Raw genomic sequence first — 115343 nt, forward strand, 5'->3', positions numbered from 1 at the left:
CTGATGCAGTTAAAGTTACTTTAGGTCCAAAAGGTAGAAATGTAGTTTTAGATAAATCCTTTGGAGCTCCTAGTATTACGAAAGATGGTGTTTCAGTAGCTCGCGAAATCGAATTAGAAGATAAATTCGAAAATATGGGAGCTCAGATGGTAAAAGAAGTTGCATCCAAAGCGAATGATGCAGCTGGAGATGGAACTACAACAGCAACGTTGCTAGCGCAATCAATAGTTAATGAAGGTCTAAAAGCTGTTGCCGCTGGAATGAATCCTATGGATTTAAAACGAGGTATTGATAAAGCTGTAATTAGTGCTGTTGAAGAGCTTAAAAACTTATCGGTACCTTGCTCTGATTCTAAAGCAATTACACAAGTAGGTACTATTTCTGCTAATGCTGATGAAAAAGTTGGTGCTTTAATTGCTGAGGCTATGGAAAAAGTAGGTAATGATGGAGTTATTACAGTAGAAGAAGGAACAGGTTTACAAAACGAACTTGAAGTTGTTAAAGGTATGCAATTTGATCGAGGTTATTTATCGCCTTATTTTATTAATAAGCCAGAAACTGGAATTGTTGAATTAGAAAATCCATATATTTTAATGGCTGATAAAAAAATTTCTAATGTTCGAGAAATGCTTCCAATATTAGAATCTGTTGCAAAATCTGGAAAACCATTGTTAATTATTTCAGAAGATTTAGAAGGAGAAGCTTTAGCTACGTTAGTCGTCAATTCTATGCGTGGAATTGTGAAAGTTGCCGCTGTTAAAGCTCCTGGATTTGGTGATAGAAGAAAAGCAATGTTACAAGATATTTCGATTCTAACTGGAGGTTCTGTAATTTCAGAAGAACTAGCAATGGAATTAGAAAAATCTACTTTAGAAGATTTAGGACAAGCAAAACGTGTTGTAATTAATAAAGATACGACAACTATAATTGGTGGTGTTGGAGAAAAACATGCCATCCAAAGTCGTATTAGTCAAATTCGTCAAGAAATTCAAGAAGCTACTTCTGATTATGATAAAGAAAAGTTAAATGAGCGTTTAGCTAAGCTATCTGGTGGTGTTGCAGTACTGAAAGTTGGAGCTGCGACAGAAGTAGAAATGAAAGAGAAAAAAGCTCGTGTCGAAGATGCTTTACATGCAACTCGAGCTGCTGTAGAAGAAGGTGTTGTTGCTGGTGGTGGTGTTGCATTGGTACGTGTAGCTGGAAAAATATCTAGTTTACGCGGACAAAATGAAGATCAAAATGTTGGAATTAGAGTAGCTTTACGTGCAATGGAAGCTCCTTTACGTCAAATTGTTTCAAATTCAGGTGAAGAACCTTCTGTAGTAACTAATAATGTAAAAGACGGAAAAGGTAATTACGGTTATAATGCTGCGACTGATGAATATGGAGATATGATTGATTTTGGAATATTAGATCCTACTAAAGTTACAAGATCTGCTTTACAATATGCTGCATCTGTTGCTGGTTTAATGATTACAACAGAATGTATGGTAACAGATTTACCGAAAGATGAAAAATCTTCTGACACAAGCGCTTCTCCTGCCGGTGGAATGGGTGGAATGGGCGGAATGATGTAAAAATTTTTTAGTTAATCATTGTTCAAATTAATTTAAAGATTTCTTTCCTCAGATATATTTTCTGAGGAAAGAATTGATTTTAAATAAAAATAAAAGTTTCATAGCTAAAATTGTAAGAGTTATATTTTAAGATATAAATAACTTTTTAAAATAATTTAATTTTTTTATTTTATTAATTATAAAAACTTATTTTAAATTTTTTTAGTTAATGCATAATAAATATATATTGAAATTTTGTTTTTATAAGAAAGATTAATATCTTTCGTTATAGAGGTTTCATGAGAGTATATCAAAGCAATAATTTTCGTGTTGGTTGCAAAATTATTTTTGAAAATCAACCTTGTTTAATAGAATCCAGTGAATTTGTTAAACCTGGAAAAGGCCAAGCTTTTGTTCGTGTTAAATTAAGAAAATTGTTAACAAATCAACTGATAGAAAAAACATTTAAATCAACAGATTCATTAGAAGTAGCTGATGTTTCAGAATATAAATTATCTTATTTATATAATGATGGTAATTTTTGGTATTTTATTAATAATGACACTTTCGAAGATTTATCAGTGGAAAAACAAATTATCGGTTTAAATTCAAAATGGTTATTAGAGCAAGATACGTGCATTATTACTTTTTGGAATAACCAACCCATTTCTATTACACCTAATATTTTTGTAGAGTTAAAAGTAGTAGATACAGAAGCAACTTTAAAAAGTGATACTATAAGTACAAATACTAAATTAGCTAAATTAAGTACAGGAGCAGTTGTAAAAGTTCCATCATTTATACAAATTGGATCTTTAATTAAAATTGATACACGTTCGGGTGAGTATGTAGCTAGAGTTAAATAAAAACCTCAAATCAAACATTTATTAGTATTCATCGCCTTTGACATATTGTCTATAGCTTTCCCATTCAAAAGTTAACCATAAACTATTACCTAATCTCATTCTATCAATTACTCTTTCTCCTAATAAGTTTTTCATTCCTTTATGATCTAAGTTTGATAGCATACCAGTAGATCGTTTTGAAGATGATCTTCTATCAACGATTTGGTTGATAATTACTTTTTCATATCTTGACTCAGTTTGCATTCCAATTTCATCAATCATTAATAAATCAACACTACTTAGATTATGTAATAAATTTTCTTCAGTGATATTGCTAGATCCGCTAAATGTACCTTTCATATTGGACATTAAATCGGCTACCGTTACTATTAAAATACTTTTTCCATGTAAAATTAAATAGTTTCCTATAGCTGATGCTAAATGATTTTTACCAGTTCCAGGTCGACCTGAGAAAATAAAACTTGCAATATTTTCATTAAACTCTTCAGCGTAACGTTTTGCTGCTTTAAGTACTTTTCTTTGCCCTTCATGTTCAATTTTATAATTTTCAAATGAACAATTCATATATAATTCACGAATTCCAGATCTTCCTAACACTCTTTGCATTTTCATTGCTTTATTTTGACGTAATATTGATTCAGAAGATATTCTTCCTTGTTCTTGATTCCAAGCTAGTAAATCTTGATCATTTTCAAATTTAGGTTTTATATTGTTAGGCATAATGCGTTGAAGACGTTTAAAAAATTCAGTATAAAATGTCATTAGTTCCCTCTAAATCCATCAGGTGTTTTTTTATCAGGTACTGGTATATAAGTAATATCTTTTTGTTTTTTAAGCAAATTAAAAGAACGCACTTTCTGTAGACTTCTTGCTAATTTTTGCTCCCATTGTACGTGATAAAAAAAACAACCTTCAGCTTCCCAATAAGAAATAAAAGCATTAAGTTCGTGACTTGATACTTCTTTATCTAATATTATACCCCATAACGCTGCTTTTCGAAGAAAGTCTTTATCAGGAGTCCATTTTGAATGCATAGAAAATTTTTGTTTTATTTTTTTTTCTTTTGATATATCTTCTTGTTCAAAATTGTATTCAAGATCAAATATTTTTTTTAATACTGTTGGAGTTACAACATAAAAAAGAATTTTTTTATTTTTTGATATAGATAGAACTCCATTTTTAGCTTCATTTATCATATTAATAGGATTTTTACAAAATAAATCTAGATTTATATTTTTAGATACTAAAATTTTCATAAATTTTGATTCCATTTAATTTGTTAATGCTTTTAAATTTTAATCTTTTCGTAAATATAAAGATAGAATGCAATATTATTGGTTGTTTTTTTTTTATATAAAGTAAAATTATGTGGTATGATTAAAGATTGATTTTTTTTAGTTTCTATATAAATTATTGACTTATTTTTTATCCATTTTCTTTTCTCTAGTAAAATTATAGTATTTTCTATTAATTTTGTATTATATGGTGGATCTATAAATATTATATCATATGGTTTCTTCGTTTTTTTTAACCACTCCAAGGTGTTCGTATGTATGATTTCTATGTTAGATACATTTAATTCTTTTGAGTTTTTTATCAATGAAAATACGATTTTTTTTTCTATTTCTAGTAAAGTAACAAATTCAGCATGTCGAGATATAGCTTCTAATCCTAATGCCCCACTTCCTGCGAAACAATCTAGACAACGAGAATTTTTAATATCTTTAGCAAGCCAATCAAATAGTATTTCTCTAATTCGATTAGTTGTTGGACGTATATTTAAATTATTTTTAAAAGATATTTTCTTTCCCTTAAGCTTGCCTGAAATAATATAAACTCTTCCATTTTTTCTTAAAAAAGAATTATACATTTTATTAGATGTCTATGTTAGTGATATAATTCATTTTATTATTAAATATAATTTAAATAAATATTTAATTTTGCATTTTTATAATATTGAGTAAATAATTTTTACTTTTTAATTAGGAGGTAATTGAATGAATGATAATAAAAAAAATAATTTATTCTCTTGGATTAATTCAAAAATCATTAAAAGAAATAAATCTGATTTAAATAAAAATGAAATAAATAAAAAAATTAATACTGTAGTTATTAAAAAACAAGAATCTAAAAATAATATAAAAATTGATTTTTTTTTTAAATTAAAAGAAAGTTTAAAAAAAACTAAAAATTTTTTTAATAATCGTATTATTCAGATTTTTAGTTCAAAAAATATAGATCAATCTTTATTTGAAGAATTAGAAGATACTATGATTTTATCTGATATTGGTATCAATACTACTGAAAAAATTATTAAAGGATTAATTAATGACACTAATCGTCGGAAATTAAAAAATCCAAAATCAGTATATTTTATTTTGAAAGAAAGAATGCACTTAATCTTAAAGAAAGTAGAAATACCTCTTTTAATTTCGAATAAAACGCCATTTGTTATATTAGTAGTTGGTGTAAATGGAACCGGGAAAACTACAACTGCTTTAAAATTAGCAAAAAAATATAAATTAGATGGAAAATCTGTAATGTTAGCGGCAGCTGATACATTTCGTGCTGCTGCGATAGATCAATTAAAAACATTAGGAAAAACACATGATATTCCAGTTATAGCTCAAGTTTCAGGGGCGGATCCAGCGGCAGTAGCATTTGATGCATTAAAATCTGCTATTTCTAAGAAAATTGATGTTTTAATCATTGATACAGCAGGAAGACTACATAACAAGCAACATTTATTAGAAGAGCTTAAAAAGATAGTTAGAGTTGTTAAGAAACTAAATGTATCTGCTCCACATGAAATAGTGCTAGTGATTGATGCTTGTAATGGTCAAAATACAATTAGACAGACTGAAATGTTTAATAAATCACTTAATTTAACTGGGTTAATTATTACTAAATTAGATGGCACAGCTAAAGGAGGAGTAATTTTTTCTTTATCAGATCAATTTTCTATTCCTATTCGTTATATTGGAACTGGTGAAAAATCAACTGATTTGATTACTTTCAATAGTAATAATTTTATTAATTCTATTTTTGATGATATAAAGTAATTTTTTGTAAAATTTTAAACATAAAATAGTTTGTATTATTTGTTTCAATATTAATGTGTGTAATATTTATATAAATTTTTGATTTTAAATTTTAATTAAAGTATGATAAAAAATCCCACATACTTGTAATTTATTTAATGTATTTCATTCATGCGGGAGTTAACATGGCCAATAAAGTACAGATTTTGTCTGTTACATCATTAGGTAACTTAGATGCTTATATTAGAATAGCTAATTTATGGCCTATGTTATCTATTGAAGAAGAAAAATTATTAACTCGACGCTTACGTTATCACGGTGATTTAGATGCTGCTAGAACTTTAATTCTTTCTCATCTTCGGTTTGTCATTCACATTTCACGAAATTATTCAGGGTATGGTTTGCTTCAAGCTGATCTAATACAAGAGGGAAATATAGGTTTAATGAAAGCAGTTCGAAGATTTAATCCAGAAATTGGGGTTCGTTTAGTGTCTTTTGCAGTTCATTGGATTAAATCTGAAATACATGAATATGTGCTTAGAAATTGGCGAATTGTAAAAGTAGCAACTACAAAATCTCAAAGAAAATTATTTTTTAACTTAAGAAAAAGTAAAAATAGATTAGGTTGGTTTAATAAAGAAGAAATTGAAATAGTTGCTCGAGAATTAGGTGTAACTACAGCTGATGTTAGAGAAATGGAATCTCGTATGTCAGCTCAAGATATAACGTTTAATCCATTTCCAGATGATGATTTAAAAGATAGTAAGAATAGTTTAAATATGCATTATTTGCAAGATAAAACATCTGATTTTGCTCATGGATTTGAACAGGATGATTGGGATGAACATGCAACACATAAATTAAGTGATGCTTTGTTAGGTTTAGATCAACGTAGTCGTGATATTATTAAATCTAGATGGTTAGATAAAAGCAAAAAAAATAACACTTTACAAGCCTTGGCAAACAATTATGGTATTTCTGCAGAGCGTGTACGACAATTAGAGAAAAATGCTATGAAAAAATTAAAAATAGCTATAGAAAATTAGACTAAGAATAAAAATAATTAATTATAATATGCTCTATATAGAGTATGAGACTGTATTAAGTAATTTAAAACTCATACTCTTTTATAAAATAAATATAAATTTTTACTCTACTGTAACAGATTTCGCAAGATTTCTTGGTTGATCTATGTTAGTTCCTTTACTTAAAGCAATATAATATGCAAGTAATTGCAATGGAATTATATAAAAAATAGGCGCGATTATTTCTTCCACATATGGAACTTTTAAAGATGTTATATTTTTTTCTAAATTTATTTCTTCATCAGAGAAAATATAAATTAAACCACCTCTTGTGCATATTTCTTGGATATTTTTTTTTGTTTTTTCAAGCAACGAGTTTTTTGGCGCTGTAATAATAATAGGTATATCTTTATCAATTAATGCAAGAGGTCCATGTTTTAACTCTCCACACGGATAAGCTTCGGCATGAATATAAGCAATTTCTTTTAATTTTAATGCTCCTTCCATGGCTATTGGATACTGGTCACTTCTTCCAAGAAAAAGAATGTTTTTTGCATTATGTAATTTCTTTGCTATATTTTGAATTTCTTTATTTTTTTTTAAAATTTCTTCAATTCTATATGGTAAAATAGTTAAAACTTTTACAATTTTTTTTTCAATATTATTTTCTTTTTTTTTAATGTTTATTATTTTTGCTACCAACATTAATAAAACAGTTAGTTGTGTAGTAAAGGATTTTGTAGAAGCAACTCCTATTTCAACTCCAGCTTTAGTTAATAAATAATTATCAGATTCTTGTACTAAAGATGAACTTTTCATATTGCAGATAGTTAAATTTCCTAAATATCCTAATTTTTTAGATATTCTTAAAGCTTTTAAAGTATCTGCTGTTTCACCTGATTGGGATAAAGTAACAAAAAAACTTTTTTTTCTGACTGCTAATTTTCTAGAGGTAAATTCAGAAGCTACTTCTACGTCACATGGAATATTCGCTAATGATTCAAACCAATGTTTAGCAACCATAGCAGCATGGTAAGAAGTTCCGCATGCAACTATATGAATATGTTCTAAATGTAAAAAAATATTTTTTTCTTTCAAACCTAATTCTGAAAAATAAATAGTTTCATTATCTTTTAAACGATTTTTCAGAGCATTTTGAATGGATTTTGGTTGTTCATATATTTCTTTTTCCATGTAATATTTATATTTTCCTTTTTTTATATATTCATATTGAACATCGGATTTAATTATTTTTCTTTGCGCTATAGAATTTTTTTTATTAAAAATTTTAATTTTTTCTGATTTTACAATAGCAATATCTCCTTCTTTTAAATATATAAAATTTTTTGTAACACTTAATAAGGCAATTTGATCTGAAGCGATAAAATTTTCTCCTATACCTAATCCAATAACTAATGGGCTCCCAGAACATACAGCTATTAATTTTGATGAGTTTTTACTATCCATAATCACCATACTATAATTCCCTTTTAATTGTGTTAAACTATGATTAATAATTTCTAAAAGAGATTTACCTGCTTTTTTTTGCTCCCAATGCAATAGATGCGCAATAACTTCGGTATCTGTATCGGAATGAAATATATAACCTTTTTCTTCTAAAAAAGATTTAATTTGCAAGCTATTTTCAATAATACCATTATGAACAATAGAAATGTGTGAGGAAATATGTGGATGTGTATTTTCTTCTGAAACTTTTCCGTGAGTTGCCCATCGTGTGTGAGCAAGACCAATTTTCCCAAATAATTTTTTATTTTTTGTTTTTTTTATTAATTTGTTTACTTTACCTACAGATCTTACTCGAATAAACTTATTATATTCATTTATTAAAGCCAATCCAGAAGAATCATATCCTCTATATTCTAATCGTTGAATACTTTCAAGAAGAAAATTAGTTATATTACGTTGTGTTACTGCAGCAACAATACCACACATATAAATCTACCTTTTTTATTATAAAATAATTTTTATCAGTAAGTAGTTTTTGTCATTTTTTTTTAGCAAGAATCCAGTTTTCTTTATGTTTTTGTTCTTTTTTATTGTAAACTAAACATGGTTTTTCTACATTTTTTATTACGGTAGTACCTGCTGCAATAGTTGTATCCTTAGAAATTTTAATCGGGGCGACTAATTCACTATTGGAGCCTATGAAAACATTGTTACCAATAATTGTTTTTGATTTTTTTAAACCATTATAATTGCATGTAATGCTTCCTGCACCAATATTAACTTGAGAACCAATCTCAGAATCTCCAATATAACTAAGATGTTTTATTTTAGATTTTTTTTCTATAGTACTTTCTTTTATTTCAACAAAATTTCCTATATGTATTTCATTATTTAATATGGTGTTATTTCTAAGATGACAAAAAGGTCCTATTATACAATTTTGTCCTATTTTAACATTTTCCATAATACTATATTCTTTAATTTGAGATTTATTTTGAATAATACTATTTTTAATTATACATCCAGCTCCAATTTTTATATTATCTCCTAAAGTGACATTACCTTCCAATATAACACCGGTGTCTATTTCTATATTTTTTCCGTGTTTTAATATTCCTCTTAAGTTAAAACGACTTGGATCTTTTAACATAACTCCAGAAATCATAAGATTTTTAGTTATTTTTTTTTGAATAATTTTTTCTGAAATAGATAATTGAAGTTGATTATTGATACCTAATATTTCTTTGTAATTTACAGTTTCTACTGTCGAAATAGTACTTCCTTCCAAATAAGCTAAGTAAACAATATCTGTAGCATATAATTCTGCATCAACGTCGTTTTTTTTAATTTTTAAGATCCATCTTTTTAAATCTTTTCCATTGGCTATAAATGTTCCGGAATATACTTCTTTAATTAATTTTTCTTTATTTTTAGCGCATTTATCTTCTATAATTCTGATTACTTTTCCTTTTTTTCTTGCAACCCTACCATACCCTTCTGGATTTTTTATACTACTAGTCAACAAACTTAGATTTGATTTTTTTTTAGACTCTTGCAATTTTTTGATAGACTCTTTTGAAATAAATGGCATATCGCCATAAAGAACAATAATGTTTTCATTGTCTAAAAAATTTTTTGATGCTATATTTATGGCATCACCTGTGCCTTTTTGATGTTTTTGAATTACCCATTTTACAGAAAAATTTTGAGTTTTAGATAATATTTCTTTTATATTGCTAGTGCAAACTAATATAATTCTTTCAGGTTTAATAGATTTTGCTGTATTTAAGACATATTCTAATATTGTTTTTCCGCCTAATTTATGCAATACCTTTGGGTAATTAGATTTCATTCTACTACCTTTTCCTGCTGCTAATATCACAATAGTTGTTTTATTTTTTAACATATATATCCTTTTAATATTTATTTAAATATATAAATTTCTTCAATTAATTTATTTAAAATTATTAAATTTATCACATTATGATTTTTATATAATATATATAAATTGATTATAAAAATATTTAAGCAATAAATACTTTACTTTACATTAAGGTTTATTATGTATCGAATTATCACAGTGGATTTAGATGGTACTTTATTGTCTCCACAAAATAAAATAACAAAATATACGAAAAAAATCATAAAATTATTATTAAGTAAAGGTTTATATGTTGTTTTTGCTTCGGGTCGTCATCATATAGATATGATGTATATTCGAGATAGTTTAAATATTAAAATTTTCATGATCACTTCAAATGGAGCTAAAATTTATGGTTTAGATAATCAGTTAATTTTTGAAAATGATTTAAATATAGATATTGCTTCTAATCTTATTTATTTAACGCATTTAGATTCAGATATTATTACACAAGTTTATCAAAATGATCACTGGTATATAAACAACAGTAAAATTAAAAATAATTTTTGCCCAAGTTTATCTTTGCTTCAATACCAATATTTTCATCCAGATACATTTAATTTTAGTAAAATTAGTAAAATTTTTTTCACAAGTAATAATTTTAAAAAATTATTTAATCTTGAAAAACATATTATTGATTCGTTAGACAAAAAAGTGCATGCTAACTTTTCTTCTCCGGGATGTTTAGAGGTGATATCTGGAAAAACTTCTAAGGGATTTGGATTAAAAATTATATCTAATAATTTAGGTATTTCTTTAAAGGAATGTATTACATTTGGTAATGGTATGAATGATTATGATATGTTAAAGATTTCTGGGAAAGCATGTATTATGGAAAACTCTGATTTACGTTTAAAAAATATCTTACCACATGCTGAAGTTATTGGAAATAATAAAGATGATAGTGTAGCAGTGTTTTTAAATAAAATGTTTATTATTTAAAACTTTTAATTATATAAAATTTTTTTTAATTAATATTTAACATTTTTAAAATAACTAGGATATAGTATATGTCGAATAAGTTTTAAATGACTATTTACATGTGAAGATATCGAAAAAATAAAGTTTTGTATAGTTAATTCTTTTTGTTCACCATTTCTTACAGCAGCATACAATCTTTTCCATATACCTTTTCCTATTTTCCTTGTTACAATTAAGTTTTGTTTTTCAAAATCATCTACTACCCAATATGGTAAAGCAGTAATTCCCATCTGTGCTGATACCATTTGTATAAGAAGCGAAGTATTATTTACATTTTTAAATATTGGTGTTATCCCCGCTGGTTGTAAAAAAAATTTCCATATATCTAATCTATGACGTTCTACTGGGTATGTCATTAATATTTCAGATGATAAATCTTCTGGAATAATATTTTGTTCTTTTTTTGCTAAAGGGTGATTAGGAGATAAAATTAATCGGACTTCAAAATCAAACATAGGTATATAAATTAAATTGCTTTTAGGTAAAACTTCAGAAGTTAATACAATATCTAGTTTACCTTGTTGAAGAGAAGGTTGTGGGCTAAAAATCATATCTGAATAAAAATCTATTTCTACTTTTGGCCAGTTTTTATGAAAAATTTTTAGCGCAGGTATTAACCAATGAATGCAGCTATGGCATTCAATTGCAATTTTAATAACTTTATGGTGAGTGTATTTGCAATTTTTTATTGCTTTGTCTATTTTAGGTAATATTTCTTTAGATAATTTTAGTAAAATTTTTCCTTGAATTGTAAATTTAATAGGATTAGTTTTTCTAATAAATAATTTAAAACCTAATCTTTTTTCCAGTTCATTGCATTGATGAGAAATGGCTGATTGCGTCTGATGTAATTGAATTGCAGTAGAGCTTAATGAACCGCTATTTTTTAAGATTTGTAGCGTTCGAAGATGTTTTATTTCGATCATGAGATTCCTTCATATCGATGATTAAATATTTTCGCTTGCGTATTTTATTTAATACTAGAATTATAAGATATCTATTTTAAATAAATCAATTGTTAAATTATGAATAAATATTTATTAAATAGCTTTAGGAGATAAAATGACTATTTCGAATCATATACTTGGATTTCCAAGAATAGGAATAAATCGAGAACTTAAAAGAGCTCAAGAATCTTATTGGTCTGGACAGATCAAACAATCAGATTTATGTTTTGTAGGAAAAAGTTTAAGACAAGATAATTGGAAAAAACAAAAAGATAATGGAATCGAATATATATCAGTTGGAGATTTTTCTTGGTATGATCATGTTTTAACTACTAGTATGATGCTTGGAAATATACCAGAAAGACATCATGATATTAGTAATTCTGTTGATTTAGATTGTTTATTTCGTATAGCTAGAGGATCTTATCCAGATGTTTCAGCATCAGAAATGACTAAATGGTTCAACACTAACTATCATTATATAGTTCCAGAGTTTAATAAAGATAGAATATTAAAATTTTCTTGGAATCAACTTTTAGAAGAAACTGATGAAGCTTTATTATTAGGATATAAAGTAAAACCTATTATTTTAGGACCTATAACATATTTATGGTTAGGAAAAGTAAAAGGTCAATACTTTGATCGTTTAGATTTACTTGATAGTATATTGCCTATATATAAACACATTTTAAATGAATTAAATAAAAGAAACATTAATTTTATTCAAATAGATGAGCCTGCTTTAGTCTTAGAGCTTCCTGAAAAATGGAAAAAAGCTTATTCTTATGCTTATAAATATTTACATGGAAAAAGTAAAATATTATTAACCACGTATTTTGATAGTATTGATCATAATATAGAATTTATTCGTAACCTACCTGTAGATGGTATTCATATTGATTTAATTTGCGGAAAGTATAATTTATTTGATTTTAACACTAAAATTCCTAAAAAATGGATTTTGTCTTTAGGAGTAATTAATGGAAGAAATGTTTGGAAGTCAGATCTTTTAAAATGGTTTAAAGTTATTTCTAAAATTTCTAAATTGCGTCAAAATTTATTGATTAGTTCATCTTGTTCATTATTACATTCTCCAATCGATTTAAATATGGAAAAAAATTTAGATGAAGAAACTAAAACATGGTTTTCTTTTGCTATACAGAAATGTAATGAATTAAAATTATTATTACAAGCGTTAAAAGACGAAAATACTAGTTTAATCAAACAATGGTGTGATCCTATTTATCAACGTAGTTTTTCTGAAAAAGTTCAAAAATTTGAAGTTCAAAAACGTGTTTCTAAAATCATAAATAATAATTTTCATCGTATTAGTGACTATGCTTTACGTTCTGAAAAGCAAAAAATTAAATTTAATTTACCTGTATTACCTACTACTACTATTGGCTCGTTTCCTCAAACAATAGAAATCAGAAAGTTAAGAAGAGATTATAAAAATAATTTAATAAACTTTAAAGAATACGAAACAGGCATTAAAAAACATATTTCAGAAGTAATAAAAATACAAGAAGAATTAGATATTGATGTTCTTGTGCATGGAGAAGCTGAACGAAATGATATGGTAGAGTATTTTGGTGAACATTTAGATGGTTTTGTATTTACAGATAACGGATGGGTTCAAAGCTATGGTTCGCGTTGTGTAAAACCACCTATTATTGTAGGCGATATTAGCCGTCCAAAATCTATTACTATAGAATGGTCTAAATATGCTCAATCTTTAACAAAAAAACCAGTAAAAGGCATGCTCACAGGACCTGTAACTATTTTATTTTGGTCTTTTCCTAGGGAAGACGTCTCATTAGAAACTATTTCTAAGCAAATTGCGCTAGCATTACATGATGAAGTTTTAGATTTAGAAAGAAACGGAATTGAAATTATTCAAATTGATGAACCTGCATTACGAGAAGGACTTCCTTTGAAAAAAAGTTTATGGAATAAATATTTAACTTGGGCTGTCGATGCTTTTCGTTTAACTTGTTTTAATGTAAAAAACACTACACAAATTCATACACATATGTGTTATTGTGAATTTAATGATATTATGGATTCTATTGCGTTATTAGATGCTGATGTTATCACTATTGAAACAGCGCGTTCTGATATGGAATTATTAGAAGTTTTCAAAGAATTTAAATATCCAAATGAAGTGGGACCAGGTGTATATGATATTCATTCTTCAAATATACCTAATATTAAATCAATTGATATTTTATTAAAAAAAGCAATGAAATATATACCATTGAGACAAATTTGGGTTAATCCAGATTGTGGTCTAAAAACAAGAAATTGGGATGAGACAGTATCTGCATTAAAGAATATGGTAGAAGCTACAAAACAAATACGAAACCAAATTAAGCAAAATACAACATAAATTAATATTATTTAAAATATATAATTAATTAAATATTAAATCATCTTTTAGATTATTTTTATATAAATAAAAATCTAAATGATGATTTAAACAATATAATAATATTTTTAATTAATTTTAAAAAAATTAAAGTTTTATTTTTTATCTTCAAGCATAGTAAAGATTAGTGTTTAAAATGACGTTTTTGAGTAAAAATCATTGCAATACTATATTTATTAGCACATTCAATAACTTCTTTATCACGAATTGATCCTCCTGGTTGGATGATACAGCTTATCCCAATACATGCCGCTTTTTCCACTCCATCTTTAAAAGGAAAAAATGCATCAGATGCCATAATAGCGCCATTAGTATCAAATCCTCTGTTTTTTGCTTTAAGATTAGCTAATTGAGTTGCATCTACTCTACTTGTTTGTCCTGGACCTATACTAATAGTAGTCTTATTAAAACCGTATAAAATTGCATTTGATTTAACATATTTAACTATTTTCCAGCAAAATATAGCATCTTTTAATTCTTTTTCAGTAGGTAACCTTTCTGTAACAAAATTAAATTTTTTTATATCTATTATACTATTATCATTTTCCTGCAAAAGTAATCCGTTTGTTATTTTTTTAAAATCTATTTTTTCATGATTTTTTTGAAATTTACCAGTAATTAATATTCTTATATTTTTTTTCTTTTTTAATATATCTAAAGATAGATAGTTTATTTCAGGCGCTATAATTACTTCAACGAATTGTCTTTGAATAATTTCTTTAGCTGTTTCTACATCTATTATAGAGTTAAATGCAATTATTCCTCCAAACGCAGAAACAGGATCTGCTTTATAAGCGGATACATATGCTTTTAATAGAGATGTTTTTTCAGATACTCCACAAGGATTTCCATGTTTTACGATTACACAAGCTGGTTTGGAAAACTGCTTGACACATTCTAAAGCAATATCTGCATCAGATATATTATTATAAGATAATTTTTTTCCATGTATTTGATATGATGAACTAATTGTACCGGAATTTAAATTATTTTCTTCTATATATAAAGCAGATTTTTGGTGTTGATTTTCTCCATATCTTAAATTTTGTTTTTTAACAAACTGAAATTGAATGTGGTTTGGAAATAAATTTTTTTTATGGTTTTCATTAAATTTGTTTTCATTTGTAAAATACTGTTCGATACTCTTTTCATAGTTAGATGTGTATAAGAAAGCTTGTTTTGCTAAATATAATCTCTTCTCTGTAGTTATATAATTATTTTTTATTGAATCAAAAATTAGCTTAAAATCAAAAAAATTTACTATAACGATAACATCTTTATAATTTTTAGCAGCAGATCGAACTAATGTTGGTCCTCCAATATCAATTTTTTCGATCATTTCTTCTATTGTATATGTTTTCTGAGTATCGATTTTATCAAATGGATAAAAATTAACAATTACAATGTCTATTGGTAATATATTATATAATTGCATAGTTTTTTGATCTTTATCTCTTCTAGATAAAATACCTGCTATTATTTTAGGGTGCATAGTTTTTACGCGACCATTTAATATCTCTGGAAAATTTGTATATTCTGAAATTTCAGTTACAGGTATGTTATGATTTTTTAAATATTTTGCTGTTCCCCCTGTTGCAAGTAAATTAATTTTTTTTTTCAATAAAATTTTGGACATTTCTAATAAATTGTCTTTATCAGATAAACTGATTAAAGCATTTCTTAACATATTTTTTGATAACATAATTTTAGTTCTTATATATAAAAGAATATTTATAACAAATTTTATTTAAAATTTTAAACATGAAAATTATACAGGGGCATTCTGCCCCTTAAACCTTTTAATGTAATAGTTTTTTATTTAATCGCATTTTTTAATGTTTTACCAGATATAAAACTAGGAACTTTTGTTGCGGGAATAATAATTTCTTGTCCTGTTTGCGGGTTTCTTCCTGCCCGAGAGGCTCTCAAATTAACTTTGAATGTACCAAAACCTACTATTTGTACGGGCTCACCTTTTTTTAAAGAGTCAATAATAGTAGATAATGTTGATTCTAATGTGGATTTAACTTGTATTTTAGATAAATTAGATTTTTTAGAGATAATATTAATTAATTGAGTTTTATTCATTATCTTTCCTTTTGTTTAAAAATGATAATTAATTTAAATTATATTGATTTACATTTTAGTAAAAGAATTTATTTTCTAATGATTAAAATAAATTAATTTTAAGATGAATTTTATATTTTTAAAAATGTTAAAAACATATTTAAATTCATATTTTATATAATTTAAATTACAAGTTATTTGATATTGTATTTGGCAAATTGATTTAAAACTAAAAAGATTAATTTAACGTATCAAATAAAATTAAAATATATAATATATCTAAAAAAAAATAAAAAGATAGTGGAAATAAAGTATATGTTACTTTTAAAAGAAAAATTTGCTTTTTATATGCTTATAAATTATTTAGGCTGCTTTTATAAAGCAGCCGTTTTTATTATATTTTAATAAATTATATAGATGTATTTTTATGTAAGAGTAGAATTTAATAATTCAGATAAACTTGCAGATGCTTCTTCAGCGCTTACTTGTGAAGGTGAATTACTATTGTTTGACAAATAATTATTATTTGTAGTTTTTCGACGATTTAATCTTTCTTTATGATATGCATAACCAGTACCCGCCGGAATTAAACGACCAACAATAACGTTTTCTTTTAATCCTCGTAGTTCATCTTTTTTTCCTGCTACTGCAGATTCTGTTAATACTCTAGTTGTTTCTTGGAAAGATGCAGCTGATATAAATGATTCAGTTGCTAATGATGCTTTGGTAATTCCTAATAAATCTCTTGAAAAAGTAGCTAAAATTTTATTTTTTTTATCTAATATACGATTTGAAATTTTTATTCTTGAAAACTCAACTTGTTCTCCATCTAAAAATTCTGAATTTCCTGATTTAATAATTGTTGCTTTTCTAAGCATTTGCCTGACTATAACTTCAATATGTTTATCATTAATTTTTACACCTTGTAAACGATACACTTCTTGTACTTCATTCACAATATATTTAGTTACAGCTTGCACCCCTCTCAAACGCAAAATATCATGTGGTGATTCTGGGCCATCAGATATTACATCACCTCGATCTACTCGTTCCCCTTCAAATACATTTAATTGTCTCCATTTTGGGATCATTTCTTCATATGCATTATTTCCATCTACCGGAGTAATAATTAATCTTCTTTTCCCCTTGGTTTCTTTTCCAAACGAAATAATACCACTAATTTCAGCTAATATAGCTAGTTCTTTTGGACGTCTTGCTTCAAATAAATCTGCTACTCTTGGTAACCCTCCAGTTATATCTTTAGTTCCTCCTGATTCTTGAGGTACTCTTGCTAAAGTATCACCTGAACTAATTTTCACCCCATCATTTAACTGTACAATTGCTTTTCCAGGCAGAAAATATTGAGCAGGCATTTCTGTTCCTGAAATAAGTACATCGTTTCCTTTTTTATCGATGATTTTTAATGAAGGTCTTAAATCTTTACTGATAGCCATTCTTTCAGCTGTATCTAATACTACTATTGAAGATAGCCCAGTCAGTTCATCAGCTTGTCTTATAATACTTTGGCCATCAATCATATCTACAAATCTGACAAATCCATTTACTTCTGTAATAACTGGTATAGTATGTGGATCCCACTTTGCTATAGTTTCTCCGGATCTAACTTTTTCTCCATTTTTTTTGGCCATTATAGATCCATAAGGTATTTTATAACTTTCTTTTGTTCTTCCAAACTTATCAATAATATTTAACTCGACATTTCTTGATGTTATAACTATTTTCCCTGAAGAATTAGTGACAGATTTCGCATTATTAAGATTGATAATACCTTTGTTTTTAATTTGAATACTAGATTCTGTTGCAGCTCTTGAAGCAGCTCCGCCAATATGAAATGTTCTCATAGTTAATTGAGTACCAGGTTCTCCTATAGATTGAGCTGCAATTACGCCTATAGCTTCTCCTTTATTAACTAGATTGCCTCTCGCTAAATCTCGACCATAACAATATGCGCAAACACCAAAATCAGTATCACAATTAACTACTGATCTAACTTTAATAGTATCTATGGAATTTTTTTCTAATAAGTCGCACCATTGTTCATTTAATAATGTGTTTCTTTCAATTAATATTTTTTTACTGTTAGGATATGTTACGTTTTCTGCAGTTACTCGACCTAAGACTCGTTCACGTAATGGCTCTTTAACATCTCCTCCTTCTATTAGTGGAGTCATTAAAATACCTTCATGTGTTCCGCAGTCTTTTTTTGTAACAACTAAATCTTGCGCTACATCTACAAGTCTACGAGTTAAATAACCAGAATTAGCGGTTTTTAATGCCGTATCAGCTAATCCTTTTCTAGCTCCATGTGTTGAAATAAAATATTGCAATACATTTAAACCTTCTCTAAAGTTAGCAGTAATAGGAGTTTCGATAATTGAGCCATCGGGTTTAGCCATTAATCCGCGCATTCCAGCTAATTGACGAATTTGTGCTGCAGATCCTCTCGCTCCTGAATCTGCCATCATAAATATACTATTAAAAGAAGTTTGTTTTTGTAATGCTCCTTTTTTATTTAAAACTAATTCTGTAGATAAGTTCTCCATCATTGCTGTTGCTACTCTTTCATTTGCTGCAGCCCAAATATCAATAACTTTATTGTATCTTTCACCTGCTGTCACTAAGCCTGATTGAAATTGCTCTTGTATTTCAGCAACTTCAATTTCTGCTTCTTGAATAATGTTTGATTTTTTTTCTGGTATCACCATATCATTGATACCAACAGAAGCTCCTGATCTTGCTGCATAAGCAAAGCCTGTATACATAATTTGATCAGCAAAAGTAACAGTGGGTTTTAAACCTAAAATACGGTAACATGTGTTTAACATTTTCGAAATATCTTTTTTTCCTAAAGTTTGGTTAACTATATCAAATGGCAAACCTTTAGGAACAATCATCCATAAAATAGCTCTTCCTACGGTAGTATTGACTATTTTTTTAATAGGAGTTAATTGATTATCTTCATTTTTTTGATATTCTATTATTCTTATTTTAATTAAAGAGTGTAGTTCAGCGATACCTAAATGATATACTTTCTCTGCTTCATGAGAGCCATTTAAAAACATACCTTCTCCCTTTCCATTTATTTTTTCTCGAGTCATATAATACAACCCTAAAACTACATCCTGAGAAGGTACAATAATTGGCTCTCCATTTGCTGGCGATAAAATATTATTTGTAGACATCATTAATGCTCTAGCTTCTAACTGAGCTTCTAAAGTTAATGGGACATGAACTGCCATTTGATCGCCATCAAAGTCTGCGTTATAAGCAGCGCAAACTAATGGATGCAACTGTATTGCTTTTCCTTCTATTAAAACAGGTTCAAATGCTTGAATACCTAATCTATGTAAAGTAGGAGCTCGATTTAATAATACTGGATGTTCTCGAATCACTTCATCTAAAATATCCCATACTACAGATTCTTCTCTTTCTACCATTTTTTTTGCGGCTTTTATAGTATTTGCTAAACTTCGTACCTCTAATTTTCCGTATATAAATGGTTTAAAAAGCTCTAAAGCCATTTTTTTAGGCAATCCACATTGATGCAATCTTAAATAAGGACCGACAGTAATCACAGATCGACCTGAATAATCAACACGTTTTCCAAGTAAATTTTGACGAAATCGTCCTTGTTTACCTTTTATCATATCAGCTAGAGATTTAAGAGGTCTTTTATTAGAACCTGTAATTGCTCTACCTCTTCTTCCATTATCTAATAGAGCATCTACAGCTTCTTGTAACATTCTTTTTTCATTTCGTACAATGATATCGGGAGCGGCTAAATCTAATAATCTTTTTAATCGATTGTTTCTATTAATAACTCTTCGATATAAATCATTTAAATCAGATGTTGCAAATCTACCGCCATCTAATGGTACTAATGGTCTCAAATCCGGAGGTAATACTGGTAAAACAGTAAGAATCATCCATTCTGGTTTATTATGTGATTGTATAAATGATTCGATTAATTTAATTCGCTTAGTTAATTTCTTTCGTTTTGTTTCAGAGTTTGTTTCATTTAATTCTATTCGTAAATTTTCACATTCTTTTATTAAATTCATATCTTTTAGCAATAATTGAATCGCTTCTGCGCCCATTTTTGCATGAAATTCATCTCCGAATTCTTCTAATGCATCTAAATATTGTTCTTCTGTCAATATTTGATTTTTTTCAAGATTAGTCATACCTGCATTAATAACAACATAAGATTCAAAGTATAGTACTCTTTCAATATCTCTTAATGGCATGTCTAATAATAAACCTATTCGTGACGGTAATGATTTTAAAAACCAAATGTGAGCTGTTGGAGAAGAAAGTTCTATGTGCCCCATTCGTTCACGTCTTACTTTACTCTGTGTAACTTCAACACCGCATTTTTCACAGATTACACCTCGATGTTTTAATCTTTTGTATTTTCCGCATAAACATTCATAATCTTTAACTGGACCGAAAATACGAGCACAAAACAATCCGTCTCTTTCTGGTTTAAATGTTCGGTAGTTAATAGTTTCTGGTTTTTTAACTTCGCCAAACGACCAAGATCTAATAACATCTGGGGATGCTAATGAAATTTTAATAGCATCAAAATCTTCAGTTTTAGTTTGGGCTTTTAAAAATTTTAGTAAATCTTTCACACATGAGCTCTCGTTGGAGTGAAACTTTTGAAGGTTTTAAAACTATATTTTAATTAAATATATTAAATATTTTTTATTCATTTTCTAATTCAATATTAATTCCTAATGAACGAATTTCCTTTAATAAAACATTAAATGATTCTGGCATTCCAGGCTCCATTTGATGATTTCCATCTACAATATTTTTATACATTTTAGTTCTTCCATTGACATCATCAGATTTAACAGTTAACATTTCTTGTAATGTATAAGAAGCTCCATACGCTTCTAATGCCCAAACTTCCATTTCACCAAATCGTTGACCACCAAACTGAGCTTTTCCTCCTAGCGGTTGTTGAGTTACAAGGCTGTAAGAACCAGTTGAACGAGCGTGCATTTTATCATCTACTAGATGATTTAATTTCAACATATACATATAACCAACTGTAACTGGTCTTTCAAATTTCTCTCCTGTTCTACCGTCAAATAGAAAAATTTGACCAGATATAGGCAAATTTGCAAATTTTAACATTTGTTTTATTTCGTTTTCTTTCGCTCCGTCAAATACTGGTGTTGCAATAGGCATACCTTTTCTTAAATTTTTTGCCAAACAAAGAACTTCTTCGTTTGAAAATTCTTCTAAATTTACCTTTTGTCTTAAATTTTCTCCCAAGTTAAAAGTTTTTTGAATAAATTTTCTTAATTGAGATATTTTTTCTTGTTTTTTAAGCATTTTATTAATTTGGTCTCCAATTCCTTTTGCAGCCATTCCTAAATGCGTTTCTAATATTTGCCCAATATTCATACGTGATGGTACTCCTAAAGGATTTAACACAATGTCTACTGGTACACCATTTTCATCGTATGGCATATCTTCAACTGGATTAATTTTAGAAATAACTCCTTTATTTCCATGTCTTCCAGCCATTTTATCGCCGGGTTGTATTTGACGTTTTACTGCCAAGTATACTTTTACTATTTTTAAAACTCCTGGTGCAAGATCATCGCCTTGTATAATTTTTCGTCGTTTTATTTCTATTTTTTTTTCAAATTCTTTTTTTAATTCGCTATATTGTTGTGTAAATTTTTCTATTTCTTGTTTTTTATTTTCTTCTCTTATATTGATCTTAAGCCATTTTTCAAAAGATAATTTATTTAATTGTTCTGTTTTTATACCGCAAGATAAAAGAGTTTTTTTAATTTTTAAAAATAAGCTTAATTGAAATATTTTAAATTCTTCTGTAAGATCTTTTTTTGCTTTTTTAAGTTGCATATCTTCAATTTCTAAAGTTCTTTTGTCTTTTTTTACACCATCGCGCGTAAAAATTTGAACATCAATTACAGTTCCAGACACCCCATTGGGTACTCTTAATGATGAATCTTTTACATCGGATGCTTTTTCACCGAAAATAGCGCGTAGTAATTTTTCTTCTGGTGTTAATTGTGTTTCTCCTTTAGGAGTTACTTTTCCTACTAAAATATCTCCTCCAGTGACTTCTGCTCCAATATAGACAATACCTGATTCATCTAGTTTACACAAAGCAGCTTCTCCTACATTAGGTATATCTGAACTAATTTCTTCAGGTCCTAATTTAGTATCTCTAGATATGCAGGATAGTTCTTGAATATGAATTGTGGTAAATCGATCTTCTTGTACAACCTTTTCTGAAACTAAGATAGAATCTTCAAAGTTATATCCATTCCAAGGCATAAAAGCGACTCGCATGTTTTGTCCTAATGCAAGTTCACCTAAGTCCGTAGATGGTCCATCTGCTAATACATCTCCTTTATTTATTTTTTCATTTAATTGCACGCATGGTTTTTGATTGATACAAGTATTTTGATTTGAACGAGTATATTTTGTTAAATTATAAATATCTATACCTGCCTCTCCAATATATGTTTCATCTTCATTTACTTTAATTATAATTCGAGAAGCATCTACATATTGTACTATTCCGCTTCTTTTTGCAACGATTGTAACTCCTGAATCTACAGCTACTGCTCTTTCCATTCCAGTTCCTACTAAAGGTTTATCAGTCTTTAAAGTCGGTACTGCTTGACGTTGCATGTTAGCTCCCATTAAAGCTCTATTTGCATCGTCATGTTCAAGAAAAGGAATTAAAGATGCTCCAACAGATACTATTTGCTGAGTAGATACATCCATATATTCAACTTGATTACAATTAAATAAGCTTGATTCTCCTTTGTGTCTGCAAGTGACTAAGTCATCGATAAAAAAATTATTTTTGTCTATGTTTGTATTAGCTTGTGCAATAATATAATTTCCCTCTTCTATTGCAGATAAATAGTGTATCTCTTTTGTAACTAATCTATCTTTTACTTTTCTATAAGGTGTTTCTAAAAAACCATACGCATTAGTTCTTGCATATACTGATAAAGAATTAATTAATCCGATATTAGGACCTTCTGGAGTTTCTATTGGACATACTCGACCATAATGTGTTGGATGAACATCTCTTACTTCAAAACCAGCTCTTTCTCTAGTTAAACCTCCTAATCCTAAAGCTGAAATCCTTCGTTTATGTGTAATTTCTGATAAGGGATTGTTTTGATCCATAAATTGAGATAATTGACTAGAACCAAAAAATTCTTTCACAGCTGCAGATATTGGTTTTGCATTAATCATATCTTGTGGCATTAAGGTTTCTAAATCTCCTACCGATAACCTTTCTTTTACAGCTCTTTCTACTCTTACTAAACCAAGTCTAAATTGATTTTCTGCCATTTCCCCTACTGATCTGATTCTTCTGTTTCCTAAGTGATCAATATCGTCTACTTCTCCTTTACCATTTCGAATATCAATCAATTTTTTTATTACATCAATGATATCTTCTTTATTTAAAGTACCTGATCCTTTAATTTTTTCTCGAGATAAAGACCTATTGAATTTCATACGCCCAACAGATGAAAGATCATATCGATCTTCAGAAAAAAATAAATTTTCAAATAAATTTTCTGTAGCTTCTTTTGTAAGAGGTTCACCTGGTCTCATTACTCGATAAATTTCCATTAATGCACTTATTCTGTCGTTTGATGAGTCAATACGAAGCGTTTCTGAGATGTATGGACCATGATCTAAATCATTAGTGAAAAGTGTTTCAATACATGAAAAATTTAATTCACGTAATTTATTTAGCGTGTCTAAAGATAATTCTGTATTAGCTGAAATAATTATTTCTTTTGTTATTGGGTTTAAATAATTTTTTGAAACTATTCTTCCTAAAATATATTCTACTGGAACTATAATTGATTTAATTTTACATTTTTTTAATTCTTGTATATGTCTTGCGGTAATTCTGCGACCTTTTTTTACATAGATTTTTCCATCTTTTTCAATATTAAAAGAAGCAGTTTCACCTCTTAATCTTTCTGAAACTAATTCTAATTCAATTTTTTCATTATTTATTTTAAAAATATTTTTTTCAAAAAATAAATTTAATATTTCTTCTGTATTATAATTAAGAGCGCGTAAAATAATAGTTACAGGTAATTTTCTTCGTCTGTCAATTCGAACAAATAAAATATCTTTTGGATCAAACTCAAAATCTAACCAAGATCCTCTATAAGGAATAATACGGGCATTATATAGAACTTTTCCAGAAGAATGTGTCTTCCCTTTATCGCTATCAAAAAATACACCAGGACTTCTATGTAATTGTGAAACAACAACTCTTTCTGTACCATTAATTATAAAAGTTCCATTATTTGTCATTAATGGTATTTCACCCATATATACTTCTTGTTCTTTAATATCTTTCACTGTCGGTTCTAATATATCTCGCTCATAAATCACTAATCTTAATTTTACTCTTAACGGAGCAGAATAAGTAGCTCCTCGTATTTGGCATTCCTTTACGTCAAATGTTGCCTCGCCTAATCGATAACTTACATATTGTAATTCAGAATTACCATTGTAACCGCATATGGGGAATACTGATTGAAAAGCAGCTTCTAATCCATACTGTCCTTCTGGATCTATTTTAATAAATTTTTTGTAAGAGTTAAGTTGAATCGAAAGAAGATATGGTATATCTAAAATTTTAGGACGTTTTCCAAAATCTTTACGAATGCGTTTTTTTTCGGTATAAGAGTAAACCATAGAATTCCTATGCTTGTTGATAGAAAAATAAAAATTTATGCTATTGTCTTTTAATCTGGAAAAAAGAGATGTTTTTTGTTTTAATTATTTGTTTTAAAAATATTGTTTAAAAATTTTAAATATTCTTTATTATACAAAAGGGCTGGTGAATTAAAAACACCAGCCTATATGGAAAGTTAATTAAATTAAAATATATAATTTTATTTAATTTCGATTTCAGCACCAACATCTTCTAAAGTTTTTTTAAGTGATTCTGCATCTTTTTTGTTAATATTTTCTTTTATAACAGTTGGTGCAGATTCTACTAAATCTTTAGCTTCTTTAAGCCCTAAACCAGTAGCGCTACGCACGCTCTTAATAACCGAGACTTTATTGGGCCCAATAGCTTTTAAAAAAACATCAAATTCTGTTTTTTCTTCAGCATCTTTTTTTTCATTTCTGCTATTAGACTGTATAGACATATTTGCAGAAACTTCAAATTTTTTTTCCATCGCTGAGATAAGTTCTACAATATTCATAACAGACATTTCTGATATAGCTTCTAAAATTTGTTCTTTAGTAATAGACATAACAATAATTCCTAATAACAGTTATAATTATTTTAGATGCTGATAAATACATCAAAAATAATAACCTCTTTTTAAGAGGTTTCTTTTTTTTGTTTTATAGCAGATAATGTATAAATAAGTTTTCCAGCAGCTGATATTTTTAAGACTAATAAAAGTTTTGATATTGCTTCTTCATAAGTCGGCATATCTGCAAGTTGATTAATTTCTGCATTAGATAATAGTTTACCTTCAAATACTGCTCCTGTAATTTTAAATTGTTTATTTTTTTTTTCAAATTTTTTGAATAATCGAACTCCACTACCTGGATGATCTATAGAATAAGCTATAAAAGTAGAACCTTTTATAATTCTCTTTAAACACTCAAAACTTGTATTCTTAATTGCTAAAGATAGTAAAGTATTTTGAACAATACTCATTTTTACGTTTAATTTACGTCCTGACTTTCTTAATTGATTTATTTGATTTACAGAAATTCCTTGAGAGTCAGCGATTACAGCTGATAAAGCTGAATTAGAAATTTGATGTATTTTAGAAACAATTGTTTTTTTTTTGTTAAGGTTTAACGCCATTTTATCGTATTCTCCTCTATTTTAATTTAGAGAAAATATGTTTTTATTAAGTATACTAATTAAAAGAAATCATTGGGATTAGTATTATTGTTTCTTTGTGATTATAAAAAATTTATTAAAATAAATTTTTAATGTTTTTAAAAGGGGATACCATTATAAATAATTTTTTTTATATCGTAAAGTAAAACATATTTTTATAAAGATAGATTTGATTGGTCTAAAGTTAATCCAGCCCCCATAGTGCTAGATAAAACAATTTTTTTAATGTATATTCCTTTTGATTTTGGTGGTTTTGCTTTTTTTATAGACTCTAAAAAAGCATTGAAATTGTCTTTAATCTGATTTTTTTCAAAATTAATTCTTCCGATAGTAGCATGAACAATGCCATTTTTATCATTTCGATAACAAATCTGTCCTGTTTTTGCATTTTTAATTGCTTCAGCAAGGTTTGTTGTAACTGTGCCTAATTTTGGATTAGGCATTAATCCACGAGGGCCTAATATATGACCTATTTGAGTAACGACTTTCATCGCGTCAGGTGATGCAATGACAGTATTAAAGTTAACACCTTCTTTTTGTATTTTTTGAGATAAATCTTCCATTCCGACATATTCTGCACCAGCTTTTTTAGCTATTTCAACATTTTCACCTTGAGTAAATACGGCTACTTTAATAGAGCGACCTATACCATGTGGTAATATAGTAGTCCCTCGTATATTTTGATCTGATTTTTTTGCATTTATTCCTAAATTAATAGCAACATCAATACTTTCAATGAAATTTACTTTTGATGAATTTTTTAGCAGTTCAATTAATTCATTAATATTATATATTTTTTTAATATCAACATTTTTTTTTATTAAATTCATACGTTTACTAGCTTTAATCATAACTAATCCTCAATAATTAAACCCATAGATTTAGCAGTTCCTTTAATAGATCGAATCATGCTTTGAATATTTGAACCAGTCATGTCCTTTTTTTTAATCTCAGCTATTTCTTCAATTTGAAAATTTGTAACTTTTCCTTTTGTTTCTATTTTAGGCTTACTAGATCCTGATTTAATTCCAGCAGCTTTTTTTAATAAGATAGAAGCTGGCGGTGTTTTTGTAATAAAAGTAAATGAACGATCTGAATACACTGTTATAATTACTGGTATTGGTAAACCTTTTTCTAAATTCTCTGTCTTTGCATTAAATAATTTGCAAAATTCCATGATATTTACTCCTTTTTGGCCCAATGCAGGACCTATTGGAGGACTTGGATTCGCCATTCCAGCAGATACTTGAAGTTTTATATAAGATTGTACTTTTTTTGCCATATTCATATTCTCTTGGATAAAAATATTTTTAATTTTTTTCAACTTGTCGAAAATCTAATTCTACAGGAGTAGATCTTCCGAAAATAGACACAGATACTTTTAATCTACTTTTTTCGTAATCCACTTCTTCAACAACTCCATTAAAATCTGCAAAAGGACCATCATTAACTCGAATCATTTCTCCAGGTTCGAATAAAGTTTTAGGTCTTGGTTTATCGCCAATCTGACGAAGTCTATTAATAATAGTTTCTACTTCTTTATTACTAATTGGTGATGGTTTATCTGATTTACCTCCGATAAAACCTAGAACTCTAGGAATATTTCTAATTAAATGCCATGTTGTATCTGTCATAATCATTTGAATTAATACATATCCTGGAAAAAATTTATATTCACTTTTTCTGCGTTGACCACCTCTAATTTCAACAACTTCCTCGGAAGGAACCATTACTTCTCCAAAAAAATCTTGCATTTTATTTAATTTTACATATTCTTGTATTGATTGAGCAACGCGTCCTTCAAAACCAGAGTAAGCTTGTAAAACATACCATTTTTTCTTTGAACTTTCGTACATTTTTTATAACCTTGAACTATTTTTATAACTTTAAACTAATAAAAAATGCTATTAAACGGAATATAACATTATCTATACCCCATAAAACTAGCGACATAAATATTGTCACAAAAATAATGATAAATGTAGTATATAAAGTTTCTTTATATTTAGGCCACATTATTTTTTGCATTTCACTTTTTGATGCTTTTATATATAATAGAATAGATTTTCCTTTTTCTGTATAAATTAAAGTGCAAATTGTACAAATAATTAAAAAAATTATTAATGAAGTTTGAATAAAAAAGTTTATTTTAGTTAAACAATATTTAATCAAAACGCATAAAATAAAATTTATACATATAAAAATCCACTTTATTTTTTCTGTATTTCTAAAATTTTTTTTACTAGAAATTGGCATATGAATAGTTTCTCCTGAAAACTATAAAAAATGAAATACTCAAAAATATATTAGAATTCTGAATATCAAATTTTTTATAGTAAACACTTTAAAAATACTTTAAAAATTAAAATTTTTTAAAGATATATTAATTTTAGGATTTATAAAATTTTACATTAGGTGAGATTTTTGGATTGAATATTATTTTTGAATTTTTATTTTTAAAATGCTGATACCCAGATTTGAACTGGGGACCTCACCCTTACCAAGGGTGTGCTCTTCCTGCTGAGCTATATCAGCAGCAAATTTTTGAGCGGTCAGCGGGAATCGAACCCGCATCATCAGCTTGGAAGGCTGAGGTAATATCCATTATACGATGTCCGCATTTTTAAGTTTTTGGTGGGAGAAGGATTCGAACCTTCGAAGTCTTAGACGGCAGATTTACAGTCTGCTCCCTTTGGCCGCTCGGGAACCCCACCTTTAATGATATTTGCCGGCTACCGGAATCGAACTGGTGACCTACTGATTACAAGTCAGTTGCTCTACCTGCTGAGCTAAGCCGGCTTTTTAAGGATTTTTTTCAATTAATAAAAATACATTTTTCTTTCTAACATTATATGTTGTTTCTTTTTTATTGCAAGTTTTTTTAAAAAATAATTTCTGTGTTAAATTATCAGCAAATTAAATACAATAATGTAGAAGTATATAATTGCATTCGTAATGTTTACGAAATATTTTTTAACAATTTTATTTTTCCTGAAGAGTTAATAAAATCTATTTCAGGTTCTAGCAATATTTTAAATTTTTTTAAAATAGATTTTTGTATTATTTTAGCTAGTATTAAAATCTCTTTTGGGTTGGCTGTGTTTCGATTAATTAATATAAGTTTTTGTTTTTTGTAAATAGCTGCGTCTCCGATTTGAATTTTATTAAAATTACATTTTTCAATTAGCCAAGCAGCTGAAATTTTTATAGATCCGTTAATATAAAAATAGTGTGGTATATTCACATATAAAGATAAAATTTTTTTTGTGTCTTTTTTGGAGATAATAGGGTTTTTAAAAAAACTACCTGCATTTCCTAACTTATTAAGATTAGGTAACTTTTTTTTTCTTATTTTACATATATTATTGTATATTTCATATGGGTTTATTTGGTTTATACTTATATTTTTTAAAAGTGCATCAAAGATAATAGGCTTCCATTTTTTTAATATTTTTATACCCACTGCAATCACTGCATATCCTTGTGTGTATTTATGTTTGAAAATACTATCACGATAAGAAAATTTACATAGATTTTTTTCAATTCTTATTATTTTTTTATGTTTTAAAGAAATAATATCAACATATTGACATATATTTTGAAATTCTAAACCATATGCACCAATATTTTGAATTGCAGCAGAACCTAAACAACCCGGAATCAACGCTAAGTTTTCTAATCCAAAGAAACCCATTCTTAAAGTGTATTTAACTAAATCATGCCATTTTTCTCCAGAAAAAACATGTAGCAACCAGTGATGTTTTTTTTCTTTAATTTTAATTCCTTTGATTCTATTGATAATAACTATTCCTTTGTAGTTTTCTAAAAATAATACGTTGCTACCTTCTCCTAAAATAACATAAGGAATATTAGATGAATAACATTTTTGACAAATATCAATTAATGATTTAATGGTTCTGATAAAAATAATTCTTTTTGCTGTTACATCTATGGAAAATGTGTTTAAATCTTTTAAAGATTTTTGATAGATTTGATTTTTATACATATAAATTTTTAAATGTTATTGATACTATTTAAAAGAAATATTATTTTCAATATAAAAATCATATATTTATTTATGATATTATATGAAATTAAAGTATTTTAATGGAGTTTTTAAAATGAGTTTTTTAAAAAGCACATATTATCAAGATATAATGAATCAAAAATTAAATAATTTAAATAATAAAATACAATGTTCTTTTGAATTTTTTCCTGCTAAAAGTATAGATTTAGAAAAAAAATTACTTTCTTCCGCTGTTAAGTTAAGTCAATTACAACCATTTTTTTTTTCCGTTACTTATGGAGCAAATAGTGGTGAGCGAAAAAAAACATATGATATTGTAAAAAAAATACATCAGAAAACAGGTATTGTAACTGCACCGCACTTAACTTGTGTTGATTCAACACCAGATGAGTTAGAAAAGATAGCAAAATTTTATTGGGAAAATGGCATTCGAAGTGTATTTGCATTAAGAGGAGATTCTTACAATACAGATCATCCACATACTATGTATGCTTACGATTTAGTTGTCTTATTAAAAAAAATAGCTGATTTTGATATTTCTGTTGCAGCTTATCCAGAAACACATCCAGAATCAAAAAGTGCTAAATTTGATATTTTAAATTTGAAAAAGAAAGTAAATGCAGGGGCTAATCGAGCTATTACTCAATTTTTCTTTAATACTGAAACTTATTTACGATTCCGAGATAATTGTCTTAAAAATAATATCAATGTTGAAATCATACCAGGAATATTACCGATTTATAATTTTGAACAACTGAAACGATTTGCTAAAATGACTAATGTCAGAATTCCATCCTGGATGTTTGAAATTTTTCATGGATTAAATAATGACTTAACGACTCAAAGAATTATAGGTGCAAGTATAGTTATAGATATGATAAAAAATTTATCTATTGAAGGTGTAAAAAATTTTCATTTTTACACTTTAAATCAGTCAGATATAGTATATTCTATATGTCGTTTATTTGGTTTTTCAAGTTATTAAATTAATTCATTTTAATAACAAAATTTTATTATTAAATTTTTTAAAATATCTTTTGTAGGCTTAATAAAAGAACAATCTAAATATTCGTCCGGATGATGCGCTTGATTAATTGAACCAGGTCCTAAAATTAATGTAGGTGCAATTTTTTTTAAAAATGGTGCTTCTGTACAATAATTAACAGTCGAGCAATTCATTTTACAGAGATTTTCTATTTTTTGAACTATTTTATGTTTTTTAGAAACTTCATAAGCAGGAATAGAAAAAAAAAGATTTTTTAAAAAAATTCGATTTGGCCATTTTTTTCTAGTTTTTTTTAGTTTTTCTTTTAGTAAAATTTCAATTGTATTTAAGCTAAGTTGAGGTATGGGTCTTATTTCAAAAGTTATGCTACATAATGCACAAATACGATTAATCGCACTTCCGCCTTGTATAGATCCAAAGTTCATAGTTGGATACGAGATAGAAAAATCTTTATGCGAATATTTTTGTTGTATATATTTTTTTAAGTCAATTAATTGTTTTATTATTTCATATACAATTTCAATACTATTAATTTTATTAGAAGGATTGCTTGAATGCCCAGTGTCTCCAAAAATATCAATTTTATATGAAACATGACCTTTATGAGCGTGTATTAATTTTAAACATGTTGGCTCACCAATAATAATACAATCTGGCTTAATCTTTGTATGTTCAGAAAAATATTTTGCTCCAGACATATCTGTTTCTTCATTGGCAGTGGCAAGTATATAAATGGGTTTTTTAATTTCTTTTATATTTATAGCAGATATTACATCTAATAAGAAAGCAAAAAAACCTTTCATATCTACCACACCTAATCCATATATTTTATCGTTTTTTTGAGTTAACTTAAAAGGATCTGTAGTCCATGCTTTTTCATTGAAATCCACAGTATCTGTGTGTCCGGAAAATAATAAACCGCCTTTTCCTGATCCAAATGAGGATAACATATTGAATTTATTTGTATTGGGTATATTTTGTATTTGTATTGAAAAATTTAATTCTGAAAAATAGTTAGATAGTAAATCAATTAAAATTTTGTTACTTAGATCTATTGTATTATTTTCACTACTAATTGTAGGTATTTTAATTAATGATGTATATATTTCAATAAAAGAAGGTATTTTTTTTTTCATTTGATAAAATTTATTAAATATTTTTATCTATTAGAACATATATTTTCCATAAAGTAAAAATACTCAAAAAATTAATAATAAGTACAAATTTTTTTATATATGAATAATTTAATAATCTAATTTTTTATTTTCTAAGGTTTTGAAATTTATGTTAAATGTTTTAATTGTTGGTGGTAGCGGATATTCTGGAGCAGAATTAGTTAATTATATTCATCGTCATCAATTCGCTAGAATAAAAAAAATTTTTGTTTCTAAAAGTAGCATAAACATAGGAAAATTGTTTTCTGATATATATCCAGAATATACAAAAATTATAAATCTTTCATTTGAATCGATTGAAAATTTTGTTTTAATAAAGGAACATATAGATGTTGTATTTTTAGCTACAGATCATCATATTAGTCATACCTTAGTTCCTTTTTTCATGAAATATAATTATTTTGTACTAGATTTGTCTGGTGCGTATAGAGTAAAAAACACTAAAATATATTCAAAATACTATGGCTTTTCTCACTTATATGAAAATATTTTAAAAAAATCTGTTTATGGGTTAGCTGAATGGAATTACAAAAAAATTCAAAAAGCTCAATTAATTGCTGTTCCTGGTTGTTATGCTACTTGCATACAATTAGCACTAAAACCATTAATAGAAATGAACGTTTTATCTAAATCATATATCCCTGTAATTAATGCTATCAGTGGTGTAAGTGGTGCTGGTAGAAATCCCAGTATTAATAATAGTTTTTGCGAAGTTAGTTTAGCTCCATATAATGTTTTTAAGCATCGTCATACCCCAGAAGTGACAGAGCACTTAGGAATTCCAGTAATTTTTATTCCGCATTTAGGCGCATTCAAAAGAGGTATCATTGCTACTATAACATGTAAATTAATAAAAAATTTTAAATTAAATGAAATTTATAATATATACGATACTTTTTATAAAAATAAATCATTAATTAGAATCTATAAAAGCGGTTTTCCAAGTATTAAAGCAGTAGTAAAATTACCATTTTGTGATATTGGTTTTACTATTAAAGATGAATATCTTGTTATTGTAACAGCTGAAGATAATTTATTAAAAGGAGCAGCTGCTCAAGCAATACAATGTTTTAACATTCGTTATGGTTTTCCTGAAACAGAATCAATTATTTAATGAGGTATTTAATGATTCATCCTTTAGTTATTAAATTAGGTGGTGTTCTTTTAGAAAGTGATGATGCAATGACAGGTTTATTTAAAGCTATTTATGAGTATCAAAAATCTAATAAACGAGATGTTTTAATAATTCATGGAGGTGGACGATTAATAGATAATTTAATGAACAAGTTATCTTTGCCAGTTAAGAAGAAAGATGGATTACGGATCACTCCTTATGAACATATTAACGTTATTACAGGTGTTTTAGCTGGAACAGCTAACAAAATTCTTTTAGCTTGGGCGTTAAAAAATAAAATTAATGCTGTAGGATTATGTTTATCTGATGGAAAAAGCGCAAATATAGAAATGTTAGATAAAGATTTAGGTCATGTTGGAAAAATTACACCAGGATCTCCTGTCTTTTTATTGCATTTATTTAAACAAAAAATTTTGCCAATTATGAGTTCTATAGGTATAACTGATGATGGCAAGTTGATGAATGTAAATGCAGATTTAGCTGCAACAGCATTAGCAATGACTTTAGAGGCTCATTTAATTTTATTATCAGACATTAGTTCAATATTAGATGGAAAAGGTCAAAGAATTAAAAAAATAAATAGTATAGAAGCTAAAAAATTAATTTCTCAAGGAATTATTACTGATGGTATGATTGTTAAAGTACGTGCTGCTTTAGAAGCTTCCATAGCTTTAAAGCGATCAGTAGATATTGCAAGTTGGCAAAAAACAGAAGATTTACAATTGTTATTTAACGGAAAAAATATTGGAACAAGAGTTTTTGCATAGTCTAATTATATTATAGGTATTTCAAAATGAATAATAATAATGAAAAAGTTGTATTGGCATATTCAGGTGGTTTAGATACTTCTGCAATTATTCCTTGGTTAAAAGAAACTTATAAAGTTGATGTTATTGCTTTTGTAGCAGATATTGGTCAATCAAAATCTGATTTAGATGGTATTAATGAAAAAGCATTGCAATCTGGGGCTTCAAGCTGTCATATTTTTGATTTAAAAAATGAATTTATAGAAAATTATGTTTTCCCTATATTAAAAACAGGCGCTTTATATGAAGGGAGTTATCTTTTAGGAACAGCTTTAGCTAGACCTATTATAGCAAAAAAACAAGTAGAATTTGCTTTAAGTATTGGCGCTAAGTTTTTATGCCATGGCGCTACTGGAAAAGGTAATGATCAAGTGCGTTTTGAAATGGCTTATGCTGCATTAGCTCCTCATCTTACTGTAATTGCTCCTTGGAGAAATTGGAATCTAAATTCAAGAGAATCATTAATAGAATATTTAAATAAAAAAAATATTTCTACTACAGCCACATTAGAAAAAATTTATAGCAAAGATGAAAATGCTTTGCATATCTCTACAGAAGGCGGTTTACTTGAAAATCCTTGGAATGAAGCAAATTCTGATTGTTGGAGTTGGACCGTAGATCCAGAAAATGCCCCAGAAAAACCAGAATATATTTTAATCCATATAGATAAAGGAATTGTTATATCTGTTAATAATCAAAAATTAACTCCTTTAGAGTGTATTAATGTATTAAATAAAATTGGATCCTATCATGCTATAGGGCGGCTAGATATTATTGAAAATAGAATTATTGGAATTAAATCTAGAGGTTGCTATGAAACTCCAGGTGGAACTATTATTCATATTGCTTTAAGAGCAATTGAACAATTAGTTTTTGATAGAGAAAGTTTTAATTGGAGAGAAAAAATTGCGTTAGAAATGTCATCTGTAGTTTATGATGGACGATGGTTTACTCCAATACGAAGATCTTTACAATCTGCTTCAGATTCATTAGCAACCACATTAAATGGAGAAGTAGTCTTAAAATTATATAAAGGAAGTGCAATTGCTGTTCAAAAAAAATCTTTGCACGCTTTATATTCTCAAGAATATGCAACTTTTAGTAAAGATGAAGTTTATAAACATTCAGATGCAGAGGGTTTTATTCATTTATTTTCTCTTTCTTCTAGAATACGTGCTTTAAATAAGTTAAAATAATTTTATAAAAATTTATTGCTCAATTCATTACTTTGATCAGAGGAAATATATGTCGCTTTGGGGTGGAAGATTCCTCGATGAATCTAATAAATTATTTAAAAAGTTTAATACTTCTTTACCATTTGATTATATTTTAGCTCAAGAAGATATATTTGCTTCAATTGCTTGGTCTAAAGCTCTTCTTGAAACTGGTGTATTAACTAAAAAAGAACAAAAAAAAATAGAACATGGATTAATTTCTTTAAAACAGGATATTGATATAAATCCAGAACAAATTCTTAAAAGTGATTGTGAGGATATCCATACTTGGATAGAGATTAATCTTATTGAAAGAATAGGAGATTTGGGTAAAAAATTACATACAGGAAGGAGTCGAAATGATCAAATTGCAACAGACTTAAAATTATGGTGTAAAAATAAAATCCAGATTTTGTTAAAAAATATTTTAAATTTACAAAAATCATTTATTTTAATTGCTGAACGACATCATGATGTAATAATGCCAGGATATACTCATTTGCAACGTGCGCAGCCTATTACCTTTGCATATTGGTGTTTGTCTTATGTAGAAATGTTTAAGCGTGATTTTACTCGTTTAGAAGATGCACTTAAAAGATTAGATGTCAGCCCTTTAGGATCTGGCGCTTTATCTGGTACAGCATGGAATATTGATCGCGAAAAATTAGCAGTACATATGGGCTTCAGTTCGTCCACTAATAATGCATTGGATAGTGTTTCAGATAGAGACTATGTTATAGAGTTATTAGCATCTGCTTCGATTAGTATGATGCATTTATCTAGATTTTCTGAAGATTTAATTTTTTTTAATTCTAGTGAAGCAAATTTTATTGAATTATCTGATTCTATTACATCAGGTTCATCATTAATGCCTCAAAAAAAAAATCCAGATGCTTTAGAACTAATACGAGGAAAATGCGGTCGTGTATATGGGTCTTTATTTTCTACCTTAGTTTTATTAAAAGCCTTACCATTGTCTTATAATAAAGATATGCAAGAAGACAAAGAAAGTCTTTTTGATGCAATTAAAATTTGGAATGACTCTTTATTAATATCTAGTTTAGTTTTAAAAAATATAAAATTAAATAATCTATTATGCTATGAAGCAGCAGAAAAAGGTTACTCCAATGCTACAGAAGTAGCAGATTATTTAGTTAAAAAAGGAATTACTTTTCGAGAAGCACATCATATATCTGGGAAAATAGTACTACATGCTATACATAATAACAAGGCTTTAAAAGATCTAGATTTATCTCAATTTCAAGAATATAGTCATCTCATAGAAAATGATATATATCAACATATTACTTTAGAAGCATGTCTTGAAAAACGTGTTTCAAAAGGTGGGGTATCATCCAAGCAAGTTCAAGAAGTAATTAAAAAAGAAAAGATTCGATTAAATATTATATAATTTTTAGATAGAACAGTATAATAGTAATTTTTTGATCTTATATTTTTAGGGCATTTAATTTTTTTTTAAATGCCAAAATCAATGCTATTTAAATATAGAATTATTTTATATATTCGAAAGACAGGATTTTTATTTTGTGAATAACATATTATCTTTTATATCTAATAATTTCATACTTTCTACCGTATGGTTTTTTTTGCTTAATATAATTATTTTTTTAATCTTTAAACCTTTTTATCTAAAAGCAAAATTAGTTAGCAATTTTGATGCTATAAAATTAATTAATGAGAGAAATGCTAAAATAGTTGATACGCGATCTTTAGAATTATATAATTCAGGTCATATTTTAAATTCTATTCATATTCCATTGAAAAATATTTCTTTTAAAAAAGTTCAAGAATTAAATTTATCCACTCTTAATCCTGTAATTCTTATAATAAATTCATCAGAAAGAAATAACAAATATATTAAAAACTTCCTTGATAATGGAATAAAAAATATTTATATTTTAAAAAATGGAATAGCTTCTTGGGATGCAGAAAATCTTCCTTTAGTTATAAATAAAAAATAAAATTATTAAATATTTTTAAAATAAAATTTTTTAGTCAAATATTAAGCATTGGAATATTTTATGTTAGAAAAAAAATCAAAGAAAAAAGTTTTTATAATTCAGCGAATTTATGTAAAAGATGTTTCTTTCGAAGCACCCAATACGCCAGAAATTTTTGAGAAACAATGTATTCCAACTATGAAATTTAATTTAAATACAAATATTAAGAAGATAAAATTAGATATTTTTGAAATCGTTTTACAAGTTAGAGTGATAGTAGAAAGTAAAAAAGATTTAGTTTTTTTATGTGATGTATATCAAGCAGGTATTTTTTTTATTTCTAACTTAGATGTAAAAGAGCTAGAACATTGCACCAATTCATACTGTCCGAATATTTTATTTCCATATGCTAGAGCATGTATTTCTAGTTTAGTATCTTTCGGAAGCTTTCCGCAATTAAACCTTGCCCCAGTTAATTTTGATGATATTTTAAATACAAATTCAGAATTCAAAGAAAAACAATATTAATATAAAATAATATTGTAAATATTTAATAAATTAATTTATTTAAATATTATTTTAAGGAGAAAATATGTGTTTTGCAGAAATTTCAGAATTGTGGAATATAATATTATGTGAAGCTAAAAATGCATTAAAAAAGGAACCTATTTTATCTAACTTATATCAAGAGAGTATATTAAAACATAAAACATTTAGCAGTTCTTTGAGTTATATATTATCAAATAAACTATCTACTTCGATTATTTCTGAAAAGAATATACGCAATATTTTAGATGAAATATACTTAAATAATTTTTGTATTTTATATTTAGCAGTTAAGGATTTGAAAGCAATCTTTCAAAAAGATCCAGTTGTAAATAATTATTTAACTCCTTTTTTATATTTTAAAGGTTTTCACGCATTAGAATCTTATAGAATAAGTCATTATCTTTGGAGCAAAAAGCAATATGCGTTATCAACGTATTTACAAAGTAGGATTTCTACTATTTTTTCAGTTGATATTCATCCAGCAGCATGCATTGGTTCTGGAATAATGCTTGATCATGCCACTGGCATTGTTATCGGAGAAGGGGTGATTATAGAAGATGATGTTTCAATTTTACATTCTGTTACTCTGGGTGGAACAGGAAAAAATAGTAGTAAAAATAGACATCCAGTAATTAGAAATAAAGTTAGTATAGGTGCAGGAGCTAAAGTTTTAGGAAATATTGAAATTGGTTCCCAAGTTAAAATAGGGGCTGGATCAGTAGTTTTGAAAAATATTCCTCCATGTGTTACAGTGGCTGGTATTCCTGCAAAAATTGTCAAAAAATTAACTAATTCAACTTCTTTTCTTAAAGAAGATGAAGATAATTTTTTAGATTGTTTAGAACAATTTCAATATGGAGATGGCATTTAGTACATTTTAAAAATTAAAACTCCTGTCTTTTATGAATAACATCATCTATATATTATGATTGTCGATTACAGAAGTTTTATTTTTTAACTGATAACAATAATATAATATTAATCATCTAAAAAACTACGCAATACTTCTGATCTGCTTGGATGACGTAGCTTTCTTAATGCTTTTGCTTCTATTTGCCTTATTCTTTCTCGGGTAACGTCAAATTGTTTTCCAACTTCTTCTAAAGTATGATCTGTGTTCATATCAATTCCAAAGCGCATGCGAAGAACTTTAGCCTCACGAGCTGTTAATCCTGATAGAACATCATGCGTAGCTGATCTTAAACTTTCAGATGTTGCTGAATCTAACGGAAGCTCTAATGTTGTATCTTCTATAAAATCACCTAAATGAGAATCATCATCATCTCCTATAGGCGTTTCCATTGATATAGGTTCTTTTGCTATTTTTAAAACTTTTCTAATTTTATCTTCAGGAATTAACATTTTTTCAGAAAGTTCTTCAGGAGTCGGTTCACGTCCTGTTTCTTGTAATATTTGTCTAGAAATTCTATTTAGTTTATTGATAGTTTCTATCATATGTACAGGAATTCGAATAGTACGAGCTTGATCTGCGATCGATCGGGTAATTGCTTGTCTGATCCACCAAGTTGCATAAGTTGAAAATTTATATCCTCTGCGATATTCAAATTTATCTACTGCTTTCATTAAACCAATATTACCTTCTTGAATTAAATCTAAAAACTGTAGTCCTCGATTAGTATATTTTTTAGCGATAGAAATAACTAATCTTAAATTTGCTTCTACCATTTCTTTTTTTGCTCTTTTAGCTTTTGCTTCTCCAATAGACATTCTTTTGTTAATATCTTTTACTTCCTCAATTGTTAATCCTGTTTCTTTCTCTATATTACGTAATTTTTTTATACTTACAAAAATTTTTTCTTCAATTTTTTGTATTTTTTTAGACCAAGGTTGATTTAAACTTTTTTCTTTTATTAGCCAATTTATATTAGTCTCATTTCCTGAAAAAATTTTTATAAAATTTTTTCTTGGCATTTGGCATTCTTCAATACATAATCGCATGATAATTCTTTCTTGTGTTCTAACTCTTTCCATCATATCACGCATGTTATTTACTAAATGATCAAATTGCTTTGGAACTAATCTAAATTGTTTAAAAATTTCTGAAAGATTATAAATTTCTAGCAATGCATCTTTATGTTTTCTATTTTTAATTTTAATCATATTACTTGTATTGGTATATTGTTTCCGCAATGCAGAAAATTTTTCGTTTGCTAATTCTGGATCAATGCTATTATCTTCATCTTCTTCATCTTCCTCATTTTCCACATCTTCTTCATTTTCATCCTGTACTTTATTATTAGAAATTTCATCTAAAATTTCAGATCCTAAGTGTATGTTATTATGAGTCATAGGTGACAATTCTTCTACATTAGGATCAACAAAACCTATTACTATATCAGATAGTTTTATTTGACCAGTTTTAATTCGATCATATTGTTCTAGAAGATAAGTAATAGCTTCAGGATACTCGGATACTGAAGATTGAACTTGATTTATCCCTTCTTCAATGCGTTTTGCTATATCAATCTCACCTTCTCGCGTAAGCAATTCAACAGTACCCATTTCTCTCATATACATTCGAACAGGGTCAGTTGTTCTTCCTAACTCTGACTCAACACTTGATAAAACTTGAGTAGCTGCTTCTACTGCGTCTTCATCTGTATCTGTATTTATTTCATTTAAAATTAAATCATCTGCATCAGGCGCTTCTTCGACGACTTGAATTCCCATATCATTAATCATCTGGATAATGTCATCGATTTGCTCAGAATCAATAATATCTTCTGGAAGATGATCATTAACTTCGGCATAGGTTAAATACCCTTGCTCCTTGCCATGTGTAACGAGCAGCTTAAGTTGTGACTTTGGGTTTTGCTCCATAGGGAATATCCAAATTTTGTTAATGTGATGAATATTAATCGACTGATTAGTCAATAATTAATATATAGAATTATTTTAATTTTAAGGTATGTTATTAGATAATTTTAATAGAAAAAATAAAAAATTATTCACTATTTTTTAATTTTTTATTAATAGACCAAATTTCTTCTTTTTCATTTATTGTAAGCCCATAAATTCTTTCTTTTGAAATTAGATGCTCTTGTCTTTTTTCAAGGTCCTTTTTATATACACTTTTTAATAGATCTAAAAAAACATTTTGAATTTTTTCTTCAACTATCATATGATCTAAAGTTGAGAGAGTTTTTAAAATGTGAATTATTTTACTATTTCTATAAAATTCTAGTAATTGACCTGTATTAAAACTTGGGTGTTCTAAACATGTTTTTAAAATTTCTAAAAAAATCGGAATTCCTTTTATTTTTGAATTTTTAAATTGTTTTGTTGAATTTACTAAATTAGATAAATTAGGGTTCTGAATAAGCAATCCGATAAGAGTGCGCATTAAAGTTGGTTTATTTTTATATTGTAAAATTTTATTTTTTTGTGTTTTTTGATGTAAAAATTTTTCAAATTGATAATCATCCAAAATTCCTATTGTTCGTCCTAATATTTGTCTTAAATAAATTCGTATTGTATCACTAGGTATAGAATTTATTAAAGGTAAAGCATGTGCGCTTAAATAAAATTTGTCATCGCTAGATGATAAATCAATTCCTTTTAGAATATTTTTAAAAAAAAATTTAGACAGTGTTAAAGCATTTTTAATACGTAATTGAAAATTTTTTGATCCTTCTTTTTTAATAATAGTATCTGGGTCTTCATTTTCAGGCAGCATTATAAATTTTATAGTTTTTTCATCGGATATATATGGTAATGTGATTTTTAAAGTTCTCCAAGCAGCATTTCTTCCGGCATCATCACCATCATAGCAGTATATAACTGTATTAGTATTTCGAAAAAGTATTTTTATCTGTTCTTTTGTAATTGATGTTCCTAAAGAAGAAACGACATGATCAATTTTATTTTGTGTTAACATAATAACATCGATATATCCTTCTACAACTAATAGATACTTTGGTTTTAAGTGTTTCTTTTTTACTTGATATAATCCGTAAATTTGTTTGCTTTTGTAAAAAATATTTGTTTCAGCTGAATTGATATATTTTGGAAGAATTTCTTTTATAGTTCTACCTCCAAAACCTATAGTTCTTCCATATTTATCATGTATAGGAAATGTTATTCTTCCTTGAAAAGGATCGTATATTTTTTTTTTTTTATTAATAGAAATAATTTTATTATTTAATAAATCTGTCTCTAATTCTTTTTTAATATGTAATTTCTGAAAAAATAAGTCCCAAGTAAAACTTGAAAATCCAATACAAAAAAATTCTATCATACTTTTACTAATTCCTCTGTGAATAAGATAATCATAAGCAGAACTAGTTAACATTAAGTTTTTTTCATATAATTTAGATATTTGATTAGTTAATAAGTATAGTTTTTGTTTTTTGAAATAATCATTTTTTTCAGGTATGAAATTTTTTTCAAAAGGTATCGAAAGTCCATGCATGAAAGACAATTCTTCAATACTTTCTACAAAATTTAAATGTTCATAGTTGATTAAAAAGTCAATTACGTTTCCATGTATATTACATCCAAAACAATAATAAAATTGTTTTTCGTAACTAACTGTAAATGATGGTGTTTTATCGTTATGAAAAGGACAGTGAGTTTGATAATTTTTGCCTTTTTTTTTTAATTTTATTCTTGAATCAATAACATCAACAATATTTGTTCGACATAACAGATCATTAATAAAATATTTAGGTATTTTTTCAGACATAGATTTTTTTATGATAGAATTCCGTTCTTTTAAAAGAACGGTTATTTTATTTTTTATATTTTTTAATATATTTTAATACATTCTAATTCTTTTTGCATTTTCTCGTGTAAGTTTTTTTGCTAAACGTTTTATCGCGGAAGCTTTAGCGCGTTTTCTTTCGGTAGTAGGTTTTTCATAAAATTCTCTTCTACGTATTTCTGCTAAAATTCCAGCTTTTTCACAAGATCTTTTGAAGCGACGTAATGCAACATCGAATGGTTCATTTTCACGTACTTTTATTATTGGCATTTAATATTAACCCCAATTATGTGATGTATATTAGATTTTTATTTATAATATGTAAATTATTGTAAACGAGTGTTATTTTATTATGTAAAATGAATCCTATCTTAATTAACATTGTGTTGTAAAGTATCATTTTTAAAAAATTTAATTATTTTTGTTGTGATAAAATTTAATTTTTTTATTTTAATATTATTTTTGTTGTTTAATTTTGAACTATTTAAAAAAATGAACAGGTGTAGAAATGAAAATATTAGGTATTGAAACATCGTGTGATGATACTGGAATAGCTGTTTATGATAACCTTCAAGGTTTATTGGTTAATGAATTATACAATCAAAAAAAAATACATGCTAATTACGGCGGGATTATTCCAGAGTTAGCATCACGTACACATTCAAAAAAAATAATTTTTCTGTTAGATAAAATTTTTAAAAAAATAAATCTTGAGAAAGATATTAATCTTATTGCATATACTGCAGGGCCTGGTTTAGTTGGTTCTTTGTTAGTTGGCGCAACATTTGCTTGTTCTTTGGGATTTTCTTTAAATATCCCTGTGTTACCAGTCAATCATATGGAAGCGCATTTATTATCGCCAATGTTAGATTCTCATTTAATTACATTTCCATTTATTGGATTACTAGTTTCTGGAAAGCACACTCAAATTATTGCGGCTTATAAATTAGGAAAATATGAGATTCTTGGAAATTCTTTAGATGACGCTGCAGGTGAAGCTTTTGATAAAATATCAAAATTATTAGGTTTAAAATATCCAAATGGTCATGAATTATCTAATTTAGCTAAAAAGGGTGTGAAAATTAATTTGAAATTTCCTCGTCCTATGAAAAATCATTCTAATTTAAATTTTAGTTTTTCAGGGTTGAAAACTTTTGCTGCTAACATTATTAAAAATAAAACTTTAAATTTTCAACAAAAAGCAAATATTGCAAAAGCTTTTGAAGACGCAGTTGTTGATATATTATTAATGAAAACTAAAAGAGCTTTAAATCAAAAAAAATGGAGCAATTTAGTCATTGCAGGAGGTGTCAGTGCAAATAAATTATTACGTAAAAAATCAGAAATTATGATGCGAGAAGTTTTTAATGGAAAAGTATTTTTTGCTCGTCCAGAATTTTGCACAGATAATGGTGCAATGATTGCTTATTTAGGATCATTATATTATAAAAAAAAAAATATTTTTCCTTCATTAGAAATTACCGTAAAACCGAAGTGGCCTTTAGATAGTTTACCTGTATTATAATCAATCAGAATTTTTTAAAAATCTATTTTTTTGAATATATAAAATTAGATCTTTTATAGTTAATATTGTCATATGTTTTTCTTTTGAAAATGTAATAATTTCAGGTACTCGAGACATAGATCCATCTTTATTGGTGAGTTCACAAATTACTCCGGCTGGTTTAAAACCAGCAAGGGATACTATTTCGATAGCTGCTTCTGTATGACCAGCTCTTGCTAAAAGTCCTCCTGTATCAGCTCTTAAGGGAAATATGTGACCTGGTCTGTTTAAATCACTAGGTTTTGCATTATCTGCTATAGCTGCTTGTATAGTTGTTAATCGATCTTTAGCTGATACGCCAGTAGAAACGCCTTTAGCAGCTTCTATTGTAACTGTAAACGCTGTTTGATAAGTGCTTGTGTTATTTTTAACCATCATAGGTAAATTTAATTTTTTTCTTTGAGATTCTGTAATGCATAAACACACAATACCGCTACCATATCTAATTGTTAAAGCCATTTGTTCTACTGTCATTTTTTCGCAGGAAAAAACAAGATCTCCTTCGTTTTCTCTATTTTCATCATCTAGTATGATAATACCCTGTCCAGATCTCAGAGCTAATATTGCTTTTTCTACACGTTCTATAGGGTTTCCAAATTCATAAAGTATTTTGTGATTCATTTTTTGAAAACCTTGATTGAATTAAACTATTAAAAATAATTTCAAAAAGCTTTATACATGAAACAATTTTAAAAAATAATTATATTATATCTTGAATAAAATTTAAGAGCAATCTTAAAAAGATTATATATTTATATCTAAGTATTATATATAATATTTAGATATAAAATTTATTCTTAAATATATTTTCACTATATATTTAAAACTGTATTTAATTCATTAATATTTAATGTTTCAGTTCCCATTTTTTGTATAACTATACTTGCACCAATATTAGCATAAAAACATGATTCCTCTAAAGAATAACCTGTAGCTAAAGCAGAAGCAATAATTGAAATTACTGTATCTCCCGCACCTGTTACATCTGATGCTATTTTAGATATTGCTGGAAAATGTATTGGTTTTTTTTTAGGTTGAAATAATGTCATACCATTTTTAGATCGAGTAACTAATAATGCTGATAAATTTAGTTCGGATACTAATTTCATTCCTCTTGTAAATATTTGTTTTTCTTCATGGCACTTTCCTACTATTTTTTCAAATTCAGAAAGATTAGGTGTCAATAAACTAGCACCAGAATACTTTTTGAAATCTATTCCTTTGGGATCTATGAGTATATGAATAGACATTTTTTTTGCCAAACTGATAATTTTTTTAATTTGAAATAATGTTCCTTTTGCATAATCTGATAATATTAAAACTTTATAATATTTTAATGAATTTATAATTTTTTCATATAACAGATGAAAGTCATTAAAAATATATTTTTCTTCAAAGTCTAATCGCATTAATTGTTTTTTTTCTGATATAATTCTAATTTTTTTAATTGTTTTGCTATTTTTTACGCTGATAAAATCATAGCAAATATTAACATGATTAAGAAGTTTTTTTAATATTGTACCTTCAATATCTTCACCAATTAAACCAACTACTTTACATTTTCCGCCTATTTCTGCAATATTTTTAGCTACGTTTCCTGCGCCTCCTGGTTGTTCTATAACTTTTTTAATTAATGAAACAGGCATTGATTGTTCTGGTATCATATAATAATTTTTACTATACCAATAACAATCTAATATTAAGTCGCCGACGACAAGAACAAGTGCATTATTGAAATCTATAATTTCTTTTTTCATTGATAATCCTTTAAGATGTTATTAAAATTTATTATTTTTATATATTAATATTATCTATAAAATTATTATAGTCTTTAATTATTACAAATAATCTTTAAACATTTAAGTCTTTTGTGTTTTTTATTAAAAATAATATTTTGTTCTTAGTATGAGAAAATGTTTATGAAAATATATTTAGTTGGTGGCGCTGTTCGCGATCAATTGTTAAACTTACCTATTAAAGATAGAGATTGGGTAATAGTAGGAGCTACTAAAGAGATTTTGTTAAAAAAAAATTTTCAACAAGTAGGTAAAGATTTTCCAGTTTTTTTACATCCTAAAACGCGAGAAGAATATGCTTTGGCAAGAAAAGATAGAAAATTAGGGAAAGGTTATACTGATTTCCACACTGATTTTAGTTCATATATAACTCTAGAAGAGGATTTAATTAGACGCGATTTAACAATTAATGCTATTGCTCAAGATAAGTTTGGGAATTATATTGATCCTTATCAAGGTAAAAAAGATTTAGAAAATCGTCTATTACGTCATGTTTCACAATCTTTCACTGAAGATCCATTGCGTGTTTTACGAACAGCAAGATTTGCAGCTAAATTAATGCACTTAGGATTTCGTATTGCTACAGAAACTATGTTTTTAATGCGTGAAATAGTTAAAAAAAAAGAACTATTATATTTAACTGTAAATAGAATTTGGAACGAAACTGAAAAAGCGTTTAAAACTAAAAATCCGCATGTGTATTTACAGGTTTTATATTCTTGTGATGCGCTTAACTTAATATTTCCAGAAATATGTTTGTTATATGAACGAGAATTATTTTTTACAAACTTTTTTAATCATTTAAACAACCTTTTTTTATCACAAGGTTTATCTAAAATATCTACTTTAACTAAAGATATTTCTATACGCTTTTCTTATATATTTCAATTTTTTTCTTTAAATACAAACGATATTTTTAAGGAAAAATTTTACGATCAAGTTTCTGCATCTATTGTTCAAAAATTTTGTAATCGTTTGAATATTCCTACATATATTAAAGAAATAGCTATATTAAGTACTGGCTTTCATCATTTTCTAAATTCAATAAATTATCAATCTTCTAAAAATATTGTACATTTTTTTTGCAAAATAGATGCCTGGAGAAAACCCGATCGCGTTAAAATATTTTCATTTTTAAGCAACTTTAACTTTTTAAATAATATATCACAACAAAATAGATCAAATGATCATTCTAATATTAATTTATCACCTGGTTTTTTTTTAAAAAAATCTTTTTCTGTTGTACAAAATATATCTATTAAATCAATTCTACAGAAAGGATTCAAAGGAGATCAAATTAAAAATGAATTAAATAGAATAAGAATTAAAAAATTAGATTTATGGAGAATAAAAAATTTTAAAAAATTATTTTAATCATATAAAATAACGTTTTTAGTTTATAAAATAAATTAAAATAGCTAATATAAAACGATAAAATCCAAAAATTTTTAATGAAAACTTGTTAAGTATTTTAATAAATTTATTAATTGATAGTAAAGAAATTATTAAAGATATAAAAAATGCACTTAAATAATATGGTATACAATTGATATTCATATTATTTATATTCTTTATTAATTCTAGAATCGACGCTCCTATTGTTAAAGGAATTGAAATAATAAAAGAAAAATTTATTGCAACAGAGCGTTTTATCCCTAACAGCATTGCACTACCTATAGTAGCGCCTGATCTAGAAAATCCTGGATATAAGCACAGCGTTTCAAAACATCCAATAATAAATGATTGAAATAAACTGATTTCATCAATAGAATTCGTTTTATTTTTTTTAGGTTTAAAAATTTCAGAAATAATAAGAAAAAAACCTCCAAAAATCAATGCATACATAATGTTTTTGATATTAAATAATAATTTAATATCATTATAAAATATAAAACCTAAAGACGCTGTAGGTATAAGAGATATTAAAATATGAATATTTTTTGTTCTTTTTTTTCGCTTTTTAAATTTTATCAAATTGATTATTTTTTTAAAAAAAAATATCAATATTGCTATTGACGATCCTAATTGAACAAACGTTTTTAATATATCTGTATTTTTATTTAAAATACCTAGCCAATGGCTAATAATAATTATATGACCTGTCGATGAAATAGGTAAAAACTCTGTTATGCCTTCTATTAAACCAGTAACTACAGAAATAATTAATTTATAAACATATGCCATTTTTTTCTCTTTATTAGATAAAACGGTACTAAAATAATAGCACCGTTTTTATTTTTTAAGAATTAATTATATAAGGACATAATTATTGTTTCACCGGCTATGATAGAGCCTGATGATTTCTCTATTTTTTTAAATTTTTCCATATTAGATATTACTACTGGAGTTAAAATAGAACGTGCTTTTTTTTCTAATATATTTAAATCTAATAATACAATAACATCTCCTATTTTTACTTTTTGATTATCTTTTGCTATTTGTTTAAAACCCTCTCCTTTTAGTTTGATTGTATCAATTCCAAAATGCACAAACAATTCAACTCCATCTTCTGAAAGAATTGAAAAAGCATGTTTACTAGTAAGTATTTTACTAATAGTTCCATTGACTGGTGAGAGTATTTTATTTCCTGATGGTTTTATCGCGATGCCATCACCTACAATTTTCTTTGAAAATACTACATCTGGTACATCTTCAATGCTTATTATTTCACCTGATATAGGCGCAAAAATTTCTATTTTTTTTAAAAAATTAGATTTTTTTCTATTAAAAAAATCTGATAATAAACTCATTTTTTTCTCCTAAGTACTTCTATTATTAATTTTTTGTGTTTTAAAAATTAAACGACTCCTTAATTAAATTGATCTAATAAATTAAATATTTCTTCTGTTGTAGATAAAGTTAATATTTTTTTAGCTAAATTCTGAGCTTTGGAAAAAGATATTTTTCGAATAGTTTCTTTAATTTTAGGAATACTTGTTGAGCTCATACTAAACTCATCTAAACCCATGCCCAATAAAAGTGCAGTAATACGTTGATCTCCGGCTAATTCTCCGCACATACCGGTCCATTTTTTGTGTTTATGTGAAATATCAATAACTTTTTTAATTAATTTTAATACAGATGGGCTTATTGGATTGTATAAGTGTGAAATTAAATCATTGCCTCGATCAACAGCTAAGGTATACTGTGTTAAATCATTAGTACCAATGCTAAAAAAATCTACTTCTTTTATTAAATACTCCGCTATTATAGCTGATGCAGGAGTTTCTATCATAATTCCAATTTTAATATTTTTATCAAATAGTATGTTATTATTATCTAGTTGATCTTTTAATTTTTGAATTTCTTTTTTTAATATTCTAATTTCTTCTACAGATATAATCATAGGAAATAAAATACATATTCTGCCAAAAGCAGAAGCTCTAAGTATGGCTTTTAATTGAGTATGTAAAATTTCTTTTCTATCCATTAAAATACGTATAGCTCTCCATCCAAGAAATGGGTTATCTTCTTTTGGAAGATTCATATATGGTAAATCTTTATCTCCACCAATATCCATAGTTCTTATGATGACTGATTTATTTCGCATGATTTCTGCAATTTCTTTATATGCTTGAAATTGTTCTTGTTCTGTAGGTAATTTATTACGACCCATAAATAAAAATTCTGTTCGGTAAAGACCAATACATTCAGCGCCATTTTTTTTTGCTGATTCAGCGTCTTGAATATTTCCAATATTGGAACCAATTTTAACATTGTGCCCATCAATTGTAGTTGCTGGTAAGTTTTTTAATTTTTTAAAGCTGTTTTTTTTAAAAAAATATTTTTTTTCTACTTCTCGTTTATTCTTTATCAATTCACCAGAAGGATTGATAAAAATTTGATTATTAATTGAATCTAAAATAATATAATCATTATTTTTTACTTGATTTGTAATATTTCCAGTGCCCACAATGGCAGGTATTTCAAGTGATCTTGCCATAATTGAAGTATGTGATGTTGGGCCGCCTAAATCTGTAATAAATCCTAATATGTATTTCAAATTGATTTGTGCAGTTTCTGAAGGAGTGAGATCTTTTGAAATTAAAATTACTTTATTTTTTATATTATTTAAATCAATAATATCAATATTAAGTATGTTTTTTAACAAACGCAAACCAATGTCCCTTACATCAACTGCTCTATTTTTTAAATATTCATCTTTTATTTTTTCTAACGCTTGAGCTTGTACGTTAATTACGTGCTCGGTTGCTTCTGCTGCTGATATTTTTTTTTCTTTAATTAAGTCAATTATTTCTTTTTCTAGTTCCTCATCTTCAAGAAGCATAATATGACCTTCAAAAATACCTTCTTGTTTTTTCCCGAATTTTTTTCCTGTATTTAATTTTATTTCTGTTAATTGATTTACTGATTTTTTTCGTCCATTAAAAAATTTATTTATTTCTATTTCGATATTTTCGATAGAAATCATTTTCCGGTTAATGACAATATTTTCATTATTTAATAAAAGAGCATTGCCAAAAGCTATACCCGGTGATGCTAAAATGCCCGAAATCATAACATTACCTTTAACTATAAATTTTACATTTGTTTCAGAGAGGAAAACATTAAATGTCAGGCGAATATACTTTTTATAAGAGTAATCCGGAAGCAGTATTAAACCTCCGGAATCTTCATAAAAATTCATAAATTATTTTTAATTATGATTTATTCTAATTCTGTCATTATTTTAGATAAATGTTCAATAGCTTCTTTTTCATCTTTTCCTTCTGCAGATAACGTAATTAAACTTCCACATACTAAACCAAGTGTTTGAATTTTAAATAAACTTTTTGCATTAACAGATTTTCCATTATAGATAATATAGATATCAGAAAGAAATTTTTTTGCTTCTTTTACAAATTCAGCTGCAGGTCGAGTATGCAAGCCGTGTGATGCAGTAATTTTTATTTCGTTTTGAAACATTTTTTTTCCTTAGTAATATTTAATTATAGAGATATTTTTATTTTAAATGTGAAAATACAACTTCTATAATAAAATTTTTATTGTTTCTTATTAAAGAAGTTGTATTTTTAATTTTTCTTTCTATTTTGAAATTTTTTAGTAAATAGTTCTGTACTTAAATATCGCTCTCCAGAGGAAGGTAGTATTGCTACTATTTTTTTGTTTAAAAATTGTTTTTGATTTTGTATTTGTATAGCAGCTGCAATAGCAGCACCAGAGGAAATACCAGATAATATTCCTTCTTTTTGCATTATTTTTTGAGCATATAAAATTGCTTCTTCACTTGATATTGTTATTACTTGGTCAATTAAACTTAAATCTAAGTTTTTTGGAATAAAACCAGCTCCGATACCTTGAATTTTATGTAATCCAGGCTGTATTTTTTTACATGATAAAAATTGGGTAATTACAGGTGATTCTGAGGGTTCTACAGCAATACTAATAAAATCTTTTTTCTTTTTGATATTTTTTATATATCTTGTGATGCCCGTGATTGTTCCGCCTGTGCCTACTCCTGAAACTAATATGTCTATATCACCATTTGTGTCATTCCAAATTTCTGGGCCAGTAGTTTTTTCATGTATTTCTGGATTAGCAGGATTTTCAAATTGTTTCAACAAAAAATATTTATTTTCATTTAAATATGCAATTTCATTTGCTTTATCAATTGCTCCTTTCATTCCATGTTTGCTATCTGTTAAAATTAATTTTGCTCCTAAAGATTTTAAAAGTTGCCTCCTTTCCATAGACATTGATTCTGGCATTGTAAGAACTAAATTATAATTTCTAGCCGCTGCAACATATGCTAAAGCTATCCCTGTATTCCCGCTTGTAGCTTCAAGTAATGTGATATTTTTGTTTAAATTTCCCTTTTTTTCTGCATCCCATATCATATTAGCACCAATTCTGCATTTAACACTAAAACTTGGATTTCTGGATTCTATTTTTACTAAAATATTTCCATTACCTATTTTGTTTAAACGAACAATTGGTGTATTTCCAATAGTGAATGAATTATCTTGATATATTTTACTCATTTTTTTCCATTTTTTAAAATTGATAATATGTAGTGTAAATATTATTTGTGATTATTTGTTATCTTGTAAGATTTATTCAATATATATCTTTTATTATACTTTTTAATAATTATTAGAAAAATTTATTTTCATAAACCAATAAAATTAATTCTAAATTATTTTATTTTTATTAATTAATAAATAGCACGTACTTATTTTAATGTTAAATTTCATATTATTTGCTTTCTTATATATCTAGTGTATAAAATAATATTCTTTTAACCTATTAATATAATAAAAATTTTATCTTTTATAATTTCTTCGTATTTAAGATAAAATATTTTTTATATTGTAAAGTTATATTATAAAAATATTAATATGTTTGATTAAAATTTTTAATATAATTTCTATTGTCATGCTAATTTCTTATCCAGTATATTTATGAAAAAAATTAAATATAAAATTAACAAATTACGTAAAGAAATTTTGAAATATGATTATTTTTATCATACTTTAGATAAACCTATTGTGTCTGATGCAGAATATGATTATTTATTCAATCAATTATATAATTTAGAATCAAAATACAAACAGTTCATTACTCCTGATTCACCTACTCAGAAAGCAGGGTCGAATTTACTTGATAAGTTTAAAAAGGTATCGCATTTTTTCCCTATGTTATCTTTAGAAAATACATTTGATTTAAAGGGATATTTAAAATTTGAAAATAGAATTAAGAAAAAATACATGATTAATTCTGCAATAGATTTTTGCTGTGAGTTAAAAATCGATGGGATAGCAGTGAGTTTAATTTATGAAGAAGGAAATTTAATTCGAGCTGCAACTCGAGGTGATGGTTTTTTTGGAGAAAATATTACGAATAATATAAGAACAATTAAATCTATTCCATCAAAATTAAAGGGATTTAATATACCGAAAAGATTAGAAATACGAGGTGAAGTTTTTATGTTAAAATCTGATTTTTTTGAGTTGAATATTGAATCTTTTACAGGTAAAAAAAAATATTTTTCTAACCCTAGAAACGCAGCTGCTGGATCTTTGAGGCAAATTGATTCTAAAATTACAGCCAAAAGGAAATTGATGTTTTTTTGTCATGGATTTAATTTTTTTGAGGAAACAGAGTCTTTTAAAACTCATTATGATGTACTGATGCAATTAAAAAATTGGGGTATACCAGTTAACGAGGAAGTATTAATTTGTTTTAATCATTTAGAAATATTAAATTTTTATAGAAAGTTTGAAAAACATCGTGCATCATTTGATTTTGATATAGATGGTATTGTTATAAAATTAAATTCGCTTTATTTACAAAAAAAATTAGGATTTAATAGTAAATCACCAAGATGGGCTATTGCTTTTAAATTTTTTTCTAAAGAAGAAATAAGTAAATTAGAGGATGTAAAATTTGAAGTAGGAAGAACTGGGGTAATTACACCAGTAGCTTATTTTAATCCAGTTTATATTTCAGGAGTTTTGATTAAAAAAGCATCTTTATATAATAAGAATGAAATTGATAGATTAAATTTACATTTTAATGATTATATTATTATAAAACGTTCCGGAGATGTTATCCCTAAAATTATAAGCGTTATTATAAAAAATCGCTCTAAAAACGCAAAAAAAGTATTCTTTCCAATTTATTGCCCAGTCTGTAATTCAGAACTATTATTAAATAAAGAAGAAAAAATAGTCCGTTGTCTCTCTGGATTAATATGTGATGCTCAAAAAAAAAAATTATTTTGTCATTTCTTCTCTAAAAATGCATTAGATGCCAATGGATTAGGCCCTAAAGTTATTTATAAATTAATTCAAAAAAAAGTTGTTTTAAATTTAATAGATTTTTTTTATCTTACAAAAGAACAACTAAAAAGTTTATCCAATATAGGTGAAAAAAAAAGTATTAAAATAATTGAAACTATAGTTAAATCTAAGAAAACTACTATGAATCGTTTTATTTATGCTTTAGGAATTTTTTCTGTAGGTGAAATTATATCGCAAAAGTTATCTAATTATTTTATTTTTCCAGATAATTTAGTTAATGCTTCTCAGAAAGAATTAGAATCAATAGATGGAATAGGAAAAGTAGTTGCTAATAATATATTTAATTATTTTTCTATTTCTGAAAATCGTAAATTAGTGAGTAAACTGATAGAAATTTTAGATATTGATCCATGTCATAATCAGTGTTTTAATAAAAATAATGTATTAAATAAAAATATCGTCATAACAGGTATATTTAAAGATTTTTCTAGAAGTAAACTAAAAGCAATTTTAATTAAATTAGGTGCTCGTATTAGTAATAAAATTTCTAAAAAAACAGAATTATTAATATTTGGTAAAAAAGTTGGTAGTAAGTTTTTTGAGGCAAGCCAATTAAATATTGAAACGATGAATGAAGAGGAGTTAAATTCTTTAATTAAAAAAGAAAATAATTAAATTTTTTGGGTCGTGCAGGATTTGAACCTGCGACCAATTGATTAAAAGTCAACTGCTCTACCAACTGAGCTAACGACCCATATTTTATTTGGGTGATGACGGACTCGAACCGCCGACTTCCTCCGTGTAAAGGAGGAGCTCTACCAACTGAGCTAATCACCCTTTAATAACTTATATTGTAAAGATAAGAAAAATAGAGTCAATCTTTTTTTTAAAAAGATTATTTGTTTGTTGTAATTTTAATCGTTATGATGAAATAATTATCTATATTTATGACATATAAAATTTATTTTCTAACTTTATATAGATATTTTAAAATATTTCAAGGAATATATGAAAGTTAAAACTCGTTTTGCACCTAGTCCTACTGGGGATTTACATATCGGTAGTGTACGTACAGCTTTGTATTCTTGGTTGTTTGCACGTCGTTATAATGGAAAGTTTATACTACGTATAGAAGACACTGATTTTGAAAGATCTAAATCATTATCAGTTGAGTCTATTTTAAAAGGATTAAAATGGTTGGGATTAAATTGGGACGAAGGACCTTACTTTCAAACTCAACGATTAGATCGCTATAGAGAAGTAATTGAAATTATGTTGAATACAGGTAATGCTTATAAATGTTATTGTTCTCCGAAAGAAATAGAAGCAGAGCGCTTTAAACAACTTTCCGAAGGGAAAAAACCACATTACACTAGAGTGTGTAGAAACTTAAAGATTAAAAATATTAATAAAAAATACGCAATTCGCTTTAAAAACCCCACTTCTGGAAAAGTTACTTTTGAAGATAAAATTAGAGGAAAAATTACTTTTAATAATCTAGAGTTAGATGATCTTATAATTCAACGTTCAAATGGAATGCCAACTTATAATTTTTGCGTTGTAATTGATGATCTAGATATGAATATTACACATGTTATTCGTGGGGAAGATCATATCAATAATACACCTCGTCAAATAAATATTTTGAAATCTTTAAATGCAAAAATACCTATTTATGCTCATGTTTCTATGATACTTAATGAAAATGGAAAAAAATTTTCTAAAAGAGATAACTCAGAAAACATTATTGAGTACTATAAAAAAGGTTTTTTACCAGAAGCATTAATCAACTATATAATAAGATTAGGTTGGTCCCATGGTGATCAAGAAATTTTTAATCTTGCTGAATTAAAAAAGTTATTTAATTTAGATACTATTAATAAATCCTCTAGTGCTTTTAACATTAAAAAACTTTTATGGTTAAATAAATACTACATTAATAATTTATCGATAGATTATATTTGCAATATCTTAAAGGATTACATGAAAAATGAGAATATAAATATAGAAAAAGGACCTAATTTAAAATTTTTATTAAATTTATATAAAAATCGTTTTTATACTCTGCAAGATATGGCATGTAATTTTAGATTTTTTTATGAAGAATTTGAATCTTTTGATCTTCAATCTGCTAATAAATATTTAATTTTAAAAAATCTTTGTATATTAACGAATATTTATAACAAAATGAAAAATTTTTCTTTTTGGGAAATTGAAATACTATCTGAAGCTATCCATAATGAAGCTATAAAATTAAATATAAAATTAAAAGAAATAAACATGTTGTTACGGGTTGTACTAACAGGAAGAGCATATTCTCCGAATATAAGTTCAGTGATTTTTTTACTTGGAAAAGAAAAAACTTTGTTAAGATTAAAAAAAGCGATACTTTTTATAAAAAATAAAACTTATGTAAAATCTTAAATAAGACACTCATTAAAAATAAAATAGTAATTAAGATAAAAGCATTTTATTAGAAAAATAAATTGACAGAATTCATGTGTTTTTATATTGTAATAATTTTGGGGTTATAGCTCAGTAGGCAGAGCATTTGCATGGCATGCAAAATGTCAGCGGTTCGATTCCGCTTAGCTCCAAAAATTTTAAAAAATCTTCAAAATGTCAATTTTTTTATATAATAATTTTAATATTGTTTAAAATACTTGAAAATGCTGTGCGCAATAAAATTAAGCACAGCATTTTAAGTTAAATTTGCTGATTCATTATTTCTTTATAAGCTGATATAAATTTATTTCTAATTTGAATAGCTAATTCTATGGAAATAGAAGATTTTTGTAAATTTATCATTACGTCATTTAAAGACATAGAAGATGGATTTAATTCAAATTTTTCAATACTTTTCTGTGCATTATTTTGAATTTTATTAACTTCTCCTAATGCTGTTTGAAAGAATTGAGTAAAATTGTTAGATTCTTGAATGTTTTTTTCATTATTTTTTTTATTTTCATCTAAAAAATTAATTTTGGTATAAATATTTTCATTATAAATGTTATCAATAAACATATCTTCCTCTAAAATTATTATTATAATTTTTAAAATAATATCATATTTTTTTAAAAGATAAACATTTTATGTTATAGGTAATTTATCAGCAAATGTTTTTATTTCAAATGAAATTTAGTTGTTGTTCAATTATAGTTGAGATTGTCTACTAGATTAGGAAGATGTTATGAATTTTAGTGCTATAGAAGAATCAATTTCAGAAGAGAAAAAAAAGTTGAGTAATTTTTTATCTTATTTTTTTAAAAATGCGCGTGTTTTAATAATTTTATTAATAATAGCAGTTATTGCTACTATTTCTATTTCAGTGTGGAGGAAATCTTCTGACTATCAAGTTTTATACAATAATTTATCCTCTGAAGATGGAGAATCCATTATTGGTTATTTAAATCAAATGAAAGTTCCTTATCAGTTTTCTGAAAATTCTGGAAAATTATTAGTTCCAAAAAACCAAATTTATGATATACGCTTACACTTATCAGAAAAAAAATTTCTGCATAAAGGAGTGGGTTTTGAAATTTTAGATAAAGAAAAATTTGGAATTAGTCAGTTTAATCAGCAAATTAATTACCAACGTGCTTTAGAAGGTGAATTAGCTCGTACTATAGAAAGAATTAATGTTGTAAAAAGCGCTAGAATACACATAGCTATGCAAAAAAATTCTTTATTTTTACAGGATAAAAAAAAACCATCAGCTTCAGTTATTTTAAGTTTAACACCCGGAACTCAATTAAATACAAGCCAAACAAACGCTATATTGCATTTAATATCTAATAGTATATCTGATCTACCTATAGATAACATCACGATTGTTGATGAATTTGGTAAGCTATTAAATAACTCTATATCACAGTCAGATGAAATAAACGATACTAAATTAAAATATTCTGAAAAGATTGAATTAAGATACATTAATAAAATTCAAAGTATTTTAGAACCATTGTTTGGAGTTGGAAATGTACATTCCCAAGTAACTGCTCAAATTGATTTTAATTCTCAAGAAAAAACACGTGAGCGATATGATCCCAACGCAAATTATAAAAATCAATCGATTCGCTCACATCAAACGACTATTAATGACAATATAAAAAATCAGAACTTAAACGATTATAGCAATTATTTTAATAAAAATAATTTATTTAATAATAATAATTCTAATAATGAATCTAAAAAATATAATGTTATAGAAAATCACAAATTTTTCAAAGATGGTGTTATAAACTCTCGCTCTGCAATTAATCATGATGATACAATTAATTATGAATTAAATCATACTTTATCACATATAAAAATGAATGTTGGAGAAATTAAAAGATTATCTGCTGCAGTAGTTATTAACCTTATTAAAGATAAAAATGGAAAACTAATTTCTTTGAGTTCAGATCAAATAAAAAATATAAAAAATTTAATCTGTGAATCTATAGGTTATTCTAAAATTAGAGGTGATAGTGTACATATAATCAATGAATCTTTTAATCAACATGATAAAAATGTTTTGACTAAGTTTGATAATTTTAATCAATCTAATATTTTTAATACTTTTTCAATTTTAATCCCATGGTGTATTTCGGGTTTATTTTTTTTATATTTTTTAAAAAAATATATTTTCTATTTTTCAAAAAGCGTCCTTAAAAACAAAAAATTAAATAATAAGAAAATAAGAGAGGAGATTGTTAATTCTGATAAAAATGAATTCGCGAATGATATTGAAGAAACAACTTTAAAATATTCACATACAGAAAAAACAGATAATTTAATTCATCAAATTTGTAATATATCTAATCAAAATCCACGTGTTATAGCATCGATTATTCGTCAATGGATGGGTGATAAAAAATGATTTTAAATGGTACTGAAAAGAGCGCGCTTTTATTAATGTCAATAGGATCTGATCAAGCTTCAGAAGTGTTAAAATATTTAACTCCTTTTGAAGTTCAAGAATTAGTTACTCATATGGTTAATATTAATAACTTTTCTAATGTAGCTTTAAATAAAGTATTAACTGAATGTTATGATCTTTTTATGCAAAATAATAATTTAGTTTATAATAATAATGATGAGTATATATCTGATATGTTAATTAAAGCGATAGGCGATAAACAAGGAAATGTTTTATTAAGTGAAGCGCTAGAAACAAGAAATGTTAAAATGTCTATCAAATCTCTTAATGCAATGGAACCGTCTAAATTAGCTTCCTTATTAGAAGAGCAACATGCTCAAATTGTTTCAACAATACTTGTTTATTTAGATCAAAATCAATCAGCTCGAGTTTTATCCTTTTTCAAAGAAGAAAAACGTATTGAAATTATAATTAAAATTTCTGAATTTAATGGTCTTGAAGAAAAAAAATTTGTTGAATTAAAAAATATTATTAACCATTTAATCAACAAAAAAAAATGCACTTTTTCAAATACAGGAGGTATTAAAACTGTTGCTAAGATTTTACGTTCCATGAAGATAGAAAATGAAAAAAATTTACTAAAGAAAATTGAATCTTCTAATAAGGAGTTGTCTAGTAAAATTATTAAAGAACTATATTCATTTGAAAATATAATAAATATTGATGATGATGTGATTAAATGTTTAGTAAAGAATTTAGAAGAAGAAAAATTATATATTGCACTTCAAGGTAGTCACGAAATTATAAAAAATAAGTTTTTCAATAATATGGACGAAGAAAAATTAAAAAATTTATCACTTTACTTAAAGAAAAAATCTTATGCCTCTAATATAGCTGTAGAAAATGAGCAAAAATTAATTTTAATGATGATTAGAAATATTTTAGATTATGGTGTTTTTTCGATAGAAAATTTAGGAAAGTATTATGTCTGATGCGGATTTAAAAAAAACATGGAAAAAATGGCATCCAGAAGAAATTTTTTTAAATAATTCAGAGAAAAAATATAATGTTTTTTGGAATACGAGTGTTTTAAAAGAAACAGATTTTTCTACTGAAAAAAAAGATGAATTAGATCGTAAATTTAAACAATTAAATAAACTACAAAAACAATCTTTTAATGATGAATCATGTTTTTTAAATATCAAGAAAGAACTTGAAGAAAAAAAAAGAAAATATGTTTTATTGAATGATAAGTTAAAAAATTTATGTTTAAGTTTTGAGTCTGAAATTTCTTTATTTGAAAAAACATTATCTTCGCGTTTATTAAAAACAATATTAATGATTTCTTCTTATATTGTTGGAGAAAACTTTTTAATTAATGAATCAGTTTTGTTAGAAAAAGTAAAAAAAATTGTAAAAAACGATAATTTTTTTTTGAAAAAACCAAAATTAGTTGTGCACCCTAGCAATAAAAAAATGTTAGAAGAAATTTTAAAAAAATCGGTAGATAATAAATGGGAATTAGTTTTCAATAATAGTATTGATATTAATAGTTTTAAAATTCTCTCTGAACAGAGTAATATAGATGGTACTATTTATGCAAGATGGAAAGAAGTATATCGTGTTATTCTTGAAGAAGGGGAGGGTAGTTGATGCAATTTAAATACGATAAATTATTTGATAAAATTGCTTCCTTTGAGAATAAAATAAATAGTCTTTCCGAATGTGTTATGTATGGATATGTAATCAGTATACATGGTTCAGTATTAGAGGTAACAGGTTTACAAGCTCCGATTGGAGCTGAATGTATTATCGAAAAAATAATAGACGAAAAGATTTTAAATATTTCAGCTCAAGTTATGAATTTCAAAAAGGGAAAAACATTATTGTTTTCTTTTGAAGAAACCTACGGTATTTTGCCTGGTGCTAAAGTTTTTTTAAAGATATCTAGAAAAATGCATCCTTTATTTAGAAAAGTTCCACTAGGTATGAATTTATTAGGAAGAGTATTAAATGCTAAAGGACGTGCATTAGATAAACTATCTGAATTAGATTCGAAATGTTTTAAAGTCGTAGAAAACAAACGCATTAATCCGTTGAATAGAAAACCAATTAATGAAATCCTGGATACAGGAATACGAGCAATAAATGGGCTACTAACTATTGGAAAAGGCCAAAGAATAGGAATTTTTTCAAGCTCAGGAATTGGAAAAAGTGTTCTTCTAGGTATGATGGCAAAATATACGAAAGCAGATGTAGTAGTTATTGGATTAATCGGAGAAAGAGGAAGGGAAGTTAAAGATTTTATAGAAAATATATTAGGATTAGATGGTTTATCAAAATCTGTAGTAATAGCAGCTCCAGCAGATACTTCGCCTTTATTGCAAATAGAAGCCGCATCATATGTTACAACTATAGCTGAATATTTTCGCGATAAAGATAAAAATGTTTTGCTAATTATGGATTCATTAACTCGTTATGCAATGGCTCAAAGAGAAGTTTCTTTATCTTTAGGTGAATTACCAGTTTCTCGAGGATATCCATCTTCTGTTTTTTTTAAAATTCCTGCTTTAGTAGAACGATCAGGAAATACAGATAACAAAGGATCTATTACTTCATTTTATACAGTTTTAACTGAAAACAATGAAGATCAAGATCCTGTTGCACATATTTGTCGTTCTATACTTGATGGGCATATTGTTTTATCTCGCTATTATGCAGATTTAGGGCATTATCCTGCTATTGATATAGAATCTTCTATCAGTCGTGTTATGCCTGAGATTATTACCCCAGAACAATATTCAAAAGCTTGCTATTTTAAAAAGTTAGTAGCTTCGTATCAAAGAAATAAAGATCTCATTAATATTGGGGCTTACGTTAAAGGAAATGATTTAATTTTAGATGATGCCATAAAAAAATGGACAAATTTAGAAAAATTTTTACAACAAACACCGTCAGAAAAAAGTAATTATTTAGTTTCTTGTGAAAGTTTAAACAAAATATTTAGTTAAATTATTTTATTTTTACATTTATTAATTTTTTCATATTTAATAGGATATATTATGAAATATAAAAAAATTTTATTTTCTGTTTTGGAAAACATAGAAGAAAAAAAAATAAAACAAAAAACAATTTATATTAAAAATTTACATGTTGAAAAAAAAAACATATTCAACAATTAAAGTTATTAATTAATTTTAGAAATGAATATGTTACGAAATTAAATATCAATGTAAAATTAGGCATGCCTATATATCATTGGAAAATATATAAAAATTTTATTTTCATGTTATATGTTGCGATTGAAGAAAACAATAATATTGTTAAAAAATATAAAACAAAAATTAAAAAAAGTATAAATCAATGGTTTCAACATCATATTAAATTAAAAACTTGGAATTATTTAAATCAAAAAAATTTAATATCTTTTAAAAAGCATCGTATTTTAGAAGAAAATATTATTAACGATGAATTTTCTCAATTTAAATTTTTTAAAAAAGGTAGTTATTATGATCTTAAGTAGTCTCGATAACATAGAATTAAAAAGTAATGTTTTATTAAGTTCAGATCATAATTTTTCTCACGATGTTCTCGGTTTTGATTTATACCAAGCTATTTTTAATGAATGTAAAAAAAATTTATTAAATAAAGAAATTAAGTTTGATAATATTTCTACAAAAAAAAAGAAAAAAGACAATCAAAATATTACATCTATTAATTTTTTAGTGAATAATCTTTTGAACGTTTTCAATAAAAAAAATATAAAAAGTAATTTTTATATCAAAAAAAATATTAACGTCAAAACACAAAAAAAAAAGATAGATAAAAATCTTAAGTTAAAATTTTATTCTTCCTCAAAAAATAAAAATAAAATTGATATAGAAGAAAATAGAGAAAAAATTAAAATATTTAAAAACAACGCAACGTTAAAAAATTTAATAAACATTAAAAATAAGTATTTTCCAATTTGTAATGATAATATTATTAATTATTTTAAAAAATTTTATAAGCAAAGTAACTTTAGCGAGATTAATAATTTAAAAGTTTTTAAAAATAAAAAAAATTCTATTAAAGAAAGTAAAGATTCTATATTTTTTAAAAATTATACAAATAATACATCAAATACGTCAGTTGCTAAAAATATATATAAAAATCAAAATTTTATTTATGAGATAAATTCCTTAAAAAAAATAGATAAAAGTCATTTTTTTGAACTAAATAAAAAATCAATGTTTTTTTTAAATAACGAAAAAAGTGTTCAGTGGAAAAAAGCAATTAGCCAACAAATTTTATTATCTATTTCTCATAAAGAAAACAAAGCTGAAATTCGTTTAGAACCAATATTTCTTGGTGCAATACATGTAAAAATTAAAATAAAAAATAATCAAGCACAACTGAAATTGATTTCAGATCATATAGAAGTTAAAAATTTTTTAAATAACTGTATTCCGTTTTTGCATAATTCTTTGATAAAAAATGGTATTTTTTTAAAAAAAGTTGATATTTATGATTCTTTTGGTTCTAAAAAAAATCAAAATTTATCTTTTTCAAAAAATATACCTAGAATGTCTAATAAAATTAAAAAATTTTATGAAAATTCAAAACAAAAAACATTTATTGATATGTATGTTTAATATTATATAAATGTATAATTAAAATTTTTATTAATTTTAAAACTTAAAAAACAAGTTTTAACATAACTTTTAATCACTTTTACCTATAAGGTATATAATAAATGGGCAAAAGTAACAGTTTGAATATTATAAATAAAATAACTAATAAAGAAAAAGAAATAAATAATATTTTTAGTATAAAAGAAATTAAAGTATTAGAGGAAATCAATAAAAAATTTATAGAAAAAATAACAACATATTTTTCAAATTTTATTAAAAATAATGTAAAATTTAATATTTTTTCTATTAAAATTAATACGTATATAAATAACGAACAAGATATTAAATATTTACTCTCCACTAAAACAGAAATATTAAATTTGAATAAGAAACTCTTTATATTTTTTTCAGACAATTTGTTATCTGTTTTTATAGATCTATTATTCGGAGGAAATGGTGTTTGCAGAGAAAAAATCAATCAAAATAGAAATTTAACGTATATAGAAGAAATCACTAATAAAAAAATTTTAAAAATTATTTTTAGTACTTATTGCAAATTTTTTGAAAAAATTTTTTCTATTGATATAAATACTTGTTATACAGAAATTGTTAATATTAAAAAAGATATTGTTTTAAAAGAAAATTATATCACCAATTATTTTGACTTGAGTTTAAATGGTATAAAGGTTTTTTTTAGTATATTATTACCTGTTTCTGTAATTAAAAAATATTTTCAGGAGCTCAATCCTTCGAAAAGAAATTCAAAAGATTTAACACAACGTATAGATTTTGAAAAAAATTTTCCTATCTTTCATCTACATGATATTGAATTGAAAGTTATTATAAAGTTAATAACATCTTCTCAAAAAAAATATAATAGTTTATCTGTAGGAGATATTTTAATAGTAGAAAATCCTGAAAAAGTCATTGCTTATATAGAAAAAATACCTATATTTTTAGGTTGTTATAAAAATTTTAATAAAAAATCAGTTATTTTTTTCAAAAAATTCATATATAAAATATAAATCTGTATTAATGTGAGGAGTTTTTAATGAATAAATTAAAAAAAAAACATAATCCTGAAAAAGTTGATCATCCTATAAATAATGTAAATAATGTAGATATTACGAAAAAAAATAATTTCGAAAAGCCAATATCTTTTAGTTCTAATGAAAAAAAAGATAAAAAAGAAATAATATTTGATATACCAGTTGATATAACTATAGAATTAGGTAAATCTAGAATCAAAATAAAAGAACTTTTAAATTTTTCAAAAGGTAGTATGCTTTTTTTGAATCAAAAAAAAGAAGATCCACTGAAAATTTTTGCAAATGGTCTATTAGTAGCTTTTGGTGAAATTGTTGTATCCCAAAATACATATGGTGTAAGAATTATTAGTATAAAAAATTCTTAAAATACTATGAATTAATAAATTTAAATTTTATGAAAAACAATATTGAATCACAGTTAAAATTAAGTAGTTATCAATCAGTGTTTGATAATATAAATTTTTTTCAAATAGCTACTTCATTAGCTCAGATAATATTATTGATATTATTTTTAAGTTGGATTGTAAAAAAAATTTCATTTAAAAGAAATAAAAAAAATTTTTATATAAATATGATAGAAAAAATATCAATAGGACCCAATGAGTCTATTATTATGATAGAAGTGCAACAGGTTAAATTAATATTAGGTGTAACAAAAAATAATGTTACTCATTTACATACATTAACATCTCAATTAAAAGACCAGTCGCCTAGCAAAGAAGAAAAAATTATGTTTCCAAAAAAAAATTTTTATGATTCTTTCAAAAATCTGACCAAAATATTTTTGAAAAAAGTAATATTATTTCGAGCTATTTCATTTTTATTTTTATTATTATTTTGTCCTTTAGTGTACGCAGATATACCTGGTCCAGTAATTCATAATTTAAATGATGGTACACAAACTTGGTCTTTGCCTATACAAACTTTAGTTTTTTTAACTGCTCTTACTTTTCTTCCAGCCTGTCTTTTAATGATGACTAGTTTTACACGTATCATTATTGTTTTTGGGTTATTAAGAAATGCTTTAGGAACTCCATATGCTCCGACTAATCAAATATTGTTAGGTTTGGCGCTTTTTTTAACGTTTTTTATTATGTCTCCAACTTTTGAAAAAGTTTATCAAGAAGCTTATCTTCCTTTCAGCAAGGAAGAGATTAATATGGATGAAGCTATTTTAAAAGGCTCAGTTCCGCTAAAAAAATTTATGTTAAATCAAACAAGAACATCTGATTTAGAATTATTTTCGAAAATAGCCCATATTTCTTACTATAAAGATAAAAATTCCATACCTATGCGAATTTTATTACCCTCTTTTATTACCAGTGAGTTAAAAACAGCTTTTCAAATTGGTTTTACTATATTTATACCTTTTTTAATTATTGACTTAGTTATTGCTAGTGTTTTAATGGCTCTTGGTATGATGATGGTTCCACCTTCAACGATTTCTTTGCCTTTCAAATTAATGTTATTTGTATTAGTAGATGGGTGGCAATTGTTGATAACTTCGCTATCTCAAAGTTTTAATATTTAATTTTTAATGGAATTTTTTATGACTCCTGAATATGTAATGGTTTTATTTAGTCAAGCTATGAAAGTTGCATTGATGATTTCATCTCCGTTATTGTTATCTGCCTTAATTAGCGGTTTAATTATTAGTATATTACAAGCAGCTACGCAAGTAAATGAACAAACTCTTTCATTTATTCCTAAAATAATTTCTATTTTATCTGTCATTGCTATCCTTGGTCCTTGGATGTTGGGTGTTATGTTAGATTATATGCATAACTTATTTGATAATATACCAGCAGTTATAAAATAATGTTAACATTTAACAATTTACAATTAATAACGATTATTAGTAACTTTTTTTTTCCATTAGTGCGTATTTTGGCATTTTTTTCAACCGTTCCAGTTTTTAACGATTATCATGTAAATAAAAGCACTAAAATAGTTTTATCTGTATTAATCAGTTGGATTATATCTCCATTTTTACCTCAAATAAAAATAGAACTATTTTCTTTATCTGGCTTATTGGTTTTATTAGAACAGATTTTAATTGGAGTTACTTTAGGATTTACTTGTCAATTTTTATTCGCGACGATTAATTTTTCAGGAGAATTAATAGGTCTTCAGATGGGTTTATCTTTCGCAACGTTTTTTAATGCAAATAATAATATTGGTGTTTCTGTGACATCTCGATTATTAAATATTTTAATGTTATCTTTCTTTTTGTCGATTAATGCACATCTTTATTTAATATCTATATTAATTCATAGTTTTCATAGCATACCGATTAATATTATTTGTTTTAATAATAGTATTTTTTTTAGTTTATTAAAATTTTCCAGTAATATTTTTCTAAATAGCATAATGCTGATTTTTCCAATTATAATCTTTTTATTGTTATCTAGTTTGATAATGAGTATTTTGAATCGTTTATCGCCTCAAATATCTATTTTCTCTATTGGTTTTCCATTAAATTTGTTAATAGGGATATTAATGTTATATTATTTAATGTTGATTTCTTTTCCTGTTTTTAGTTATTTATTTAATCAATTAGTATTATTTTTATCAAATACTTTTTTAAAATTACAGTAAATTATTTATATATTGATAAAGTATAATTTAATGTAAATTATACTTTAGTTAAAATAACATTCTTTAAAATCAACTTTTTAAATTTTATTTAAAATTTTTTATTATTTAATCTTTCCTTCATGGTATAATACATGTTTGCGAATAGTTGGATCATATTTTTTTAACACTAACTTGTCAGGTGTATTTCTTTTGTTTTTAGTGGTAGTATAATAATGTCCTGTCCCTGATGAAGAAATCATTTTTATTTTTTCTCTATTTTTTTTAGCCATGTTGTACCCTTATTTTTTATTTTTTATTTTTTTTATGATTGATTCTATCCCATTTTTATCAATACAACGCATTCCGTGAGTTGAAATACGCAACTTAATAAATCTTTTTTTTTCTGGAATCCAAAAACGATGATTTTGAATATTTGGTAAAAATTTTCTTTTTGTTGCATTTAAAGCATGTGATCGATTATTACCAATCATACGTTTTTTTCCTGTAACTTGACATATACGAGACATATAAAATTCTTCCTAGAGTAAATTTTGACTATCTTATAAAGAATAATAAATAATATACTAATATAATATATATTAATTTAATTATATATATTTTAAATTATTTTATTTTGAAAACAAATAAATTTAGATAATTTATTTAAAAAGTGTATTTTTTTAGAAAAATTAATATAATATGAAATTTTATATTTTTAAGTGTTAATTAATATTTAATTTAGGATCATTCTTATGAATGTATATCAGAGATATTTATCTAAATCTTTGATTTTTTTTTCTGGTTTATTGTTTTTAATAATATTATTATTAGAAAGCAATTTTGGATTTAAATTGTTTTTTAATATTACTAATTATTTTTTTTTAGGATTCAAAACAGAAAAAATATCAGGAAATTGGCGTGATTTTACATTAAAAAATATTACTTTTAATTTTTTTCATGCATCTATTAAAGCTGATAGAATTCATATATTAATTAATCCAGCATCTATATTAAGCGTGCATAAGATTTTTAAAAATATTGAAATAAAAAACTTAATTTTTTCGTTTGATGAAAATAATTTTTTCTCTTTAAAAAAAGAGTATTTTAAAAAAAATTCATTAGAAAAAAATATTTTTTTTAATAATTGTATTATTTTAAAAAAAATACATTTTAATAAAATTTTATTCAAATCAAAAAGTTCGCATATGATCTTGTTCAATGTGCATAGTGGATTAAAATTAATTAATAATAATTTTACTATACTTAATACTCATGTTGATTACACTGTGTTTAACTTTAAAAAATACAATCAAAAAGTTTTTTTAAATAAAAAAGAATTTGTTAACACAAAAAAAATAAATAATTTTTTATCTTTTTTTTTAGATAACAAACAACTTTCATTACCAATCAACTTAAATTTCATATCTATACAATTTAAAAAAATTAATCTATTTCGGCATCAATTTAAAAATATTTTTTTCCAAGGCATTATTAATAAAAAATTCATATTTAAATTAAGATGTAATGATTTTTTTAAATTTAATATATTTGGAAAAGTATTATTAAGTAATTTACATCATCCAATGTATATTCATCTATATATTCATCGTTTATTATTTCCAGTGAAAAAAAATTTAACATTTGTTTCTAAAAATTTTAATATAATTTTACAAGGAACAGTTGATCATTATTATTTATTATTTAAGAATATTATTAATATATCAGGTATGCCATCAGTTTTTTTAAAGATTTTTTGTAATGGTAATTTAACGAATATCTCTTTAAATAAAATTTATTTTATTCCAATTTCTAATAATAAATTAGATAATTCAAAAAAACAAACCTATATTCAATATATCTCTAAATTAACAGGGAATGTTAACATGTTAAATAATTTTAATAGTACGGTAAATAGTATAAATGTTTCTCATTTTAATCTAAAAGCTAATATAATAAATAAAAAATTTCTAGTTTCGGGCTCTTTACATTATAATGAAGTTAATAATATAAAAATACCTAAAATAAATTTTTTTTTAGGAAAAAATAAAGGATTTTTACAAGGATCGATATCTAAGTTAATTAATCTTAACTCATCTATTAATGCTAATAATTTAGATGATTTTATTCCTGATTTAAAAGGCGCAATTATAAGTACATTGAATATTTACGGTTTTTATTTTTCACCTGTTATTTCTGGTGTTATTTTAGGAGAAAAATTAAATTGGAACAATACAATTTATTTTAAAAAAATGAAAATGTTATTCAACATAAATATTCAAAAAAATGCTACAAAAAATATTTCTATTTCTATAAAAAATATTAATTTATTTAAATTTTATTTAGATTATTTAAATATTAAATTTTATTGGAGTGATATTAAACAAAAATTTTGTTTTTTTATGAAAAATAAAAATTTTAATATAAATTTTATTGTTAACGGAAAATTTAATTATCATAATCAAATTTGGAAAGGTACTTTTAAAAACATTAATGTTTCAATTTTTAATAAAAAATGGATTTTCAACAAAAATCCAATTATATTTGCTTTTAAAAAAAACATAAAAAAAAATGAAGTAAAAGATAAATTCTATATCTTTTCTTTGATGAAAAAAATTAAAAAGTTTTTGTTTTTTTCTATTTTCAACTCATCTATTAATTTTAAAACTAATTTCTTTTTTCAAACAAAATTTATATCAAATAAAAAAAATAAATTTTCTAATATAAAAACATTTTTGTGTAGTAACGATACGATATTATATAAGAAAATAAAAAATAAAATTTTTTCCAAAAAAATATCTTTTTTAAAATTGCTAATCAATTTTAAAAAAAATAATCTTATAACTCGTTTAGTAATATATCCTTCAAAAAATAAAAATAACAAATTATTTGGATTTTTAAATATCTATAATATTTTTTATAAAAAAAATATACAAGGCAAATATTTTTTATTGAATTTTCCTTGTTCTATTTTAAATTTCTTTATTAATAATTCAACAATACTGAAAGGTGTATGTATTGGAAAAATAAATTTTTCAAGAAGTTTATATCAGCCTCATGTATTGGCTGATATTCATTTGAAAAACTTCTATATTAAAAGTAATAAGATATTAAAATATATTATGTTATTTTTTTATCCTTCTTTAAATTTAGTTAAAAATATAAAAATTAATCAATCAATTTTTATACATCAAGGTAATATATTATTTCAACTATGTTCAAATTGGAAAAATAAAATTTTTAATTCTACAAAATGGGAGATTTTTTTTAGTAGTAATCAAATATTTTTATTTATTCTGCCAAAAATAAGATTAAATATTTCCTCTCAATTAAATTTGCATTATTTTTTATTAAAATATGACTTAATTGGATATTTAAAATCTTTTTTATTTGATTTTGAAATTAATGAAAAGAATTTTACTTTTTAAAAAATAGTCTTTTATATGTTTCTTTTGCTTTGAAATCGATTATATGAAGAACTAATTTCTAATTTTGCAGCTTTTTGATTATCCCATCCTATAATTTTTGTCCACTTGCCTGTTTCTATTTTTTTATAATATTTAAAAAAATGTTCTATTTGCTTTTTTAAGAGCTCGGATATATCTTTAATATTATTAACGTTTTGATATGTTTTACAAACTTTACTTTTTGGTACAGCTATTACCTTAGCATCATCTCCTGATTCATCCTGCATTTTCAGCATACCAATAGGTTTACAGTGAATAACAGAGCGAGATTGTATAGGATATGGAGACGGCACTAACACATCTAAAGGATCACCATCCATAGATAAAGTTTGATTAATATATCCGTAGTTGCAAGGGTAAAACATTGGTGTCGATATAAAACGATCTACAAAAAGTAAACCTGATTCTTTGTCCATTTCATATTTAATGGGAGATGAATTAGATGGTATTTCAATGATAACATATATATCATTTGGTATATTATCACCTGCGGCAATCGTATTATAATTCATTGATTTTTACTCTTTTATGTCTTGGAGATATTTCACATATTAAATATTTTAGTTTTTTTAGATAATTTTCACTATATAACAATTAAATAAATATTATTTATCTTAAGAATAATTATTTTTTTATATAGTTATTTATAAATTAATATTAATATACTTTATTTATATATTATATGTATTTATTAAGGAGTTACAAATGAAATCAATTGATCAAATTAAACAAGAAGAAAATTTACTAATAAATACAGTAAATACTACTCTAAAATTAGCAAAAAAAATAATTAATTGCTCTATCGAAGTATCTGCTAAAAAGACATTAGGATTTAATATTAACGTAAGAAATAATATTGTAGAAAATATAGAATTTAATAGTGATAGAGTCTTATTTATTACTGTATATAATAAATTTTCTAAAGGTAGCGTATCATCTAAAGATTTTAGTATAGATAGTATCAAGAAGATATTAAATGTTGCTATAGATATTTCTAAAAATTCTTCTTCTGATTTTTTTGTAGGTTTACCAGACATAAAATTACTTTGTTTTAATTCTGATAATCTTGATTTGTTTCATCCTTCTGAAATGAGCATAAAAAATGGAATTAATTATGCCTCTATAGCAGAAAAAGAAGCGTTTAGATTAGATAAAAGAATTTTTAATAGTGAAGGAAGTTTTTTTAGTAGCCATACTACTATAAATGTTTTAGGAAATAGCTTGGGAATGTTAGAAAAGTATAAATCTACTCTTTATTCAGCTTACAATTGTATGATTGCAAAAGAAAAAAATTCAATGCAAAGAGATTTTGATTATTCTACTTCTAGAAAAATAGAAAATCTAGAAAAACCTAATATTTTAGGAAAAAAAACTGCACAACGTGCTATCGCTCGGTTAGGTGCTAGAAAAATTAATACCATGAAATCTTCAATTATCTTTTCTAGAGAAATATCTTGTAATTTTTTTTCTAATCTTATTTCAGCTATTAGTGGTGATAATGTGTATCGTAAATCTACTTTTTTACTTTATGATTTACAAAAAAAAATTTTTCCTAGCTGGTTAAGTATTATAGAAAATCCACATATCCGACAAGGACTGGGAAGTAAACCTTTTGACAATGAAGGTGTAAAAACACATATAAAATATATAGTTAAAGATGGCATATTATCTACTTGGTTACTTGATAGTTATAATAGTCGTAGATTAGGACTAATTAGCACTGGGAATTCTGGAGGAATTCATAATTGGTTAGTTTCAAATCACAATATGTCATTTCAGGATTTATTAAAAAACATGAATACTGGATTATTAGTTACTGAATTAATGGGTCAAGGAGTAGATATTGTTAGTGGAAATTATTCACAAGGCGCTATGGGTTTTTGGGTTGATAATGGAAAAATTCAATATCCAGTGAATGAAATTACAATATCCGGAAATTTAAAAAATATGTGGTTAAATATTCTGAGTATTAGTAATGATATTGATGTGCGAAATAATATTCAATGCGGTTCTATATTAATATCTGAAATGCAGATTTCAGGAAATTAGTTTTTAATTTTTAAGAAATTTAAATAAAAGGTAATAAATTTATTACCTTTTTAAAGTTTTTATTTTTCATATTAAGAAGTTGACTGATAAGCCGGGTTCTGTTTTAAAACAGTCATTCATCTAGATTAACAATTACTTGCTAATTCAAGCAGTCTACCCAGGTTTTTAGCGCGAGCAACACTATTATTAAAAATATAACAACCTATATTTGACTTTGCTCCAGGTGGAGTTTACCATGCCATAAATTGTTACCAATTATGCGGTGTGCTCTTACCACACCTTTTCACCCTTTCCATTTTTAATGATATATAAAATACTAAAATTGGTGGTTTTTTTTCTGTTGCACTAGTCATAAGTTCGCACTTTCCAGGTGTTACCTGGCACCTTGCTCTATGGAGCCCGGACTTTCCTCTCTTTAGATAAAACTAAACAGCGACTGTTTTTAGTCAACTTCTTATATAATATTATATATTATTTAGATTAGAATGTCACTTTTCTTCATTTTTTATTGCATATTGATACAAATTGTTTTTATTAATTTTGTGAATTTTTGAAGTAACAAGTACTGACTGTTTTAATGATAAAAATTTTCTTAATATGATAAAGGTATTTATTACTTTATCTGAAAGATTTATATTTTTAGATTCTTTATAACCATCTATAATGATAACATTTTCTCCTTTATTATAGCGGCTTTTATCTTCTTTAATCCAAGTAAGCATGATATGAGCTTTATTTCCATAAATAATTTCCCATTTTTTTGTAATTTCTCTGGCTATTACTATATGTCTGTTTTCTCCAATTTCGTTTATTATATCTTGAATAGTTTCAATTATTCTATATTTTGATTCGTATAAAATAATTGTGCGTTTTTCTTTTTTTAAAGAATTTAGTAAACGACGTTTTAATTTTTTTTTAGAAGGAAGAAATCCTTCATAACAAAAACTGCGAGTAGATATTCCAGAAGCACTTAATGCAGTAATAGCTGCACAAGCTCCAGGAAGAGGAATAATTTGAATTTTAAAAAAATGACATTTTTTAATTAATATATATCCTGGATCGTTGATTAACGGGGTTCCCGCATTAGAGACTAAAGCAATATTTTTACCTTTTTTTAATTTCTCAATCAAATGATCACTTTGTTGAAATTCATTAATTTTATTAAAAGATATTAAGATATTTTTTATATTAAAATGTTTTAGTAAAATATTAGTATGTTTGATATTTTCACATGCTATTAGATCAACTTCTTGTAATATTGTTAAAGCACGACAAGTAATATCAGATAAATTACCAATAGGTGTTGGTACAATATAAAGAATGCCAGTATTTTTAAAATTCACTTTTTTATCCAAATGTATTTTGTATTGATTTTAATCAAAGAAAGTTAATAACTTATTATATAAACAATATTAAATTTAATCTTTTTATATTTAATTGAAAAAATTTACCTTTATAAGGAGAGTTAGTGAGAAGAGTGGTTATTACAGGATTCGGCATCATTTCTAGCATAGGAAACAATAAATGCGAAGTTTTAACTTCTTTGTATCATGGTCATTCTGGAATAACGTTTTCCAAGCAAATGAGAGAAGCAGGTATGCGTAGTAATGTATGGGGAAATATTAAATTAGAACATAAAAATTTAATAAGTAAAAAAATGTCTCGTTTTATGACTAAAGGTTCTATTTATGCTTTTTTATCTATGAAACAAGCAATTAAAGATGCCAATTTGAAAAGCAAATATTATCAAAAAAATTCTCGTGTTGGATTAATTGTTGGTTCAGGAGGAGGTTCTCGTGAAGATTATGTTAAAAATATAAAAATGACAAAAAATCGTTGCGGTTTTCGTTTTTTAAGTCCATATACTGCAATTAAATCTATGACATCTGGAATTTCTGCTTGCTTATCAACTATATTTAAAATTTATGGTGTAAATTATTCTATTAGTTCTGCTTGCGCTACTTCTGCACATTGTATTGGAAATGCTTTTGAATTAATTAGTTACGGAAAGCAAGATCTTATCTTTGCAGGTGGTGGTGAAGAAGTAAGTTGCGAGTTAGCTTACGAGTTTGATTCAATGAAAGCGCTTTCTTCGAATTTTAATAAAAACCCTACGAAAGCATCTCGTGCATATGATCTTAAGCGAGATGGTTTTGTAATATCAGGAGGAGCAGGTATTGTAGTTGTCGAAGATTTAAATTCAGCGCTTGCTCGTTCTGCTCATATTTACGCTGAAATTATTGGATATGCTGCAACGTCCGATGGTGTTAATATGGTTGTACCTTCTGGAGAAGGCGCTTTAAGATGTATGAACTTAGCAAAAGAAAAACGAAATCTATCTATTGACTATTTAAATGCGCATGGAACATCAACTAAAATTGGTGATTTAATTGAATTAAAAGCAATTAAAGAGTCTTTTTTCAATGAAAAAAAACCAATGATTTCATCAACAAAGTCTATAACTGGTCATTCTTTAGGCGCATCTGGAGTGCATGAAATTATTTATACTTTATTAATGTTACAATATAATTTTATATCTCCTTCAATTAACATTGAAATATTAGATCCTTATGCAAAAAATATGAATATTGTTCAAACAACTGTTTCTCAAAAAATTACAACAGCAATGTGTAATAGTTTTGGATTTGGAGGAACTAATGCTTCTTTAATATTAAAAAAATACTAATTTTTTAAAGTTAATATAATTTAAATTAAACATTTAATATATGTACTATTAAAAAAGTAAAAGATATTTTCTATCTTTACTTATATTTTAGTACCTTAATAACAAGAGTAATACATAATGAATCAGTTAGAATTATTAAGAAAATTTACAACAATTGTTGCGGATACAAGTGATATAGATTCTATTTGTAAATATAAACCTGAAGATGCAACTACAAATCCATCTTTAATATTAAAAGCAGTAAATTTACATGAAAATCAAAAATTTCTTAATCAAGCAGTGGAGTATGCTAAAAAAAAAGGAGGATCAAAACAAGAACAATTATTAAATGCAAGCGATAAAATTTTAGTTGATCTCGGTGTTGAAATTTTAAAGTATATACCAGGTTATATTTCGAGCGAAGTAGATGCTCGTTTATCTTTTAATCAAGATAAGTGTATTGTAAAAGCGAAAAAAATAGTTGAAATGTATGAAAATCAAGGTGTTTCTAGAAAAAGAGTATTAATTAAACTTGCAGCCACATGGGAATGCATAAAAGCAGCAGAAGAGTTGAAAAAAGATAATATTTTTTGTAATTTAACTCTTTTATTTTCTTTTGCTCAAGCACGTGCGTGCGCAGAATCAAAAGTATTTTTAATATCTCCTTTTGTCGGTCGTATTTACGATTGGTACATAGCTCAAAATTTAATGTCAAATTTTCCACATAACGAAGATCCAGGAGTGATTTCTGTTAAAAAAATATACAATTTTTATAAAAAACATAATTATAAAACTATTATCATGGGTGCTAGTTTTCGAAATGTTAAACAGATTTTATTATTATCTGGATGTGATCGATTAACTATTTCTCCTTTATTATTAAAAGAGCTTGAATCAAATAACACAGTATTCAATAGAAAATTAATTCCACCTACTACTTTTATAAAACCGCCTGTTTCTCTTTCTGAAGAAGAATTTAGATGGGAACATAATCAAGATGAAATGGCTGTTCAAAAATTATCAGAAGGTATAAGAAATTTCGGAAAAGATCAGATTCTTTTAGAAAAAATTATTTCAAAATTAATGTAGATACTAAATTAAAATATTAATTTTTTTATAAAACTATAGCTTAGGAAAAATTTATGTCTTTAGAAAGAGAGTTGTCAAATGCAATTCGTATGTTAAGTATTGATGCAGTTCAAAATGCAAAATCAGGTCATCCCGGGATGCCAATGGGAATGGCTGATATTGCAGAAGTATTATGGAGAAATTTTTTAAAACATAACCCGAAAAATCCTAAATGGGATAATAGAGATCGATTTGTTTTATCTAATGGTCATGGTTCAATGCTGCTCTATAGTTTATTGCATCTTACTGGGTATGATTTATCAATAGAAGAAATTAAAAAATTTAGACAGTTTAACTCCAAAACTCCAGGACATCCTGAAATAGATGAAACGCCAGGCGTTGAAACTACCACGGGTCCATTAGGTCAAGGTTTAGCAAATGCGGTAGGGATAGCTATTGCGGAAAAAACATTAAGTGCCTATTTCAATCGTTTAAACTTTGATATAGTTAATCACTATACCTGGGTGTTTGCAGGAGATGGATGTTTAATGGAGGGTATTTCACATGAAGTTTGTTCTTTAGCGGGAACATTAAAATTAGGGAAATTAATCGTTTTTTATGATAGCAATGGCATTTCAATAGATGGAAAGGTATCCAGTTGGTTTACAGATGATACAGTGATGCGTTTTAAGTCTTATAATTGGCATGTAGTAGACAAAGTGAATGGGCATGACTCAAGTGCGATAGAAAAAAGTATTCAAGAAGCGATATCTGTAAAAGATAAACCTTCTATAATTATTTGCAATACTATTATTGGTTTTGGATCACCGAATAAATCAGGAACATCAGAATCTCATGGCGCTCCTCTTGGAGAATCTGAAATTAATTTAACAAGAAAAAATTTAAAATGGCACTATCTACCTTTTGAAGTTCCTCAAAAAATTTATAAAAAGTGGAATTTTATTAAGCAAGGGTTAAAATTAGAACAAGAATGGAATAAAAAATTTTCTTTGTATAAAATAAAATATCCTGAATTAGCTAAAGAATATTTAAGACGTTTCAAAAAAGATCTGCCTGAAAAATGGTATAAAGAAACAACTGATTATATTGTTAAATTACAAAATAGCCCTAAAAATATAGCAAGTCGAAATGCCTCTCAAAATATTTTAGAAAAATTTGTAAAATTGTTACCTGAATTAATAGGTGGCTCAGCAGATTTATCTCCTAGTAATTTAACTATCTGTTCATTTTCTAGTTCGATAGAAAAAAATTCATCGGGGAATTATATTCATTACGGTGTCCGTGAATTTGGAATGACTGCTATTGCTAACGGTATTGCTCATCATGGTGGATTTATTCCATATACTTCAACATTTTTAATATTTGTTGAATATGCAAGAAATGCCGTGCGTATGGCTGCTTTGATGAACACCAAACATATTTTCATATATACTCATGATTCTATTGGACTTGGCGAAGATGGTCCTACTCATCAACCAATAGAACAGCTAGCTAATTTGAGAATGACTCCTAATATAGACGTATGGCGACCTTGTGATCAGGTAGAAACTGCTGTAGCATGGAAATTTGCGATTGAAAAAAAACAAGGCCCAACAGCATTAATTTTATCGCGCCAAAATTTATCTCAAATCAATAGAAGCAATGAGCAATTGAATAAAATTTCGCATGGAGCATATATATTATATGATTCTAAAAAACCTATTGATGTTATTTTTATATCAACTGGATCAGAAGTTAAAATTACTTTACTTGCTGCGAAAAAAATTATGTCCTTAGGTTATTCCGTACGTGTAATTTCAATGCCTTCTAATAACGTTTTTGACAGGCAAACAAGTGAATATAAAGAATATGTACTTCCTTCTTATGTGACTAAAAGAATTGCAATAGAAGCAAGTATAAAAGATTTTTGGTATAAATATGTAGGAATAAACGGCTTAATCATTGGTATGGAAACTTTTGGAAAATCAGCTCCAGCTGATATTTTATTTGAAAATTTTGGTTTTACTGTAGAAAATATAATCAATAAATCAAAAAATTTTTTACAATGTTAATTTTAAGCTATCGTAAGTAGCTACTGGGGGCTTTTAGCCCCATTTTAGTAATTTTTTTAATATTTTAAAAAAGAAATTATAAACAATATTTTAAAGAGAAAAATATGATTTGCTCAGTAACTGAATTGTCAAAAAAATTAATTCGAATTCCATCTATCAGCCCAAAAGATTTAGGTTGTCAAGATATTATAATAAATTTTTTATCTAAACTCGGATTTAAAATAAAAGAAATAAATATTAATGATACAAAAAATTTCTGGGCTACTAGAGGATTAGGTAAAACTTTGACATTTGCAGGTCATACAGATGTAGTCCCCCCTGGAGAATATAAACATTGGAATAATAATCCGTTTGATCCTATAGTGAAGAATGGTGTTTTATTTGGAAGGGGCGCATCAGATATGAAAGGTGCTTTAGCTGCTATGCTAATAGCATCAAAAAGATTTATAGAGAAATACTCAAACCATAAAGGCCGATTATCTTTTTTAATTACTTCAGATGAAGAATCTTCTGCTATTGATGGAACAACGAAAATAGTAGATTATTTAATTGCTAAAAAAGAGGTGATTGATTATTGCATAATAGGAGAACCAACTAGTATCAATAAAATTGGTGATTGTATAAAAAATGGACGACGTGGTTCTTTAACAGCTGATTTAGAAATTTTAGGAATCCAAGGTCATATTGCATATCCTCATTTAGCAGATAATCCAATTCACAAAGGATTACCTATTATTTTAAAATTGCTATCTATGTCATTAGATCAAGGTAATACTTTCTTTTCACCAACTAGCATAAACGTTTCGAATATTCATGCAGGTAACGGAAATAGCAATATAATTCCGGCTTCTTTATTAATACAATTTAATTTTCGTTTTAGTAATGAAGTATCTGAAAATCAAATTAAATTAAAATTTATAGAAATATTAGAAAAAAATAATGTTAATTATTCTATAAAATGGCATCTATCTGGGCTTCCTTTTGTCACAAAAGAAGGATTATTAACAAAGATTGTAATGGAATCTATTTCAAGTATCGCAAAGAACAAACCAATTATATCTACAGATGGTGGAACTTCAGATGGGCGTTTTATTGCAAAACTAAACCCCGAAATAATAGAAGTAGGATTAACTAGTAATACTATTCATAAAGTTAACGAATGTGTTAAAATATCTGATTTAAAAACATTAGCTTTAATTTATGAAGATATTATGGAAAAGTTATTTATATAACATAATAATAATTAGAATATTTCTTTTAATAATGAACGATGCAGAATATCTTTTAAGATAATCTGCACGTAAATTCTAAGTATGTAAATAAAATTTTTTATATGTTTATTGTTTTAATGAATTTATACAGGGGGAAAAATATCAATTTTATTTTTTTTTAAGTCTTTTTCTGTATAAGGTATTTTATATTCTTCATTTGTATTAGGAAAATTTATTCCTTTAGGAATAATTAATTTATTAAGTGTATTTTGATTATTTTCAGTATTAAAGCATTTAGGATAGTTTTGTAAAATTTTTAAGTCACAAGAAGTCAATGAAAATACAATAAAAATTTTTAAAATAATAATTTTTTTTTTAAAAAAAAGTTTATTTTTATTAAAATTTAGCATATTGAAGAGCTTTTTCCAGTTGAACTTTTCCAGAAGATGAAATTGGGGTCATTGGTAAACGAAGCGTATCATTTTTTATTAAACCCATCTTTTTAGCAAGCCATTTAATTGGTATTGGATTTGGCTCTATAAACAACGCTTCATGTAATAAAGATAATCGATTATTTATAGATCTAGCATTTTCAAAATCACCTTTTAATGCATATGAACACATTGTAGTCATTTCTTTTGCAGCAATGTTTGCTGTAACTGATATTACTCCTTGGCCACCTAATTGCATGAAGTCTAACGCTGTTGCATCATCACCACTAATTAGTAAAAAATTATTTTTTACTATTTTTTTAATTTGATTAATTCTCGATAAATCGCCACTCGCTTCTTTTATTCCAATGATGTTTTTAAATTGAGACAAACGAGAAATCGTTAAAGGTAGCAAATCGCATCCTGTTCGACTAGGAACATTATATAAGATCTGAGGTAATTCTGTACTTTCTGAAATGGCTTTAAAATGTTGATACAATCCTTCTTGAGTAGGTCTATTATAATATGGAGTTACAGTAAGACAAGCTGAAATGCCAGATTTTTCAAATCTTTTAGTTAAAGCTATTGCTTCAGTTGTAGCGTTTGCACCTGTACCTGCAATAATAGGAATTCTTTTATTTGCCATTTCTAATGTTAGCATAACAACTCTAATATGCTCTTCTTGACTTAAAGTAGCTGATTCTCCAGTTGTCCCGATAGAAACGATTGCTTTAGTTTTATTCAAAACATGGTAATCAATTAAATTTTTTAAACTAGAATGACAAATTTCACCTGATTTATTCATTGGTGTAATTAGAGCGACGATACTTCCTGTGAACATTATTTTTTTTTCCCTCCATAAAAAATATTTTATGGTATGTTTATTTAATAGTGAATATTAATTAAGTAAAATTATATATTTATTCTTTATAATTTTTGATCAATTTAATTTTTTATTAGTATAATTTTAAATCTGGATTGTATTTATAATATACTTTAAAAACTACTTTATATATTTAATTGGTATTTAAATATTTTAGTTAATATTGAAGATTTTTCTAGATAGTGTTTTAATAAAACTAAATTCTAGTTTTAAAAATAGTTTTGTTTTATATTAATATAAAATCGAAATATAAAAAATGATAAAAAAGTTATCATAACACTTAAAAGTGTTAATTTTAGTTTTATTTTTCATTCAATGTTACTAAATCTTACTGTCTAAGTTTACTTTAAAAAATTAGAAAAAATTGATTTTAAAATGAAAGCGCTATCATGCTACTAAACATATAATTTTAGTAGCAAAAATTATTTTTAATTAAATATTAATTATTTTTTATAACATTGAGCCCTGAATCTCAATATGTGATCCATAACTACAATAGCAACCATAGCTTCAGTGATTGGAACAGCTCGGATTCCTACACATGGATCATGTCGACCTTTTACTACTATTTCTGTTTTTGTATGATTTATATTAATTGTTTGTGCTGGTATTCGTATACTCGAAGTTGGTTTAAACGCTGCTTTCAATATAATCTTTTCACCGTTGCTAATACCTCCTAAAACTCCACCTGAATGATTACTTTTAAACCCATTTGGAGTAATTTCGTCTCGATTTTCACTGCCTTTCTGTTTCACAACTAAAAAACCATCTCCAATTTCTACTCCTTTAACTGCATTAATACTCATCAATGCATGTGCTAAGTCTGCATCTATTCGGTCGAAAACTGGCTCTCCAATTCCTATAGGAACATTTTCAGCGATAATTGTTATTTCAGCCCCAATAGAATCTCCCGCTTTTTTTAGTTCTTTAATTAAATTTTTTATACTTTCTACTTTTTTTGAATTAGAACAAAAAAAAGGATTATTATTAACTTCTTCCCACGATTCAAATGGACATTGAATGTTACCTATTGCTGATAAATACCCTCGAATCATGATTCCATATTGATTTTTAAGATATTTTTTTGCAATAGCTCCTGCTGCAACTCTCATTGCAGTTTCTCGTGCTGATGCTCTTCCTCCTCCTCGATAATCTCTAATACCATATTTTTTTTCATAAGTGTAATCAGCATGCCCTGGTCTGAATAAATTTTTTATTTCTTGATAATCTTGAGATCTTTGATCAGTGTTATAAATAATTAGACCAATACTTGTTCCAGTAGTTATACCATTAAATACTCCAGAAAGTATTTGAACTTGATCTGATTCAGATCTTTGGGTAGTATATCTAGAAGTACCAGGTTTTCTTCGGTTTAGATCATGTTGCAAATCATGAAGAGATAATTCTAAACCTGGTGGAACACCATCAACTACACAACCTAATGCTTTACCATGTGATTCACCAAAGGTTGTTACACAGAATATTTTTCCAATTGTATTTCCAGCCATATTTTTCTTCTTTTAATTGTTTTAAACAAAATTTTTTTAAATTATTAATAATTTTGATTTAAATAATATAACTATAGAAAAAATAAAAATTTTTTATTAGGTAATACAATGATAAAATTTTTTATTTGTTGTTTTTATAAAAACTAAATTATATAATCAAAAAAATATTTCTTAAAACAATAATTTTAAATAATGTAAATTTATTTTAGCTTTGGTAATAAATGATCATGAATAAAAATCGAGAACATACTGATAATAGAAATATTTTATTTCGTCAACATACAAATGATATACGAGAAATCATGCAAGATACGATATTTCATACAAGAGCAAATAAAGTAGTACATCAAAATATAACATTAAAAAGAAAATTTTATGAAGAAGAAGCTAATAGCTATTATTTTTCTTGTCTTCAAAATGAAAAAAATTTTTTTAAAGAAAACCCAGTTTCTTATATACGTAGCAAAAATTCAAATAATATCTTAAAGAGATTAAAAAGAGGAAAGTATTTACCAGATATTTCTCTTGATTTACATGGTCTTACACAATATCAAGCACAAAAAAAATTGGGTCAACTTATTACAATTTGTCAAAAAGAAAAAATTTTTTGTGCACATATTATACATGGATATGGAAAGAATATTTTAAAAAAGCAGATACCTTTTTGGTTATCTCAGCATCCCGATATAGTCGCATTTCATCAAGCTCCTAAAATTTTTGGAAGTGATGCTGCTATTATAGCGATTATTGAAGTTTGTAATTAAAAATGGAATAAATATAGAATATTTTTTTAGAATATATTTATATTTTAAAATGAAAAAAAATTTAATTATATTTTAACATGTTAAAGTATTTTATTTTTTAACAATTTAATAATACAACGATATTTATTTAAATAAAATAACTTTTTTAAAACCCTTATTTTTTTGGGTTTTTTTGTTTTATAGTGAGTGTAATTTTATAAATTTACTTTTGAACATAAAATATTGTAGGATTGTAAAAATGTTAAATAATAATCGCATACGTATAGCTATGCAAAAAACTGGTCGTTTAAGTAGCGAGTCTATAAATTTATTAACGTTATGTGGAATTAAAATCAATTTAAAACAGCAAAAATTAATCGCTTTTGCTCAAAATATGCCTATTGATGTCATGTTGGTACGTGATGATGATATTCCAGGTTTGATAATGGATGGAGTAGTGGATTTAGGAATAGTAGGAGAAAATGTTTTAGAAGAAGAGCTATTAAACCGAAAATCGCAAAATTTAGATAGTTCCTATATAACTTTAAGACGCCTTGATTTTGGTATGTGTAGATTATCTCTTGCTGTTCCCATCAACACTGATTATATTGGAATTGAATCTATAAAAGATTTTAGAATAGCCACTTCATATCCTCATTTGCTAAAAAAATATCTAGATGAAAAAAATATCAATTTTAAATCTTGCATGTTAAATGGTTCTGTAGAAGTTGCACCAAGAGCAGGATTAGCTGATGCTATTTGTGACTTAGTTTCAACAGGAGCTACTTTAGACGCAAATGGGCTGCGTGAAGTTCAAGTTATCTTTCGATCACATGCATCTCTTATTTGTAGAACAGGGAATATTAATTTTATCAAAAAAGAAGTCATTAATAAATTAATGACTCGTATTAAAGGTGTAATTCAAGCACGAGAATCGAAATATATTATGTTACATGCTCCTATTAATAAACTCGATGAAGTAATATCGTTGTTACATGGAGCGGAAAGACCAACAATTTTAAAATTAGCTGGTGATAAGCATCGAGTAGCTATGCATATGGTGAGTAGTGAAACATTATTTTGGGAAACAATGGAGAAATTAAAAGATTTAGGAGCTAGTTCAATTTTAGTTTTGCCTATTGAAAAAATGATGGAGTAAATTTTATGAAGTATTTTCATACAATTGTGAATTGGAATGAGTTAAATTCTGATGCACAAAAAAAGATTTTATCAAGACCTATCTATCTAGAAAATAAAATTATTAAAAGTACAGTAAAAGAAATAATTAAAAATGTCCAAGTTTTAGGAGATCAGTCTGTAAGAGATTATACTAATACGTTTGATAAATGCTTATTAAATACATTTCAGTTATCTCACCAACATATATCATCTTCTTTAAAAAAAATTGATGCTGTATTAAAAAAAGCAATTTCTGTTGCAAAAAAAAATATCAAATCATTTCATAAAGCACAAATTATACCTGAAGTGAATATTGAAACACAAGCTGGAATACGCTGTCAGCAAATATTTTTACCTTTAAATTCTATTGGAATTTATATACCTAATGGAATAGCTCCTTTACTATCTACTGTTTTAATGCTTGGCATACCTGCCAAAATTGCAGGTTGTAAAGAAGTTATATTATGTTCTCCCCCTCCAATTAGTGATGAGATTGTTTATAGTGCACATATTTGTGGTATTAATAAAATATTCCAGATAGGTGGCGCTCAAGCTATTGCAGCTATGGCTTTTGGAACTAAAAGTATTCCTAAAGTAGATAAAATTTTTGGACCAGGAAATTCTTATGTTACAGAAGCGAAACTACAAGTTAGTTCTATGCTAAATGGACCAGAAATAGATATGCTGGCTGGGCCTTCTGAATTATTAATTATTGCCGATCAAACTTCTAATCCAGATTTTATTGCTGCTGATTTGTTATCTCAAGCAGAGCATGGAATATCTTCACAAGTAATATTGTTGACTTCTTGTGTTGAATTAGCAAAAAAAGTTATTCTTTCTATTAATAAACAATTAGAAAGTTTTTTTAGGTCATCGGATATATGTGTTGCTTTAAAAAATAGTGCAATAATTTTAACAAAAAATTTATTTGAATCAATTAATATATGCAATATGTATGCACCAGAACATTTGATTATTCATACAAAAAATCCAAGGTCGTTACTGCAGAAAATATCTAATGCTAGTTCGATTTTTTTAGGTCCTTGGTCCCCTGAATCTGCAGGTGATTATGCTTCTGGAACTAATCATGTTTTACCAACATATGGAAAATCTATTTCACAATCTGCTTTAGGACTATCTGATTTTCAAAAACGTATATTAGTACAAGAATTAACATCTCAAGGATTTATAGATTTATCAAATACTCTTATGACCTTATCTAAAGCAGAAAAATTAGAAGCTCATTATAATGCTGTAAAAGTTCGTGTCAATTTCCTTAAGGATAAATATGAAAGATAATTTAATACATTTAGTTAGAGAAAATATAGCAAATTTACAACCTTATCAATCAGCTAGACGCATCGGGGGAAATGGTAGTATATGGTTAAATGCGAATGAATGCCCTATATCTAGTTCATTTACAACCAACATTAAATCATTTAATCGTTACCCAGAATCTCAACCTAAAAATTTAATTTCATCTTATTCTAATTACGCTTGTTTGTCTAATGATCAAGTTTTAGTAACTAGAGGAGCTGATGAAGGTATAGAGTTATTAATTAAAGCTTTTTGCAACCCTGGAAAAGACGCAATTATTTGCTGCCCTCCAACTTATGATATGTATGCTATAAACGCAAGTATTTTAAATGTTGAAGTAAAGGAAATTCCTATATTTAAAGATACTTGGAAAATAGATTTAAAAAATATTCAACGTAATCTTGATAGAGTTAAGTTAATATATATATGTAACCCTAATAATCCAACTGGGAGTATTATTCCAAAAAAAGATATTATAAATTTATTAAAAATGACTTTTAAACGCGCTCTTGTAATAATAGATGAAGCATATATAGAATTTTCTTCTAAAGATAGCATGGTAAATTTTTTAAAATGTTATCCACATTTGATCATTTTAAGAACCTTGTCTAAGGCATTTGCATTAGCAGGTATAAGATGTGGTTTTACTTTAGCAAATAAAGGAATTATTAATGTTTTAAATAAAATAATTAGTCCATATCCAATTTCTACCATTGTTTCTGATATTGCTGAGCAAGCTTTAACAGAAAAAGGAATAAAAGAGATGAAAAATAGAGTTTTAAAAATTAATTTAAACCGTGACTGGTTAATTTGTAAGTTAGAAAAAATATCTTTAGTAAAGAAAATTTTCAATAGTCATGCTAACTATGTTTTAGTAAGATTTTATATGCATAAAAAAATATTTCAGAAATTATGGGAAAAGGGTATAATTTTAAGAAATCAAGATCATAAAATTCATCTGAAAAAATGTTTAAGAATATCAATTGGTTCTTATTCAGAATGCTTGCGTTTAATTGAAGAAATTAAAATTTTATCTCATATATAATATTGCAATTTTAAGGCCTAATAAATGAAAGAAAAAATATTATTTATTGATCGAGATGGCACTTTAATTGATGAGCCTCAAGATAATTTTCAAGTTGATAAAATTAATAAAATTGTACTAAAGAAAAATGTCATTTCTGCATTGCGTGAATTAATGAAATTTAATTATAAATTTGTCATGATTACGAATCAAGATGGTTTAGGAACCGAATCATTTCCATTAGAAAAATTCAATATACCCCATTCGTTTCTTTTAAACATTTTTCAATCAGAAGAAATAACATTTGAAGATATTTTAATTTGTCCACATTTTAAAAACGATAATTGTGAATGTAGAAAACCCAAAATTAAATTATTAAAAACATGGCTAAATAAAATCGATAAGAACCGAAGTTACGTTATTGGTGATCGAAAAACAGATATGGATTTAGCAAAAAATATCAAATTACAAGGTATACAATATAGAGAGAATGATTACAATTGGAAAAAAATTGTACAAAAAATTAAACAAAAAAATAGATTTGGAGAAGTTTTTAGAGAAACAAAAGAAACTTCTATACATGTAAAAGTATGGCTAGATTTAGAGAATTCTAGTTATATTAATACAGGGATAAATTTTTTTGATCATATGTTAGAACAATTGTCAATACATAGTGGTATTTCTATTTATATCAAGGCTAAAGGAGATTTAAAAGTTGATGATCATCATACTATAGAAGATACAGGTATTGCTTTAGGAGATGCATTATTGCAATCATTGGAAAATAAAAGAGGGATATGTAGATTTGGTTTTGTTTTACCTATGGATGAGAGTGTATCAAAATGCATCATTGATTTATCCAATCGTTCATATTTAAATTTTAAAGGTAATTTTCGACATCAATTTGTTGGAGATTTAAGCACTGATATGGTAGAACATTTTTTTTATTCTCTTTGTCAATCTATGAAAATTACTTTACATTTATCATTTAAAGGAGATAACGATCATCATTGTGTTGAAAGTTTATTTAAAGCATTTGGAAAGACTTTGCGTCAAGCAATAAAAATAGAAGGGGAAACAATACCAACATCAAAAGGAACATTATAGTGACAATAGTGATATTAAATACTGGATGTGCTAATTTAACATCAATTAAAATAGCTATCAAAAAATTAGGTTATACCTCTCAAATTACATCCGACCCTTATTTACTATTAAAATCTAAAAAATTAATAATACCAGGAGTAGGAACTGCTTCCGCAGTCATGAAAATTTTACATGAAAAAAACTTAGTTAGTTTTATTAAAAATATGAAACAACCTGTGTTAGGTATTTGTCTTGGAATGCAAATTTTTTGTCAGTTTAGTGAAGAGTGTAATGGAACAAAAACAATTGGAATTTTAAATAATGATTCAGCTGTATTGTTAAAAAGTTCAAATTTACCTTTACCCCATATTGGTTGGAACTATATTGACATCAAAAAAAAACATCTATTATTTAAAAATATTCAGAAAGATTCTAGATTTTATTTTGTTCATAGCTATATTGTTCCTGTTGGAAAATACACTTTATCAACAAGCGATTATGGTGTATCTTTTAGCTCTGTTATTCAAAAAAATAATTTCTTTGGAGTTCAATTTCACCCAGAGAAATCAGGTGATATAGGTTCTCAGTTACTGAAAAATTTTTTAGAGATATAATTTTATGATTATTCCATCATTTGATTTTTTAGAAGGGAAAGTAGTTCGTTTATATCAAGGTAACTATTTAAATAAAACGTTTTATAATATAGATTTATATCAACATTTAAGAAATCTAAAAGAGAAAGGAGTAAAAATTGTTCATTTAGTAGATTTAAATGGTGCAAAAAAAATAGAAGATAGACAATTTCGACTTTTTCAAAATATAATTTTATCTACTAATATGCGAATTCAAATAGGTGGGGGAATACGAACTGAAAATGATATAAATATGTTATTTGATTTAGGTTGCGCAAGAGTTGTTATTGGTTCTTCTGCTATAAAAAATAAATTTGAAGTAAGAAGATGGTTAAAAGTTTATGGTTCTGATAAGATTGTTTTAGCACTAGATGTTAACGTTATAAATAATAAAAAAAAAATATCTATCAATGGTTGGGTAAAAGAAACTAATTATACTTTAGAAGATACAATTGATTTTTTTTCCTCTGAAAGTTTAACGCATGTGCTTTGTACAGATATATCTAAAGATGGAACTCTATCTGGCCCTAATATTATGTTATACAAAGAAATTGTAAAAAAATTTAAACATATTAAATTTCAAGCATCAGGAGGAGTTTCAAATTTATTTGATGTTGTTGCTTTAAAAAAATCTGGTGTAGATAGCATTATTATCGGCCGGAGTTTATTAGAAAAAAGATTCACAATTGAAGAGGCTTTGAAATGCTGGCAAAACGTATCATAGCATGTCTTGATGTCGACAATGGAGTAGTAGTAAAAGGTGTTCAATTTAAAAATCATCAAATTGTAGGTAATATAGTTCCATTAGCTGAACGTTATGCAAAAGAAGGTATTGATGAATTAGTCTTTTATGATATAACTGCTGCTACTAAAAACACTTTGGTAGATAGAAGTTGGATTGAAAAAGTAGCAGAAGTAATTAATATTCCTTTTTGTGTTGCTGGCGGAATTAAAAGTATAGAAGATGCAAGACAGATACTGTCTTTTGGTGCGGATAAAATATCAATTAATTCTGCTGCCTTGATTGATCCTACTTTGATTACAAGAATTTCTGATCGTTTTGGTATACAATGTATGGTTGTAGGTGTTGATTCATGGCTTGATAAATCCAGTAAATGTTATATGGTACAGCAATATACAGGAGATGTTAATCGTACTTATCAAACTAACTGGAAAACATCTGATTGGATAAAACAGATTCAAAAATATGGTGCTGGTGAAATTGTTTTGAATATGATGAATCAAGACGGATTACAAAACGGATATGATTTATTACAATTAAAGAAAATGAGAAATATATGTAAAGTACCTTTAATCGCATCAGGTGGAGCAGGGAATTTAGAGCATTTTTATGAGGCTTTATTTCATTCTAATGTTGATGGTGTGTTAGCTGCTTCTGTTTTTCATAAAAATATAATTAGCATAAAAATTTTAAAAGATTTTTTAATAGCAAAAGGGTTAGAGATTCGAATATGTTAATAAAACAAAAAAAAATATTTAAATTAGATTGGAATAAAACTAATGGTATGATCCCAACGATTATACAAGATTTTTTATCTAATGAAGTTTTGATGCACGGTTATATGAATCAAGAAGCTTTTTTAAAAACACAAGAAGAACGCTTTGTTACTTTTTACTCGCGTAGTAAAAAACGCTTATGGACGAAAGGTGAAACTTCTGGAAATTTTTTAAGAGTGATAAAAATCATTCCAGATTGTGATAATGATTCATTATTAGTTTTAGTTGAGCCTATTGGAAACACATGTCATTTAAATCAAAAAAGTTGCTTTGTTTTAAAAAACAATTATCTTTATTTTCTTTTTGAATTAGAAAGAATAATAGAAGATAGAAAAAATAATAATTTAAAAAACTCCTATACATCTAGCTTATATAAATCTGGAACTCAAAGAATAGCACAAAAAGTAGGTGAAGAAGCGGTAGAAACAATATTGGCTGCTATGAAAAAAAACACAAAAGAATTAATCAATGAAGCTTCAGATTTGATTTACCATTTGCTTGTATTGCTACATGATCAAAATTTAAATTTTAATTTAATTGTTGAAAACTTAAAAAAAAGAAAACAATAAGATTGTAAAACTTTTTCTTAAATTGATATTTTTAAAAAGCAATTCATAAAAAATATTTAGTTTATAATTTTTAAGTTTATTTTACTTTCAAAAAATTTCAATAAAATTAATATATATTAACGATAATATATATAAACTTGTCTTATTGTACACATCACATAAAAAATATAAAAATCTATATAAATTATAAGATATACAATTGATTTAAAAAATTGTAATAATCTTAATTTTTATATACTTATGAAACATTTATATTTCTAAATAGAAAATTGAAAATAATTGTAATATCATTTATTGTGTAATAAATATAATTTTAAGAAAATAATATATTTTTATTATTGGAGAAAAAAATGTTAAAACAACAAATTGGTGTCGTAGGCATGGCTGTTATGGGAAGAAATTTAGCATTAAATATCGCAAGTAAAAACTATCGTGTATCTATCTTTAACAGAACTAAATCAATCACAGAAGAAATAATTCAAAAAAGCAAAACAACAAATATCTTTCCATATTTTTCTATTGAACATTTTATAAAATCTCTAGAAAAACCAAGATGTGTTTTATTAATGATAAAATCAGGGTCCCCTACAGATAACACTATTGCATCTATTATTCCGTATTTAGAAGCAGGAGATATATTAATTGATGGAGGTAATACGTTTTATAAGGATACCATCAGAAGAAATAACGATCTTCTTAAAAAAGGTATACATTTTATTGGAATGGGTGTATCAGGTGGTGAATTTGGCGCATTAAACGGGCCTTCTATTATGCCTGGTGGATCAAAAGAAGCATATAAACTTATTTTTCCTATTTTAAAAGATATATCTGCTAAGTTTAATGAAGAACCGTGTGTTACTTATATTGGCCCTAATGGTTCTGGTCATTATGTAAAAATGATTCATAATGGAATCGAATATGGTGATATGCAATTGATTTCAGAATCATATTTTATCTTAAAAAATTTACTAGACTTGAATAATCAAGAACTTTCAAATATATTTTCTGATTGGAATAAAGGAGAATTAAACAGTTATTTAATTGAGATAACAAAAAATATTTTTTTAAAGAAAGATGAGAATAATCGTTATATATTAGATTTAATTTTAGATAAAGCAGAAGATAAAGGAACAGGTAAATGGATTGGTAAAAATGCTTTAGATCTTCGAGAACCACTTACATTAATTACAGAATCTGTTTTTGCAAGATATTTATCTTCACTTAAAGAGCAACGTATTATAGCTTCAAAAATTTTAAAAGGACCTAATTTACAATGCATATCATCTGAAAATAAAAAGCAATTTATTGAAGAAGTTCGAAGAGCTTTATATTTAGGAAAAATTATTTCTTATGCTCAAGGTTTTTCTCAGTTAAAAAAAGCATCAGAAAAATACTCTTGGAGTTTAAAATATAGTGAAATTGCTAAAATTTTTAGATCTGGATGTATTATTCGAGCTAAATTTTTAGACAAAATAAAAGATGTATTCAATATTGATAATAATACAAATAATTTATTATTAACTCCTTATTTTTCAGAAATATCTAATGAATATGAAAAATCTTTGAGAAATGTTGTAAGATTCGGAATAAAATATGGAATTTCTATTCCTGCTTTTTCTTCTGCTATATCATATTATGATAGTTATCGATCCTCCTCATCATCAGCTAACTTAATTCAAGCTCAAAGAGATTATTTTGGTGCACATACTTACAAAAGAATTGATAAAATGGGATATTTTCATACAGATTGGTTAATGAAAAAATAATTTAAACTATAAATATTTTAGTTTTTTTACAATAAAATTAATTATATAATTTACCATGAGTTTAATGTTTTAAAATAGCAGAAGATGTGAAAATATATCTTTCTGCTATTAACAAACTTATTAGTTATGCATATCATATATAGATATATTGAAATTATAGGAAAAATTATGCGTTTATGTGATCAAGATATTGAAGAATGGTTAGCTAAAAAAAAATTAATTATTACACCTTATCCTAAGAAAGAACTTATTAACGGAATTACTGTTGATATACATCTTGGAAATAAATTTCGTATTTTTTATGATCATACTATATCTTGTATTGATTTAAGTAGTTCACAAGATCAAATATCTAAAAATTTAAAAAAAATAATGAGCGCTGAAAAATTATTCTCTAAAAAAAATCCATTTTTTTTAAAACCAAAATCTTTGGTATTATTTTCAACTTTAGAAAGTATTACTTTGCCTGATAATTTAGTTGGTTGGTTAGATGGTCGCTCTTCTTTAGCAAGGCTTGGACTAATGATTCATGTTACATCTCATAGAATTGATCCTGGTTGGAATGGCAATATAGTCTTAGAAGTGTTTAATGCTGGAAATTTAACATTAGTTTTAACGCCAAAAATTAAAATTGCCGCATTAAGTTTTGAATTACTTTCTAAATCAGTTTCTAGATCTTACAACGATCGGTTTGAATCAAAATATAAGATTCAAACCGGTGTAGTCCCTAGTCGTATTTATGAAGAATAGGTGTTTTTTATGTATTGAAAACATTAAAAAAAATTATTTAGATATTTTTAAATAATTACTTTACGATTATTTTTTTGTATATTATATTGTTAATTTTAATAAATGAAATATTATTTTATGCCTATTAAAGTTAGAAAAATATTAGTTACTTGCGCTTTACCATATGCTAATGGTTCGATTCATATTGGGCATATGCTTGAACATATTCAAGCGGATATCTGGGTTCGCTATCAAAGAATGAGAGGACATGAAGTTTGGTTTATTTCTTCTGATGATGCACATGGCACTGCTGTGATGTTGCGTGCAAAAAATTTAGGAATATCAGAAAAAAAGTTAATAAAAAATATTCAAAAAGAGCACAAAATAGATTTTATGAACTTTAATATTTCTTATGATAATTATCACACCACACATAGTATAGAAAATTTGTTTTTAGTTAGAAAAATATTTTCTTCTTTAAATGACAAAAATTTTTTACATAAGAAAAAAATTGTTCAATTTTATGATAATCAAGAAAAAATATTTCTTCCAGATAGATTTATTCAAGGAACATGTCCAATTTGTTTTTCAGATAATCAATATGGAGATACTTGTGAAAAATGTAGTGCAATTTATGAACCTAAAGATTTAATTAATGCTGTTTCGGTAGTTTCAGGTACACCTCCAATTTTAAAAGAAACTGAACACTTATATTTTGATTTACCAATTTTTTCAAATATGTTAAGAGAATGGATATACTCTGGTGTATTGGAAAGCGCAGTAATTCATAAAACAGAAGAATGGTTAAAATCTGGTTTAGAAAAGTGGTGTATTTCTCGTGATGCACCATATTTTGGATTTAAAATTCCAAATTTTTCAAAAAAATATTTTTATGTTTGGTTAGATGCTCCGATTGGTTATATTAGTTCATTTAAAAATCTTTGCTTAAAAAATAAAAATATAAATTTTAATGATTTCTGGAGTAATAACGTTAACTCTGAATTATATCATTTTATTGGAAAAGATATTATCTATTTTCATACATTATTCTGGCCTGCAATATTAGAAGCATCTAATTTTCGAAAACCTAGTGGTGTTTTTGTACATGGTCATGTTACAATTAATGGGTTAAAATTGTCAAAATCTCGAGGTTGTTTGATTAAAGCGTCAGATTGGATCAAATATTTTGACTCTGATAGTTTACGTTACTATTATGCAAGTAAATTAACAAATAATATTAACGATATTGAAATGAATTTAGATGACTTTATGTATAAAATAAATAATGATATTGTAAACAAATTAGTAAATCTAGCCTCAAGAAACGCTAGTTTTATTAATAAGCATTTTAATGGATATCTCTCTGATAAGTTAGATGATTATAATTTATATAAATTTTTTGTAGATTCGCATAAAAAAATACAGAATTTTTTTGAAAATAGAGAATTTAGTTTAATTATCAAAAATTCTATGAAATTGCTAGATATGGCAAATCAATATGTCAATGAAAAAAAACCTTGGACTATTCATGCAAAAATAGAAAAAAATAATCATTTACATCTGATCTGTACTACTGGTATTAATTTATTTAGAATAATTATGACTTTCTTAAAACCTATCTTACCTATTTTATCTAAAAAAACAGAACTATTTCTCATGTCAGATCTTATTTGGAATGATATTCATAAACCCTTATTATCTCAAAAAATAAAAAATTTTCCAAGATTGTATGAAAGAATTACTTCTGATAAAATATCTCAATTATTTCAATTACCTAAATAACTAAAAAATACAAAAATATATTTACTTAAATAAAAAATGATTACCATTGTTCACTCGAATATCGTTTATCCAAGATATATACCACTGATTTTTTTTTTCATTGTCTTGATTTTTAGTTTTTTGATTGACAATAAACACACCCAATGCGCTGATTAATTGATCATTATAAAACAAAAGAGGAATTTGATTTCTCAACCAAGGAGGAATATTATGTTCTTGCCAAATTTTTTTAATATTTCTTCGTTTGTGTCTTCCTATAATAAATATTTTTCCCCTATGTTGAAAACGAATATTAATTAATGCATTATTTTTTGGTTTTGGAAGATTGATTCCTGTTTGATTATTTTTTATAATATAACCTAAATTGTTAGGTAATTTTAATTTATTTTCAGTATTATGCCAAAATATTATTAAATTTCTAATATCTTTTTTGATTTTAACAAAGTAAAGAAATTTTTTATAACATCTAATTTCATTTTTTTGAATAATTACTTTTAGATTATAATTTTCTTGATTATACATAATTTTATTATATATACATTGAATATTTTTATAAGAAACTTTTTTAATATTCTTTAAAAAAATTATCCAATATCTAATTAATGCTACACATAATTCTTTTCTTAAACATTTAAAGTTTGAAATATTTAAACATTCGTTAAAATTAAGATATTGTTGAATTTTTTCTTTTAAAAGAATATTTTTTAATGTAGTTTCTTCATTACATATTTGAGTGGTACGAAAGCAATTTTTTAAAAAGAAAGGCCATTTTTCTTCAAAAACCGGTAATATTTTATGTCGTATAAAATTACGTTCATAATTCGTATTAAAGTTAGTAAAATCTTCAATCCATTTTAATTTGTTTAAATTAGCTAGATTTTTAATTTCTTCTTTTGTTTTTGTTAAAAATGGACGAATAATTTTAGTTTTTCCAAAAATTGTTTCAGAATGCATTGCAGATAAACCAGTAGGTCCGCTTCCTCGTTTAAGGGCTAAAAAAAATGTTTCACATTGATCATTTAGATGATGCCCAGTCAGAAGTATTTCTTTATCTAACAAATTTTTGTAAATCAAGTTGTATCTTTTAATTCGTAGTTGTTCTTCAATATTTTTCGTGATATTTATATCTATTTTTTCAATAATTAATGGTATATTATATTCTTTGCAAACATTAACACAATGTGTTTGCCATTTTTTTGAATCATTTTGAACATTATGATTGATATGAATAGCGCGTATACTAATTTGAGGGTTATATTTTTTGATTGTAAATAAATAATGTAATAGTACCGTAGAATCCATTCCTCCGCTATACGCTACTAAAAATAGTTTATATTTATTTTGTTGAATAATATTTTGAATCAAATAAGAAGCACCTAAAATATTAAATATGTTTTTTAAATATATTTTAATTTTTATTACGTTCGAGTGGAATTGAACCACTAACCTCCACCATGTCATAGTGGTGCTCTAACCGATTGAGCTACGAACGTAAAATTTAAAAATTTTATTCTATCATAAAAATATTTTTTTTCTATTAAAATATATTTTATTTTTTAAAATAATTTTTTTAAAGATAAATAAAAAATATTTTTAGATATAACTAAGTTAAGGATATTTTATGTTTACAGGTATTGTTCATGGAGTAGCCCAAGTCGTTTCAATAGATAAGAAAAAAAAATTACATACTTATACTATCAATTTTGCATCTACTTTATTAAAAAGATTAAAACTTGGCGCCTCAGTTTCAAATAATGGATGTTGTTTAACAGTAAAAAAAATTGATAATTATTATGTAATTTTTGATATCATGCAAATAACTCTTGATCATACTAATTTAGGTCTTACCAATATAGGAGACTATATTAATATTGAGAGATCTGCGAGATATGGTGATGAAATTGGAGGACATATAGTATCCGGTCATATTATAAATACTGCTGAAATTTCTAAAATATTAAAATCAAATAATAATTATATTATGTGGTTTAAAATACAAGATTTATCTTTAATGAAATATATTTTTTATAAAGGTTTTATTTGTATCGATGGAATAAGTTTGACAATTGTTAGTATTATTAATAATGAATTTTGTGTAAGTATAATACCAGAAACATTATCTTTAACAACAATAGGTTTTAAAAAAATTGGAGAATTAGTTAACATTGAGATTGATTTATATACTCAAATCACTGTAGATACAACAGAGCGTTTAATTAATAAAAATTTTCTTGTTGCATATAAATAATCTACAATTGTTATAATTTATTACTTAATAACATTGTATTTTTATAAGTGGAAATTATAAGTGAAAAATTATTTTCTATTTTTTTTATCAAATATATTAATTGATAACTTTATTTTAGTAAAATTTCTTGGTTTATGTCCTTTTACAGGAGCTTCAAATAAATTAGACATTGCTTTAGGTATTAGTTTTGCTACAACTTTTGTTGTTTTTGTTTCTACTATCGTTTTATGGTGTATTAATTGTTTAATTTTATCCCCATTTGATTTGCTTTATTTAAGAATTATTATATATATGTTAATAATTTCATTTTTTGTACAATTTACAGAAATTATTCTGCATAATATTAGCCCTTTTTTATACCGTATACTTGGTATTTTTTTACCATTAATCACAACTAATTGTGCAGTTTTAGCAATTCCTTTGTTTTGTTTACACGAAAATTACACATTTTTAGAATCAATATTTTATGCGATTAGCTCCTCATTAGGTTTTTCTTTAATAATGGTTATATTTACAAGTATTAGAGAACGTATATTACTATCAGATATCCCTGTTATATTTAAAGGATCTCCTATTGTGCTTATCACTATTAGTTTAATTTCTATTGCTTTTATGGGTTTTAAAGGTTTAATAAAAATTTAATTATGTTCACAATAATGGTTATTTTAATTTTTTCTTTATTATCTTTTTTATTAGGTTTAATATTATCATACATAAATTATATTTTTCCTCTAAAAAAAGATTCTATTATAGAAAAAATAAATAATGAATTACCTCAAAGTCAATGTGCAAAATGCGGATATTCTGGATGTTATCCTTATGCTAAATCAATAATAAACAATCATGAAAAGATTAATAAATGCACTCCTGGTGGAAACGAAGTAATATTAAAAATTAATGAATTATTAAATTTAAATAAAGATTTAGAAAATAAAGACATTCCAAATAAATCAATTTTATACACGACAGTAAAAATTGATGAAATAAATTGTGTTGGATGTTCTAAATGTGCTACATTTTGTCCGGTAGATGCAATCATTGGAGCTCCTAATTTTGTTCATACAGTAGTTCAAAAATTTTGCACTGGTTGTAATATTTGCTTATCACATTGTCCAACTAATTGTATTGAAATAATAAAAGAATAATATATGTTACTAAAAATAAAATATGTTTTAAAAAAATATTTATTTAAAAAACTTTTTCAAAATTTTATATTTATTTTTGTTAATAAAAAAAAAATATGATTTTTCAGGTGGATTAACATGTTTACCAATAAAAGAAGAACCAAATCAGTATATTATTAATCATATTCCCAATCCTAAAGAATTTATCATCTATCTTAAATATAATACTTTGAAAAAAAGTATGTTAAGAGTGAAAATTAATCAAAAAGTATTGTGTGGACAACCCTTGACTTTTGGCGATTATTCAAGCGTTCCTATTCATTCACCTACTTCAGGTATGATTAAAAATATAGAATTTAATTCTGGTTCTTTGAGTTTTAATAAAGCAAATATAAAAATTACAATTTTGTCTGATTACTTAGATCAATGGATCAGACTAAAAAAAATTAATCATTATAAGTTATATTCTGCTCAATATTTGATTAAAATTATTTATCAATTAGGTGTAGTGGGACTTGGAGGAGCTAATTTTTCTTCATCTAAAAAATTAATGTTAAGTATTAAAAAAGTACACACATTAGTAGTCAATGCTGTAGAAAGCGATCCTTTGATAACTTCTGATTATTGCTTAATTAATAATTATTTAAATGAAATATTAATAGGATGTGAAATTATTTCTTGGATATCTAAAGCAAAAAATATTTTAATCGTCATTCAAGAAGATAAAATTGAACTAATTTCGAAAATTCAATTATTAATTAAAAATAAAAAATTATTTAAAATTTGTATTTTAAAAAAGAAATATCCTGGCGGTAGTAGTAAAATTATTATTAAATCTTTAACTGGAAAAGAAATTCCTTTTGGAAAACATTCGATAGATATAGGATATCTTATTTTCAATGTTGCAACTGTTTATGCTATTAAAAGAGCTATTATGAATGGAGAACCATTAATTCAGAGAATTGTTAGTTTATATGATTATAAGAATAATTTATCTAAAAATTTTTTAATTAGAATAGGTACTCCAATAAATTTTTTTTTAAATTATTTAAAAATTGAAAATCATTTAGATTATATGATTTACATAGGTGGTATATTTATGAATAATTGTCTTATTAATTTAAATTATTCGATATTAAAAGACGTTAATTGTATCGCAATTAAAAAATATAAAAGAAAAACAAAAAAAATTATTAATTATTCATGTATTAATTGTGGTTATTGTGTTCAAGTATGCCCGGTTGATTTGCTTCCTCAAAAATTATATTTATATGCTAAAAACAATAATCATGAAAAAACAAAAAAATCTTATATTATGGACTGTATTGAATGCAAAGCTTGTGAAAAAGTATGTCCTAGCAATATACCATTAGTTAAATATTTTAAGTATGAAAAAATAATTCAAAAAAAAATAAATGCAGAAGTTCAGAAAAAAAAATTTTTTTTTAGTCGCTTTCAGTTACGAGAAGAAAGATTATCAAAGCAAAAAAAAATATTTTATGAAAACAAAAACTACTTTAGCACAATAAAATTAACAAAACCTAATATTTTTAAAAAAACATTAAAAAAAGAATTAATGAGCAAAGAACTAACAGAAAAAGATATTAGAAAAGAAATATTACGATCTTCAATAAAACGTGTGCAATATAAAAAATAAAACTTTAAAATCTTAATTTTAGAATAACATAAAATGAATCCTCCTTATATATGTAATACTTATAATGTAAAAAACATTATGTTTTTTGTTCTTATAGCATCTATTCCAGCTATTTTAACGGAATTTTATTTTTTTGGTATAGTAATATTGATACAAATATTTTTGTTTATTATATGTTCTTTGGTATTCGAAATAGTGACATTAAAGATATGTTGTAAAAGTATTAAAAATAATATATTAGATAATTCATCGCTAGTTACTGCAGTGTTACTAGGTTTAAGTGTTCCTTCTTCATTAACTTGGTGGATGATAATATTTAGTTCTTTTTTTGCTATTGTTATTGCTAAATGTTTATATGGAGGATTAGGACAAAATATATTCAATCCAGCTATGATTGGTTATGCTGTATTACTAATATCTTTTCCCTTAGATATGAGCTCTTATCATAAAGAAAGTACTAAATTGTTCTCTTTAGATGATTTAAAAATTTCAATAAATAAAGTTTTTTTTCAAACAAAAAAAAATATTATTTTAAATCAAAATCCTGATGTTTTTACACAAGCAACGCCTTTAAATCAATTTAAGAATAAATCTCGTGTTTTTTATAACACTTCTTCAGAACATATAATCTTAAAAGATGAAAAAAAAGTTATTTTTTCATCTTGGAATTACGTTAATATAAGTTTTTTATTAGGTGGAATTTTTTTATTATATAAAAAAATTATTTGTTGGCGTATTCCATTTAGTTTTTTATTTTCTTTAGTTTTTTGCTCTACTTTGAGTTTTTTATTTTCTAAAAATTTTATTTTTTCTCCATTTTTTCATCTTTTCTCTGGTGGAACGATGATATGTGCTTTTTTTATTTCGACTGATCCAGTTACTACTTCTTATAGTAATATAGGAAAAATTGTTTTTGGTTTGATAATTGGATTATTAGTTTATGTGATTCGGACATATAGTGATTATCCAGATGGAGTTGCTTTTTCAGTTTTACTTGGGAATATGTTGGCACCATTAATAGATGATTTTTTAAATACATCTGGGTATGGGCATAAAAAATATGAAAGATTTTAAAAAAATATTAAAAAATTCATTTATAATGAGTTTTTTTTCTGTTTTATCTTTATGTATTGTTATTTATGTAAATTATATTACAAAAAATCAAATAAAAAAACAAAAGGAACAAGAAAAAAAAATTTTTATTCAGCAAGTAGTTCCGCATAATATTTATAGTTTATATGAAGAAAAAAAATATTTAGTAGATAGTGAATGGTTAGGAGATTCTAATAAGCATAATCTTTGGTTATTGTTTCGTAATAAAATAGCAAAAATTGCTATTGTTGAAAGTACAGCTCCAGATGGATATTCTGGATCAATTTATATATTAGTAGCTGCATATTTGAATGGAAAAATTATTGGTGTTCGAGTTTTATCTCATAAAGAAACTCCTGGAATTGGTGATAAAATTGATATATCTGTTTCCGATTGGATTACAAAATTTAAAGATTTAATGGTAAAAAATGAAAAAGATAATCATGTATTACTAAAAAAGTATGGTGGTCAAATTGATCAGTTTACAGGAGCAACTATAACTCCTCAAGCTGTAACTAATGCTATAAAAAGAACAGTAATTTTTATTAAAAAAATACCATTAATTCTTTCTTTAAAGAGATAAAATATATGACACTTAATAACTTTTTTAAGACAAGATTATGGTCAAATAATCCTTCTTTTGTTCAGCTTTTAGGTTTATGTCCTGTTTTGGCTATGACTACAAGTGTGGTAAACGCGCTAGGGTTGGGAGTTTGTACAACATTTATATTAATTATTACAAACACTATTATCTCTATATTTAAACATATCATACCTAAAAATATTAGAATTCCTATCTTTATGTTGATAGTTTCTTCAACAGTGACATGCGTAGAAATGATATTACATGCATATCAATTTAATCTATATAAATCATTAGGTGTTTTTATTCCATTAATAGTAACTAATTGCATCGTTATTCGTAGAGCGGAATCTATAGCTTATAAAAATTCTATTTTGGTTTCTTTTTTTGATGGATTATTAACAGGTTTAGGATCAACGCTAGCAATGTTTTTTATAGGTTTAATAAGAGAAATGTTAGGTCATGGAACATTATTTTTTGAAAGTAATAAAATTTTTAATTTTTTAGAAACTAATGATTTCTTTACGATATTGAATAAAAATATGCTAATAATTTTAGCAGTATCTCCTCCAGGAGGATTTTTAATATTAGGTTTTTTAATTGCTTTTAAAAATTATTTAGATAAAATAAAGAAGAAAAAAAAATTTTGAATATATTTATTTAGGTATATAAATAATATAAGATATGAATAGAAAAATACGTTATAAAATTTTATCTTTATTTCATATACATCAACCACATCCTAAGACAGAATTAGTTTTTTCATCAGATTTTGAATTATTAGTATCTTTAATATTATCTGCTCAATCTACTGATGATATGGTGAATAAAACAACTTTTCTTTTATTTAAAGTTGCTAATACTCCAGAAAGCATTTTACAGTTAGGTATAAAAAAATTAAAAAATTACATTAGAAGTGTTGGTTTATATAATAATAAAGCTCAATATATTATTAACACATCTTTATTATTGTTAGAAAAATATAATAATCAAATTCCTAATACTCGCGTAGAATTAGAGTCTTTTCCTGGAATCGGTAGAAAAATAGCGAATATTATTTTAAATGTATTATTTGATAAAAAAACTATTGCAGTAGATACACATGTTTTTCGAGTTTCTAATCGAACTGGCTTTGCTATAGGAGAAAATGTAATCAAAGTTGAAAAAAAATTAATAAAAGTTGTACCATCTATATTTAAAAAAAACATTCATTTTTGGTTTGTTTATCATGGACGTTATGTCTGCAAAGCACGAAAACAAAGTTGTCATATTTGCTTGATAAACAAATTTTGTGAATTTATTAATAACAAATCTATATAATATATGAATATATAAGTGATTATTGTAGACGTTGTTTTACCTTTTCCAATTAAAACATGTTTTAGTTATATACTCCCGTGTTCAATTACCCCTGTAGTTGGAGTTCGCGTTGTTGTCCCTTTTAATTCAAAAGATGTAACAGGTATTGTTATTGCATATCATCAAAAAAAAATAAATAATTTGAATTTTAAACTTGTTAAATGTGTTATTGATTATGAACCAATTTTAAATATTTCTTTATTAAATATTTTAATATGGTTAAGTAAGTATTATTGTTATCCCATAGGAAGTATATTCCTTATTGCTTTTCCTGATATTTTCAAATTTAAAAATGTAGTTAAAATTAATTACAAGATGTATTTTAAAAATAATATAAATCAATTTAATAAATTTAAAATTAATAGAAAATTTCTGTTAAATGCGAACATTTTGTCTAAAATAAATACAATTTTAATTAATTCATCCTTTTCATCTTGGTTAATATCAGAAATTAATTTATTTATAAAAATTAAATTCTATTTAGGTTTATTCGAAAAAATTTTGAAAAAAAATTTACAAATTTTAATTATTGTTCCATATATAAAATATGCATATAAAATATTATTTTTTTTAAAAAAATATTTAAATGTTTCTATTAGCATTGTAGATACTAATATAAGTAATGAAATTTTTTTTGATATATGGATTAAAACTAAAAATGGACAAAATTCTATTTTGATTGGAACAAAAAAAAGTGTGTTTTTTCCCTTTTTAAAATTAGGTTTAATTGTTTTATTTGAAGAACATAATTTAATATATAAAAATATAGATCAATTTAAATGTAATATTAGAGATGTAGCAACATTTAGAGCGTTTAAAGAAAATATACCTATTATTTTAGATTCGAATACGCCTTCTTTAAAAACATTATATAATGTTATTCATAAAAAAATTTTTTGGATAAATTTCAATCAAACTTATACTTCTCTAATTTTAAAAAATAAAATTGTTAATTTAAAGAAAGAAAAAATAAGAACTTATTTATCAGATAGTTTGATTAAAGAAATTTTTGAAAATATAAAAAAAAATTTTTCAGTTTTATTAATTTTCAATCCATCTAATTTTGTGTTTTTAGGCTTAATTTGTAATTATTGTAATTGGATTCCTCGATGCGATATTTGCCATGATTACTATGAAGTTAACAAATATAATGATGTTATGTTTTGTAGAAATTGTTTAATTTATTATAAAAAATTATTGTCATGTAATATATGTAATTTTTCTCCATTAACTACATTTAATTTTGGTATAAAAAAAATTAAAAAAAATATAAAAAAAATATTTTTTAATATACCATTACTGTTTTTAATGTGTTTAAAAAATATTAAAACTAAAAAATTAAATTTAAATATCGATAACTTTTATATTGTACATTCTGGAATTATCATTACTACAGAAAAAGTAGTTCAGAATTATTTTTTTCCTAATGTAAGATTAATTGGTTTAGTAGATATTGATCATTATTTTTTATCTTTTAATTTTAATAATATTGAACATTTTTCTCAATTTTATTTTAATCTTATTAATCTAGTACAAAAAAAATCAAAATTTTTGAATATATTAATTCAAACATCCATTCCTAACAATGAAAATCTAATAAATATATGTGGTAAAAAATATTTTTTTTATGCTCGTAATATGTTAATTACAAGAAAAAGATTTTTGTTACCACCTTGGAATGTTCAAGTTATTTTATATTGTCAAAGTAAAAGCTTTCAAAAAAGTTTTACGTTTTTAAAATTTATATATACTTTTTTGAAAAAAAAATCTAAAAAAGATAATATTTTATTATGGTTTGTAGGTCCTGATCCTGTTTTTTTAAGATCTAAAAAAAAATATATTCACAAATTATTAATACAATGTTCTTCGCGCATTTACTTGCAAAAAATATTAAGAATTTCACTTGATCTGTCAAAATATTTTTCTATTTTTAATAATATTAAGTGGTTTGTAAACTTTGATGTAAACTAATTTTAATAAAATAAAAAATTTTGTATATCTTATTATTGAACTTCAAAAGAAATTAGAATAAAATATCAAAATAATTTAAGTTTTTATTTGAAAGGTTTTTAATGAATCATGTTAATTTAATTGACGAATTAAAACAACGCAATTTAATATCTCATATTACAAATGAAGAGATTTTAAAAGAAAATATTAAGCATAATTCTATTTCATTATACTGTGGATTTGATCCTACTGAAGAAAGCTTGCATGTAGGTCACCTTCTACCTTTGATTACGTTGAAAAGATTTCAATTACAAGGACATAGACCTATTGTTTTAATTGGAGGAGCTACAAGTCTGATTGGAGATCCTAGTTTTAAAGAAAAAGAACGTTTTTTAAATTTCGACAACAAAATTGATCTATGGACAACTAATATAACTAAACAAATATCTTCTTTTTTGAATTTTGATGGTTTTAAAAATAATGCAGTAATATTAAATAATAAAAAGTGGTTTGAAAAAATTAATATTTTATCGTTTTTACGTAATATTGGTAAACACTTTTCCATTAATACGATGATTAATAGAGAAGCAGTAAAACAACGTATTAAAAGATCAGATCAAGGAATTTCTTTTACAGAATTTTCATATAATTTGTTGCAAGCATATGATTTTTTTATATTAAATAAAAAAAAACAAGTATCTCTTCAAATTGGAGGATCTGATCAATGGGGAAATATTTCTGCTGGCATGCACTTAATCAATCGAATTTCTAAAAAAAAAGTTTATGGTTTAACTTTACCCTTACTGATGCAGTCTAATGGAGTTAAATTTGGAAAAACAGAATCTGGAACTATTTGGTTAGATCCTAAAAAAACAACTCCTTATAAATTTTATCAATTTTGGAAAAATATAGAAGACTCTGATGTTTATAAGTTTTTAAAACTATTTACTTTTTTAGAATGTAATGAAATCAATATAAGAGAAATAAATAAATATAAAAACAATCAGATTATTCACGATAAATCTTACTTATCTCAATATATGACTCGTTTAGTACATGGTGAAGAAAATTTATTATCTGCAGAAAGAATTACAAATATTCTTTTTTTAAAAAATATAAATGAGATAAAAGAGTCTGATTTGCATCAATTAAAAAAAGATGGAATACCTTCTATTGAAGTTAATCAAATTAAAGATTTACAGGAAGCATTAATATTATGCTCATTAGCAAAGTCTCGAACACAAGCAAAAAATATGATTGTATCTAATGCTATATCTATTAATACCAATAAAGTTACAAATAAAGGTTATATTTTTAATAATAACGATAAATTATTTAATCAATTTACTTTAATTTCTAGAGGAAAAAAAAATCATTGCCTTATATATTGGAAGTCAATTGTTTTAAAATTTCATTAAAAATAACTAAAAAATAATTAATTAATTGAAAAACTTTCTCCACAACCGCAAAATTTTTCCAGCTTAGAGTTATAGAATTTAAAGACTTTGTTAATATTACTTTGTATAAAATCAATTTTAACACCCTCTAAAAATGGCATATCTTTTTTAGAAATTTGTATTAAAATATTTTCATAAGAAAAAATTATATTATTTTCAGCGCTTATTTTTTTTTCGTCATTAGTTAATTCCATAGTATATCGAAAACCTGCGCATCCAGATTTTTTTATACTTAATTTTATTCCTTTATTTTTTTTATCGCGACTAATTAATAATAATATTTGTTTCACAGCGCATTTTGTGATTTTAATTCCTTTCCATGAATCTTCATTAAATGAATAAGTACTTACTTGTTTTTTTTTCATTTTTTTCTCTTTATTACTTTTGATAAAAGGAATATTCTATAAATAATTATTTCATTTATTTTTATATATTTTTTGTTTTATTTGAAGAGTTTTTTCTTTCATGATTTTTAAAAATTTAATGTTATAATTTTGACTGACAAAATTTTTTAATTATTTTTACTCGTCATCTATAATATAAAAATATCTATAAAAATATTGAGGTGAAACAATTATATGCAAAATCCAAAAGAAAAAATGGATTTATCGCAGTTTATTTTATCATTAATATTTATTATTGCTATAAGCATTTCAAGTTTTTTAATAATAAAACCATTCATACTCGGATTTTTATGGGCTAGTACTATTGTAATTGCAACTTGGCCTTTGATGTTAAAAATGCAGAAATTTTTAGGAGGTCGACGTCTAATTGCTCTTATTAGTATGATTATTGTTTTATTGCTATTATTTATTATTCCAATAGTACTTTTAGTAAACAGTTTAATTGCGACAAGCATCCCGCTTATCCATTGGTTTGGTTCTAATAATTTAGAATTTCCAGAGCTAATTTGGCTTCAGGATATACCAATAATTGGAAAAAAAATTTTTATTGGTTATAAAGAATTATTAGATAGTGATGGCGCTGAATTAATTAAAGAAGTAAGACCTTATATGGGCCGAACAACTGAATTTTTCATAATTCAAGCTAAAAATTTTGGATTATTTGTAATGCATTTAACTTTAATGTTAATATTTAGTATTTTACTCTATTGGAACGGTGAAAAAATTAGCAACGCAATTCGTCAATTTGCATTACGTATTAATTCTAAAAATGGAAATGCTATTATTTTACTTACAGTACGCGCTATTAGATCTGTTGCATTAGGAGTGGTAGTAACAGCTTTAATTCAAGCCTTTTTATCTGGCCTAGGTTTATTAGTTTCAGGCGTTCCATATTGGACATTGTTAATGATTTTAATTGTTTTTTCTTGTTTGATACAATTAGGTCCATTACCAATTTTATTCCCATCTATTATCTGGCTTTACTGGAATAATCATACGACATGGGGTACATTATTATTAATTTGGAGTTGTTTTGTATTCATATTAGATAATATACTTCGAACTTTATTTATAAGAATTGGTTCTGATTTACCAACTTTTTTAATTTTATCAGGAGTTATAGGTGGCTTGTTAACTTTTGGCATGATTGGTTTGTTTATCGGACCGGTAGTATTAGTAATATTATACAGATTAACAATATCTTGGATATATGGGATTTCTATTAATTCGTTTATTAATAATATAGATGCAAAACCAAAGATTAATTAATAATTACAAAAATTAACAATATTATGATTTTAAATTTTAAGTTGTAAAAATAAATTGATTAATTTAATCTAAAAATATAATAAGTACTTTTAAAAACAAACAAAAAATTATGATATTATAAAAAATAATTTAATTATGTTGAATATTTACTGAACAGAATATTAATAATCTTGTATAATTGTATGATTTTTAGGATTTTATCTTCATTTTATTTCCTATTTTAAGCTTTTTATTATGTTTAAAGTATACTATTATACTTCTTTTCTCTAAAATTGTGATGTTTTTAATGTGTTAAAAATTTTTCTTTAGAGAAAAGTTTATGATTAATTAGTTTATCGTGATTTTATCACATTTTGATATTCTTTTTAGGATAAAAAATTCGTTTAGAGAATAAAATGAAAAAAACAGATGAACTACGTACGATACGAATCGATCCATTAATAACTCCTTCTGAATTAGCGAAAAAATATGCTATTACCTCAGATATTATGGATAATGTTATTATAACGAGGCAGAACATTGCGCGCATTATGACTGGTCAAGATTTACGTTTACTTGTTGTAATAGGTCCATGTTCTGTTCACGATCCTATAGCTGCAGTCGAATACGCTCATCGATTATGTGAATTACGTAAAAAATATCAAGATCGTCTTGAAATTATCATGCGTACATATTTTGAAAAACCAAGAACAGTAGTTGGTTGGAAGGGACTAATTTCAGATCCAGATTTAAACGGTAGTTTTAGAGTAAATCATGGACTTTCTGTAGCTCGTAAATTATTATTAGATATAAATACATTAGGAATGCCAGCAGCAACAGAATTTTTAGATATTGTAGTAGGTCAATTTATTGCAGATTTAATTAGTTGGGGAGCTATTGGAGCTAGAACTACTGAAAGTCAAATTCATAGAGAAATGGCTTCTGCACTTTCATGTCCAGTAGGATTTAAGAATGGAACTGATGGTAATATACGTATCGCAATTGATGCTATTAGAGCAGCTCAAGCTCGTCATTTATTTTTTGCTCCAAATAAAGATGGTCAAATGACTATTAATCATACTAGTGGTAATCCATATGGACATATTATTATGAGAGGTGGTCGAACTCCTAATTACCATGCTAAAGATATTGAATCAGCAATAAAAGAATTACGTGAATTTAATTTAATAGAACATTTAATGATTGATTTCAGTCATGGAAATTGTTTAAAAGAACACATTCGTCAAAAAAACGTGTCTGAATCTGTTTCAAAACAAATTTCTTCGGGATCTAAAAATATATTTGGGGTTATGATTGAGAGTTTCTTAGAAGAAGGTTTTCAAAAAGTATCAAATACAAAACCATTAATATATGGGAAATCAATTACTGATGCCTGTTTAAACTGGAATGACAGTGTTTTAATTATTAAGCAATTAGCAGATGCTGTAGATACTCGTTTTTAGTTCATATGCTAGTCAAAATGTTGACTAGCATATTTTTATTGGTTAAATAAATTTAATTTTATAAAATTAATTTTTTATAATTATTAAAAATATTTTTGAATAAAGGTATATCAGAATGCCTGTGATAAAATTTTGTGATGGAAGTCAAGAAATTTACGAGCATTCTATCTCATTAAAAAAAATTATAAAAAATAAGAATCCTAATATATTTAAATCTTTAATCGCTGTTTCTATAAATGAAAATTTCTCTAATTTAAATACTTTAGTTGAAAAAGATGCTTTTATAAAATTTATTAATAAACAAGATTTTAATGCATTAAATATAATTAGATCTTCATGTATACAGCTCTTAAATTATTCAATCAAGACAATATGGCCATTATGTAAAATTGCAGAAAGTAAAATTACAAACGATGGTTTTTACTCTGATATAGATATAGAAAACAAAATTTTAGAAAAAGATCTTGTTTTAATAGAGCAAAAAATGAAAGATCTTTTAAATAAAAAATATGATATTTTTAATAAAAAATTATCCTTTAATGAAGCTTTAAAAGAGTTTGAAAAAAGATTAGAGATATATAAAATTCATTTAGTGAAACGTAATTTTCTAGAAAATGATATAATTTCTTTGTATTATCACGAAAATTATGTAGATCTTGATATTGGAATGCAGGTATTTAATATCAAGTTTTGTAAATATTTTAAATTAAAAAAAATTAGCGGTGTTTATTGGCAGGGCAATAAAAAAAATAAAATGTTACAACGTATTTATTGTACTGCTTGGTTAAATCAAGCAGAATTAGATAAACATTTGATTTATATTAAGGAATTAGAAAAAAGAGATCATAGAAAAATTAATAAATCTTTAAAATTATATCATATGCAAAATGAATCTCCTGGTATGATTTTTTGGCATAATAACGGTTGGACTATTTTTCATGAATTAGAAAATTTTGTTCGAGAAAAACTAAAAGAATATAAATATAAAGAAGTAAAAACGCCTTTATTAATAGATAAATCAATATGGGAGAAAAGCGGTCATTGGGATAACTATAAAGATGCTATTTTTACTACTTCATCAGAAAATAGAAAGTACTGTATTAAACCAATGAATTGCCCTGGACATGTTCAAATTTTTAATTTTGGATTAAAATCTTATCGAGATTTACCTATTCGTATGGCAGAATTTGGCAGTTGTCATAGAAACGAATCTTCTGGATCTTTGCATGGTCTTATGAGAGTACGTAATTTTACCCAAGATGATGCTCATATATTTTGTACTCAAGAACAAATACATTCTGAAATTAATAACTGCATTAAAATGATATACGATTTATATAGCATATTTAATTTTAAAAAGATTATAGTAAAATTTTCTACTCGACCAAAAAAGCGTATTGGTGATGATTTAATTTGGGATCAGGCAGAAAAAGATTTATCTGATGTTTTAATAAAAAACAATTTAGAATTTGAATATCAATTAGGAGAAGGTGCTTTTTATGGACCTAAAATTGAATTTGTTTTACAAGATTCATTAGATCGAAACTGGCAATGTGGAACAATACAGCTAGATTTTTATCTGCCAGTTCGTTTAAATGCATTTTATATTAACGCGCATAATGAAAAAAGTATTCCTATAATTATTCATCGAGCAATCTTGGGCTCAATCGAACGTTTTATTGGAATATTAATAGAAGAGTGTGCTGGAAAACTACCAACTTGGCTATCTCCTACACAAGTGATTGTAATTGGTATTAAAAGTGCTCATTCTATTTATGTAAATAAAATAGTTGATCAACTTAATATTTTAAAGATTCGCGTTAAATCAGATTTAAGAAATGAAAAAATAAATCTTAAAATTCGTGAACATACTTTACGTCAAATTCCATATATATTAATTTGTGGTGAAAAAGAAATTCAATCTAATACAGTTTCTGTTAGAAATAGAAATGGAAATAATTTTAAAGCATTGGATATTAATTTATTTATTAAAAAACTACAAAACGAAATATTCACTCGTAGTTTTTTTCAAATGGAGGAATAAGGTATTAAAGTCGGAAAAAAAACTCATCAATTAATAAAGCCAAATCGTATTAATAACGAAATTCGTGCAATTAAGGTTCGTCTAACAGGTATTGAAGGCGATCAACTAGGAATAGTTAGTTTACGTGAGGCTTTACAAAAATCTGAAGAATTAGGATTAGATTTAGTAGAAATTAGTCCTAATGCAGAACCTCCAGTTTGTCGAATTATGGATTATGGAAAATTTCTTTATGAAAAAAGCAAATCTTCTAAAGAACAGAAAAAGAAACAAAAAGTTGTTCAAGTAAAAGAAATTAAATTTCGTCCTGGAACTGATGAAGGAGATTATCAAGTTAAACTACGTAATTTAATTCGTTTTTTAGAAGATGGTGATAAAGTAAAAATTACCTTGCGTTTCAGGGGGCGAGAAATGGCCCATCAAAAAATAGGTGTAAATGTTTTAAACAGAGTGAAAAATGATCTAACTAAATTAGCTACTATTGAATCATTTCCATCTAAAATTGAAGGTCGTCAAATGATAATGGTTTTAGCTCCAAAGAAAAAATAGTAATTTAAATTAACAGTATTCAAAACAAATATATAATTATTTTTTCTAATTACAAAGAAACATTATATGCAAAAAATTAAAACTTTAAAAAGTGCAGCAAAACGTTTTAAAAAAACTGCATCTGGTAAATTTAAACGTAAACAGGCAAATTTACGACATATTTTAACAAAAAAAACAACAAGTAAAAAACGTCATTTACGTCCTAAAGTGCTGGTTTTAAAAGGGGATATAAATAAAGTAAGATCATTTTTACCATATGTATAAATTTATTTTTACTAAAATTGTGTGAACAGGAGAGCATATCAATGGCTCGTGTAAAACGTGGCGTGACTGCTCATGCTCGTCATAAAAAAGTTTTGAAACAAGCAAAAGGTTATTATGGAGCTCGTTCTCGTGTTTATAGAGTTGCATGCCAAGCTGTCATTAAAGCTGGTCAATATGCTTACCGTGATAGACGTCAAAGAAAAAGACAATTTCGTCAATTATGGATTACGAGAATAAATGCTGCAGTTCGTCAAAGTAAAATCTCTTACAGCAAGTTTATACATGGATTAAAAAAAGCTTCTATTAATATTGATCGTAAAGTATTATCGGATATTGCGATATTTGATGTATGTGCGTTCAATGTTTTAGTTGAAAAAGCAAAACATGCTTTACTTTAATATAATAAATTATTTTTTAATAAATAAAATAAGAGGAAATTTATCTCTTCTTTATTTAAGTTATAATTGAATTTATAGTCATAAATAATATGTATTAAATCAATCCATTAATATATTTATATTTTATACTTTAAAAATTTAATTAAATAAGCTTCCTTTATGGAAGCTTTTTAATATCTAAATAATATGCGTTTACATAAATAACATAAAAAGAGTTAAAAATGTTAATGTTAGAAGAATTATGGAATATTATTGAAAATGAAATTAAAAATTCTCATAATATTAATATGTTAAATGAAATAAAAATTAAATATTTGGGAAAAAATGGTATTTTTAATAATTATATGAAAAACCTAAAAAGTTTTTCTTTTGAAGAAAAAAAAAAATACACTACTATTATTAATGAGGTTAAAAAAAAGACAATATTTGAAATTCATGAAAAAAAAACTGAACTAAACAAACTTATTCTCAAAAAACGTATTGATCAAGAAAAAATTGATGTATCCTTGCCAGGTCGTTATATTGAAAATGGTTCTATTCATCCTATCAATCATAGTATTAAACTTATAAAAAATTTTTTTTATACATTGGGATTTCAATCTATTAATGGTCTAGAAATAGAAGATGAATATCATAATTTTAATGCTTTAAATATACCTAAAAATCATCCTGCACGTGATAGTCATGATACCTTTTGGTTTGATGAAAACCGATTATTAAGAACTCAAACTTCTAATATGCAAATTCGTATTATGAAATCAAAAAAACCGCCAATGAGATTTATTTTCCCTGGAAAAGTTTATCGAAATGATTATGATTCAACACATACACCTATGTTTCATCAAATTGAAGGTTTGATAGTGGAAAAAAATATTAATTTTTCTCATTTAAAATGGATAATATACAATTTTGTATTTAATTTTTTTAATAAAAAAATTTCTCTTAGATTTCGTCCTTCTTATTTTCCATTTACTACTCCTTCGTCTGAGGTTGATATCATGACAGATTCCAAAAAATGGTTAGAAATTTTAGGTTGTGGAATGGTTCATCCATTGGTTTTAAAAAATGTCAATATTAATTCTAAGATATATTCTGCTTGTGCATTTGGATTAGGAGTAGAGCGAATTACTATGTTACGTTATGGAATTTCTGATATTCGATCTTTTTTTGAGAATGATTTAAGATTTATAGAACAATTTAAATATATTTAGTGAGATCAAATGAAAATTAGTGAAAAATGGTTACGTGAATGGGTTGATCCTAAAATAAATAGTCTTATTTTAAGTGAACAAATTGTTAATTCTGGTATAGAAATTGAATCTATTCAAAAAATTTCTCCTTTATTTCAAGGTGTAGTAGTTGGAAAGATAATTTCTTGTGTTAGACATAAAAAATTTAATTTTCTTAAAATAATTAAAGTAGATGTAGGAAAAAAAAATTTATTAAACATTTTATGTAAAGCTGAAAATTGTCGAAAAGAAATAAAAGTTGCAGTGGCTGTTATTGGAAGTGTATTACCTAATAATATAAAAATAAATGCAAAAAAAATTTACGATTACAAATCTGAAGGAATGTTATGTTCTTTTCTCGAATTAGGTTTATCTTATTCTAATAATAATGAAATTATTGAATTTCCGAAGAGCACTCCTATAGGTATCGATGTTAATGATTATTTTTTGTTAGAAGACAACATCATAAAAGTTAATACAACTGCTAATCGACCAGATGGATTAAGCATTATGGGTATAGCTCGTAATATAGCAGTTATAAACAATATGAATATAGTTTTATTAAAAGAAAAAAACAATCCTGTTATTAAAACAAATCAGTTTCCAATTTATGTTAATTCAGAAGAAAAAGATGTTAATTTTTTTGGAAGAGTTATTGAAAAAGTAAATATTAATGTTCAAACCCCATTTTGGATGAGAAAAAAATTATTCATGTGTGAAATATTATCAGAAAATATCATAATGAATATTATTAATTATGTTTTAATTGAAATTGGCCAACCATTAAATGTGTTAAACTCAGATATGATAGATTCTTTTATTCAGATTAAAACGAATAATGAAAAAAAAGTTTTTAGTTTAAAAAAAGATCTCAAAATAGTATTAGATAAAAATACATTAGCATTCTTTGATAAATCAAAAATATTATTTATTCCTGGAAATATAAATTCTGATTTATTAGAGATTGATCAAAATACTAAAAATATATTTTTGGTTTCATATTCAGCAGATCGAGAATCTATTTTTAATATTATTAAGACAGTTGGTTCTAATAAAATTCTTAATTATTATAATCATGGTATTGACTTTTCCCTCCAAAAATATGCTCTAGAATATGCAACAGAATTAATCATTGAAATATGCGGTGGAAATGCAGGTACTATAAGCTGTTATAAAAATAATTCCAACTTAACTTATTCAAATAAAATTAAATTATATTATGAAAATATTAATAAAATAGCTGGTTTTTTTATTGATTCTAAAATTTTTTTAAATATTTTGTTACGTCTTGACTACAAAATAGAAAATAAAAAAAAGTATTGGAATGTTATCCCCCCAACTTGGAGGTTTGATATATTAATCGAAGAAGATGTAATAGGTGATATACTTCGAATATATGGTTATGATAAAATTTCATTAGTTCCATTAAAAACAAGTTTTAGTCATAATTTTTGCCAAGAAACAGATGATTTTAAAAAAGATTATATGTTAGATCATTTGTCTAACTCACTTGTTTATAGAGGTTACTA

General features: G+C 25.5%; 103 protein-coding genes, 8 tRNA genes, 1 other RNA gene and 1 pseudogene (2 of these 113 cut by a window edge). 67 read left to right on the forward strand and 46 right to left on the reverse strand.

The genetic code is table 11. The annotated features are described in order from the left end of the window. A protein-coding gene (groL, locus tag HU701_RS00305) for a chaperonin GroEL (RefSeq protein ID WP_158345877.1) crosses the window boundary here: on the forward strand, positions 1 to 1577 show its 3' portion. The gene continues 70 nt to the left of window position 1, outside the view; 1577 of the gene's 1647 nt are visible here — the last part of the coding sequence; its start codon lies off the left edge, out of view; it ends in the stop codon at positions 1575 to 1577. 278 nt (positions 1578 to 1855) lie between these two features. Beyond that, on the forward strand, positions 1856 to 2422 hold the full coding sequence (efp, locus tag HU701_RS00310) for an elongation factor P (RefSeq protein ID WP_158345878.1): 567 nt from the start codon (positions 1856 to 1858) through the stop codon (positions 2420 to 2422). Positions 2423 to 2443: 21 nt separating this feature from the next. Here efp and dnaC read toward each other — a convergent pair whose 3' ends face one another. From dnaC to rsmD, 3 genes are read right to left on the reverse strand one after another with little or no spacing between them, the layout of a single operon-like run. Continuing rightward, positions 2444 to 3184 (reverse strand): DNA replication protein DnaC, encoded by a 741-nt coding sequence (gene dnaC / locus HU701_RS00315; protein ID WP_158345879.1) that lies wholly within the window; start codon positions 3182 to 3184, stop codon positions 2444 to 2446. Continuing rightward, positions 3184 to 3678: a DnaT-like ssDNA-binding domain-containing protein gene (locus tag HU701_RS00320; protein WP_158345880.1), complete on the reverse strand. Its 495-nt coding sequence runs from the start codon at positions 3676 to 3678 to the stop codon at positions 3184 to 3186. Before HU701_RS00320 ends, dnaC begins: the two co-directional genes overlap by 1 nt. 32 nt (positions 3679 to 3710) lie before the next feature. Further along, positions 3711 to 4292, reverse strand: a complete 582-nt coding sequence (gene rsmD / locus HU701_RS00325; RefSeq protein ID WP_158345881.1) for a 16S rRNA (guanine(966)-N(2))-methyltransferase RsmD — start codon at positions 4290 to 4292, stop codon at positions 3711 to 3713. A 127-nt stretch (positions 4293 to 4419) separates the two neighbouring features. Here rsmD and ftsY point away from each other — a divergent pair, with 127 nt between their 5' ends. Both ftsY and rpoH read left to right on the forward strand, forming a co-directional pair. After that, positions 4420 to 5484, forward strand: coding sequence for a signal recognition particle-docking protein FtsY (ftsY, locus tag HU701_RS00330; protein ID WP_178918900.1), 1065 nt, complete (start codon positions 4420 to 4422; stop codon positions 5482 to 5484). A 164-nt stretch (positions 5485 to 5648) separates the two neighbouring features. Next, positions 5649 to 6509 carry an RNA polymerase sigma factor RpoH gene (rpoH, locus tag HU701_RS00335; protein ID WP_158345883.1) on the forward strand — a complete coding sequence of 287 codons (861 nt, stop codon included), beginning with the start codon at positions 5649 to 5651 and terminating at the stop codon, positions 6507 to 6509. 102 nt (positions 6510 to 6611) lie between these two features. Here the strand turns inward: rpoH and glmS are convergent, their stop codons facing one another. After that, positions 6612 to 8441: a glutamine--fructose-6-phosphate transaminase (isomerizing) gene (gene glmS, locus HU701_RS00340; protein ID WP_178918902.1), complete on the reverse strand. Its 1830-nt coding sequence runs from the start codon at positions 8439 to 8441 to the stop codon at positions 6612 to 6614. Positions 8442 to 8493: 52 nt separating this feature from the next. Further along, positions 8494 to 9861, reverse strand: a complete 1368-nt coding sequence (gene glmU / locus HU701_RS00345; protein ID WP_158345887.1) for a bifunctional UDP-N-acetylglucosamine diphosphorylase/glucosamine-1-phosphate N-acetyltransferase GlmU — start codon at positions 9859 to 9861, stop codon at positions 8494 to 8496. 156 nt (positions 9862 to 10017) lie between these two features. Here glmU and HU701_RS00350 point away from each other — a divergent pair, with 156 nt between their 5' ends. Further along, positions 10018 to 10818 (forward strand): Cof-type HAD-IIB family hydrolase, encoded by an 801-nt coding sequence (locus HU701_RS00350; RefSeq protein WP_178918904.1) that lies wholly within the window; start codon positions 10018 to 10020, stop codon positions 10816 to 10818. 29 nt (positions 10819 to 10847) lie between these two features. On the opposite strand, the gene metR is transcribed toward HU701_RS00350, so the two are convergent. Next, entirely contained in the window at positions 10848 to 11783 is a 936-nt protein-coding gene (gene metR, locus HU701_RS00355; protein WP_178918906.1) for an HTH-type transcriptional regulator MetR, read from the reverse strand. Between the two features lie 136 nt (positions 11784 to 11919). On the opposite strand from metR, the gene metE reads away from it, so the two are divergent. Beyond that, positions 11920 to 14193 (forward strand): 5-methyltetrahydropteroyltriglutamate--homocysteine S-methyltransferase, encoded by a 2274-nt coding sequence (gene metE / locus HU701_RS00360; RefSeq protein WP_158345892.1) that lies wholly within the window; start codon positions 11920 to 11922, stop codon positions 14191 to 14193. A gap of 163 nt (positions 14194 to 14356) precedes the next feature. On the opposite strand, the gene purH is transcribed toward metE, so the two are convergent. The 15 genes from purH to murB all read right to left on the reverse strand — a co-directional run bounded on the left by purH (position 14357) and on the right by murB (position 30239). Further along, on the reverse strand, positions 14357 to 15934 hold the full coding sequence (purH, locus tag HU701_RS00365) for a bifunctional phosphoribosylaminoimidazolecarboxamide formyltransferase/IMP cyclohydrolase (protein ID WP_178918908.1): 1578 nt from the start codon (positions 15932 to 15934) through the stop codon (positions 14357 to 14359). Between the two features lie 113 nt (positions 15935 to 16047). Then, complete coding sequence (locus HU701_RS00370; RefSeq protein ID WP_158345895.1) at positions 16048 to 16320, reverse strand: HU family DNA-binding protein; 273 nt, start codon at positions 16318 to 16320, stop codon at positions 16048 to 16050. A gap of 404 nt (positions 16321 to 16724) precedes the next feature. Continuing rightward, positions 16725 to 20954 carry a DNA-directed RNA polymerase subunit beta' gene (gene rpoC / locus HU701_RS00375; protein ID WP_158345897.1) on the reverse strand — a complete coding sequence of 1410 codons (4230 nt, stop codon included), beginning with the start codon at positions 20952 to 20954 and terminating at the stop codon, positions 16725 to 16727. Positions 20955 to 21027: 73 nt separating this feature from the next. After that, positions 21028 to 25056, reverse strand: coding sequence for a DNA-directed RNA polymerase subunit beta (rpoB, locus tag HU701_RS00380; RefSeq protein WP_158345900.1), 4029 nt, complete (start codon positions 25054 to 25056; stop codon positions 21028 to 21030). A 200-nt stretch (positions 25057 to 25256) separates the two neighbouring features. Further along, the gene (gene rplL, locus HU701_RS00385; RefSeq protein ID WP_158345903.1) at positions 25257 to 25625 is read right to left on the reverse strand and encodes a 50S ribosomal protein L7/L12; all 369 of its coding nucleotides are present in this window, start codon (positions 25623 to 25625) and stop codon (positions 25257 to 25259) included. Positions 25626 to 25696: 71 nt separating this feature from the next. Next, positions 25697 to 26194 (reverse strand): 50S ribosomal protein L10, encoded by a 498-nt coding sequence (gene rplJ, locus HU701_RS00390; protein ID WP_178918910.1) that lies wholly within the window; start codon positions 26192 to 26194, stop codon positions 25697 to 25699. 194 nt (positions 26195 to 26388) lie between these two features. Beyond that, positions 26389 to 27084, reverse strand: a complete 696-nt coding sequence (gene rplA / locus HU701_RS00395) for a 50S ribosomal protein L1 (RefSeq protein ID WP_158345909.1) — start codon at positions 27082 to 27084, stop codon at positions 26389 to 26391. Positions 27085 to 27086: 2 nt separating this feature from the next. After that, the gene (gene rplK, locus HU701_RS00400; protein ID WP_158345911.1) at positions 27087 to 27515 is read right to left on the reverse strand and encodes a 50S ribosomal protein L11; all 429 of its coding nucleotides are present in this window, start codon (positions 27513 to 27515) and stop codon (positions 27087 to 27089) included. 28 nt (positions 27516 to 27543) lie between these two features. After that, positions 27544 to 28089 (reverse strand): transcription termination/antitermination protein NusG, encoded by a 546-nt coding sequence (gene nusG / locus HU701_RS00405; protein WP_158345913.1) that lies wholly within the window; start codon positions 28087 to 28089, stop codon positions 27544 to 27546. Between the two features lie 22 nt (positions 28090 to 28111). Beyond that, the gene (secE, locus tag HU701_RS00410; RefSeq protein WP_372675468.1) at positions 28112 to 28495 is read right to left on the reverse strand and encodes a preprotein translocase subunit SecE; all 384 of its coding nucleotides are present in this window, start codon (positions 28493 to 28495) and stop codon (positions 28112 to 28114) included. Between the two features lie 200 nt (positions 28496 to 28695). Continuing rightward, positions 28696 to 28768, reverse strand: a tRNA-Thr gene (locus HU701_RS00415). 12 nt (positions 28769 to 28780) lie between these two features. Continuing rightward, positions 28781 to 28852, reverse strand: a tRNA-Gly gene (locus HU701_RS00420). A 13-nt stretch (positions 28853 to 28865) separates the two neighbouring features. Then, positions 28866 to 28947 (reverse strand) — tRNA-Tyr (locus tag HU701_RS00425). Positions 28948 to 28959: 12 nt separating this feature from the next. Next, a tRNA-Thr gene (locus HU701_RS00430) sits at positions 28960 to 29032 on the reverse strand. 160 nt (positions 29033 to 29192) lie between these two features. Next, complete coding sequence (murB, locus tag HU701_RS00435) at positions 29193 to 30239, reverse strand: UDP-N-acetylmuramate dehydrogenase (protein WP_158345917.1); 1047 nt, start codon at positions 30237 to 30239, stop codon at positions 29193 to 29195. A gap of 115 nt (positions 30240 to 30354) precedes the next feature. On the opposite strand from murB, the gene metF reads away from it, so the two are divergent. Continuing rightward, positions 30355 to 31245, forward strand: a complete 891-nt coding sequence (gene metF / locus HU701_RS00440) for a methylenetetrahydrofolate reductase (protein WP_158345919.1) — start codon at positions 30355 to 30357, stop codon at positions 31243 to 31245. A gap of 11 nt (positions 31246 to 31256) precedes the next feature. Here metF and argE read toward each other — a convergent pair whose 3' ends face one another. Beyond that, a complete protein-coding gene (argE, locus tag HU701_RS00445; protein WP_178918913.1) occupies positions 31257 to 32402 on the reverse strand; it encodes an acetylornithine deacetylase in 1146 nt (381 codons plus the stop codon). Positions 32403 to 32550: 148 nt separating this feature from the next. On the opposite strand from argE, the gene argC reads away from it, so the two are divergent. The 7 genes from argC to cysE all read left to right on the forward strand — a co-directional run bounded on the left by argC (position 32551) and on the right by cysE (position 38977). Further along, positions 32551 to 33555 (forward strand): N-acetyl-gamma-glutamyl-phosphate reductase, encoded by a 1005-nt coding sequence (gene argC / locus HU701_RS00450; protein WP_178918915.1) that lies wholly within the window; start codon positions 32551 to 32553, stop codon positions 33553 to 33555. 14 nt (positions 33556 to 33569) lie between these two features. After that, complete coding sequence (gene argB, locus HU701_RS00455) at positions 33570 to 34343, forward strand: acetylglutamate kinase (protein ID WP_158346848.1); 774 nt, start codon at positions 33570 to 33572, stop codon at positions 34341 to 34343. A 26-nt stretch (positions 34344 to 34369) separates the two neighbouring features. Next, positions 34370 to 35578, forward strand: a complete 1209-nt coding sequence (locus HU701_RS00460) for an argininosuccinate synthase (RefSeq protein WP_158345925.1) — start codon at positions 34370 to 34372, stop codon at positions 35576 to 35578. A gap of 49 nt (positions 35579 to 35627) precedes the next feature. Beyond that, entirely contained in the window at positions 35628 to 37007 is a 1380-nt protein-coding gene (gene argH, locus HU701_RS00465) for an argininosuccinate lyase (RefSeq protein ID WP_158345927.1), read from the forward strand. Between the two features lie 136 nt (positions 37008 to 37143). Further along, positions 37144 to 37578, forward strand: a complete 435-nt coding sequence (locus HU701_RS00470; RefSeq protein WP_158345929.1) for a rhodanese-like domain-containing protein — start codon at positions 37144 to 37146, stop codon at positions 37576 to 37578. A 60-nt stretch (positions 37579 to 37638) separates the two neighbouring features. After that, the gene (gene secB, locus HU701_RS00475; protein ID WP_158345931.1) at positions 37639 to 38085 is read left to right on the forward strand and encodes a protein-export chaperone SecB; all 447 of its coding nucleotides are present in this window, start codon (positions 37639 to 37641) and stop codon (positions 38083 to 38085) included. A 64-nt stretch (positions 38086 to 38149) separates the two neighbouring features. Further along, positions 38150 to 38977 carry a serine O-acetyltransferase gene (gene cysE / locus HU701_RS00480; RefSeq protein WP_178918920.1) on the forward strand — a complete coding sequence of 276 codons (828 nt, stop codon included), beginning with the start codon at positions 38150 to 38152 and terminating at the stop codon, positions 38975 to 38977. Between the two features lie 107 nt (positions 38978 to 39084). Here the strand turns inward: cysE and rpoD are convergent, their stop codons facing one another. From rpoD to rpsU, 3 genes are all read right to left on the reverse strand, one after another. Then, complete coding sequence (gene rpoD, locus HU701_RS00485; protein ID WP_158346850.1) at positions 39085 to 40947, reverse strand: RNA polymerase sigma factor RpoD; 1863 nt, start codon at positions 40945 to 40947, stop codon at positions 39085 to 39087. Between the two features lie 124 nt (positions 40948 to 41071). Beyond that, positions 41072 to 42811 carry a DNA primase gene (dnaG, locus tag HU701_RS00490; RefSeq protein ID WP_178918922.1) on the reverse strand — a complete coding sequence of 580 codons (1740 nt, stop codon included), beginning with the start codon at positions 42809 to 42811 and terminating at the stop codon, positions 41072 to 41074. A 72-nt stretch (positions 42812 to 42883) separates the two neighbouring features. Further along, positions 42884 to 43099 carry a 30S ribosomal protein S21 gene (gene rpsU, locus HU701_RS00495; RefSeq protein WP_053940044.1) on the reverse strand — a complete coding sequence of 72 codons (216 nt, stop codon included), beginning with the start codon at positions 43097 to 43099 and terminating at the stop codon, positions 42884 to 42886. A gap of 238 nt (positions 43100 to 43337) precedes the next feature. On the opposite strand from rpsU, the gene tsaD reads away from it, so the two are divergent. Further along, positions 43338 to 44354, forward strand: a complete 1017-nt coding sequence (gene tsaD, locus HU701_RS00500; protein WP_178918924.1) for a tRNA (adenosine(37)-N6)-threonylcarbamoyltransferase complex transferase subunit TsaD — start codon at positions 43338 to 43340, stop codon at positions 44352 to 44354. On the opposite strand, the gene ribB is transcribed toward tsaD, so the two are convergent. Both ribB and rfaE1 read right to left on the reverse strand, forming a co-directional pair. Then, the gene (ribB, locus tag HU701_RS00505; RefSeq protein WP_178918926.1) at positions 44355 to 45014 is read right to left on the reverse strand and encodes a 3,4-dihydroxy-2-butanone-4-phosphate synthase; all 660 of its coding nucleotides are present in this window, start codon (positions 45012 to 45014) and stop codon (positions 44355 to 44357) included. 191 nt (positions 45015 to 45205) lie between these two features. Next, positions 45206 to 46150 carry a D-glycero-beta-D-manno-heptose-7-phosphate kinase gene (gene rfaE1, locus HU701_RS00510; protein WP_158345941.1) on the reverse strand — a complete coding sequence of 315 codons (945 nt, stop codon included), beginning with the start codon at positions 46148 to 46150 and terminating at the stop codon, positions 45206 to 45208. A 162-nt stretch (positions 46151 to 46312) separates the two neighbouring features. Between rfaE1 and HU701_RS00515 the strand changes: the two genes are divergently transcribed. After that, the gene (locus HU701_RS00515) at positions 46313 to 47563 is read left to right on the forward strand and encodes a tRNA CCA-pyrophosphorylase (RefSeq protein WP_158345943.1); all 1251 of its coding nucleotides are present in this window, start codon (positions 46313 to 46315) and stop codon (positions 47561 to 47563) included. An 18-nt stretch (positions 47564 to 47581) separates the two neighbouring features. Here HU701_RS00515 and HU701_RS00520 read toward each other — a convergent pair whose 3' ends face one another. The 5 genes from HU701_RS00520 to cysK all read right to left on the reverse strand — a co-directional run bounded on the left by HU701_RS00520 (position 47582) and on the right by cysK (position 52191). Next, positions 47582 to 48373, reverse strand: coding sequence for an undecaprenyl-diphosphate phosphatase (locus HU701_RS00520; RefSeq protein WP_158345945.1), 792 nt, complete (start codon positions 48371 to 48373; stop codon positions 47582 to 47584). A gap of 62 nt (positions 48374 to 48435) precedes the next feature. Beyond that, positions 48436 to 48939, reverse strand: a complete 504-nt coding sequence (gene crr, locus HU701_RS00525) for a PTS glucose transporter subunit IIA (protein WP_158345947.1) — start codon at positions 48937 to 48939, stop codon at positions 48436 to 48438. Positions 48940 to 48998: 59 nt separating this feature from the next. Beyond that, positions 48999 to 50708 (reverse strand): phosphoenolpyruvate-protein phosphotransferase PtsI, encoded by a 1710-nt coding sequence (ptsI, locus tag HU701_RS00530; RefSeq protein ID WP_178919463.1) that lies wholly within the window; start codon positions 50706 to 50708, stop codon positions 48999 to 49001. Between the two features lie 149 nt (positions 50709 to 50857). Further along, positions 50858 to 51115, reverse strand: coding sequence for an HPr family phosphocarrier protein (locus HU701_RS00535; protein WP_158345949.1), 258 nt, complete (start codon positions 51113 to 51115; stop codon positions 50858 to 50860). 107 nt (positions 51116 to 51222) lie between these two features. Further along, positions 51223 to 52191 (reverse strand): cysteine synthase A, encoded by a 969-nt coding sequence (cysK, locus tag HU701_RS00540; protein ID WP_178918928.1) that lies wholly within the window; start codon positions 52189 to 52191, stop codon positions 51223 to 51225. Positions 52192 to 52611: 420 nt separating this feature from the next. Here cysK and ligA point away from each other — a divergent pair, with 420 nt between their 5' ends. Next, a complete protein-coding gene (gene ligA / locus HU701_RS00545; RefSeq protein WP_178918931.1) occupies positions 52612 to 54627 on the forward strand; it encodes an NAD-dependent DNA ligase LigA in 2016 nt (671 codons plus the stop codon). 6 nt (positions 54628 to 54633) lie between these two features. On the opposite strand, the gene HU701_RS00550 is transcribed toward ligA, so the two are convergent. Together HU701_RS00550 and HU701_RS00555 are read right to left on the reverse strand one after the other, a co-directional pair. After that, positions 54634 to 54706: transfer RNA gene (locus HU701_RS00550), tRNA-Lys, on the reverse strand. Positions 54707 to 54716: 10 nt separating this feature from the next. Further along, a tRNA-Val gene (locus tag HU701_RS00555) sits at positions 54717 to 54789 on the reverse strand. 171 nt (positions 54790 to 54960) lie between these two features. Here HU701_RS00555 and gltX point away from each other — a divergent pair. Both gltX and HU701_RS00565 read left to right on the forward strand, forming a co-directional pair. After that, on the forward strand, positions 54961 to 56376 hold the full coding sequence (gene gltX, locus HU701_RS00560) for a glutamate--tRNA ligase (RefSeq protein ID WP_178918933.1): 1416 nt from the start codon (positions 54961 to 54963) through the stop codon (positions 56374 to 56376). A gap of 100 nt (positions 56377 to 56476) precedes the next feature. Next, a tRNA-Ala gene (locus HU701_RS00565) sits at positions 56477 to 56549 on the forward strand. Positions 56550 to 56658: 109 nt separating this feature from the next. Here the strand turns inward: HU701_RS00565 and fliE are convergent. Then, entirely contained in the window at positions 56659 to 56976 is a 318-nt protein-coding gene (gene fliE / locus HU701_RS00570) for a flagellar hook-basal body complex protein FliE (RefSeq protein ID WP_178918935.1), read from the reverse strand. 166 nt (positions 56977 to 57142) lie between these two features. Between fliE and fliF the strand changes: the two genes are divergently transcribed. The 12 genes and pseudogenes from fliF (at position 57143) to fliR (ending at position 67073) form a co-directional block, all read left to right on the forward strand. Then, entirely contained in the window at positions 57143 to 58813 is a 1671-nt protein-coding gene (fliF, locus tag HU701_RS00575; protein WP_178918937.1) for a flagellar basal-body MS-ring/collar protein FliF, read from the forward strand. Next, a complete protein-coding gene (locus tag HU701_RS00580) occupies positions 58810 to 59805 on the forward strand; it encodes a FliG C-terminal domain-containing protein (RefSeq protein WP_178918939.1) in 996 nt (331 codons plus the stop codon). The genes fliF and HU701_RS00580 overlap by 4 nt, the downstream gene beginning before the upstream one ends. Next, positions 59798 to 60466 carry a FliH/SctL family protein gene (locus tag HU701_RS00585; RefSeq protein ID WP_178918941.1) on the forward strand — a complete coding sequence of 223 codons (669 nt, stop codon included), beginning with the start codon at positions 59798 to 59800 and terminating at the stop codon, positions 60464 to 60466. Before HU701_RS00580 ends, HU701_RS00585 begins: the two co-directional genes overlap by 8 nt. Continuing rightward, positions 60466 to 61824 carry a FliI/YscN family ATPase gene (locus tag HU701_RS00590; RefSeq protein WP_178918943.1) on the forward strand — a complete coding sequence of 453 codons (1359 nt, stop codon included), beginning with the start codon at positions 60466 to 60468 and terminating at the stop codon, positions 61822 to 61824. The genes HU701_RS00585 and HU701_RS00590 overlap by 1 nt, the downstream gene beginning before the upstream one ends. A gap of 179 nt (positions 61825 to 62003) precedes the next feature. Then, positions 62004 to 62336, forward strand: a complete 333-nt coding sequence (locus tag HU701_RS00595; RefSeq protein WP_306294810.1) for a flagellar export protein FliJ — start codon at positions 62004 to 62006, stop codon at positions 62334 to 62336. Beyond that, positions 62323 to 63447 (forward strand): flagellar hook-length control protein FliK, encoded by a 1125-nt coding sequence (locus tag HU701_RS00600; RefSeq protein WP_178918945.1) that lies wholly within the window; start codon positions 62323 to 62325, stop codon positions 63445 to 63447. The genes HU701_RS00595 and HU701_RS00600 overlap by 14 nt, the downstream gene beginning before the upstream one ends. Positions 63448 to 63548: 101 nt before the next feature. Then, positions 63549 to 64451 (forward strand): hypothetical protein, encoded by a 903-nt coding sequence (locus HU701_RS00605; RefSeq protein ID WP_158345971.1) that lies wholly within the window; start codon positions 63549 to 63551, stop codon positions 64449 to 64451. 26 nt (positions 64452 to 64477) lie between these two features. After that, positions 64478 to 64840, forward strand: a complete 363-nt coding sequence (gene fliN, locus HU701_RS00610; protein ID WP_178918947.1) for a flagellar motor switch protein FliN — start codon at positions 64478 to 64480, stop codon at positions 64838 to 64840. A 29-nt stretch (positions 64841 to 64869) separates the two neighbouring features. Then, positions 64870 to 65187: pseudogene (gene fliO, locus HU701_RS03080) on the forward strand (flagellar biosynthetic protein FliO); the annotation flags it as partial. Between the two features lie 18 nt (positions 65188 to 65205). Then, positions 65206 to 66006: a flagellar type III secretion system pore protein FliP gene (fliP, locus tag HU701_RS03085; RefSeq protein WP_372675469.1), complete on the forward strand. Its 801-nt coding sequence runs from the start codon at positions 65206 to 65208 to the stop codon at positions 66004 to 66006. Between the two features lie 18 nt (positions 66007 to 66024). Next, on the forward strand, positions 66025 to 66294 hold the full coding sequence (gene fliQ, locus HU701_RS00620) for a flagellar biosynthesis protein FliQ (protein ID WP_158345977.1): 270 nt from the start codon (positions 66025 to 66027) through the stop codon (positions 66292 to 66294). After that, on the forward strand, positions 66294 to 67073 hold the full coding sequence (gene fliR / locus HU701_RS00625; RefSeq protein WP_178918949.1) for a flagellar biosynthetic protein FliR: 780 nt from the start codon (positions 66294 to 66296) through the stop codon (positions 67071 to 67073). Before fliQ ends, fliR begins: the two co-directional genes overlap by 1 nt. A 101-nt stretch (positions 67074 to 67174) precedes the next feature. On the opposite strand, the gene rpmG is transcribed toward fliR, so the two are convergent. Together rpmG and rpmB are read right to left on the reverse strand one after the other, a co-directional pair. Further along, on the reverse strand, positions 67175 to 67342 hold the full coding sequence (gene rpmG / locus HU701_RS00630; protein WP_158345981.1) for a 50S ribosomal protein L33: 168 nt from the start codon (positions 67340 to 67342) through the stop codon (positions 67175 to 67177). A gap of 9 nt (positions 67343 to 67351) precedes the next feature. Next, positions 67352 to 67579 carry a 50S ribosomal protein L28 gene (gene rpmB, locus HU701_RS00635; RefSeq protein ID WP_158345983.1) on the reverse strand — a complete coding sequence of 76 codons (228 nt, stop codon included), beginning with the start codon at positions 67577 to 67579 and terminating at the stop codon, positions 67352 to 67354. A 225-nt stretch (positions 67580 to 67804) separates the two neighbouring features. On the opposite strand from rpmB, the gene HU701_RS00640 reads away from it, so the two are divergent. Continuing rightward, a complete protein-coding gene (locus HU701_RS00640; RefSeq protein WP_178918951.1) occupies positions 67805 to 70477 on the forward strand; it encodes a hypothetical protein in 2673 nt (890 codons plus the stop codon). An 11-nt stretch (positions 70478 to 70488) separates the two neighbouring features. Here HU701_RS00640 and ppa read toward each other — a convergent pair whose 3' ends face one another. Continuing rightward, a complete protein-coding gene (ppa, locus tag HU701_RS00645; protein ID WP_158345987.1) occupies positions 70489 to 71028 on the reverse strand; it encodes an inorganic diphosphatase in 540 nt (179 codons plus the stop codon). Positions 71029 to 71221: 193 nt separating this feature from the next. On the opposite strand from ppa, the gene pmbA reads away from it, so the two are divergent. Further along, entirely contained in the window at positions 71222 to 72565 is a 1344-nt protein-coding gene (pmbA, locus tag HU701_RS00650; protein WP_178918954.1) for a metalloprotease PmbA, read from the forward strand. A gap of 71 nt (positions 72566 to 72636) precedes the next feature. Here the strand turns inward: pmbA and rnpB are convergent. Next, positions 72637 to 73019, reverse strand: an RNA gene (gene rnpB / locus HU701_RS00655) — RNase P RNA component class A. A 34-nt stretch (positions 73020 to 73053) separates the two neighbouring features. Then, positions 73054 to 73908, reverse strand: a complete 855-nt coding sequence (gene rsmI, locus HU701_RS00660; protein ID WP_178918956.1) for a 16S rRNA (cytidine(1402)-2'-O)-methyltransferase — start codon at positions 73906 to 73908, stop codon at positions 73054 to 73056. Positions 73909 to 74033: 125 nt separating this feature from the next. Here rsmI and HU701_RS00665 point away from each other — a divergent pair, with 125 nt between their 5' ends. The 4 genes from HU701_RS00665 to dapE all read left to right on the forward strand — a co-directional run bounded on the left by HU701_RS00665 (position 74034) and on the right by dapE (position 79602). Beyond that, the gene (locus HU701_RS00665; RefSeq protein ID WP_158345993.1) at positions 74034 to 75251 is read left to right on the forward strand and encodes a beta-ketoacyl synthase N-terminal-like domain-containing protein; all 1218 of its coding nucleotides are present in this window, start codon (positions 74034 to 74036) and stop codon (positions 75249 to 75251) included. 117 nt (positions 75252 to 75368) lie between these two features. After that, on the forward strand, positions 75369 to 76319 hold the full coding sequence (gene tal / locus HU701_RS00670) for a transaldolase (RefSeq protein WP_158345994.1): 951 nt from the start codon (positions 75369 to 75371) through the stop codon (positions 76317 to 76319). Positions 76320 to 76372: 53 nt separating this feature from the next. Beyond that, positions 76373 to 78370, forward strand: coding sequence for a transketolase (gene tkt / locus HU701_RS00675; protein ID WP_158345996.1), 1998 nt, complete (start codon positions 76373 to 76375; stop codon positions 78368 to 78370). A gap of 104 nt (positions 78371 to 78474) precedes the next feature. Further along, positions 78475 to 79602 carry a succinyl-diaminopimelate desuccinylase gene (dapE, locus tag HU701_RS00680; RefSeq protein ID WP_178918958.1) on the forward strand — a complete coding sequence of 376 codons (1128 nt, stop codon included), beginning with the start codon at positions 78475 to 78477 and terminating at the stop codon, positions 79600 to 79602. A 122-nt stretch (positions 79603 to 79724) separates the two neighbouring features. Here the strand turns inward: dapE and HU701_RS00685 are convergent, their stop codons facing one another. The 3 genes from HU701_RS00685 to aroC form a co-directional block, all read right to left on the reverse strand. Then, positions 79725 to 79991 carry a hypothetical protein gene (locus HU701_RS00685; RefSeq protein ID WP_178918960.1) on the reverse strand — a complete coding sequence of 89 codons (267 nt, stop codon included), beginning with the start codon at positions 79989 to 79991 and terminating at the stop codon, positions 79725 to 79727. Continuing rightward, positions 79978 to 80853, reverse strand: a complete 876-nt coding sequence (gene dapA / locus HU701_RS00690) for a 4-hydroxy-tetrahydrodipicolinate synthase (RefSeq protein WP_178918962.1) — start codon at positions 80851 to 80853, stop codon at positions 79978 to 79980. The genes HU701_RS00685 and dapA overlap by 14 nt, the downstream gene beginning before the upstream one ends. A gap of 485 nt (positions 80854 to 81338) precedes the next feature. Further along, on the reverse strand, positions 81339 to 82403 hold the full coding sequence (gene aroC / locus HU701_RS00695; protein WP_178918973.1) for a chorismate synthase: 1065 nt from the start codon (positions 82401 to 82403) through the stop codon (positions 81339 to 81341). Positions 82404 to 82630: 227 nt separating this feature from the next. Between aroC and smrB the strand changes: the two genes are divergently transcribed. The 12 genes from smrB to metG all read left to right on the forward strand — a co-directional run bounded on the left by smrB (position 82631) and on the right by metG (position 94748). Continuing rightward, entirely contained in the window at positions 82631 to 83167 is a 537-nt protein-coding gene (gene smrB / locus HU701_RS00700; RefSeq protein ID WP_178918975.1) for an endonuclease SmrB, read from the forward strand. A 238-nt stretch (positions 83168 to 83405) separates the two neighbouring features. Further along, positions 83406 to 84305, forward strand: a complete 900-nt coding sequence (gene hisG, locus HU701_RS00705) for an ATP phosphoribosyltransferase (protein ID WP_158346008.1) — start codon at positions 83406 to 83408, stop codon at positions 84303 to 84305. Between the two features lie 5 nt (positions 84306 to 84310). Next, positions 84311 to 85624 (forward strand): histidinol dehydrogenase, encoded by a 1314-nt coding sequence (gene hisD, locus HU701_RS00710; protein WP_178918977.1) that lies wholly within the window; start codon positions 84311 to 84313, stop codon positions 85622 to 85624. Further along, positions 85614 to 86687 (forward strand): histidinol-phosphate transaminase, encoded by a 1074-nt coding sequence (hisC, locus tag HU701_RS00715; protein WP_178918979.1) that lies wholly within the window; start codon positions 85614 to 85616, stop codon positions 86685 to 86687. The genes hisD and hisC overlap by 11 nt, the downstream gene beginning before the upstream one ends. Before the next feature lie 24 nt (positions 86688 to 86711). Next, positions 86712 to 87773, forward strand: a complete 1062-nt coding sequence (gene hisB, locus HU701_RS00720; RefSeq protein ID WP_158346013.1) for a bifunctional histidinol-phosphatase/imidazoleglycerol-phosphate dehydratase HisB — start codon at positions 86712 to 86714, stop codon at positions 87771 to 87773. Then, on the forward strand, positions 87773 to 88366 hold the full coding sequence (gene hisH, locus HU701_RS00725) for an imidazole glycerol phosphate synthase subunit HisH (RefSeq protein WP_178918981.1): 594 nt from the start codon (positions 87773 to 87775) through the stop codon (positions 88364 to 88366). The genes hisB and hisH overlap by 1 nt, the downstream gene beginning before the upstream one ends. A gap of 4 nt (positions 88367 to 88370) precedes the next feature. Continuing rightward, on the forward strand, positions 88371 to 89108 hold the full coding sequence (gene hisA / locus HU701_RS00730; protein WP_158346017.1) for a 1-(5-phosphoribosyl)-5-[(5-phosphoribosylamino)methylideneamino]imidazole-4-carboxamide isomerase: 738 nt from the start codon (positions 88371 to 88373) through the stop codon (positions 89106 to 89108). Beyond that, a complete protein-coding gene (gene hisF / locus HU701_RS00735; protein WP_178918984.1) occupies positions 89087 to 89863 on the forward strand; it encodes an imidazole glycerol phosphate synthase subunit HisF in 777 nt (258 codons plus the stop codon). Before hisA ends, hisF begins: the two co-directional genes overlap by 22 nt. Continuing rightward, positions 89857 to 90471: a bifunctional phosphoribosyl-AMP cyclohydrolase/phosphoribosyl-ATP diphosphatase HisIE gene (hisIE, locus tag HU701_RS00740; RefSeq protein ID WP_158346021.1), complete on the forward strand. Its 615-nt coding sequence runs from the start codon at positions 89857 to 89859 to the stop codon at positions 90469 to 90471. The genes hisF and hisIE overlap by 7 nt, the downstream gene beginning before the upstream one ends. Positions 90472 to 90821: 350 nt before the next feature. Next, on the forward strand, positions 90822 to 92237 hold the full coding sequence (gene gndA, locus HU701_RS00745; RefSeq protein WP_158346023.1) for an NADP-dependent phosphogluconate dehydrogenase: 1416 nt from the start codon (positions 90822 to 90824) through the stop codon (positions 92235 to 92237). 168 nt (positions 92238 to 92405) lie between these two features. Then, the gene (dcd, locus tag HU701_RS00750; protein ID WP_158346854.1) at positions 92406 to 92987 is read left to right on the forward strand and encodes a dCTP deaminase; all 582 of its coding nucleotides are present in this window, start codon (positions 92406 to 92408) and stop codon (positions 92985 to 92987) included. A 117-nt stretch (positions 92988 to 93104) separates the two neighbouring features. Then, positions 93105 to 94748, forward strand: coding sequence for a methionine--tRNA ligase (metG, locus tag HU701_RS00755; RefSeq protein ID WP_178918986.1), 1644 nt, complete (start codon positions 93105 to 93107; stop codon positions 94746 to 94748). A gap of 21 nt (positions 94749 to 94769) precedes the next feature. Here metG and tilS read toward each other — a convergent pair whose 3' ends face one another. Both tilS and HU701_RS00765 read right to left on the reverse strand, forming a co-directional pair. Further along, positions 94770 to 96191: a tRNA lysidine(34) synthetase TilS gene (tilS, locus tag HU701_RS00760; RefSeq protein ID WP_248594342.1), complete on the reverse strand. Its 1422-nt coding sequence runs from the start codon at positions 96189 to 96191 to the stop codon at positions 94770 to 94772. Next, a tRNA-Val gene (locus tag HU701_RS00765) sits at positions 96168 to 96241 on the reverse strand. Before HU701_RS00765 ends, tilS begins: the two co-directional genes overlap by 24 nt. 128 nt (positions 96242 to 96369) lie before the next feature. Between HU701_RS00765 and HU701_RS00770 the strand changes: the two genes are divergently transcribed. From HU701_RS00770 to tyrS, 10 genes are all read left to right on the forward strand, one after another. Further along, the gene (locus HU701_RS00770) at positions 96370 to 96996 is read left to right on the forward strand and encodes a riboflavin synthase subunit alpha (RefSeq protein WP_178918987.1); all 627 of its coding nucleotides are present in this window, start codon (positions 96370 to 96372) and stop codon (positions 96994 to 96996) included. 60 nt (positions 96997 to 97056) lie between these two features. Beyond that, on the forward strand, positions 97057 to 97638 hold the full coding sequence (gene rsxA / locus HU701_RS00775) for an electron transport complex subunit RsxA (RefSeq protein WP_178918989.1): 582 nt from the start codon (positions 97057 to 97059) through the stop codon (positions 97636 to 97638). Between the two features lie 14 nt (positions 97639 to 97652). Then, positions 97653 to 98141, forward strand: a complete 489-nt coding sequence (locus HU701_RS00780; protein WP_372675466.1) for an RnfABCDGE type electron transport complex subunit B — start codon at positions 97653 to 97655, stop codon at positions 98139 to 98141. 151 nt (positions 98142 to 98292) lie between these two features. Beyond that, a complete protein-coding gene (rsxC, locus tag HU701_RS00785) occupies positions 98293 to 99777 on the forward strand; it encodes an electron transport complex subunit RsxC (protein WP_248594372.1) in 1485 nt (494 codons plus the stop codon). Between the two features lie 33 nt (positions 99778 to 99810). Next, the gene (locus tag HU701_RS00790; protein ID WP_158346035.1) at positions 99811 to 100851 is read left to right on the forward strand and encodes an RnfABCDGE type electron transport complex subunit D; all 1041 of its coding nucleotides are present in this window, start codon (positions 99811 to 99813) and stop codon (positions 100849 to 100851) included. Beyond that, positions 100823 to 101452 (forward strand): electron transport complex subunit RsxG, encoded by a 630-nt coding sequence (rsxG, locus tag HU701_RS00795; protein WP_256868549.1) that lies wholly within the window; start codon positions 100823 to 100825, stop codon positions 101450 to 101452. Before HU701_RS00790 ends, rsxG begins: the two co-directional genes overlap by 29 nt. 5 nt (positions 101453 to 101457) lie before the next feature. Then, the gene (locus HU701_RS00800; protein WP_158346039.1) at positions 101458 to 102102 is read left to right on the forward strand and encodes an electron transport complex subunit E; all 645 of its coding nucleotides are present in this window, start codon (positions 101458 to 101460) and stop codon (positions 102100 to 102102) included. Between the two features lie 34 nt (positions 102103 to 102136). Further along, entirely contained in the window at positions 102137 to 102772 is a 636-nt protein-coding gene (gene nth, locus HU701_RS00805; RefSeq protein ID WP_158346041.1) for an endonuclease III, read from the forward strand. A gap of 15 nt (positions 102773 to 102787) precedes the next feature. After that, a complete protein-coding gene (priA, locus tag HU701_RS00810; protein ID WP_178918991.1) occupies positions 102788 to 104782 on the forward strand; it encodes a replication restart helicase PriA in 1995 nt (664 codons plus the stop codon). 101 nt (positions 104783 to 104883) lie between these two features. Further along, positions 104884 to 106179 carry a tyrosine--tRNA ligase gene (gene tyrS / locus HU701_RS00815; protein WP_178918993.1) on the forward strand — a complete coding sequence of 432 codons (1296 nt, stop codon included), beginning with the start codon at positions 104884 to 104886 and terminating at the stop codon, positions 106177 to 106179. Between the two features lie 17 nt (positions 106180 to 106196). On the opposite strand, the gene HU701_RS00820 is transcribed toward tyrS, so the two are convergent. Then, the gene (locus HU701_RS00820; protein ID WP_178918996.1) at positions 106197 to 106583 is read right to left on the reverse strand and encodes an iron-sulfur cluster assembly accessory protein; all 387 of its coding nucleotides are present in this window, start codon (positions 106581 to 106583) and stop codon (positions 106197 to 106199) included. 213 nt (positions 106584 to 106796) lie between these two features. Here HU701_RS00820 and ydiK point away from each other — a divergent pair, with 213 nt between their 5' ends. From ydiK to pheT, 8 genes are all read left to right on the forward strand, one after another. Beyond that, entirely contained in the window at positions 106797 to 107891 is a 1095-nt protein-coding gene (ydiK, locus tag HU701_RS00825; protein ID WP_178918998.1) for an AI-2E family transporter YdiK, read from the forward strand. Positions 107892 to 108286: 395 nt separating this feature from the next. Further along, positions 108287 to 109333: a 3-deoxy-7-phosphoheptulonate synthase gene (locus tag HU701_RS00830; RefSeq protein WP_158346051.1), complete on the forward strand. Its 1047-nt coding sequence runs from the start codon at positions 108287 to 108289 to the stop codon at positions 109331 to 109333. Positions 109334 to 109448: 115 nt separating this feature from the next. Beyond that, entirely contained in the window at positions 109449 to 111377 is a 1929-nt protein-coding gene (gene thrS / locus HU701_RS00835) for a threonine--tRNA ligase (RefSeq protein ID WP_178919000.1), read from the forward strand. A gap of 3 nt (positions 111378 to 111380) precedes the next feature. Next, a complete protein-coding gene (gene infC, locus HU701_RS00840; RefSeq protein ID WP_158346055.1) occupies positions 111381 to 111923 on the forward strand; it encodes a translation initiation factor IF-3 in 543 nt (180 codons plus the stop codon). Positions 111924 to 111989: 66 nt separating this feature from the next. After that, complete coding sequence (gene rpmI / locus HU701_RS00845) at positions 111990 to 112187, forward strand: 50S ribosomal protein L35 (protein ID WP_053940102.1); 198 nt, start codon at positions 111990 to 111992, stop codon at positions 112185 to 112187. A gap of 41 nt (positions 112188 to 112228) precedes the next feature. Beyond that, positions 112229 to 112585 carry a 50S ribosomal protein L20 gene (gene rplT, locus HU701_RS00850; protein ID WP_158346057.1) on the forward strand — a complete coding sequence of 119 codons (357 nt, stop codon included), beginning with the start codon at positions 112229 to 112231 and terminating at the stop codon, positions 112583 to 112585. 221 nt (positions 112586 to 112806) lie between these two features. After that, on the forward strand, positions 112807 to 113796 hold the full coding sequence (pheS, locus tag HU701_RS00855; RefSeq protein ID WP_178919002.1) for a phenylalanine--tRNA ligase subunit alpha: 990 nt from the start codon (positions 112807 to 112809) through the stop codon (positions 113794 to 113796). A gap of 9 nt (positions 113797 to 113805) precedes the next feature. Beyond that, on the forward strand, positions 113806 to 115343 hold the 5' portion of the coding sequence (gene pheT / locus HU701_RS00860) for a phenylalanine--tRNA ligase subunit beta (protein ID WP_178919004.1). 874 nt of this gene lie beyond the right edge of the window; 1538 of the gene's 2412 nt are visible here — the first part of the coding sequence; its start codon is at positions 113806 to 113808; the stop codon falls past the right edge of the window.

This window comes from Buchnera aphidicola (Aphis gossypii) (assembly GCF_013394915.1).
In the GTDB taxonomy this organism is placed as follows: Bacteria; Pseudomonadota; Gammaproteobacteria; order Enterobacterales; family Enterobacteriaceae; genus Buchnera; species Buchnera aphidicola_AZ.

Bases quoted from the DNA above. Each gene is read 5' to 3' on its own strand.
- secB (WP_158345931.1), top strand. From the start codon at position 37,639: ATGTTAGAAAAAAAATCAAAGAAAAAAGTTTTTATAATTCAGCGAATT.
- dapA (WP_178918962.1), bottom strand. From the start codon at position 80,853: ATGTTCACAGGAAGTATCGTCGCTCTAATTACACCAATGAATAAATCA.
- rfaE1 (WP_158345941.1), bottom strand. From the start codon at position 46,150: ATGAAAAAAGAAATTATAGATTTCAATAATGCACTTGTTCTTGTCGTC.
- cysK (WP_178918928.1), bottom strand. From the start codon at position 52,191: ATGAGTAAAATATATCAAGATAATTCATTCACTATTGGAAATACACCA.
- gndA (WP_158346023.1), top strand. From the start codon at position 90,822: ATGTTAAAACAACAAATTGGTGTCGTAGGCATGGCTGTTATGGGAAGA.
- hisF (WP_178918984.1), top strand. From the start codon at position 89,087: ATGCTGGCAAAACGTATCATAGCATGTCTTGATGTCGACAATGGAGTA.
- HU701_RS00820 (WP_178918996.1), bottom strand. From the start codon at position 106,583: ATGAAAAAAAAACAAGTAAGTACTTATTCATTTAATGAAGATTCATGG.
- rpmB (WP_158345983.1), bottom strand. From the start codon at position 67,579: ATGTCTCGTATATGTCAAGTTACAGGAAAAAAACGTATGATTGGTAAT.
- HU701_RS00520 (WP_158345945.1), bottom strand. From the start codon at position 48,373: ATGGCATATGTTTATAAATTAATTATTTCTGTAGTTACTGGTTTAATA.
- HU701_RS00830 (WP_158346051.1), top strand. From the start codon at position 108,287: ATGAAAAAAACAGATGAACTACGTACGATACGAATCGATCCATTAATA.
- cysE (WP_178918920.1), top strand. From the start codon at position 38,150: ATGTGTTTTGCAGAAATTTCAGAATTGTGGAATATAATATTATGTGAA.
- rpoD (WP_158346850.1), bottom strand. From the start codon at position 40,947: ATGGAGCAAAACCCAAAGTCACAACTTAAGCTGCTCGTTACACATGGC.
- fliF (WP_178918937.1), top strand. From the start codon at position 57,143: ATGAATTTTAGTGCTATAGAAGAATCAATTTCAGAAGAGAAAAAAAAG.
- HU701_RS00535 (WP_158345949.1), bottom strand. From the start codon at position 51,115: ATGTTTCAAAACGAAATAAAAATTACTGCATCACACGGCTTGCATACT.
- hisB (WP_158346013.1), top strand. From the start codon at position 86,712: ATGAAAGAAAAAATATTATTTATTGATCGAGATGGCACTTTAATTGAT.
- rplL (WP_158345903.1), bottom strand. From the start codon at position 25,625: ATGTCTATTACTAAAGAACAAATTTTAGAAGCTATATCAGAAATGTCT.
- rpoH (WP_158345883.1), top strand. From the start codon at position 5,649: ATGGCCAATAAAGTACAGATTTTGTCTGTTACATCATTAGGTAACTTA.
- pheS (WP_178919002.1), top strand. From the start codon at position 112,807: ATGTTAATGTTAGAAGAATTATGGAATATTATTGAAAATGAAATTAAA.
- dnaG (WP_178918922.1), bottom strand. From the start codon at position 42,811: ATGTCTGAAAAAATACCTAAATATTTTATTAATGATCTGTTATGTCGA.
- gltX (WP_178918933.1), top strand. From the start codon at position 54,961: ATGAAAGTTAAAACTCGTTTTGCACCTAGTCCTACTGGGGATTTACAT.
- hisD (WP_178918977.1), top strand. From the start codon at position 84,311: ATGAAGTATTTTCATACAATTGTGAATTGGAATGAGTTAAATTCTGAT.
- thrS (WP_178919000.1), top strand. From the start codon at position 109,449: ATGCCTGTGATAAAATTTTGTGATGGAAGTCAAGAAATTTACGAGCAT.
- fliR (WP_178918949.1), top strand. From the start codon at position 66,294: ATGTTAACATTTAACAATTTACAATTAATAACGATTATTAGTAACTTT.
- rplJ (WP_178918910.1), bottom strand. From the start codon at position 26,194: ATGGCGTTAAACCTTAACAAAAAAAAAACAATTGTTTCTAAAATACAT.
- rsxG (WP_256868549.1), top strand. From the start codon at position 100,823: ATGGGCATAAAAAATATGAAAGATTTTAAAAAAATATTAAAAAATTCA.
- ppa (WP_158345987.1), bottom strand. From the start codon at position 71,028: ATGAATTATAATACGATTGCCGCAGGTGATAATATACCAAATGATATA.
- pmbA (WP_178918954.1), top strand. From the start codon at position 71,222: ATGAAATCAATTGATCAAATTAAACAAGAAGAAAATTTACTAATAAAT.
- metR (WP_178918906.1), bottom strand. From the start codon at position 11,783: ATGATCGAAATAAAACATCTTCGAACGCTACAAATCTTAAAAAATAGC.
- HU701_RS00320 (WP_158345880.1), bottom strand. From the start codon at position 3,678: ATGAAAATTTTAGTATCTAAAAATATAAATCTAGATTTATTTTGTAAA.
- crr (WP_158345947.1), bottom strand. From the start codon at position 48,939: ATGAGTTTATTATCAGATTTTTTTAATAGAAAAAAATCTAATTTTTTA.
- nth (WP_158346041.1), top strand. From the start codon at position 102,137: ATGAATAGAAAAATACGTTATAAAATTTTATCTTTATTTCATATACAT.
- HU701_RS00600 (WP_178918945.1), top strand. From the start codon at position 62,323: ATGATCTTAAGTAGTCTCGATAACATAGAATTAAAAAGTAATGTTTTA.
- argC (WP_178918915.1), top strand. From the start codon at position 32,551: ATGTTAAATGTTTTAATTGTTGGTGGTAGCGGATATTCTGGAGCAGAA.
- fliE (WP_178918935.1), bottom strand. From the start codon at position 56,976: ATGTTTATTGATAACATTTATAATGAAAATATTTATACCAAAATTAAT.
- tyrS (WP_178918993.1), top strand. From the start codon at position 104,884: ATGAATCATGTTAATTTAATTGACGAATTAAAACAACGCAATTTAATA.
- aroC (WP_178918973.1), bottom strand. From the start codon at position 82,403: ATGGCTGGAAATACAATTGGAAAAATATTCTGTGTAACAACCTTTGGT.
- HU701_RS00460 (WP_158345925.1), top strand. From the start codon at position 34,370: ATGAATAATAATAATGAAAAAGTTGTATTGGCATATTCAGGTGGTTTA.
- tkt (WP_158345996.1), top strand. From the start codon at position 76,373: ATGTCTTTAGAAAGAGAGTTGTCAAATGCAATTCGTATGTTAAGTATT.
- tal (WP_158345994.1), top strand. From the start codon at position 75,369: ATGAATCAGTTAGAATTATTAAGAAAATTTACAACAATTGTTGCGGAT.
- efp (WP_158345878.1), top strand. From the start codon at position 1,856: ATGAGAGTATATCAAAGCAATAATTTTCGTGTTGGTTGCAAAATTATT.
- fliN (WP_178918947.1), top strand. From the start codon at position 64,478: ATGAATAAATTAAAAAAAAAACATAATCCTGAAAAAGTTGATCATCCT.
- rpmI (WP_053940102.1), top strand. From the start codon at position 111,990: ATGCAAAAAATTAAAACTTTAAAAAGTGCAGCAAAACGTTTTAAAAAA.
- HU701_RS00780 (WP_372675466.1), top strand. From the start codon at position 97,653: ATGGTTATTTTAATTTTTTCTTTATTATCTTTTTTATTAGGTTTAATA.
- glmU (WP_158345887.1), bottom strand. From the start codon at position 9,861: ATGTTAAAAAATAAAACAACTATTGTGATATTAGCAGCAGGAAAAGGT.
- murB (WP_158345917.1), bottom strand. From the start codon at position 30,239: ATGTATAAAAATCAAATCTATCAAAAATCTTTAAAAGATTTAAACACA.
- metF (WP_158345919.1), top strand. From the start codon at position 30,355: ATGAGTTTTTTAAAAAGCACATATTATCAAGATATAATGAATCAAAAA.
- ydiK (WP_178918998.1), top strand. From the start codon at position 106,797: ATGCAAAATCCAAAAGAAAAAATGGATTTATCGCAGTTTATTTTATCA.
- smrB (WP_178918975.1), top strand. From the start codon at position 82,631: ATGAATAAAAATCGAGAACATACTGATAATAGAAATATTTTATTTCGT.
- purH (WP_178918908.1), bottom strand. From the start codon at position 15,934: ATGTTATCAAAAAATATGTTAAGAAATGCTTTAATCAGTTTATCTGAT.
- rpmG (WP_158345981.1), bottom strand. From the start codon at position 67,342: ATGGCTAAAAAAAATAGAGAAAAAATAAAAATGATTTCTTCATCAGGG.
- fliQ (WP_158345977.1), top strand. From the start codon at position 66,025: ATGACTCCTGAATATGTAATGGTTTTATTTAGTCAAGCTATGAAAGTT.
- HU701_RS00605 (WP_158345971.1), top strand. From the start codon at position 63,549: ATGGGCAAAAGTAACAGTTTGAATATTATAAATAAAATAACTAATAAA.
- dapE (WP_178918958.1), top strand. From the start codon at position 78,475: ATGATTTGCTCAGTAACTGAATTGTCAAAAAAATTAATTCGAATTCCA.
- HU701_RS00800 (WP_158346039.1), top strand. From the start codon at position 101,458: ATGACACTTAATAACTTTTTTAAGACAAGATTATGGTCAAATAATCCT.
- ligA (WP_178918931.1), top strand. From the start codon at position 52,612: ATGAAAAAAATTAAATATAAAATTAACAAATTACGTAAAGAAATTTTG.
- rpoB (WP_158345900.1), bottom strand. From the start codon at position 25,056: ATGGTTTACTCTTATACCGAAAAAAAACGCATTCGTAAAGATTTTGGA.
- HU701_RS00640 (WP_178918951.1), top strand. From the start codon at position 67,805: ATGAATGTATATCAGAGATATTTATCTAAATCTTTGATTTTTTTTTCT.
- HU701_RS00790 (WP_158346035.1), top strand. From the start codon at position 99,811: ATGAATCCTCCTTATATATGTAATACTTATAATGTAAAAAACATTATG.
- hisA (WP_158346017.1), top strand. From the start codon at position 88,371: ATGATTATTCCATCATTTGATTTTTTAGAAGGGAAAGTAGTTCGTTTA.
- HU701_RS00515 (WP_158345943.1), top strand. From the start codon at position 46,313: ATGAAAATATATTTAGTTGGTGGCGCTGTTCGCGATCAATTGTTAAAC.
- rpsU (WP_053940044.1), bottom strand. From the start codon at position 43,099: ATGCCAATAATAAAAGTACGTGAAAATGAACCATTCGATGTTGCATTA.
- HU701_RS00590 (WP_178918943.1), top strand. From the start codon at position 60,466: ATGCAATTTAAATACGATAAATTATTTGATAAAATTGCTTCCTTTGAG.
- metE (WP_158345892.1), top strand. From the start codon at position 11,920: ATGACTATTTCGAATCATATACTTGGATTTCCAAGAATAGGAATAAAT.
- glmS (WP_178918902.1), bottom strand. From the start codon at position 8,441: ATGTGTGGTATTGTTGCTGCAGTAACACAACGTAATATAACTAATTTT.
- HU701_RS00350 (WP_178918904.1), top strand. From the start codon at position 10,018: ATGTATCGAATTATCACAGTGGATTTAGATGGTACTTTATTGTCTCCA.
- ribB (WP_178918926.1), bottom strand. From the start codon at position 45,014: ATGAATCACAAAATACTTTATGAATTTGGAAACCCTATAGAACGTGTA.
- argE (WP_178918913.1), bottom strand. From the start codon at position 32,402: ATGAAAAAAAAAATACCTTCTTTTATTGAAATATATACATCATTAATT.
- HU701_RS00770 (WP_178918987.1), top strand. From the start codon at position 96,370: ATGTTTACAGGTATTGTTCATGGAGTAGCCCAAGTCGTTTCAATAGAT.
- dcd (WP_158346854.1), top strand. From the start codon at position 92,406: ATGCGTTTATGTGATCAAGATATTGAAGAATGGTTAGCTAAAAAAAAA.
- HU701_RS00580 (WP_178918939.1), top strand. From the start codon at position 58,810: ATGATTTTAAATGGTACTGAAAAGAGCGCGCTTTTATTAATGTCAATA.
- ftsY (WP_178918900.1), top strand. From the start codon at position 4,420: ATGAATGATAATAAAAAAAATAATTTATTCTCTTGGATTAATTCAAAA.
- ptsI (WP_178919463.1), bottom strand. From the start codon at position 50,708: ATGATTTCGGGCATTTTAGCATCACCGGGTATAGCTTTTGGCAATGCT.
- rplA (WP_158345909.1), bottom strand. From the start codon at position 27,084: ATGATTAAAGCTAGTAAACGTATGAATTTAATAAAAAAAAATGTTGAT.
- hisG (WP_158346008.1), top strand. From the start codon at position 83,406: ATGTTAAATAATAATCGCATACGTATAGCTATGCAAAAAACTGGTCGT.
- HU701_RS00370 (WP_158345895.1), bottom strand. From the start codon at position 16,320: ATGAATAAAACTCAATTAATTAATATTATCTCTAAAAAATCTAATTTA.
- HU701_RS00585 (WP_178918941.1), top strand. From the start codon at position 59,798: ATGTCTGATGCGGATTTAAAAAAAACATGGAAAAAATGGCATCCAGAA.
- fliP (WP_372675469.1), top strand. From the start codon at position 65,206: ATGTTTCCAAAAAAAAATTTTTATGATTCTTTCAAAAATCTGACCAAA.
- dnaC (WP_158345879.1), bottom strand. From the start codon at position 3,184: ATGACATTTTATACTGAATTTTTTAAACGTCTTCAACGCATTATGCCT.
- nusG (WP_158345913.1), bottom strand. From the start codon at position 28,089: ATGTACGAAAGTTCAAAGAAAAAATGGTATGTTTTACAAGCTTACTCT.
- hisIE (WP_158346021.1), top strand. From the start codon at position 89,857: ATGTTAATAAAACAAAAAAAAATATTTAAATTAGATTGGAATAAAACT.
- metG (WP_178918986.1), top strand. From the start codon at position 93,105: ATGCCTATTAAAGTTAGAAAAATATTAGTTACTTGCGCTTTACCATAT.
- hisC (WP_178918979.1), top strand. From the start codon at position 85,614: ATGAAAGATAATTTAATACATTTAGTTAGAGAAAATATAGCAAATTTA.
- HU701_RS00685 (WP_178918960.1), bottom strand. From the start codon at position 79,991: ATGCTAAATTTTAATAAAAATAAACTTTTTTTTAAAAAAAAAATTATT.
- rplK (WP_158345911.1), bottom strand. From the start codon at position 27,515: ATGGCAAAAAAAGTACAATCTTATATAAAACTTCAAGTATCTGCTGGA.
- argH (WP_158345927.1), top strand. From the start codon at position 35,628: ATGTCGCTTTGGGGTGGAAGATTCCTCGATGAATCTAATAAATTATTT.
- rsmD (WP_158345881.1), bottom strand. From the start codon at position 4,292: ATGTATAATTCTTTTTTAAGAAAAAATGGAAGAGTTTATATTATTTCA.
- rplT (WP_158346057.1), top strand. From the start codon at position 112,229: ATGGCTCGTGTAAAACGTGGCGTGACTGCTCATGCTCGTCATAAAAAA.
- tsaD (WP_178918924.1), top strand. From the start codon at position 43,338: ATGAAAATATTAGGTATTGAAACATCGTGTGATGATACTGGAATAGCT.